This window comes from Mesorhizobium sp. IMUNJ 23232 (genome assembly GCF_044326205.1).
In the GTDB taxonomy this organism is placed as follows: Bacteria; Pseudomonadota; Alphaproteobacteria; order Rhizobiales; family Rhizobiaceae; genus Kumtagia.
On sequence record NZ_JBIRCY010000033.1, the window covers coordinates 1 to 84,801 of the forward strand.

Here is an 84,801-nt window from a genome sequence, read left to right on the forward strand (position 1 = left end):
GCGCGGACATGGCGGCCGTCGAGGGCGGCCAGCAGGTTTTCGCGCTCGGCTTCGGCGCTGGCGAGGCGCAGCGGGTCCGCCTCGTCCGGCGCGGCGCGGCCGTAGACATGCAGCCCGTCCTTGACCGCAAAATCCTTGAGGTCGCAGAGCCAGGCGTCGATCCGGCGCAGCGCCTCGTCCGGCGCGTCGGTGTTCGCCACGCCAGCCTCGGCGGCGAGGCCGGATTTTGCCGCCGTGTCGACGATCAGTTTTGCCAGCCGGTCGCGGCGGCGGCGGTCGAGGCCATCGGCCTGCGCGTATTCGTCGACCAGCCGCTCCAGCCTCTGCTTGTCCACGTCGAGGCCCGCGCTGGTCATGGGTGGCGGCAGATGGCCGAGCGTGATCGCGGCGATGCGGCGCTTCGCCTGCGCCGCCTCGCCGGGATTGCTGACGATGAAGGGGTAGATGACGGGCAGGGCGCCCGTCACGATCTCCGGAAAACAGTTTTGGCTCAGCGCCACGGTCTTGCCGGGCAGCCATTCCAGCGTGCCGTGGGCGCCGACATGGACGAGCGCATGGACGCCGAGCGTTTGGCGCAGCCACAGGCCGAAGGCGACCAAGGCGTGGCGCGGCGGCAGTGCGGCATCGTGATAATCGGCGCGGCGGTCGGCGGATCGGCCGCGATCCGGGGCCAGCGCGACGGTGATGTTGCCGAAGGTGGTGGCGCGGAAGGGGAAGAATGCGCCCTCACCCTCCCCCTTGTGGGGAGGGTCGGCAAGCGCGTCGAGCTTTGCGAGACGCGCGAGGCGGGGTGGGGGTACAGCAAGAGAGCTCTCTTCCGAACCACTACCACGCCCTATGGGCGACCCTTCCCACAAGGGGGAGGGTGAGGGCGCAGCATCTGCCACCGCATCGCCCCACGCGGCCTCGACTGTGGCCATCGCCTCGATCGGCAACCCGGTGGCCATACGCCGGTAATCAGCGAGCGGCAGCCCGTGGCCGCCGCCTTCCAGCAAATCCAGCAAGGCGCGCGGCGATTCGGGAATCGAATCAACCGAATATCCGTGGTTTTTCAGGTCGTGCAGCATGGCGAGCATGCTAGCCGGCACATCTAGGCCGACGGCATAGCCGGTGCGGCCTGGCGCCGAAGGATAGTCGGGGATGAGGACGGCAAGACGACGTTTTTCGCGCGGCGTAGCGGCCAGCCGCAGGAACGCCGCGATGCGCGCGGCCACCTGCTCGACCCGGTCGGGCTCGGGCGTGTTCGCCTGGGCGATGAAGCCCAATGCCTGGTCAGCCGCGCTTTGCGCCTTGAAGGAGATCGCTCCGGCAAGAACGCGGCCGTCGAGTTCGGGCATGACCACATGCATGGCGAGATCGGCGGGCGCCAGGCCGCGCGGATTCTTCTCCCAGGCGTCACGGCGGGTGGTGGCGACCATGACCTGGAACACCGGCACGCCGGCGCGGTCGAACAAGGTCTCGGCACTTGGCTCCGCGCCTACAGCGAAGGCGGTCGCGGTGACGATGGCGGCGGGATTCAGGTCGGCGACCGCGGCCTCGACGAAGTCGACGGATTCAGAGTCCTTCAGGCTGGAGACGAAGATCGGTACCGGCCGGATGTCTTTTGCAGCGAGTGCCTCGCACAACGCGTCGATGGGAGCGACGTCGTCAGCGAGCAGCATCGAACGGTAGAAGAGGATGGGGACGACGGGTGATGTTTTTCCTTCTCCCCGTTCACGGGGAGAGGAACTCTCATAGAATCCCGCCTTCGGCACCGAGACCGGCGGGGCAGGAGCATCCTCGCCCCGCGCCAGTCCTGCCAGCCGGCGGACAAGGGCATCCATGTTGCCGGGGCTGCCTTCGCGGAACAGCGCCAGCAATTCGTCGAGATCGGCGCGCGGCAGCGTCGAGCACTCGACCAGCCGTTCGTCCTGCTCGCGGCACTCGCCGGGCAGCAGGGCCAGCCGGATGTTTTTCGCGCGGGCAAGGGCGGCGAGTTGGTCGCAGCCATAGCGCCACCAGTCATAGCCGCCGAGGATGCGCGCCAGGATGACCTTGGCTTGCGCGGCTGCCTTCTCGATCCACAGGTCGACTGACATCGGATGGCGCAGGTCGCGCAGCGGGGCGAGCCGCATCGACGGCAGGGCGTCTCCGCCCCGCCGCCAGGCCGAAGCGATTGCCGCAAGATCGCTGTCGGTGAAGGACAGCGCCACGATGTCCGCCGGCGACTGGGCAAGGTCGACCGGCTCGACCAGATCGTCGAGCGAGGCGGATGTCGTGGGCAGGATGTGCATCGGCGCGATCCTAGCAGATCGGCCCGGCCGAGTTCACTGCCTTGCTGAGGGAGCGCGCCATTCCGGTCGCTATCCCAGCAAAATCCGCTCGACCTTTTGCCGGTCGAGGCCGCGCAGGCCGATCACTACCAGCCTCGAACGGCGGTCGTCGGTGGCGGTCCAGGCGCGGTCGTAATAGTGGTTGACGCGCGGGCCGACGGCCTGCACCAGCAGCCGCATCGGCTTGCCTTCGACCTGGATAAAACCCTTCATGCGCAAAACATTCTCGCTTTCGGCGGCGGCCGAGATGCGGCCGGCAAGGTCGTCCGGGTCAGTCACGTCAGGCAGTTCGACGATGAAGGAATCGAAATCGTCGTGCTCGTGGTCGAGTTCGTCGTCATGGTGGGTTTTCCGGTTCTCGATGTCGTCCTCGACGGCCAGCCCCAGCCCGAGCAGCACGGAAGGATCGACGCGGCCCTGCGCCGTCGGAACCACCTTCACGGCGCGCGACAGGTGTTCATCAATCAGACCCCGAGCCTTGCCTGTCGCCTCGGCGTTCATCAGGTCGCTCTTGGAAAGGATCACCAGGTCGGCGCAAGCCACCTGGTCCTCAAAAACTTCCTCGACCGGATCGTCGTGGTCGAGTGAATCGTCGGCGGCGCGCTGGGCGGCGAGCGCGTCCATGTCGGACGCCACCTTGCCGGCGGCGAGCGCCGGGCCGTCCACCACCGCGACAACGCCATCCACGGTCACGCGGCTCTTCACCGTCGGCCACTGGAAGGCCTGCACCAGCGGCTTGGGCAGCGCCAGGCCGGAGGTCTCGATGATGATGTGGTCGACCTTCGGCTGCATGGCGAGGATCTTGTCGAGCGCCGGCACGAAGTCGTCGGCCACCGTGCAGCACAGGCAGCCATTGGCGAGTTCGATGATGTTTTCCTCGGGGCAGGCCTCGACGCCGCAGCCCTTCAAGATTTCGCCGTCGATACCGACATCACCGAATTCGTTGACGATCAGCGCCAGCCGGCGGCCGCCGGCGTTTTCGAGGATATGGCGGATCATCGTCGTCTTGCCGGCGCCGAGGAAGCCGGTGACGACGGTGCAAGGGGTTCTGGCAAGCGAGGCGGTCATGAAAAATCCTTGAGCAGGGAAGCGGGCGGGATGCGGGCGACGAGCCCGCGTTTCAAAGAGTCGGGGCGGCCGCGCCAGGGCAACATCCCGTCCTGCGAGGTGGAAAACAGCTTTGCTCCGGCAACGAGATCGGGGGCGTTGTCGACTGTGAGGTCGCCGAAGACATAACTCCAGCAGTTTTCGCGCAGCATCGCCGCACTGAGCCGGCGCTTGCAGTTGCCGAGACATTCCAACTGGCGCACGGCGATGCCCTCGCCATGCGCGATCTCTCGGACGCGGTCGCCAAGAATTTCGCCGGGGTGGGGGCGGGCGTCGGAGCCGGTTTCGTCGCGGCAGGACGAGCAGACGATGACCGTCACGCCGGTATCGGCGGATGGCTCGGCAGTCGTCGCTGGGGAGAAGGCGGTCTGGTCCAAACAAAACTCCTTGTCCGGGTCACCCGCCGGACACTGGGATTTCAAGGCTGACGGCAGGTCTCCTGGCTCGCGGCTCCTGCGCCTCGCGCCGCCTTCCCGGATTTTTCGTCCAGTGGCATTCGGCGCGGGCTAACCGCCTACAGTTGCGGGGACAGCCGCGGAGTTGGGCCAAAACCCGCACCGCGTTCCCTCTTAGCCCTTCTAGCGAAGCGCCGGGGACAGTTTACTTTCTTTCCGCGGGATGGTCGCAACGCTTCAAGGTTAGCGCGAGCGGAAAAAAGTAAACTGTCCCCGGCATCCGCCGGTCGGGACCGTCACATGCGATTTACGCCCCAGCGGCGGAAGCTGTCAACGCGGCGGAGCTTGGCAGGACGTCGGCCAGCGCCGGCCCGAGTTCGCCCGCCGGAGTAATCTCGATCCGCTCCAGGCCGAGCCAGCCGCGCATCAGTTCGATCTCAACCGCCAGTTCCTCGGCCGCGTTCGCCGGTGCGCCCGGCTGCGCGTAGGCGGCAAGCACGCGCAGCACGCTAGCCGGGCGGTCGGCCTTCATGTCGACGCGACCGACGATGGTGTCGCCGAGCAGGAAGGGCAGCACGTAGTAGCCGAACTGCCGCTTTTCGACAGGCGTGTAGATTTCGATGCGGTAATGGAAGTCGAACAGCCGCTCGGAGCGGGCTCGCTCCCACACCAGCGGATCGAACGGGGCCAGCAGCGCGCGCGCCTCGACCTTTCGCGGCAGGCGCGCGCCCGCATGGAGATAGGCCGGGTTCTTCCAGCCCTCGACCGAGACCGGCAGCAGATCGCCCGATTCGATCAGTTCCTCCAGGCGGCCCTTCACGTCGCCAGGCGAAAGCCGATAATAGTCGCGCAGGTCGCCATAGGTGGCGACGCCGAGCGCGCGGGCGGACTTTAGCAGCAACTCACGGTGCGCATCCGCCGCCGGCACGTCGGGACGGTCGAAGATTTCCTTCGGCAGCACGCGCTCCGGCAGGTCGTAGAGCCGCTGGAAACCGCGGCGCGAGGCGGTGGTTATCCTGCCGGCCCAGAATAGCCATTCGAAGGCGTGTTTTTCGTCGCTCCAGCCCCACCAGCCGCCCTTACCCTTGGCGCCGTCGATGTCGGAGGTGGCGATCGGGCCACGCGCCTTGACCTCCTGGAAGACCTCTTCGATGAACGGCATCTTGTCGTCGGCCCAGCGGGCAAGACCCTTGTAGATTTCCGTGTCGTCATTGGCGTTCGCCCGCTCCATGCGCCAGCGCATCAGCGGCCAGGTTTCCAGCGGCAGCAGCGACGCTTCGTGCGCCCAGTATTCGAACAGCATGCGTTTTTTGCCCGGCGCGGCGGCATCGTCGAGCAGCGCCATCGGGTAGGGGCCGAGCCGCGAGAACAGCGGCATGTAATGGGCGCGCACCACCGCGCTTACGGAATCGATCTGCAGCAGGCCCAGCCGGTCGAGCGTTTTTGTCAGATGCCGGCGCGTGATCGGCCCGTTCGGGCGTTGGTCGGCAAGGCCCTGCGCGGCGATGGCGATGCGGCGGGCAAGGGCGAGTGAGATTTTTTCCTTCATCTGCATTCCGGCTGCATTTGTTGGTGTTTGTCGGAGTATTTTCTGGCGCTGCACCATATGGACGGGCCATCCGGCATTCGTCCACTGGCGCGCGTCATCATCCTGACAGCATATGTGGTTGATACATGCCGCGAATTCGCCAAGGTTCGGCTTGCTTCGCCCCACCGCCTGCGCTAACCCTCGCCGCATCGCAGCAAGGTTTTCGGGCGCTGGCCGATCGGGTCAGACTGTCGCGGTCCCAGCCTCCCGTTCCGTGCTATGATCGGACAAGTCAGGATCGCCAACGGAAGGCCGGAGCATGGACGGACTACTCAGTTCCTATCTTCCCGTCGTCATATTCCTCGCCGTGTCGATCGCCATCCCGGTCGCGCTGGTGGTTGCGCCCTATCTGGTCGCCTACCGCAATCCCGACCCGGAGAAGCTTTCGGCCTATGAGTGCGGGTTCAATTCGTTCGACGACGCGCGCATGAAGTTCGACATCCGCTTCTATTTGGTGTCGATCCTCTTCATCATCTTCGATCTGGAAGTGGCGTTCCTGTTTCCGTGGGCGGTGTCGTTCGGCCAGATCGGCATGCTGGGATTCTGGTCGATGATGATCTTCCTGGCCGTGCTGACCCTCGGCTTCGTCTACGAGTGGAAAAAAGGAGCGTTGGAATGGGATTGAACGACGCTTCCGCAACGCTCGTCGCGCCAAGGCCCAAGGGCATCATCGACCCGAACACCGGCAAGCCTGTCGGGTCCGATGACGTGTTCTTCGGCGAGCTCAACAACGAGCTGTCCGACAAGGGTTTTCTGGTCACCTCCTCCGAGGCGCTGATCACCTGGGCGCGCACCGGCTCTCTGATGTGGATGACCTTCGGGCTGGCCTGCTGCGCGGTCGAGATGATGCACATCTCGATGCCGCGCTACGACGCCGAGCGCTTCGGCATCGCGCCGCGCGCCTCGCCGCGCCAGTCGGACGTGATGATCGTCGCCGGAACGCTGACCAACAAGATGGCGCCGGCGCTGCGAAAAGTCTACGACCAGATGCCGGAGCCGCGCTACGTCATCTCCATGGGCTCCTGCGCCAATGGCGGCGGCTATTATCATTATTCCTATTCGGTGGTGCGCGGCTGCGACCGCGTCGTGCCGGTCGACATCTACGTGCCGGGCTGCCCGCCGACGGCGGAAGCGCTGCTCTACGGCATCCTGCTGCTGCAGAAGAAGATTCGCCGTACCGGTACGATCGAACGGTGATCGGCCATGTATTCGATTGTACCGACGTTGCGCCGTTTGAAAGCCGAGGGTGTTCCCGCTGAGAGGCAGATCAGCCTCGTCCTCGAGCATGCTTTAGCAAGCTTGGGGCGTGACGGGGCGGTAGAATGGTTTGCGGATCGGTTGCGGGCTGCCGACCGTGCAATCGAGCGCGTGCGGCTTCGGACATACGCGGAGCGCATCGCCACCTTGGAACGGCGGGTCGCCGCACTGGAGGCTCACGAGTGAGCGAAGCGCTTAACGATCTCTCGGCCTATCTTTCGGAGAAACTGGGCGGGCGGCTGGACAAGGCTGTCGTCGCCTATGGCGAGCTTACGCTGTCGGTCGAGGCGGCGAACATCGTCGACGTTCTGTCTTTCCTGAAGAATGACGTGCAGTGCCAGTTCGTGTCGTTCATCGATATCTCCGGCGCCGATTATCCTTCGCGTCTCAAACGCTTCGACGTGGTCTACCATCTGCTGTCGCCCCGCCAGAACTTGCGCATCCGCGTGAAGGTGCAGGCCGACGAGGACACGATGGTGCCATCCGCGACCGCCGTCTATCCCGGCGCGGACTGGTTCGAGCGCGAGGCCTACGACCTTTACGGCATCCTGTTCTCCGACCATCCGGATCTGCGCCGCATCCTCACCGACTACGGTTTCGAGGGGCATCCGCTGCGCAAGGATTTTCCGCTGACCGGGTTCGTCGAAGTGCGCTACGACGACGAGGCCAAGCGGGTGGTCTACGAGCCGGTGGAGCTCAAGCAGGAGTTCCGCAATTTCGATTTCATGTCGCCATGGGAAGGCACGGATTACGTGCTGCCGGGTGACGAAAAAGCCAAGACGAACTGAGGCGTATTATGGCCGAAACGTCGGTACGCAATTTTAACATCAATTTCGGTCCGCAACATCCGGCGGCGCATGGCGTTTTGCGCCTTGTGCTCGAACTGGACGGCGAGGTGGTCGACCGCGTCGATCCGCATATCGGACTGCTGCATCGTGGCACCGAAAAGCTGATCGAGGCAAAGACCTACCTCCAGGCTGTGCCATACTTCGATCGGCTCGACTATGTCGCGCCGATGAACCAGGAGCATGCCTTCGCACTCGCCGTCGAGCGGCTGCTCGATATCCAGGTGCCTATCCGCGGCCAATTGATCCGCGTGCTCTATTCCGAGATCGGCCGCATCCTCTCGCACCTGCTCAACGTCACCACGCAGGCGATGGACGTCGGCGCGCTTACCCCGCCGCTTTGGGGTTTCGAAGAGCGCGAAAAGCTCATGGTGTTTTACGAGCGGGCCTGCGGCGCGCGCATGCATGCGGCCTATTTCCGGCCGGGCGGCGTGCATCAGGACCTGCCGCAGAAACTGGTCGAGGATATCGGCAAGTGGATCGATCCGTTCCTGAAAACGGTGGATGATCTCACGGAACTGTTCATCGAGAACCGCATCTTCAAGCAGCGCAATGTCGATATCGGCGTGGTGTCGCTCGACGACGCCTGGGCCTGGGGTTTTTCGGGCGTGATGGTGCGTGGCTCGGGCGCGGCTTGGGATCTGCGCAAGAGCCAGCCCTACGAATGTTATCCCGAGATGGAATTCGACATTCCGGTCGGCAAGAACGGCGACAATTACGACCGCCAGGTGATCCGCATGGAAGAGATGCGGCAGTCGGCGAGGATAATGCGCCAGTGCGTCGACAGACTGCTCGGCAAGGACAGCAGCGGGCCTGTGTCAAATACCGACGGCAAGATCGTGCCGCCGAAACGGCCGGCGATGAAACGCTCGATGGAAGCGCTCATCCACCACTTCAAGCTCTACACCGAAGGCTATCACGTACCGGCTGGCGAAGTGTATGCCGCCGTCGAGGCGCCGAAGGGCGAGTTCGGCGTCTATTTGGTTTCCGACGGCACCAACAAGCCTTATCGCTGCAAGCTGCGCGCGCCCGGCTTCGCGCATCTGCAGGCGATGGATTTCCTCTGCCGCGGCCACATGCTGGCCGACGTTTCGGCCATTCTGGGCTCGCTCGACATCGTGTTCGGGGAGGTCGACCGGTGAGAATGCTGCTGTCTCTTGCCGCCCTGTCGCTGCTCGCCACGCCTGCCATGGCGCAGGACAAGCCGACGGTCGAAACCCTGCTCAAGCAGGGCTACGAGGTGGTCGGCGTGTTCCCATCGAATGCCGGTCCCGGTCTCCTGCTGGAGAACGATGACGATAAGCTGATGATGTGTTTCGTCGCCGAGACCGCGCAGTCCACCGAAATCGTCACGCAATATTGCAAGCCCGTGCGTTGAGGTTTGTCTGAATGTCCGTCCGCCGCCTAGCAGAAGCCAGCGTCCAGCCAGCCACCTTTGCCTTCAACAAGGCGATGACTGACGAGGCCAGGACATGGATCAAGAAATATCCGGAAGGCAGGCAGCAGTCGGCGGTCATCCCGCTGCTGATGTTGGCGCAGGACCAGGAAGGCTGGGTGAGCAAGGCGGCCATCGAGCATGTCAGCCAGATGCTCGAAATGCCGCTGATCCGCGTACTGGAAGTCGCGACTTTCTATACCCAGTTCCAACTCAAGCCGGTGGGCTCGAAAGCTCACATCCAGGTCTGCGGCACGACACCCTGCATGCTGCGCGGCTCGGAAGCGCTGATGGATGTCTGCCGGTCAAAAATCCATCACGACCAGTTCCACCTGAACGACAACGGCACGCTGTCGTGGGAGGAGGTCGAGTGCCTCGGCGCCTGTGTGAATGCGCCAATGGTTATGGTGTTCAAGGATACCTACGAGGATCTGACGCCGGAGCGGCTGGCCGAGATCATCGATGCCTTCGAGGCCGGCAAGAGCGTGACGCCTGGACCGCAGGTCGAGCGCACCTACTCCGCGCCGATCTCGGGCCTCACCAGCCTGAGCGACGACGTGGCCGTGCTGAAATCTACCCGCGATCGCGAAGCGCGGGAGGCCGCGACCGCGCCGGCCGCCGATGCCGTGACGGTGCCGCCATCGCAGGCGGCCAAGCCGAAGACCGACGCGCCGGAGACCAGCCCCGCGCTGAAGACGCCGTCGCCGGAGACGGCGAGCGTCAATGGCGAGAAGGTGGCAAGCGTCGCGGCGCCCGCGCATTCAGCGGCGAACGCCAACCAAGCTGCGCCTGCCGTCGAGAAGACCGAGAAGCAGCGCACCGCGCGCGCGCCGCGCAGCGAACCCGCCGCGGCGTTCAAGGCTCCGGAAACGAAGCAGGGAAGCACAGCACCCAAGGCCAAGGCCGCTTCGGCAAAACCTTCGCTGGAGGACAAGAACCGTCCCGCGGGCATCGAGAAGCCGGCTGTCGTTGACGACCTTCAGTTGATCTCAGGCGTCGGCCCGAAGATCGAAGGCATCCTGCATTCACTCGGCATCTACACCTACGCGCAGGTCGCGTCTTGGAAGAAGGCGGAGCGCGAGTGGGTCGACGGTTATCTGTCGTTCCACGGTCGCATCGAGCGTGAAGACTGGGTGAAGCAGGCACAGGCGCTGGCAAAAGGCGGCGTCGCCGAATACATCCGGGTCTTCGGCAGGAAGCCGGTCTGAGGGACGAAAAATGCTTCAGGACAAAGACCGTATCTTCACAAACATCTACGGGCAATTCGACCGCTCGTTGAAGGGCGCGATGTCACGCGGCGCCTGGGACGGCACCAAGGCAATCATCGACAAGGGCCGCGACTGGATCGTCAATGAGATGAAGGCGTCTGGCCTGCGCGGTCGCGGCGGCGCGGGTTTCCCGACCGGGCTCAAATGGTCGTTCATGCCTAAGCAGAGCGACGGCCGCCCGAGCTACCTCGTCGTCAACGCCGACGAATCCGAGCCCGGAACCTGCAAGGACCGCGACATTCTGCGCCACGACCCGCACACGCTGGTCGAGGGCTGCCTGCTCGCCGGTTTCGCGATGGGGGCGATTGCCGCCTACATATATGTGCGCGGCGAGTTCATCCGCGAGCGCGAGGCGCTGCAGCGCGCCATCGACGAGGCCTATGACGCCGGTCTGATCGGCAAGGACAACAAGAACGGCTACGATTTCGAGATCTATGTCCACCACGGCGCTGGCGCCTATATCTGCGGCGAGGAAACCGCGCTGCTCGAAAGTCTCGAGGGCAAGAAGGGCCAGCCGCGGCTGAAGCCGCCTTTCCCGGCGAATATGGGCCTCTATGGCTGTCCGACGACCGTCAACAATGTCGAGTCGATCGCCGTGGCGCCGACCATCCTGCGCCGGGGTGCTGCATGGTTCTCGTCGATTGGCCGGCCTAACAATGTCGGCACGAAGCTGTTCATGCTGGTCGGCCATGTCAACACGCCCTGCACGGTGGAGGAGGCGATGGGCATCTCCTTCCGCGAGTTGGTGGAAAAGCATGGTGGCGGCGTGCGTGGCGGCTGGGACAATCTGCTGGCCGTCATCCCTGGCGGCGCGTCCTGCCCGGTGATCAAGGGCGAGGACATGGCCGATGCCATCATGGATTTCGACGGCATGCGTGAGAAGAAGTCGTCCTTCGGCACGGCGGCTGTCATCGTCATGGACAAGTCGACCGATATCGTGAAAGCCATCGCGCGGCTCGCCTACTTCTTCAAGCATGAGAGCTGCGGCCAGTGCACGCCGTGCCGCGAGGGCACCGGCTGGATGTGGCGGGTGATGGAGCGGCTGGTGCGCGGCGAGGCGCAGAAGCGCGAGATCGACATGCTGCTCGACGTCACCAAGCAGATCGAGGGTCACACGATCTGCGCGCTGGGCGACGCGGCGGCCTGGCCGATCCAGGGGCTCATCCGCAATTTCCGCCCCGAGATCGAGCGGCGCATCGACGAATTCAGCCGCAACGCGCACCGCGCCGAACCGGTGCTGGTTGCGGCGGAGTAAGTGAGACACAGAGCGAACGAGACGCAATATCGCATTGATTGCAAAAGAAAAAGACGGATAGGGCGGAAGCACTGAGGAAGAAACGAAGACGGGCGAAATCCGGAACCGAAGGAGCAAGCCGATGTCGATGTTTTCCGACGACCTGATGCCGAACGGGAAGATCTTTGACGAGATGATGAAGGAAACGAAAGCGCTGATGCCGGCTGAATTCGCCGGCGCCGTCAATATGATGGCGCATCCGCTCGCCGGCATGGCGGCGATGTCGGCGCTCGGCCTCGGCTTCGCGAGCCACGCCGCTGGCGTATGGTTCGGCGCGATGTCCGGCGCGACGGCTGCATCGCAGCGCATGTTCGTCTCCGCCTTCGACGCCGCAGGCGCGGACGAGTTTCGCGATACGGCGCGGACGCCGGAAAAGCGCGCCAAGGCCACCGCGTCCCTGTTGATTGCCGGTGCCGGCCTCGTGCCCGTCGTTGAAGATGCCGCGCCGCCAAGGTCGGTTGCCGAAGCCAAGCCCGCCAAGGTTCCGCGCGTCGTCGAAACGCCGCCCGTCGAATTGGAAGCTGCGCCCGAGGCGGTGCCGGAGATCAAAAAGCCTGCCGTTCGCAAGGCTGTGAAGGAAGTTCCGCCGGTCGTGGAGGCGGTGGAACCTGTTGCGGAGCTTCAGGAACTGGCTGCGGCGGTGACGATTGCGGCGGAAGTCCCGTCCGCGCCGGTCGCCGAGCAGGTCGTGCCGGAGGGACCGCGCAAGCCTGCGTCGATCGACAAGCCTGATATGCCGGACGATCTGAAGGTGATCTCCGGCATCGGCCCGAAGCTGGAGCAGGTGCTGAACGGTTTTGGCGTCTGGACCTATGCGCAGGTCGCGGCCTGGGGCAGGGACGAGATCGCCTGGGTCGACGACACGCTCGGCTTCAAGGGGCGCATCGAGCGCGACGGCTGGATCGAGCAGGCGGCGAAACTGGCGGCGAGCAAGGGCGCCTGATAATGCATCTCGCCCAGCTCAACATCGCCCGGCTGAAATATCCGATCGACGATCCCCACGTTGCCGACTTCGTCGTGAATCTCTACCGGATCAACGCCATCGCCGATCGGTCGGAGGGCTTCATCTGGCGCCTTCAGGATGAGACCGGCAACGCGACAGCGGTCGGTGGCTTCGACGATCCAGCGGTCGTCGTCAACATGAGCGTGTGGCGGGATGCCGAGAGCTTGGAGTATTTCGTCTGGAACACCGTGCACAAGCAGATATATCGCAGGCGCGCCGAGTGGTTCTCGCTCATGGGTGAGCAGCATTTGGTGATGTGGTGGGTGGAACCGGATCACATTCCGGGCGTGGCGGAGGCGAGGGCGCGGCTCGACCATCTGCGGGCAAACGGCGACAGCGACTTCGCCTTCGGCTGGGCGCACCTGCCGCATGTAAAACTTTGGCAGCAGGCGCGTTGCGCGTGAGCGGGAAGGAGCATTCGGAAATGCAGGTTCACGACAAACGCGACGTGCTCGACGTGAAGAACGCCACGGTGGCGAATTCACGCTTCGACGACGTCAACCTGTCGAACTCCCATTTCCACGTGACTAACCTGTCGGCGGCAAAATTCGAGAAGGTGCTGCTTAGCAACGCCGAGGTTGTGGACGCCAATCTTTCCGGCGTGGTGTTCGTCAACGTGAACATGAGCAATGTGAAGATCGAAAAGGCGCTGCTCGCAGGCATGACGATCGACGGCGTAGAGGTCAGCGACCTTTTCAAGGCATATGAAGCGGCGAACACCGCCGAGGATAGATAATGGCAAAGCTCAAGGTCGACGGGAAAGAGATCGAGGTACCCGACCACTACACGCTGCTGCAGGCGGCGGAGGAGGCGGGCGCGGAAGTGCCGCGCTTCTGTTTCCACGAGCGGCTGTCGATCGCCGGCAACTGCCGCATGTGCCTGATCGAGGTGAAGGGCGGGCCGCCGAAGCCGGCCGCCTCCTGCGCCATGGGCGTGCGCGACCTGCGTCCCGGCCCGAACGGCGAGACGCCGGAAATCTTCACGACCACGCCTATGGTCAAGAAGGCGCGCGAAGGCGTGATGGAGTTCTTGCTGATCAACCATCCGCTCGACTGCCCGATCTGCGACCAGGGTGGTGAGTGCGACCTGCAGGACCAGGCGATGGCCTTCGGCGTCGATTCCTCACGCTACAAGGAGAACAAGCGTGCGGTCGAGGACAAATATATCGGCCCGCTGGTCAAGACGATCATGAACCGCTGCATCCACTGCACGCGGTGCGTCCGCTTCACTACGGAGGTCGCCGGCATTTCCGAGCTCGGCCTGATCGGCCGCGGCGAGGACGCCGAGATCACCACCTATCTCGAACAGGCAATGACCTCGGAGCTTCAGGGCAATGTCATCGACCTCTGCCCGGTCGGAGCGCTGACCTCAAAACCCTTCGCCTTCACGGCGCGGCCGTGGGAACTGACCAAGACCGAATCGATCGACGTCATGGATGCGGTCGGCTCGGCCATCCGCGTCGACAGCCGTGGCCGCGAAGTGATGCGCATCATGCCGCGCGTCAACGAGCAGGTTAACGAGGAGTGGATCTCCGACAAGAGCCGCTTCATCTGGGATGGTTTGCGCACCCAGCGCCTCGACCGGCCCTATGTGCGCCGGAACGGCAAGCTCGCCGTCGCCACCTGGCCGGAAGCCTTTTCGGCGATCAAGGCGGCGGTTTCGAAGGCCGCCCCGGAGCGCATCGGCGCCATCGCCGGCGACCTCGCGGCCGTCGAGGAGATGTATGCGCTAAAACTGCTTGCCGAATCGCTCGGCTCGAGGAACATCGACTGTCGGCAGGACGGCGCGGCGCTCGACCCGTCGCTGGGGCGCGGCAGCTACATCTTCAACCCCACCATCGAAGGGATCGAGCAGGCGGACGCCGTGCTGATCATCGGCGCCAATCCGCGCTATGAGGCGTCGGTGCTCAACGCCCGCATCCGCAAGCGTTCGCGCATGGCCGGCCCGTTCCCGGTGGCTGTCATCGGCGAGGCGGTCGACCTGCGTTATCCACATGAGGTGCTGGGCGCCGGCCCGGAGACGCTCAAGGATCTCGCCGCCGGCAACGGAAAATTCTTCGAGGTGCTGAAGAACGCAAAACATCCGCTGATCATCGTCGGGCAGGGCGCGCTGTCGCGGGCCGACGGCCCCACGGTGCTCGGCCTGGCCGCGCAACTGGCAACCGCCGTCGGCGCGATTGCCGAGGGCTGGAACGGCTTTGCGGTGCTGCACAATGCGGCGGCGCGCGTCGGCGGCCTTGACATTGGTTTTGTGCCGGGCGAGGGCGGCAAGGATGTCGCCGGAATGCTGGGTAACACGGATGTCCTGTTCCTGCTCGGTGCCGATGAACTTGACCTTTCCAAGGCTGGCAGCGCCTTCGTCGTCTATATCGGCACGCATGGCGACAAGGGCGCGCATCGCGCCGACGTCATCCTGCCGGCGGCCGCCTACACCGAAAAGTCCGGCACCTACGTCAACACCGAGGGCCGGGTGCAGCAGACCAGCCGTGCCGGTTTCGCGCCGGGCGACGCGCGCGAGGACTGGGCAATTCTCAGGGCACTCTCCGATGTGCTCGGCAAGAAACTGCCCTTCGATTCGTTGCCGCAGCTCAGGGCGAAACTCCACGCGGAACATCCGCATCTGGCCGAGATCGACGAGATTCTGGCGGGCAGCGCCGACGACGTGGCGAATGCGGCGAAGCTCGGCGGCTCGCTGGGCAAGGCGGCGTTCGTCTCGCCGGTCGAGGATTTTTATCTCACCAATCCCATCGCGCGGGCTTCCGCCGTGATGGCGGAATGCTCGGCGCTCGCCAGGGGCGGCTTCAAGCAGGCGGCGGAATAGGCAGTCCGATGGAAACCTTCTTCACACTCTACGTGCTGCCCGCGTTGATCATCCTGATCAAGTCCGTGGTGCTGCTCGTCGTCCTGCTGATCTTCGTTGCCTATCTGCTCTATGCCGACCGAAAGATCTGGGCGGCGGTGCAGTTGCGCCGCGGCCCGAACGTCGTCGGTCCCTGGGGGCTGCTGCAGTCCTTCGCCGACCTGCTGAAGTTCGTGTTCAAAGAGCCGGTCATTCCGTCCGGCGCCAATAAGGGCATCTTCCTGCTGGCTCCGGTGGTGTCGGCCGCGCTTGCGCTGGCAACCTGGGCGGTGATCCCGATCAGCGACGGCTGGGCGATCGCCAACATCAATGTCGGCATCCTCTACGTCTTCGCCATCTCGTCGCTGGAAGTCTATGGCGTCATCATGGGCGGCTGGGCGTCGAACTCGAAATACCCGTTCCTCGGCGCGCTGCGCTCGGCCGCTCAGATGGTGTCCTACGAGGTCTCGATCGGCTTCGTCATCATCACCGTGCTGCTCTGCGTCGGCTCGCTGAACCTCTCCGACATCGTGCTGTCGCAGAAGGATGGCATCGGCACGATGATCGGGCTGCCCAACACTTTTCTCGACTGGCACTGGCTGGCGCTGTTCCCGATGTTCGTCGTGTTTTTCATCTCGGCGCTGGCGGAGACGAACCGTCCGCCCTTCGACCTGGTCGAGGCCGAGTCGGAACTCGTCGCCGGTCACATGATCGAATATTCGTCGACGCCGTTCCTGCTGTTCTTCCTCGGCGAATACGTCGCCATCGTGCTGATGTGCGCGCTGACAACCGTGCTGTTCCTCGGCGGATGGCTGCCGCCCTTCGATTTCATCCCCTTCACCTGGGTGCCGGGCGTCATCTGGTTCGTGCTGAAGGTCTGCCTGGTGTTCTTCATGTTCGCCATGGTGAAGGCGTTCGTGCCGCGCTACCGCTACGACCAGTTGATGCGTCTCGGCTGGAAGGTCTTTTTGCCGATCTCGCTGGCGATGGTCGTCGTCGTCGCCGCGTTCTTGAAGATCACGGGGCTGGTGTGATGTCGGCTTCGCTGATCGGCGCGCTGGTTGGGCTTGTGATCGCGGCGGCGGATTTTTATCTGCTGCGGCTTCTCGCCACGCGGGTCGATCTGCCGGAGACGAAAAAGGTTCTGAATGTTACCGGCCTCAGCCAGTTCGTGCTGATGCCGCTGGTGGGCTGGTTCGTCGGCCCGCTGTTTGGCGGAGGCGCAGAATGAGCGATTTGTCCGCTGGTGTCGTTGGCGTCGCGGCAGGCCTGCTGATCGCGCTTTTCGGCAATGTTGTGGTTCTGCCCTATGTGCTGAAGCAACAGGACAGGAAATTCGCTGCCGACTACCGGGCTCCGGTATTCGGTTGGGACAAGCAACGAATGGCGTCGATGACCAGGCTCATGTATCGGGTCCAGATACCTATCATCTTTGCTTTGGTCGGCGCCGTCTTTGCAATTCATGTGTTTGGAGGCTCGCAATGAGCGCTTTAGCCCAGGCCGCCAAGTCGCTGTTGCTGAAGGAATTCGTCGGCGCCTTCTTTCTGTCGATGCGTCAGTTTTTCGCGCCGAAGCCGACGCTGAACTATCCCTTCGAGAAGGGGCCGGTCAGCCCGCGCTTTCGCGGCGAGCACGCGCTGCGCCGTTATCCCAACGGCGAGGAACGCTGCATTGCCTGCAAGCTCTGCGAGGCGATCTGCCCGGCGCAGGCCATCACCATCGAGGCCGGCCCGCGCCGCAACGACGGCACGCGGCGCACGGTGCGCTACGACATCGACATGGTGAAGTGCATCTATTGTGGCTTCTGCCAGGAGGCCTGCCCGGTCGACGCCATCGTCGAGGGGCCGAATTTCGAGTTCGCGACGGAGACGCGCGAGGAACTCTACTACGACAAGGACAAGCTGCTCGCCAATGGCGACCGGTGGGAGCGCGAGATCGCGCGCAACATCGATCTGGACGCGCCGTATCGGTAGGCAGGCAGGATCGGGGACAGTTTACTTAATTCCGCATTCGGGCGCTGCATCCGGCGAAGCGGGCGGGAGCGGAATTAAGTAAACTGTCCCCAGCGCAAACATGGACGGGCCGCAACGGCTCGTCTAAGGAACACGCGATTTCGCGGCCGGAGGCGGCGCGGAGTCGGGAAATGAACCCGGGGGAACCCCATGCTCAACGGACTAGAGGCGGTCTTCTTCTACCTCTTCGCCTTCGTCGCGGTCGCCGCGGCGTTCATGGTCATTTCCGCCCGAAACCCGGTTCATTCGGTCCTCTATCTCATCCTCACCTTCTTCAATGCCGCGGCACTTTTCCTGCTTACCGGTGCCGAATTTTTGGCGATGATCCTGCTCGTCGTCTATGTCGGCGCGGTCGCGGTTCTGTTCCTGTTCGTGGTCATGATGCTCGACGTCGACTTCGTCGAACTGAAGCAGGGGGCGCTCGCCTACGCGCCGATCGGGGCGATGGTCGGCATCATTCTCGCGGCCGAACTGATCGTCGTGCTCGGCGGATACGCCTTCGCGCCGGAGCTTGCGAACTCGGTCGCAATGCCGACACCGGACGTGCTGACGAGGCACAACACCGCAGCGCTCGGCGACATCCTCTACACGGACTACATCTACTACTTCCAGATCGCGGGCATGATCCTGCTGGTCGCCATGATCGGCGCCATCGTGCTGACGCTGCGCCATAAGGTCGGCGTCAAGCGCCAGGACATCTCGCGCCAGGTCGCCCGCACGCAGGCAACGGCCATCGAGATCAAGAAGGTCGAGACGGGGAAGGGCATCTGATCATGCAAGTCGGCATCGCGCATTTTCTGACCGTCTCGGCGATCCTGTTCACGCTCGGCGTGTTCGGCATTTTCCTAAACCGCAAGAATGTCATCGTCATCCTGATGTCGGTCGAGCTGATCCTGCTCGCGGTCAACATCAATTTCGTCGCTTTCTCGGCGGCGCTGGGCGATCTTGTCGGCCAGGTGTTCGCGCTGTTCGTGCTGACGGTGGCTGCGGCCGAGGCCGCGATCGGCCTGGCGATCCTCGTCGTCTTCTTCCGCAACCGCGGTTCGATCGCGGTCGAAGACGTCAACATGATGAAGGGCTGAGCGAAGGTTTTCCTATGTACCAGGCCATCGTCTTCCTTCCTCTCATCGGCTTCCTGATCGTCGGGCTGTTCGGCAATTCGCTGGGCGCCAAGACCTCGGAATACATCACCTCCGGCCTGCTGGTTGTGTCGGCGGTGCTGTCGTGGGTCGCCTTCATCACGGTCGGCTTCGGCGAGGTCCAGACCTTCACCGTGCCGGTGCTGCGTTTCATCGATTCCGGCAGCTTGCAGGCTGACTGGGCGCTGCGCATCGACACGCTGACCGCCGTGATGCTGGTGGTGGTCAACACCGTGTCGGCGCTGGTCCACATCTACTCGATCGGCTACATGCACCACGACCCGCACCGGCCGCGCTTCTTCGCCTATCTCAGCCTGTTCACCTTCGCCATGCTGATGCTGGTGACGTCGGACAACCTCGTGCAGATGTTCTTCGGCTGGGAAGGCGTCGGCCTCGCCTCCTATCTGCTAATCGGTTTCTGGTATAAAAAGCCGTCGGCCAACGCCGCCGCCATCAAGGCGTTCGTCGTTAACCGCGTCGGCGATTTCGGCTTCGCGCTCGGCATTTTCGGCGTGTTCCTGCTGTTCGGCTCGGTGTCGTTCGACACGATCTTTACCAACGCCGCCGCCAACTACGCGCCGGCCGCCGTGCACGGCGAGGCGACAACCGGCGAGGGCCACGGCGCCGCCACGGCCGAGACCGGCCATGAGGCCGCGCCTGCTGCCACGGAAGCGGCCCCTGCCACAACCGAGGCGGCTCCGTCCGCCGAATCCGCCGCTCCAGCCGCGAGCGAAGCGGCTCCTGCCACCGGCGAGCATGGCGCAGCCCCGGCCGCCACGGGCGAGCATGGCGCGGACCTCGCCGCAGCGCCCGCCGGCGAGACGGTGATGAACTTCCTCGGTTACAATCTCGACAGATACGCCGCGCTCACCGTCATCTGCCTGCTGCTGTTCATGGGCGCCATGGGCAAGTCGGCGCAAGTGCCGCTGCACACCTGGCTGCCGGACGCCATGGAAGGCCCGACCCCGGTGTCGGCGCTCATCCACGCCGCGACCATGGTCACTGCCGGCGTGTTCATGCTGGCCCGGCTGTCGCCTTTGTTCGAGCATTCGCAGACGGCGCTGCTGGTCGTGACCATGATCGGAGCCATCACGGCCTTCTTCGCGGCCACCGTTGGCCTAGTGCAGAACGACATCAAGCGCGTCATCGCCTATTCGACCTGCTCGCAACTCGGCTACATGTTCGTGGCGCTCGGCATGGGCTTCTATTCGGCGGCGATCTTCCACCTGTTCACGCACGCCTTCTTCAAGGCGCTGTTGTTCCTGGGTTCCGGCTCGGTCATCCACGCCGTTTCCGACGAGCAAGACATGCGCAAGATGGGCGGCTTGCGAAAACTGATCCCGAAGACCTACTTGATGATGATCATCGGCACGCTGGCACTGACCGGCGTCGGCATCCCCTTCACCATCATCGGCACCGCCGGCTTCTTCTCCAAGGACGCCATCATCGAGGGCGCCTTCGCCGGCCACGGCATTTTCGCCGCAATCGCCTTCACCTTGCTGGTCGTGGCGGCGATATTCACCAGCTTCTATTCGTGGCGGCTGATCTTCATGACCTTTCACGGCAAGCCGCGCGCCACCGCCGATGTCATGCACCATGTGCATGAATCGCCCAATGTCATGCTGGTGCCGCTCTATGTGCTGGCCGCCGGCGCGCTGTTCGCCGGCTTGATCTTCCATGATTATTTCATCGGGGAGCACTACGAGGCGTTCTGGAAGACGGCGCTCTACACGCTGCCGGACAACCACATCCTGCACGCCATCCACGAGGTGCCGGCCTGGGTGAAGCTCTCGCCGTTCGTGGCGATGGTCGCCGGCTTCCTGGTAGCGTATCAATTCTACATCCGCGACCCGGAGGCGCCGAAACAACTGGCGGCGCACCACCGCGGCCTCTACCAGTTCCTGCTCAACAAGTGGTATTTCGACGAGCTCTACGACTTTCTGTTCGTGCAACCTGCCAAGCGGCTCGGATACTTCCTGTGGAAGACCGGTGACGGCCGCCTTATCGACGGCCTCGGGCCGGACGGCGTGTCGGCGCGGGTCGTTGATCTCACCAATCGGGTGGTCAAGCTGCAGACCGGCTATCTCTACCACTATGCCTTCGCAATGCTGATCGGCGTCGCCGCGCTCGTTACCTGGATGATGCTCGGGAGCAGCCTCTGATGTCCAGCATGCCTCTTCTCTCGCTGGTCACCTTGCTGCCGCTCGTCGGAGCGTTGATCGTCCTGTTCATCCGCGACGAAGGCGATGCGGCGCGCCGCAACATCCGCAGCGTCGCGCTGTGGACGACTGTATTCACTTTCGTGGTATCGTTGTTCATCTGGACCGGTTTCGACAACAGTAATCCAGGCTTCCAGTTCGTCGAGAAGGTGGACTGGCTGGGCGGCGGCATTTCCTACCACATGGGCGTCGACGGCATCTCGATGCTGTTCGTCATCCTGACGACCTTCCTGCTGCCGCTCTGCATCCTCGCCTCCTGGCACGTGGAGAAGCGTGTCAAGGAATACATGATAGCCTTCCTGCTGCTCGAGACGCTGATGATCGGCGTGTTCTGCGCGCTCGACCTCGTGCTGTTCTACGTGTTCTTCGAGGCCGGCCTGATTCCCATGTTCCTCATCATCGGCGTGTGGGGCGGCAAAAGGCGGGTCTATGCCAGCTTCAAGTTCTTCCTCTACACGCTGCTCGGCTCGGTGCTGATGCTGCTTGCCGTCATGGCGATGTACTGGCAGGCCGGCACCACCGACATCCCGACGCTGCTGGCCCACGACTTCCCCGCCAATATGCAGACATGGCTGTGGCTGGCCTTCTTCGCCTCCTTCGCGGTCAAGATGCCGATGTGGCCGGTGCACACCTGGCTGCCGGATGCCCACGTCGAGGCGCCGACGGCGGGGTCGGTCATCCTGGCGGCGATCCTGCTGAAGATGGGCGGCTACGGTTTCCTGCGCTTCTCGCTGCCGATGTTCCCGCTTGCCTCCGCTGATTTCGCGCCGTTCATCTTCACGCTTTCGGTGGTGGCGATCATCTACACTTCGCTGGTTGCGCTGATGCAGGAGGACATGAAGAAGCTGATCGCCTATTCCTCGGTCGCCCACATGGGCTACGTGACCATGGGCATCTTCGCGATGAACCAGGAAGGCATTCAGGGCTCGCTGTTCCAGATGCTGTCGCACGGCCTGGTCTCTGGCGCGCTGTTCCTCTGCGTCGGCGTCGTCTACGACCGCATGCACACCCGCGAGATCGCCGCCTATGGCGGGCTGGTCAACAACATGCCGAAATACGCCGTGGTGTTCATGATCTTCACCATGGCCAATGTCGGCCTGCCGGGAACCTCGGGTTTCATCGGCGAATTCCTGACGCTGATGGGCGTCTTCCAGGTCAACACATGGGTGGCCTTGTTCGCCACCACCGGCGTCGTCTTGTCGGCCGCCTACGCGCTCTGGCTCTATCGCCGGGTGATCTACGGCGTGCTGTCCAAGGAAAGCCTGAAGGGCCTGCTGGATCTGTCGACACGCGAGAAGACGGTGATCTATCCGCTGGTCGTGCTGACCATCTTCTTCGGCGTCTATCCGGCGCCGGTGTTCGACGCGACGGCTGCCTCGGTGAAGGCGCTGGTCAGCCAGGTTTCCGCATCCATCGAGGCTGGCCCGCAGACCGCGGCCGCCGAGCCGGCCGCTGCGGCGGAACCGGCCGCGCACTGACAGGATTTTGGGCAGATGACGCCAGACCTATCCGCTAGCCTCTCGCTCGCCGCGCCGGAGCTCATCATCGCAATCGGCGCGATGGCGCTGCTGATGGTTGGCGTCTATTCCGGCGAGAAGGCGAACACCACAGTGACCGGTCTGGCGGTAGCGATCCTGATCGCCGCCGGCGCCTGGATACTGCTGTTCACCGGCAACGGCTCGGCTTTCGGCGGAGCCTTCGTCAGCGATGCCTTCGGGCGCTTCATGAAGGTGCTGACGCTGATCGGCTCTATCGTCACGCTGATCATGTCGGTCGGCTTCGCCAAGGCCGAAAAATTCGACAAGTTCGAATATCCGGTGCTCATCATGCTGGCGACGCTCGGCATGCTGCTGATGGTCTCGGCCAACAGCATGATCGCGCTCTATCTCGGCCTCGAGCTGCAGTCGCTGGCGCTCTATGTGGTGGCGGCCATCAACCGCGACAGCGTGCGCTCGACCGAGGCCGGCCTGAAATATTTCGTGCTGGGCGCGCTGTCCTCCGGCATGCTGCTCTATGGCATCAGCCTGGTCTATGGCTACACCGGCAACACCGGCTTCGCCGAGATCGCCGCCGCGCTCGGCGAGGGCGAGCGCCAGCTCGGACTGGTGTTCGGCCTCGTCTTCGTGCTGGCCGGCCTTGCCTTCAAGATTTCCGCTGTGCCGTTTCACATGTGGACGCCCGACGTCTACGAAGGCGCGCCGACGCCGGTGACCGCCTTCTTCGCCGCCGCGCCGAAAATGGCGGCGATGGCGCTGCTGGTGCGCGTCACCATGGGCGCCTTCGAGCCGATCGCGCCGGACTGGCAGCAGATCATCGTCTTCGTTTCGATCGCCTCGATGGTGCTGGGCTCGGTCGCGGCCATCGGCCAGAGGAACATCAAGCGCCTGATGGCCTATTCGTCGATCGGCCATATGGGCTTCGCGCTGGTCGGTCTTGCTGCCAATTCGCAGGCTGGCGCGCAGGGCGTTGCGCTCTACATGCTGATCTATCTGATGATGACACTCGGCACCTTCGCCTTCATCCTCGCCATGCGCCGCAAGGATGGCAATGTCGAGCAGATCGGTGATCTCGCCGGCCTGTCGTCGACCAATCCCGCTATGGCGACGATCATGACCATCCTGATGTTCTCGCTGGCCGGCATTCCGCCGCTCGCGGGTTTTTGGGCCAAATGGTACGTCTTCCTCGCCGCCATCAACGCACAGCTCTATACGCTGGCTGTCATCGGAGTGCTGGCCTCGGTGGTGGGCGCGTATTACTACCTGCGCATAATCAAGATCATGTGGTTCGATGAGCCGGTTGGCGGCTTCCTGCCGATGGCCGGAGAACTCCGGCTGGTGCTCGGTGTCTCCGGCGCCTTCGTGCTGTTCTATGTACTGATCGGCGGCCCGATCGGAAGCATGGCGCAGGCCGCGGCAAAATCGTTCTTCTGAGGGATGCGGTTCCAGCTTCCTCCGACCGCGATTGCCGAAGGCTACCGGCTGGATGCGCATGACACCGTAGGCTCCACCAACGCTCTGGCGATCGAGCACGCCCGCGCCGGCGATCCGGGCAAACTCTGGGTGGTCGCCAGCCGGCAGGAAAGCGGACGTGGCCGCCGCGGCCGCGCCTGGGCGACGCCGGAAGGCAATCTCGCCGCTACGCTTCTTCTCACCTCCGGCCGCGATCTGCAGCGCGCCGCCACGTTGGGTTTCGTCGCCGGGCTGGCGCTGTCCGATGCGCTCGACGCGGTCGCGCCGGGCGTCAGTTTCGCGGTGGCACCGGATGGCGGCAGTGGCTCACGCGGAGCCCGCTTCGAGCTGAAATGGCCGAACGACGTGCTTGCCGGAGGCGCCAAGATGGCCGGCATCCTGCTGGAATCGACGATGATCTCGGATGATCGGGCGGCAGTGGCGGTCGGCATCGGCGTCAACGTTGCCGCCTATCCGGAGAACGTGCCTTATCCCGCCACGTCGCTGCGGGCGCTTGGTGCTAGATGCGATGCGGCGACGCTGTTCCTGGCGCTCGCCGACGCCTGGAGCGAGACCATGCGGCAATGGGACGAGGGCAGGGGGCTTGGGACTATCCGCAAGCGCTGGCTGGCGCGCGCCGCCGGGCTCGGCGGCGAGGTCGCGGTGCGGGCCAACGGCAGGATCGTGCGCGGCGTCTTTGAGACGATCGACGAGGAATGCCGCTTCGTCATCCGCGAGGATGGCGGCGGCAGGATCGCCATCGCGGCCGGCGATGTGCATTTCGGCGCGGTGGCGTCGGCGAGCGCGGCGTGAGTTTGCGCGGGGGACAGTTTACTTTTTTCCGCCCGCGCGCGCATTGAAGCGCTTCGGCCTTTCTGCGGAAAGAAAGTAAACTGTCCCCGGCAGTACCCGGCAAGAGGTAGACATGGCAAAATATTCAGGTCCCGAACTCGTCTTCGCCCCGCTCGGCGGCGTCGGCGAGATCGGCATGAACTTCGCCCTCTATGGCTTCGGCCCGGCCAACGCGCGCGAATGGCTCGTGGTCGATGTCGGTGTGACCTTTCCCGACGCGACGCTGCCTGGCGTCGATCTCGTGCTGCCGGATATCCGCTATATCGAGGAGCGGGTGGAAAGCCTGCGCGGCATTGTCATCACCCACGCGCATGAAGACCACTATGGCGCGCTGCTCGACCTGTGGCCGAAGCTCAAGGTGCCGGTATGGATGACGCCGTTCACCGCCGGCCTACTGGAGGCAAAACGCCAGTCGGATGGCGGCGGTCCGAAAGTCCCCGTCAACATTTTTCGCGCCGGCGAGAAGTTCACGGTGGGGCCGTTCGGCATCGAGGCGGTCGCCGTCACCCATTCCATTCCCGAGCCAGTGTCGCTCGCCATCACCACACCGCTCGGCACGGTCGTCCATACCGCCGACTGGAAGATCGACCCGGCGCCGGAGATCGGCCCGCTGACCAACGAGGCGCGGTTCCGCGAACTTGGCGCGGCCGGCGTGCTGGCGTTGATCTGCGATTCCACCAATGCCTTGCGCGAAGGCGATTCGCCGTCGGAGCAGGCTGTCGGCAAGGGGCTGCGCGGCGTCATCGAGGCCGCACCCGGCCGCGTCGCTGTCACCACCTTCTCGTCGAATGTCGGCCGCATCCGCTCGATCGCGGAAGCCGCGCGCGATTGTGGCCGGCAATGCCTGCTGCTCGGCCGCTCGCTGAAGCGGGTGGTCAACGTCGCCGGCGAGCTCGGCTACATGGACGGCCTGCCGGAGTTCATCGACGAGGAGGACTACGGCTTCATCCCGCGCGAGAACCTGGTGATCATCTGCACCGGCAGCCAGGGCGAGGCACGTGCGGCGCTGGCGAAACTCGCCCGCGACGAGATGAAAACGGTGGCGCTTTCGCCGGGCGATATCGTCGTATTCTCCTCGCGCACCATCCCGGGCAACGAAAAGGCGATCCTCGAGATCAAGAACCAGCTTATCGACCAGGGCATAAAAATCGTCGAGGACAGCGATGCTCTGGTGCATGTTTCCGGCCATCCGCGCCGTGCCGAACTGCGCCGCATGTATGAATGGACGAAGCCGAAGATCGGCATCCCGGTCCATGGCGAAGCCGCGCATCTGGTCGCGCAAGGGTCGCTGATGGCCGCGTCCGGCATTCCCGAGGTCGCGCAGGTGCGTGACGGCGACATGATCCGGTTGGCTCCGGGTGCCGCCGAAATCATCGACAAGGTGCCGTTCGGCAAATTCTACAAGGACGGCCGGCTGATCGGCGACGACGAAGTGATGGGTATCCGCGAGCGGCGAAAACTGTCCTTTGCCGGCCATGTGGCGGTCAATGTCGTGCTGGACGACAAATACGAACTTTCCGGCGATCCGGACCTCGTGGCGATTGGCGTCGCCAAGGTCGACGGCACGGGCGAGGAGCTTGAAGAACTCATGCTCGATGCGGCAATCGGCGCGGTGGACTCCATCCCCCGCGCGCGCCGAAAAGACCTCGACCTCGTGCAGGAAGCGGTGCGCCGAGCCGTCCGCGCCGCCGCCAACGAAACCTGGGGCAAGAAGCCGCTGGTGACGGTGTTTGTGACGAAGTGAGGCAGTCGGCAATGGGCAGTAGGCAGTAGGAGCAACGAGTATTGTCAAAGTAGGATTGTGTCAGCCGCCACCCCTTTTCGTTTTCCCTACTGCCGACTGCCTATTCCCGACTGCCCGCCTGACGGTTATCCACGCCTTTCCAAGGAAACCCCCAATGCTCGGCCGCCTGAACCACGTCGCCATCGCCGTCCCGGACCTCGCCGCCGCGACCGCCACCTATCGCGACACGCTGGGCGCCACGGTTACGGCGCCGCAGGCGCTGCCGGAGCATGGCGTCACCGTCGTCTTCATCGACACCGGCAACACCAAGATCGAATTGCTGGAGCCGCTGGGCGAAGCCTCGCCGATCGCCGCGTTCCTTGAAAAGAACCCGTCGGGCGGCATGCATCACGTCTGCTACGAGGTGGACGACATCCTTGCGGCCCGCGACCGGCTGAAGGCGTCGGGAGCGCGCGTGCTTGGCGACGGCAATCCCAGGATCGGCGCCCATGGCAAGCCGGTGCTGTTCCTTCACCCGAAGGACTTTTTCGGCACACTGGTCGAACTGGAACAGGCGTAAGGGTGAACTGTAGAAAGTCGGCTAAATGACCTATATTTCCGCCGCCGCGGTCTTTCTCATCATCTGGTGGACGGTGCTGTTCGCCGTCCTGCCGTTCGGCCTGAAGACCCAGGACGACGACGGCGAAACCGTGCTCGGCACCCATTCCAGCGCGCCGCGCGGACCGCACATGCTGCGCGCCGTGATCCGGACGACCATCGTTTCGCTAGTCATCTTCGGATTTCTGGTGTTGCTGACGCGATACTTCGGGCTCAGCTTCGACGATATTCCGCGCGTCGTGCCCGACTTCAAGTAATACTGCTTACGTTACGGCAGCTCAAAAATCTGCACAAAAAAAATGCAAGGCACGAGGCCTTGCAATTTTAACGCGTCCGATCTGCTTTCCGGTAACCGGCGGCAGCAATTTCTCGCGCCTAGATCGCATCCTCCCAAGACTTGACCGCGTAACAAGGCGATTTGTTTATCGCCCTCTTATTATGAGGCCGCACCTTAGACCAAGGCCGGACAAAATGTCACGGAAAATTTTGTCGGGAAACAGCGTTTGATGTGCTGCACTGCACAACGGAACGGCAGGCCGTGCCTCAAAAAATGACAACCGCGTGACGGCCTTTCGCGCCTCCGGCCTGCGGGTTTTCATCCCGTCATGAAATCGCTATGAAGCGCGTGCAGGACGCTGCCTCCTGCCGCCGATTCCGGCGCCATTTCCTGCATCCACGGACCCTTTCATGCGGCTTTCGCGCTACTTCCTGCCGATCCTCAAAGAAACGCCCCGCGAGGCCGAGATCGTGTCGCACCGGCTGATGCTGCGCGCCGGCATGATCCGCCAGCAAGGGCAGGGGTCGTTCACCATGCTGCCGCTGGGAAAGCGCGTGCTCGACAAGGTCTGCAAGATCATCCGCGAGGAGCAAGACCGCGCCGGCGCGCTGGAAATCCTGATGCCGACCATCCAATCGGCCGAACTCTGGCGCGAGAGCGGCCGCTACGACGACTACGGCAAGGAGATGCTGCGCATCAAGGACCGCCAGGAGCGCGACCTGCTCTACGGTCCGACCAATGAGGAGGTGGTGACGGAAATCTTCCGCGCCTACGTCAAATCCTACCGCGACCTGCCACTCAACCTCTACCACATCCAGTGGAAGTTCCGCGACGAGGTGCGGCCGCGCTTCGGCGTCATGCGCGGGCGCGAATTCCTGATGAAGGACGCCTATTCCTTCGACCTCGACTTCGAGGGCGCCAGGGCCTCCTACAACCGCATGTTCGTCTCCTATCTCAGGACCTTCACCCGCATGGGCCTGAAGGCGATCCCGATGCGCGCCGACACCGGCCCGATCGGCGGCGACCTCAGCCACGAATTCATCATCTTGGCCGACACCGGCGAGAGCCAGGTGTTCTGCCACAAGGATTTTCTGAACCTTCCCGTCCCGGGAGAAGACGTCGACTACGACAGCGATGCCGGGATCGGCGGCATCGTCCAGCAATGGACGACGCCCTACGCCGCCACCGACGAGATGCATGACGAGGCAGCCTGGGACAAGATCCCCGAAGCCGACCGGCTTTCGGCGCGCGGCATCGAGGTAGGCCATATCTTCCATTTCGGCGAAAAATATTCGAAGCCAATGAACGCCAAGGTGCAGGGTCCCGACGGCAAGGAACATTTCGTATCCGGCGGCTCCTATGGTATCGGCCCGACGCGCCTGATCGCGGCAATCATCGAGGCGAGCCATGACGAGAACGGCATCATCTGGCCGGAATCGGTGGCGCCCTTCGACATCGCGCTGATCAACATGAAGGCTGGCGACGGCGATTGCGACCGCGCCTGTGAGGGGCTCTACGCGGCGCTGACGGCCGCCGGACGCGACGTGCTCTACGATGACACCGACCAACGCGCCGGCGGAAAATTCGCCACCGCCGACCTGATCGGACTGCCCTGGCAAGTCATCGTCGGGCCGCGCGGCGTGGCCGCCGGCGAGGCCGAGATCAAGAACCGCGCCACCGGCGAACGCTTCACCGTCCCGCTGGCCGACGTGGCCGGTCGCCTCGCGGGCGCTTCCGCATGACGGCGAAGGCGGCGGCCGCCGGACCGGCCGGAGCAGGGCCGTTCTCGATGTTCGAGCGCATGGTGGCCTGGCGCTATCTCCGGCCTCAGCGCAAGGAAGCGGTCGTCTCGGTCATCGCGCTGATCTCGTTCTTCGGCATCATGCTGGGCGTCGCCGCGCTCATCATCGTCATGGCCGTCATGAACGGTTTTCGCGCCGAGCTGCTGACCAGGATCCTCGGTATCAACGGCCACCTCATCCTGTCGCCGGTCGACCTGCCGCTCGACGACTATGATGCCATCGCCAAGCGCATCAACGGCGTCGGCGGCGTGAAATATGCCATTCCGATGATCGACGGGCAGGTGCTTTCGACCGGCACGGCCGGGCCTGGCACCGGTGCGCTGGTGCGCGGCATCCGCGGCGAGGATCTCGGCAAGATATCGCTGGTTGCCACAAACATCCGCCAGGGCTCGCTTGTCGGCTTCGACACAGGCGAGGGGGTGGCGATCGGCGCCCGCATGGCCGAGAATCTCGGCCTCGTGCTCGGCGACACGATCACGCTGGTCTCGCCGGAGGGCGACGCCACGCCGTTCGGGACGACGCCGCGTGTAAAGACCTATCCGGTGACTGCGATCTTCGAGGTCGGCATGTCCGAATACGATTCCTCGATCGTGTTCATGCCGCTCAGCGAAGCGCAGCTCTATTTCAACATGGATAACCAGGCGCAGACGATCGAAATTTTTGTCGACAATCCCGACACTGTCGACGCGCTGAAACCGGCGGTCGAGGAGGCGGCGCAGCGGCCGGTCTATCTGGCCGACTGGCGGCAGCGCAACCAGACCTTCTTCTCGGCGCTGCAAGTCGAGCGCAACGTCATGTTCATGATTTTAACGCTGATCGTGCTGGTCGCGGCGCTCAACATCATCTCCGGCCTGATCATGCTGGTGAAGGACAAGGGCCATGACATCGCCATCCTGCGCACCATGGGGGCGACGCAGGGCGCGATCCTGCGCATCTTCCTGATGACGGGAGCGGCGATCGGCGTCGCCGGTACGCTGGCCGGCGTCGGGCTGGGCGTGGTCGTCTGCCTCAACGTCGAGACGATCAGGCAGTTCTTCTCCTGGCTGTCGGGAACCGTGCTGTTCAATCCGGAGCTCTATTTCCTCAGCCAGTTGCCGGCGCGCATGGATTTCGGCGAGACCGCCTCGGTGGTCGCCATGGCCCTGGTGCTGTCCTTCCTCGCCACCATCTTTCCGGCATGGCGCGCCGCGCGGCTCGATCCGGTCGAAGCGCTGCGGTACGAATAATGAGCGATATCATCATCGAACTGAAGGCGGTCGAGCGCCATTACGTGCAGGGCCAGCGCAAGCTGACCATCCTGAACGGCGCCGACTTTTCGCTGAGCCGGGGCGAGATGGTTGCCCTCGTCGCGCCGTCGGGAACCGGCAAATCGACGCTGCTGCACACCGCCGGCCTCTTGGAGCGCCCCGACGCTGGCGATGTCATTCTCGGCGGCCGCGCCTGCGGGCGGCTTTCCGACCAGGAGCGCACCGCGATCCGCCGCAACGACATCGGCTTCGTCTACCAGTTCCACCACCTGCTGCCGGAATTCTCGGCGGTGGAAAACATCATGATGCCGCAACTGGTGAAGGGCTTGCCGGCGTCCGAGGCACGCACCCGCGCCATGCAACTGCTCGACTACATGCAGATCGCCAAGCGCGGCGAGCACCGGCCGGCCGAGCTCTCCGGCGGCGAGCAGCAGCGCGTGGCGATTGCGCGCGCCGTGGCCAACGCGCCGCTCGTCCTTCTCGCCGACGAGCCGACCGGCAATCTCGATCCGGTTACAGCATCCTATGTCTTCGACGCGCTTTCGGCGCTGGTGCGGCAATCTGGTCTTGCGGCGCTGATCGCCACCCACAATCACGACCTCGCCCGGCGCATGGATCGTCGCGTGACACTGTCGGAAGGGCATATCGTGCCGCTTTAAGCATACGCCGAGCGGATGCTGCTTGTGCCCGAGGTCCACTGTTTGCATAAACCGATCCGTCAAGCCTGAAGTGCAGCAGATTTTTCGTTGGCTTTGCGTTTTCGCGTCCGAGGCCTGGAAAGCCCTAGCTTTGCCGGGGATCGTTACCCATAGACCTCGACAGTCGCGAGGGTCGCCCCCTCATATGCAACTGAAACTCAAGATGTAGTTGATATTCGAATTCGGCGGCCCCTGACGCCAGCCGTCGCCGCCGCGGCTTACTCCGCAGCCGATATCCTCGACCGGTTGGCTGCCGACGCGGAACAGTTCGACAAGAACCTTGGTGTCGTCGTTGGCCAGGAAGGTCATTGTCCAACCGGTCGCTTCGATCGAATGCACAAGCCATCTGCCGCTTGAAACACCGACCTGCATGCGCGGGTCGCGCGCGTCGGCGGTCATCGTCCAGGTTCCCTGGCGCAAATCCTTGCCGCCGGCCACCGACATCTCGACGATGCGGTCGCTCGTCTTCCAGTCGGCATCCTCGGCGAGTTTCAGCTTGCAGTCGATCTCCTTCATCGCACGCCTCCCGTTCGAGCCGCGCCGCCTCGGTGTTGCCCGAGCATTTCGAAACCGCCTGGCGAAGCCTATGCAAAGAAGCTGGTCGCGGCAAGGTTGAAGACAAGGATGCCATCAGCGATCAGCTTCGCTGCTCTGGTCGCGCCACCTTTTGGCGATGTCGCAAACAGGCTGCACTCCCGGCTCGCCGACCTATAGTGTGCGGCAAATTCCATTTCAGGATCGCGGGTTATGGCAGAGTTTCCGGCAAGGGCGAAAGTCGTCATCATCGGGCTGGGCGGCATCGTCGGCGCCTCGATCGCCCATCATCTGATCGAGCGGGGTTGGGACGACATCGTCGGCATCGACAAGTCGGGAATCCCGACCGACATCGGTTCGACGGCGCATGCCTCCGACTTCTGCTACACGACCAGCCATGACTACCTGTCCTGCTGGACGACGCTCTACTCCATCGATTTCTACGAGAAGATGGGCCACTACGCCCGCATCGGCGGCCTCGAGGTGGCGCGCGTCGGCGATGATTCCCGCATGGAGGAGATCAAGCGCAAGATCGCCTCGGCCAAGGCTTTCGGCACGCGCGCCCGCGAGATCGGCCCGGCCGAGATCAAGGAAAAGTTCCCGCTGATCGAGGAACATATGGTGCAGGGCGGGCTGTGGGATCCGGATGCCGGTCTCGTTATCCCGCGCTCGCAGACGGTCGCGGGCAAGCTGGTCGACCAGGCAGAGGCGTCCGGCAAACTGAAGTCATTCGCCAATACGGCGGCGAAATCGCTGGTCATCGAGAATGGCCGCATCAAGGGCGTGGTCACCGATCGCGGCACGATCCACGCCGACTACGTTGTGGTCTGCGCCGGTATCTGGGGCCGGCTGATTGCCGAGATGGCGGGCGAGGACCTGCCGGTCATGCCCATCGACCATCCGCTCACCTTCTTCGGCCCCTACACCGAGTTCGCCGGAACCGGCAAGGAGATCGGCTGGCCGCTGCTGCGTGACCAGGGCAACTCGGCCTATATGCGCGACACCGGCGACCCGAAGACGGCCGAAGGCGGACAGATCGAGTGGGGTTATTACGAGGAGACCAATCCGCGGCTCTGCCATCCGCGCGACATCCTCGAAAAGCACCAGTCGCGCCTGTCGCCCTCGCAGCGAGACCTCGACATGGACCAGATTCTTGGCCCCCTCGAGCGCGCCATGGAACTGACGCCGATCCTTGGCGAGCTCGGCTACAATGAGAGTCATTCCTTCAATGGCCTGCTGCAGGTGACGGCCGATGGCGGCCCGTCGATGGGCGAGAGCCAGAAGGTGAGGGGGCTGTGGTACGCCGTCGCCATCTGGGTCAAGGACGGCCCCGGCATGGGTAAGCTGATCGCCGACTGGATGACCGACGGCCGCACCGCCATCGATCACCACCAGATCGACTATGCGCGCTTCTATCCGCACCAGACGAAGGAACAGTTCATCTGGGATCGGTGCACCGAAACGGCGATGAAGGTCTATAACCCTGCCGTCCACCCGCGCGAGCCGTTCTCGAAAGGCCGCGATATCCGCCGTTCGCCATTCTATGAACGCGAGAAGGAACTCGGCGGCTACTTCATGGAACTCGGCGGCTGGGAACGCGCGCACGGCTACGCCGCCAACGAGCACCTGCTCGAAAAATACGGCAACCGCGTGCCGGTGCGCGCGAACGAATGGGACGCCAGACATTTCTGGCGCGTCTCCAATGCCGAGCATCTCGCAATGAGCGAGGATTGCGGCATCGTCAACCTCTCGCATTTTTCGATGTACGACATTGAAGGCCCGGACCATGTCGCGCTCTTGGAGTGGCTGTGCGCGGCAAGGATCGGTGGCGATGCCAATATCGGCAAAGGCATCTACACCCACTTCCTCGACGAGGAGGGCATGGTGCGCGCCGACTTCACTGTTATCCGCATGGCCGACCGCTGCCGCCTGGTCGACGGCGCCGACGCCGGGCCGCGCGACTTCCACTACATGCGCCGGATGGCGGAGGACAAAGGATTCGACGTCACAATCACCGATGTGACCGAGAAATACGTCACGATCGGTATCTGGGGTCCCAACGCGCGGACAACGCTGCAAAAGGTCGTGGAGAATCCCGAAGGGCTGACGCCCGAGAATTTCGCCTTCGCCGCGATCAAGCCGATCAAAATCGGCGGCAAGGACGTCACCGCCTTCCGCATCTCCTATGTCGGCGAGCAGGGCTGGGAACTGCATATGCGCTACGAGGACGGGCTGGCGGTCTGGGACGCGCTGCGGTCGACCGGCATCATGCCGTTCGGCGTCGAGACCTATGCCAACACGCGCCGCATGGAAAAGAGCCTGCGCCTGCAGAACGCCGACCTTTTGACGGAATATAATCTGCTCGAAGCCGATCTTGCCCGCCCTAAGGTCAAGGAAGCGGATTTCGTCGGCAAGGCAAAGCATGAAGAGTATCGTGCGCGCAAGAACCAACCGGCGATGCTGTGCACGCTGGTGATGACGGAGAACGTCGATTCAAGCGGCGTTGCCCGCTATCCCGTCGGCACCATGCCGGTGCTCGATCCGGAGACGGGCGAGACTCTGGTCGACGAACTCGGCCGCCGGTCTTTCACGACCTCCGTGGCCTACGGCCCGACCATCGGCAAGAACATCGCGCTCGCTTACTTGCCGTGGGCCTACGCCCAAGAAGGCCGCAAGCTGACGGTTGAGTATTTTGGTGAGACCTATCCGGTCGAAGTGGCCGGCGTCGGCTACAAGCCACTCTACGATCCGGAGAATTCGAAGCCGCGGAGTTGAGAGCGCACAATGCATTATTAGTCGCGAAATCGTGAAGAACAGGCCGGGGGATTTCCTCCGGCCTTTCTTTTCAAGGCGCGGGTTTCGCGTAACCTAACGTCATGTCTCGTTCTTCGCGCACCGGACAGATTCTCGCCACCGCCGCCATGCTTCTTGGCGGTCTTTGCGCCCAGTCCGCGCAAGCCCAGGAAGTGGTCGATGTCGAGCTGGTGCTTGCGGTCGACGTTTCGCTTTCCATGTCGCCGCAGGAACTGGAAATCCAGCGGCGCGGCTACGCGGCGGCGCTGACCGACGAGCATGTGCTCCAGGCGATTGCCGAGGGCGCTTATGGCAAGATCGCGGTCACCTATTTCGAATGGGCCGGCTCGACCACCCAGCATCTGATCGTGCCGTGGACGGTGATCGCCTCGCGCGCCGATGCGGAGCGTGTCGTGGCGCAGCTTGGCGCAAATCCGCCCAACAGCGCGCGGCGCACCTCGATCTCGGGTGCGCTGGAATTCGGCGCCGACCTTTTTGCCGAAAGCCAGTTCCGCAGCATGAAGCGGGTCATCGACATTTCCGGCGACGGGCCGAACAACCAGGGCAGCCCGGTGGTGCTGACGCGCGACGGCGTCGTCGCGCAGGGTATCGTCATCAACGGCCTGCCGCTGATGACCAGCGGCGGCTTCACCAGCGTTTACGACGTCAAGGATCTCGACAACTATTACACCAATTGCGTGATTGGCGGGGCTGGCTCGTTCATGATCCCGGTCAACGACTGGGAGCAGTTTCCCGAAGCGATCCGGCGCAAGCTGGTGCTGGAACTGGCCGGCGATTTCGAGCTGCCGGCCGACGAGGGTTTTCCGGTGATTCTCGCGCAGGACCTGCAGGGCTACGATTGCATGATCGGCGAGAAGATGTGGCGGGATCGGTCGTTCATGTGGGATGCCCGCTGACGCCGTATGCTCTCGGGCGCGCCTCGAAGCCCGAACCAGAACAAAAGCCTCCAGACCGTAAATCCTCTCTTAGGTGAGGGCCGCGTATGGTCGCGCCATGCAGCAGGAAACAGCCCACCCTCAAGATATCGGTCCGGCGCGGCCATTTGGATGGGGCATTGTCGGCACCGGCGTCATTGCGCGGCAATTCGCCGCCGACCTTCGCCATGTCCCGGGCGCGCGGATCGGCGCGGTCTGCTCGCGCAGCGAGAAAGCCGCGCAAGATTTCATGGCGGCGACCGGCGCGGCAGGATTTCATTCAACGCTCGCGGCACTGCTTGCCGACCGCGATATAGACGCCGTGTATCTGGCGACGCCGAACATGCTGCACGCTTCGCAGGCGCTGGAGACGCTTCGGGCGGGAAAGCCGGTGCTGGTGGAAAAACCTCTGGCGACGTCGAGCGGCGATGCTGCGCGGATAGCCGATCTCGCCGGCACGAGCCGGTGCTTTGCCATGGAGGCTTTGTGGACGCGGTTCCTGCCGGCGGTGCGGGCGGTCCGCGACATGCTGGCGGCCGGCGCCATCGGCGAGATCACCCGTATCGAGGCCGAACTCTCCTATCGCAAGCAAGAGACGCAAGGCGATCGCTTCTTCGATCCGGCGCAGGGCGGCGGGTCGGCGCTCGATCTCGGTGTCTATCCGCTGTCGCTCGCCGTCCATCTGCTCGGCATTCCCGAGAAATTCTCGGGGCGCTGGTGGGCCACGGGAAGCGGCGTCGACCGGCGGTGCCGGTTCGAGCTCAGTTTCGCCGGTGCCACGGCCGAACTGTCATGCGGTTTTGACCACGACGGCTCGAACATCTTTGCGATCTTCGGCGACCGAGGTGCGATCCGCATCGAGGCGCCGTTCCTGAAGGCACAGCGGATCACGCTGTTCGAGCGCGGGATGAGCGGGTTACCGTTTATCGGGGCGAGGGGACCGACCTCCGGCCTTGCTGGCAAACTCCTCTCGCGGTTACCGCTGCCGGGCCGCAAGGCCAGCCATTTCCGGTTTCCCGGCAACGGGCTGCAATTCGAGGCTGTGGCCGTCATGGAAGCGGTGAGGGCGGGCGCGGCGCAGTCGAGCGTCATGCCGCTGCGCGAAAGCATCGCAGTGCTGGAAGTGATCGAGACCGTGCTGGGACAGCCCGCCGAGCGGGATTGATGTTTGTATCCCAGGAACAGCTCTCGTCGAATGCTGCTGTTAACTTATGCCGCCAGCAACTGCTTGCGGTCGACGCGTTCCTGCTGCGGCGAGCGGGCATAGAGCTCGCGATAGCATTTCGAGAAATGCGACGCAGAGACGAAGCCGCAAGCAACGGCCACTTCCACCACCGGCATGGACGACTGGATGAGCAGGTGCCGGGCGCGGTCGAGCCGGATTTCTAGGTAGTAGCGGGCAGGCGAGCGGCCCATCTCGGTGCGGAACAGCCGCTCGATCTGGCGGCGCGACAGGCCGACATCGTCGGCGATCTCGATCAGCGACAGCGGCTCGGAAAGATTCGCCTCCATCAGCTCGATGATCGACAGCACCTTTGCATTCTGCACGCCGAGGCGGGCGCGCAGCGGCAGCCGCTGACGGTCGGTCGGGCTGCGGACGCGGTCGGTCAACACCTGCTCGCAGACGCGATTGACGAGGTTGTCGTCAAAATCGTCGCCGATGAGTTTTAGCATCATGTCGAGCGCCGCGGTGCCGCCGGCGCAGGTGTAGATGTTCTGGTCGACCTCGAAGAGGTCGGCGAAGACGTTGGCCTTCGGAAAGGCCTCCGAGAAGCCGGGCAGGTTTTCCCAATGGATCGCGCAGCGTTTTCCGGAGAGCAGCCCCGCGGCCGCCAGCACATGCGCTCCCGTGCACAGTCCGCCGATGGCGACGCCGCGATTGTATTCCTCGCGCAGCCAGGCGAAGGCCGACTTGTTCTGGTATTTCTCGACATTGATGCCGCTGCAGACGACCACCATCGACGGCCGCTCTTGACCGGCCATCTTGCGCCGTTCCTCCTCCAGCGACGTGTTGACGGCACATTCGACGCCGTTGGAGGCGTTGACCGGCCTGCCGTCGTAGCTCGCCAGCCGCCATCGGTAGGCTTCGTAGCCAAGCATCCGGTTGGCCGAACGCAACGGCTCCAGCGCCGTGGCGAAGGCGATCATGGTGAAATCGGGGATGAGAAAGAAGACAAGCGACCGTTTGATCGGATGTTTTGCGGCGTTCAAGCAAGCCTCGCGCGGATGCGACATCAATGTCGCTATCAGCATAGGCTCAACAGGAAAACGTCTTGCTGTCAATGGAGTGGCGGCCGCGCGATGCAAAAAATGCGACATTGCGGCGCGTCGGCCTCAGTGCAGATATCGGGAGCAAACGAAAAAGCCACGCGGGCGAGGCCGGCGCGGCTTGATCGACAGACAGCAGTTCTGGTTGCGGCTTAGCGAACGATGAAACCCAGACGGGACGCGGCCATGGCGCCGGACTGGCCAGGCATGGTGCGATCGAGCCGCTGTCGCTCCAGGGCGGTCGTCAGGTTCATTTCGCGGTTGCGAGAAAAGAGGCGGGAGAAGAATTTCATGACACGGCTCCATGCAGTGGTTACACGGGGTGCCTTCGCTATGGTCTGCTTAGGAGTGGGGCATCTCGTTTGATGCCAGTGATATAGGCATTTGCACTTTGCAGTGCAGCAATAAAAGCGAAGCGCTTAACATAAAATGCGACATCCGGGCTGCGGCGCCGGCTGGCGTAAATTTAAAAAAACCAAACAAAATCAGGTGGTTTTTGCTGTCAAAGATCAGCTATGCGGCTGGCTCAGACGCGTCATGCGCGGCAAGCATGACTGCACGAAGAACAGGCAAACTAAAAAACAAAACCCGCCGTCACGAAAATGACGGCGGGCTACGTGGAACACTTCACGATCAGCGACCTCCGGCCCAGGACCCGAGGGCGATGCGCGAGGAGGGCTGCCGCTCACTGGCGTCCGGCCAGCCAATATCCTTCTGGATCTCGTAGGGCAGTGCGCGGACCTGGCGCTCCGTGAGATAACGATTGCGGGCGACGCTGTATTCGTGGGCCAGATGGCCGATGGCAGAAAAGATAGACATTTTATCCTCCTTCAGATGAGGCCGCGCGCAAGGCGAGGCCGTTGACGCGCACCGGCCTTTCCGGCGCGCGATCCGTCAAATTCTCGTTTCCGGTCTTGGGTGGCGGCAATTGTCAGGATGACAAGTTTGCCGCCGTCCACACTGTTGACTATGGCCCTTGCGTCATGTTCAATCAAACGAAATGAAGTGATGCTTCCGATCAGATTTTTTGAATGGACCGACGCCGATGAACGCCCCCCTCAATCATCCGCTTCCACTCCTCGATCTTGACGTGCTCCGCACTTTCGTGGCGATCGCCGAAACGGGCAGCTTCACCATCGCCGCCACCGCGGTGTTCCGCACGCCCTCGGCCGTCTCGATGCAGATCAAGAAGCTCGAGGACATTCTCGGCCGCTCCGTGTTCACGCGCGATGCCCGCTCGGTGACGCTGACCACCGATGGCGAGATGCTGCTCGGCTATGCAAGGCGGCTGCTCGCCATCAACCGCGAGGCGGTGTCGAAATTCATCATTCCTGACATCGTCGGCGTGGTCCGCCTGGGCTCGCCGGACGACTATGGCGAACGCGTGCTGCCGCATGTGCTGAAGCGCTTCGCCCAATCGCATCCGTCGATCGCCGTCGATGTCACCATCGACCAGTCGATCAACCTGCGCCGGCGCATGGACGACCGGGCGCTGGATATCACGCTGCTCACCAATTCCTACCGCACCAGCGCGCTCGGCGCCGAGGTGCTGCTGACCGAGCCGATCGTCTGGGCCGGCGCCAAGGGCGGCTGCGCGCATCTGCGCGAGCCTCTGCCGGTGTCGCTGTGGGAAGAGGGCTGCGCCTGGCGGGCCGGAGCGCTGGAAGCGCTCGGACGGGAAGGGCGCAACTACCGCGTCGCCTATATGAGTGCCCACACGGCCGGCCAGCGCGCCGCGATCCAGGCCGATCTCGCCGTCGCGCCGCTGCCGAAGTCGTTCCTCAACAACGACATGGTCGAACTGGGGCCGAAGGACGGCATGCCGGACATCGGCAACTACAATCTGGCAATGGTCGTGTCGCCGGACGCCAGCGCGCCGGTGAAAGCCGTCGCCGACCATATCCGAGCGACGTTCGAGACGTTTCGGGATACGGGCAGGTTCTGAAGACGCCGGATTGCGGGATCGGGCGCAGCGGATAAGCTGTGCCCGATCCGGCCTTGCGGCTCAGCGCAACGTGTTCAGGTAGACGCTGCGGACGTTCGTGGCCATGCGGGACTCCGGACTGGCAGGCCAGCCGATGTCCTTCTGCAGTTCCGGGGGCAGCGAATTCATTTCGCGGATCGCCAGCCGGGTGCGGCGCGCCATGCGGAGAGCGGCGCCAAACCGGCCGATATCATGAAGTATCGACATTTTTCATCTCCATTGCGTGTCGCGGCTGCCGGACCATCCGGGGAGCCGATCGCGAGCGGAGGTATGCCGTGTGTTTGTTTCTGCCCGATTGCGCCCGAAAGTGCCTTCGTTTCAGCAAATTCTGATTTGCAGAAACATTTGTATGCAAATGAACTGATGCGCCGCAATATTGTTGATGTGACGCCTATTCGCGGTTGCGTCGGGCCGCGCGAGCTGCGGCGGGTGGCGGCGTCGCCGACGGTCTGCCCGGCAGCAGCCTCACCTGCTGGGGAGTTTCGGAAAGGGATCGACCTTGTTGGGCAGTGAGCGAGATCATCCTATCTGGCCAAGGTTTCGGCGATTGCGGCCGCGCCCGGAACGGGCAGCGCGAGGATCGGCTTGGCGTCGCGGAAGTATGGCGGAAGACGCGTCGCATCGTAGGAGGGGCTGACCCCGATCAGCGCCACCAGTTCGTCGAAACAATCGAACGGAAGGCCGGCCTCCGGCTTGGGTCCGTCAATCTCGGCCGCATAATGATGGCGATTGATCGGACCGTCCAGCGGCACGATCCGGTCGGACGAGGTGTGGCTGATACGCCGGTATCCGAAGATGGTGAAGCTTGCGATGAGCTTCTTCACAAGCAACGGCTTCAGCGCCAGATACATCTCCAGCGTCGTCATATGGTTGGTGTGTCCGCTCCAATCCGACCAGTACAGCTTGACGCCCATTGCGGCCAGCGGGCCGTCGCTGTCGAACCAGGGCTGGCGGACCAGCACGAACTCCGAACTGATGGAAGCGGCGGTGCGCAGGATCTGTCCGGCGATTTTCGGCGAGGGAATGTGCTCCAAGACATGTGCAATCAACGAGAAGCGCGCCTTGCCCTTGAAGGACATCGGCAGCGTCAGATCGGCAAGCTCGGCTGTAAAACCCTTTTCGCGTGTAGCCGCCACCTTCGCCGGATCGAGGTCCACGCCGACGCCGTTGACGCCGCCGAGCCGCTCCATCGCGAACTTGATGGAGCCCCCCGATGAACAGCCGAAGTCGACGAAATCGTAAGGAGCGAGATCGATCGTCACGCCGTCATTCCCGTGCCCGGCGCGCGGCGCGCTCCTCGCGCGAACGCCGGCGCGGGCCGCCGTCGCCGGCAACCTGCTCGACGACCTTTCGCGGCGGCAGTGTCACCTGCTCGGCGAGTTTCGGGAATGGATCGACCTTGTTTGGCAGCGCCATGGCGTCGATGAACAGTTGCTGGAAGTGCGGCTCCAGCGCAGTTTCGATCTTCTCGATCCTTGAAACCTCTTTCTCGATCTCGCGGCGATGGTTGCGGTTGAGCAGCGCCATCAGCGCTCCGGTGCCGGCGGCGTTGCCGACCGCCTTCACTTCGGAGAGGTCGCAGTCGGGGATCAGGCCGAGCACCATGGCGTATTTCGGGTCGATGAAGGAACCGAAGGCGCCGGCGAAGCGGATCGTGTCGACGGTCTCAACACCCTGCTTCTCCATCAACAGTTTCACGCCGGCGTAGAGCGCCGCCTTGGCGAGCTGGATGGCGCGGATGTCGTTCTGGGTCACCGTGATGTGCGGTTCGCCCTGGCGACCCTCGCGCAGCAGGTAGGAAAAGGTGCGGCCGTTCGGGATGATGCGCGGGCTTCGCGCGGCCAAGGCGCCGTCGATGACGCCGTCCTCGGAGATGATGCCGGTTAGGTACATCTCGGCGACCACCTCGATGATGGCCGAGCCGCATATTCCGGTCACGCCGGTGGTCCAGGAGGCGTCGTCGAATCCCGCTTCGTCCGACCACTGCTCGGTGCCGATGATCTTGTAGCGCGGCTCCAGCGTGTCGGCGTCGATACGTACCCGCTCAATGGCTCCGGGCGCCGCACGCTGACCCGAAGAGATCTCGGCGCCCTCGAAGGCCGGGCCGGTCGGCGAGGAGGCGGCCACCACGCGGTTCCTGTTGCCGAGCACGATCTCGGCATTGGTGCCGACGTCGACCAGGAGCATCATGCTGTCCTGCCGGTACGGGCCTTCCGACAGCGTCGCGCCGGCGGCATCCGCGCCGACATGCCCTGCGATGCAGGGCAGCGTGTAGTAGCGGGCGCCGCGGTTAACCTCGATGCCGATCTCGTGAGTCCAGCCCTGCGTCGCGCCCGACACGGCGAGCGCGAACGGCGCCTGGCCGAGTTCGGTCGGGTCGATGCCGAGGAACAGATGGTGCATGATCGGGTTGCCGACGAACACGGTGTCGAAGATGTCGTGGCGGTCGACACCGCCTTCCTCGCACACCTTGCCGATCAACGTGTTGATGGCGTCGCGCACCGCCTTGGTCATTGCTTCCCGGCCGTCCGGGTTCATCATCACATATGACACGCGGCTCATCAAATCCTCGCCGAAGCGGATCTGCGGGTTCGGCGTGCCGGAGGAGGCGACGATGCGTCCGGAAAGCAGCGACACCAGATGCATGGCGATGGTGGTCGAGCCGATGTCGCATGCAATGCCGTAGGCTTCGTTCTTCAGGCCGGGATAAAGCGCGATCAGTGTAGCGCGCGAAAACTCCATGTCCTTGTGGATGGCCGCCGTGACCGCCCAGTTCTCCTTGCGCAGGATCTTCTGCACTTCGGGGATGAGATGCTGGGCGACGCGCAGGTGCTTCCAGCCCCAGTCCTTTTCAAGCACGGCCTTCAGCCGCTCGAGGTCGCCGGTCGGCTTGTGCATGTCGGGCTGCTCGACCTCGACATAGCACATCTGCACCGCCGAAAACCGCTCGATGACGCGGTCGACAGCGGCCTTGCGGATCGTCTGGGCGTTGATGACGGTATCCTGCGGGACGTCGACGACAAGGTCGCCCTGGACGGTCGCCGAACAGGAGAGGCGGCGGCCTTCGGGCAGACCGCGCACGCGGTCGTAGCGCTCCTCCTTTGGCCCGCGCGGCGATATATGGTCGAGCGACGAGACGATCTTGTGCTTTGCGAAATTGCCTTCCTGCACCTCGATCTGGCAGCGGCCGCAGGTCGCGCGCCCGCCACAGACCGATTCCACATAGACGCCGAGCGAGCGTGCAGCGTCGAGGAGCGGGGTGCCCACGGGGAAGCGCCCTCGCTTGCCGGAGGGCATGAAGAGGACGAGGGGATCGGTGATGTTTGCTGGAGAATTCATGATTTCTTACTTCGCTGAGCAGATTGCGAGGGCTTGACAATCCTTGGCAAGCACTTCATGGGAAATTTTATGATCAATGCCTCGGCACATATCGTCGCCTTTCGCTTCGAGCGACTAGCCCTGCTTGCCTAATGGCGAGCGGGTAACGGCATTTCTTATCCCAATACTCGCCCGCCATGTCAGCGGGTTTAGCCCAACCGGTAGAGGCAACGGACTTAAAATCCGTCCTGTATGGGTTCGAGTCCCATAACCCGCACCAAATTCCTGCGAGCGTAGCCCAACAGGTAGAGGCACTGCACTCAGACTGCAGTCAGTGTGGGTTCGACTCCCTCCGCTCGCACCACGGGAGGGTAGCCCAATCGGCAGAGGCAACGTCCTGAGATGGCGTTCAGTACGGGTTCGAGGCCCGTCCCTCCCACCAACCTCTTCTGCGATACCGACGTTGCGCAATTGAGTTTCTTATCCCCTAGCCATCCTGGCCTCGCGCCCGCCACGGCGGCGTCCGCCGGCGGCAGCACCTTCCGCGCCGGGCGTGACAACGGCCACCGGCGGCGGGGCGGCGTGTTCGCCCGGCTTGAAGTCCTTATAGGTCTTGATCCAGGTCATGCAGTCGCGGTCGGTGCCGTTGAGCACGTTGGCGGCGCGGACCGCCTCCATTTCCTGCGGACGCACAGGGTTCATGATTGCCGAGGTCATGCCGGCGCCTATCACCATCGGGATGAAGCCGGCATTGATGCCATGGCGGTGCGGCAGGCCGAACGAGATGTTGGACAGCCCACAGGTGGTGTTGACCTTCAACTCCTCGCGCAGGCGGCGCAGGAGGGCAAAAACCTGGCGGCCGGCATCGCCCAGCGCGCCGATCGGCATGACCAGCGGGTCGACCACCACGTCATGCGCCGGGATGCCATGGTCGGCGCAGCGCTCGACGATTTTTTTGGCCACCGCGAAACGAACGTCGGGGTCCATGGAAATACCGGTCTCGTCGTTGGAGATGGCCACCACCGGCACGTTGTATTTCTTCACCAGCGGCAGGATCGCCTCCAGCTTCTCTTCCTCGCCGGTGACAGAATTCACCAGCGGCCGGCCCTTGGCAACCTTCAGCGCGGCCTCGATCGCGGCGCTGACCGAAGAATCGATCGACAGCGGCAGGTCGACGGTGCGCTGCACGATCTCCAGCGTCTGGACGAGGAGGGCTGGCTCGGTGGCGTTGGGGTCGACGGCGGTGACGCCGGCATTGACGTCGAGCATGGTGGCGCCGGCGGCGGCCTGCTCGATCGCGTCCTTGATTACCGTCTCGAAATTGCCGGCCGACATTTCGGCGGCGAGTTTCTTGCGGCCAGTCGGGTTGATGCGTTCGCCGATCACGCAGAAGGGCTGGTCGAAGCCGATGACGATTTCGCGGGTCGCCGAGGCGACGATGGTGCGGGTCATAAATCTCTCCTCGTGATATAAAGACTTCTTTATATCGTTTTCGTTCTGGTTCAATCGGCGGCGCGCTCAATGCGCGGTTTTCACCATTTCCGCCTGCGTTTCGGTGATGTCGTCATGCAGGATGTGGTCGAGCCGGTCGGCGACCATCTGGTCGTCGCGGCGCGCCTCGCGCTTCCACGGCTGGCGGCCCTTGAGCACGCCGGATTCGTCGACGATCTCGGCGACATATTCCTCCTGGCGGTAGGCCATGACATGGATGCCGGAGACGCCCGGAATTTCCTTCACCTCGTTGATGATGTCGATGCAGAGGCGCTTGCCTTCGGCCTTCTGGTCCTGGGCGCCTTCCAGCCGCTTGATGATCGCATCGGGGATGTGGATGCCGGGCACGTTGGAGCGGATCCATTTCGCCGTCTTGGCCGACGCCAATGGGCCGACGCCGCACAGGATGAAGACTTTTTCGGTCAGGCCGAGATCGCGTGCCTTCTGCATGAAGGTCTTGAACATAGGCACGTCGAAGCAATACTGGCTTTGCACGAATTGCGCCCCGGCGGCGATCTTCTTGCCGAGATGGATCGGGCGGAAATCATAAGGGGGGGCGAAGGGGTTGACCGCCGCGCCGAGGAAAAGCTGCGGCGGCGTTGTCAGCTTGCGGCCCGACAAAAACTTTCCGTTGTCGCGCATGATGCGGATGGTTTCGAGCAGCGACATGGAATCGAGATCGAACACCGGCTTGGCGCCCGGCTGGTCGCCGGCCTGCACGCCGTCGCCGGTGAGACAGAGCATGTTGGCGACGCCCATGGCAGCACCCCCCAGCACGTCGCCCTGGATGGCGATGCGGTTCTTATCGCGGCAGGCGATCTGCATGATCGGCGCATAACCCATGCGGGTCAGCAGTGCGCAGATGCCGACCGACGACATGTGGCAATTGGCGCCGGACGCGTCGACCGCGTTGATGGCGTCGACCCAGCCGTCGAAGACTTTGGCGCGATTGTAGACGTCCTCAGGATCGGCGCTGTCGGGCGGGTTAAGCTCGGTGGTGACCGCGAACTCGCCGCGGCGCAGCACGCGCTCCAGCCGTCCGCGCGAGGTGTGGCCGGGCAGGGGCTCCAGTGGAAGGTGGATGCCTGCTGGATTCTCGTCGCGCTGGAAGGGGCGTTTCTCGATCACGCGGTTGCTCCCGCCTTAGCCTGTTCGCGTTCGGCTGCGGCACGTGCGGTGACGCGCAGCCAGGCCGAGGTCTCACGCAGCGACTGGTCGACCGGCTTCTGCACGGCCAGGATGGCGTCGCCCTTGACCATATTGCGGGAACCTTCCCATGCCTTCACCCACACGCACGGCATGTCCGGCTCGACCTCGCAATTGCCGTTGGCGCGCACGCCGCCGCACGGGCCGTTGCGCAACTGTTTCGGGCAGTTCATGGGGCAGGACATGCCGGTCGAAGACAGCACGCACTGGCCGCACATGCGGCAGTCGAACATGAAACCCTTCACCCGCTTTTCGACGAATTTTACCGGCGCCTCGACACGGCCGTAGCCTATGCCCCTCCACAGGGGGTGGAGCAGCAGGAACATGTCGGCGAAGCGAGCATAAAACCATTCGAGCAGGCGCGAATGGCGGATGGCCCACAGCCGCACCGAATAGGAGCGCTGCACGCGCCGCTGTGGCGACACGTCGGCAGGTTTGTAGTCGCTCTTCGGCGCGGCCTTCTTGACCTGCGTCGCCTGCGTAATGCCGCCGGATGCGCTGGGCGGCATAATAGACGTGCCGTTGGCCGGCCCTTTGGCCGCAGTCGAGTTCGGCTGGGTATCAGACATTTTCCTTGCCGCCGGATTTCGCGAGAGCGACCAGCCGCTCCCGGTCGTATTTTGCATCGAATTCGGCCGCGGCTTTGTCGGCCTCAGCCTCAAGGTTGTCGCCGACCGGCACCGGGTCGGCCTTGCGCCATTCCGCCAGATAGGCGTCGGTCTCCGCGGCGCCCGAGCGCATCGCCGCCATGTCGATGGCTTCCGTGAAGCGCAGCGGCAGCTCGCGCTTGGCGCTTGTACGCCCACGCTTGACGATGATTTGGGCGGGAATGTCGCGCCAGTAGACGACGATGAGGTCGGCCATGAAATCCCTGTATTTGCTGTTGTTGGAGCATTGCCGGAACGCGGGGAATCCCGCTTCTCATCAGACGACGCGCGCGCCTTCAAAAGCGACAGGGCAGAATGTCGCTGATGGGCAGGGGAAGGCCGTGTCAGAAAAGGCGTGGGTCCAGATCGGCGGCGAACCGGCGATGGAACCGGACGTAGCCTCTTTCGGTCGACTTGAGGTGTTCTGCGATGATCGCGTGGAAGCGCGGCAACCGGTGGAACGGCACCGTCGGATAGGAATGATGCTCAGCATGGTAGGGCATGTTCCAGGCGAAGAACCGGACGAACCTCGTGGTGAAGGTCGTACGGGTGTTCTCGAGCATGTTGGCGACATGCGGACAGCGTGTGTGCTCGGCCAGCAGGTAGGCGCGCAGGAAGGGCTGGCCGGCAAGCGCCGGTACGATCCAGGTCCACAAAAGCATGTCTGAGCCGGCGAGCAGGGAGGCTGCCAAAAGCGGGGCGTAGAGCGCAAGGACGACGCGCGCCTCGAACCGGACCTTGGAGCGGCCCTTCTCCGGGACGTAGGTATCGCGATTTTCGCCTACGGCATTGGCGAACACCACGCGCGCCATGCCGGTCCAGTAAGGAATTCCCGAGAGGTATAGCAGGTACTGCCCGATCGTTTCCGGCTTCGGGCTCAAGAGTTCGGGGTCGTTGTCGGGGTCGTGGGTATAACGGTGGTGGGCGAAATGGAAATATCGGAACCAATTTGGTGGCAGTGCGATCAGGAAGCCCGATACGAACGCGGCGGCGCGGTTTAGCCAGGGGGTCTCGAAGGCGGTTTCGTGGATCGTTTCGTGCAAGAGCGTGAACAGGAAGACGATGAGCACGCCTTGCGGAACGATCAGCAGCGGCCAGAATGGGATATCAACGCGATCAGGCATGCCGTCAGGACGATCAGTCCGCCGTGGACGCCGAGGCGCAGGAGGGCCGGCCGATCGGATTTTGCCGTGATGAGGCGGCGCTGCTCGGGCGACAGTTGTGCGATGACGGCGCGGTGATCAATCTCGGGCATGCGGAGGAGTTTAGCGGCAAAACCGCTGGGCGGTAGATGTCATGTCGTCGTCGCCGCAAAGAGCGATATCAAGAGATGTCCGGAATGCTATGCTTCAAATCGACAATCCGTACGATCATCCTGCGGGCGGGATCGAATGGGAGGTCCCGAAAATCAAATGCGGCGTAGAAGGACCGCACACCATCGTCGAGAGGCTGCGTGACAACGCCGATGCAGCCGATATGCTCGGAAAACCTCAGTGCCGTCAAAAGAGCATACTTCGTCAGGGAACTCGCACAGCCCTGTCCCCGATATCTTGTGTCGACGGCAAGTTGTCCGAGCAGGACGACCGGTACGGGGTCTGGCCTGTTTCGCTGCGAAGTCTTGGGCAGATAGGCACGCTCGATCTGCGCCGCGCTCAGGGAAACAAAGCCGGCAACGGCTTCGCTCGACGCGTCGCAAATTACGCTGGTGCGGGAGGAGTCGTTCTCCTGGTTTGTCCAAGCGTGACGGCGGAACCAGTGGTTCAACGACGCACGCCCGCAATCGAAGCTGTCGCGGTTCTCTCCGGCGGTCAGTGGACGGGGCGGGGTTAGTCTTCCCATACAGGCTTGCTCACCATCAGTTTCCTGAGCTTCGGCAAGTCCTGCGGCGGGGAGCGCACCCATGCCTCGAATTCTTCCCATTTTTCAGCGGGAATTGTTATCGAACGCGGCTCCATAAGCTCCAATTCTGCCGCCTCGATCGCTTTGCGGCGGATGAATTCGCTCAGGCTGGTGCGGGCCTGCCCAGCCGCCGCTTCGAGCAGTTCTCGTTCTCCGGGCGTTACCCGGACGCTGAGGGGCGCCATACTGTTCATTTTGATCTCCTACGCTATGTCATACAATAGCATACGACGAATACTGGCGCCAGATGGTTACCATATGCCACGCGTCAGTCCGGTCCAGAGGTAGAACCACAGCGTCGGGTGATACCACTGTCTCGACGGCAGGCCGGTATCGACCGGCGCCAGCGGCCCGGCCAGCGCATCATCGATGGCGCGCGTGCAGATGTCGCGGGAGAACGCGGCCTGGGTGAGCGCATAGGTGGCGATTGTGTCGCCCTTCGACGGTTTTCCGCGCGCCTGTTGCAGCACCGCGCCGGTGTCGACGCCAGTGTCCACCAGATGCACGGTCGTGCCGAAATTTCTCCTGTCGCCTGAGGCCAACGCCCAATAGCCGCCATTCATGCCGCGGTATTTCGGTGCGATGCCCGCATGATAGTTGAGCACCGGGCAAGAGATCGAGGCGAGAGTTTCGCGTTTCAGCAGCCGGCAGCCGGCCAGAAAGACCACTTCCGGGTTGATCCTCTGCAAAGCCGCTAAGAATTCCGGGCTGTTGGCGGAGGGAACCTCGATCGTCCGTTCACGCGGCGGTGGGGTGGTGTCGAGACTGATTTCGGCCGAAATTCCGGCCAGCCGGTGTGCATAGAGCACCTTCGAGGTGCGGATGATCAGCATCGTGCCGATCTGCCCGGCGACCGAAATCCAGCCCTGGTGCCGGGCGCGGCGCCTCAGCAGCGCCCATTTCGATTCCGGCTGTTCGAGAATGACCGTCGGCGGCCCGAACTGCGCTGCGATGGCATTGATGATGCCCCAGATGTGGCGCCCGCCTTCGGTCACCACCACGATGCGGCGCGGCCTCAGAGAATCCATATGAGCGTGGCCTGGACCGCGGCGGTTGCGGCGCCGAAGACGACGGTGACCACGCCGATGGAGGCGATGGCGACGCCGCTGCCGATCGCGAAGAGGATCCCGTCGCGTTCCGACAAAGCGAGACCGAGGAGGGCCACGGAAAAGGCCGGAAGCCAGTTGCCGAGCGGGATCGGCAGCGTGACGATGATTGCGAGGACAAGCGACATGATGCCGACGATGCGGTCACCGCGCCGCCGCCAGAACGGCCAGTAGCGCGGGCGGACGAACTCTTCCAGCTTGACCAGCCTGGGGATGACACGATCCATGATCGAGCGGAACTGCTCGGCCGAGATCGACTTTTCGCCCATGAATTTCGGCAGCCAGGCGCGCTTGCTGCCATAGGTGAGTTGGGCTGCGACCACCAGCAGCGGCAGGCCGAGTATGGCCGACGAGGGCGGCGGCAGAGGTAATAGATTGAAGGCGGCGAAGAGGACCAGCAGGGCGGCAAAACTGCGGTCGCCGAGCGCGTCCAGAATGCTGGCGATGGTGACGCGGTCTTTTGCGTCGGCGGCAAGCCTGGCGAAGAGCTGCGACAGCCGCCGCGGCCTGCGCCGGAAGGGCGCACCGCCAGCCCGGCCGGTCTCGAAACCATCCATCTCCGTTCTCATGCCGCCCGTGCCAACGCCCGCAAGCCCCTGTGCAAGCAAGATATTCTGTTCATGAAGGAGTTAAGTCTTGATGACAGTATGATGTTCCAAGGCCGAATGTGGGCCTGGATCGGAATTCCCGCAACGGTTTTCGCTGTTATCGTTTGAATTCAAGAATATCGAGCTTGGATTCGTATTGGGGCGCCGGGAACTCGATACGCCATTCGCTGGGGCCGGTGCGGAAGGCATATCCCGCCTGGTCGGTCTCCGGGCCGTTGCCGTAGAGTTTTATCCGTTCGCCACCGATGAAGCCGGAACCCAGATAAATCAAACGCTTGGCGCCGTCGTCGAAGAAGCGGCCGGCGGTGCGCTGCGATCCGGACAGCTTCTCCAGCATCCAGCCGGAGCCGTTGTCGGTGACGCGGCACTTGAACCAGCCATAGACGACAAGCTCGGCGAGGCCGCCGGCCTTGATCGTGCGGCATTGCCAGTTGCCGGTCATGTCGAAATCCTGGAACGAAATCATGCGCTTGGCCACAAGAGCATCGAGCACCGCCACGTCCGCGGGCTCACCCTTGCGCGCTTCGGCGAGGGCCGCCAGCCGGGTCTGGCCGTATTCGTCCAGGCGTTTCTTGTCGGCCGCGGTGATCAGGTTGACGATCTCGCCGGTGGCGAAGGCGGGCAGGGCGCAGAGCAACGCAAGGGCGGCAGCGGCGGCGAAGGAGGTGGATTTCTTTGAGGTCATTTTTCCAGTCTTATCAATTGACCACGGTGAATGCCGAGCCTGAGTCGTTCCCGAAAAAGCCGTGGTCGACAACCGCTGCGGGTCTAAGAATCCTGCCTTTCCAATGGCTTGGCTCTCTAGATCGGACTTCTGTTCGTCAGGGGCATGACACCGGCGGCTGGAACATGACAAAACCTGGCCGGGAAAGGCAAGGAGCTTGACGGGAGCAGCCAGGACAAGGCCGCGAACTTTCTGTGCCTGGCCGGTTTGAAGTGAGAGCCGGGACTACGGGCGGACCGCGTTCAAAGATATGTTCAGCAGAGAGGGCGCCGATACGACCCGGCGGCTATCCGGCTCCAATATCCGAGGCGTCAGCCTACATCTTCGAACGGTGCTCCCGCGAAATAGGTGCGGCGGCGGGAACGCGGCGTGTCGCCGAAATAGTCGGCCCACCAGTCATCCGTCCGCAGGAATTTCGGCGCCGGGTTGGCGTTCCTGAAGGTGGTCGATTCCCGGAACGCGTGATGGCTGTAGAGGCGCATGAACTCGCCGAGATAGATGTCGGCGACGCGCTTGTTGCCCTTGATGACCAGCATGTTCTCGTCGTTGTTGGTCGTCGAGGCGTTGCTGAAATTGGCCGAGCCGGCGATGACGGTCGGGGTGCTGGAGAGGGGGTCGATCAGCATGAACTTGTTGTGCACGTAGTTCACGTTCTTGTTGAGGCCGGTCAGGCGCTCCTTCACCCAGCCTTCGAGTGCATCGTCGCGGATGATGCTGCCGATGGCGAAGACATTGGCCTTGTTGAAGCGTAGCCTGTCGATGGCTCGCTCCTCGGCGATGCGCTCGGCTTCCTGGTCGCGGTCGAACGCCCGCGTCTTCTTTTCGAGCAGGGCGAACCGCAGCGGTGCTGCCGACGTTCGGTAGACCTCCTTGAACAACTCGTTGATGCCGAAGGCAAAGGTCATGAACAGGCCGCTGTTGGCCCGCATGGCGAGGTTGCGGTACCATTCGAGCGCGCGCAGGCTGGGGCGCGGGCTGAACACCACGGTGGTGCCGGCGTCTGCCGTGTGGCCGACGGGTACGGGCGACAGCGCTTCGACGCGCGGTTCCAACTGTGCGTTGGGGAGGTTGGCCTCAAGCAGATCCCAATAGTCCGCGAATTTTTGGGCCACGACGGGATCCTCGACGACATGCGCGACATTGGAATGGCCGAAGATGCCGCCTTCCGAAAAATTCGTGCCGCCGGTCCAGACCGCCTGCGGCTGGCCGTCCTTGACCAATACGATGAACTTGTTGTGTGAGATGTAGGATTTGTTCTCGGTGCGCTGTTTGGAGACGGCGGCGAGGCCCGCATCCTCGACCTCCTCCTCGTTGCGGGCGCCGGGATTGTCCTTGCGCCGATCATAGACGATTTTGAGCGTCACGCCGCGGTTTCGAGCTTCCGCGAGCCGGCGCAGGAATGGCGCGTAGTGGAACTCGTAGGCAGCAACGCGCAGTTCGAAGCTGGCGTCCGTCGCCCGTGCGATGAAGCCTGTCATCGCCTCATATAGTCCGCGGGAAAGCCAGTCGAAGGCGGCGTTGTTCTCGACCTTGTCGGGCGCGCGATAGCCGAAGCGCCTGACATAGGCCTGCGAGCCGGCTACGCCGCTGTTGAAATAAACATCGTGATCGCCACCTTCGGGCGCCTCGGTGGTGATCGAGATCGAGACTTCGGCAAAAGCCGTCAGCGCCGCCGGCACGCCGTTGAGCGCAGTCACGACATAGGTGTATTTGCGCCCCGGCTGCACCGTGTAATCGGACCAGCCGAAGCTTTGAATCGGATGCTCCTTGCTGGAATAGGAAGAACCCGAGGGAAATCCCGGGTTGGTCGCCTCGAAGCACTTCATGCCGCGCAGATATTCGGCCGTATTGCCCTCATGGTCCGTGCGGTGGATCGAAAAGCCGAGAAGGCCGTTGCAGTTGGCTCGCTCAAGATTGAAGCCCAAAAGGACAACATAGGTGCCAGATATGGCTTGAACTGTCAGTCCATCCTTCGACGTCTTTTTCCGCATGACGCTGTTCCCTGGTTTGCAGGAAATGCATACACTGAAACTTTGAGCGGAAAAACTATATCCAAGAATTTCGTAAAAGTCGAGGCGTCGTATACTATCGGAAGTTGGCTAATATACTCTCTCGTCGGACAGATCTCGATCGCCCGGCGCCGTCACGCAACACGCGACAGGGCAGGGACCAGATCGCCATAGCCGGTGAAGCGGCGCTCGTAGGCAAGGCCAAGCAATCTGGCCGCGTCCTCGGCAACCTTGTCCAGCGCCGGGTCGTCGGTTTGCGCGAGATAGACGAGTTTTTCGTAGTTGCCGAAGAAATCCTTGATCAGTTCCGGATGTCGGTCGAGGCCGAGCGGCTTCATGAAGAAATTATCGAAATGCCGGCACAGGAAGTCGGTCATGTAGAAAGAAAGCATGTCGCGGTCGCCTTGCGCCTCGAAGGTTTTCGAACCCTGATAGAACGCAAAACAATGCGGGCCTTCCATGCGCTCGACACCATGCTTTTCGATGACGCGGTCGAGCATGCCGCCGGTTCCGCAGTCTCCATAGCCGACAAAGATGTGGCGGTAGCCTTCGGCCTTCGCCTTGATGATCGCCTTGTCCATCTCGGGCGCGATGCGATCCGGGCGAAAATGATACTCGGCAGGCAGACAGGTGAGATCCATGTGGTCAAGCGCGCCCTGTGCCTTGACCGCCAGCACCTCTCGCGCCAGCATGCCGCAGGCGATAACGAGGACGCGTTCGACGGGCGGTGTCTCGTGATTTTGCTTCGCCGGCATGGAACTTGTTTGAGTTTCGACGGTTAAGTTTAGCACTTATCAAAAGAGGGAGTCACCATGACATCGACCCGCATCGCATCGCTCGCCGTGCTGCTCGCCTGCGCGCTCGCCATTTCGGCCTGCGCGAACACTGTGCGCGGCGTCGGCAAGGACGTCAAAGGTACCGTCAACGCGGTCGAAGATACGGTCGAGTGACCCTCTCGCACGCGTCATGATGTGAAAAAGCCCCGGAGCCGGGGCTTTTTTGTGTCCTGGTAAGATGGAGAGGCGCGGGAACGCCAATCTCCTTGCCTTCTCGGCCGGCTATTTTATACGACTGAGAAATCCGCGCCGGTGAGTGCGAGATTGACTGTAATCGTGGCGAATTGGACGCCGGCGACGGCGCCGGTGCCATCCTCGTCGTAGAAGAGTTTTCCCGTGTCGGTCTCGTAGATGATGCGGTCGCTGGCATCCTGGGCGAGGCCGGTGGCGTTTGCCCGGAACGTCTCGCCGGAAAGCGTGCCGACGTCCAATTCCGTGAAGATCGCGTCGGACAGCAAGAAGCGGTCGTCGGCAACGTTGAAGTCGACGATGGTGTCGATGTTGCCCGCCCCGAGCGCGGTGGCGAAGGCGAAGCTGTCGGCACCGGCGAAGCCGCGCAGGCTGTCGGCACCGCCCTTGCCCTCCAGCCGGTTGTTGCCTGCATTGCCGAGAATCTCCTGGGCGACCTCGTTGCCGGTGAGGTCGATGTTAGAGGTGCCGCTCGAGCCGTTGGTGGTGAAGAGTTCGATGAAAACGCCCTTGCCGAGCACGTAGTCGACGGCGGCTGTCACCCTGTCCGCCGTTCCTTGCGAGGAACTCTCGACGATAATGTCGCCCGAATTGAACACGCGATAGGTGTCGTTACCGCCGAGCCCTTTCAGTGTGTCGGCCGCGCCGACGCCGCCGTCACTCAGTGTGTTGACGCCGGCATTGCCGAAAATCTCCTGGACGAGTTCGTTGCCGGTCAGGTCGATGGCCACCGTGGCCGACGAGCTGTTGGTGGTGAGAAGCTCCACCTCGGCACCCTTGGTCAGCACGTAGCTCACGGTGATGATGACCTTGTCCGCCAAGCCCGCGCCCAGTTCCTCGTTGACGATGTCGCCGGCCTCGCCGACGCGGAAGACATCGTCGCCGCCACCGCCGGTCATGGCGTCGTTGCCGGCCTTGCCGTCGATCGTGTCGTTTTTGCTCGACCCGGTAAGCACGTCCTGCAGGGCAGAACCGTTGATGGTTATGGAATCGGCACCATTGGTGAAGAAGCTGAAGGTGAGATTGCTGAGGTTGGCCACCTGGCCGACGGCATTGACGATGATCTGGTCCACGCCAGCCGAGCCCGAGATCGCGGTGATCGCCGCGCCACCGATCTGGTCGCTTTCGAAAGTCGCGGTTGAGTTTCCGCTGATGAAATCGAGGCCCTCGACGCCGCTGATAGCGAGCGGGCTGAAATCGATGGCGCCGGTGTTGAAGAGGCTGAGGTTGTCGAAGCCCAATCCTGCGTCGACGATCTCGCCGGCGACAGCCTCCGCGCCGGCAAAGTAGCGGAAATTGTCGGCGCCCTTGTCGCCGATCAATGTGTCCAGGCCGCCGCCGCCGGTGATCAGGTCCGACGAAGCGCCGGTGCCCTTGATCGTGTCGTTCTGGGACGAGCCGAACAGCACATTGGACGTGATGCTGGTGCCTTCGATGCTGATCGCGTTGTCGGCATCCCAGTTAACGAAGGTCGTCACGCCGCGCAGATCGACGTCGCTGCCGCGTACCCTGAGCGTCACGGTCTCGCCCGCGTCGGCGGCAAGCTGCGTGAAGCCGCCGGTGCCGATCTGCTTGCCGTTCACGATCGTGGTCTGGCCATTCGCAATCAGGCTGAGCCTTTCCACGTTCGAGAAGGCGACCAGGGTGAGGTCGTCGTTGGTGCCGTTCGAGGTGACTTCGTCGAAACCGCCGACGTTGTGGCTGCCGCCGTCCACCTTCGTGCCGACGGCAAAGCTGTTGCCGGTCATCTGGATTTTGTCGTTTCCGTTGCCGGCGCTGATCACATCGATGCCGTTTGTAAGCCCATTGCTGGTCGCGATGTTGTCGCGCTGGGCGCTTCCTGTGATCGTGTCGCTGCCGGTGGAGCCGAAGAGCTGCGTCTCGTCGGTGCCGCCCCAATTCGTGAATTTCCAGCCTGCCGCCGAGAAGTTCGTCGCGGCGGCGAAGTCGACGCGCACCCGGTTCTGGTTGGCGTCGCCGATGAGTTCCACGGTATTGGAGATCAGGCCGGCGCCGAACTGCGCCGGCGCGAAGATTGCCGTGGAAGTGGCGGGGCCTGGCGTCTGGAACAAGATCTTGTCGATGTTGACTTCAGGGGGTCCACCGCGGAAATCGGTGTTGCCGTTGTTGGTGATCGTAAGCGTGGCCATGATAACCTCTCAAGCAATAGCGGGGAGGCGCGCCTGCGCCTGTCCGGCTGTTCGGGTTGATGCCCCAGTAAATTTTTTCGAGTGATGCCGATTGTCTTTGCCGGGTCGCCCCGGCTGTCTCGTGGCCAGTCGCCTCGTCGGGCGATGTTTTCGGTTCGCCGCATCAGGCGGCCGCGTGATTGCCGAAGCGGGCTGGTAAAGCATTCCCGGGCGGGATTCGAATTTCGACGGCAGTCCAAGCCCGACGAAGGAGCAGGAACCGGGCGCATCGGGTCGGCACATACGGCCGGCGCCGAAGCGTTTCGGTCCGGCTGAATTCCCCCGCTCATGCTGGCGCGAAGTCATCATGGCCCCGTGGTGAAGCGCCGATTCTGAGAGACGGCAGCTTTCCGTAGGGGAAAGTATGCGAATGTCTTTCGGATGTCCTTGAGATCAGCTTGATTTTCCCTTGAGAATTCCTTGATATTGCTTGCCGGCTTGCAGCCGGGGCGGGGGCCGGCTTGCAGTACGCTTTCGGTGACTATCTGCTCGACATCGAGCGCATCGAGCTCAGCAAGGCCGGCGCGCCGGTCGCGGTTGAGCCGCAGGTTTTCGAAATTCTCGCCTATCTCGTGCGCAACCAGGACAGGGTGGTCGGCAGTGACGAATTGCTCGATGCCATCTGGAAGAGGCGCGCGGTCTCGCCGTCGGCGCTGACCAGCCGCATCAACGCGGCGCGTCATGCCATTGGCGACACTGGAGCCGGGCAGCATCTGATCAAGACCGTGCCCCGGCGCGGCTACCGCTTCACGGGCGGCGCCACGGCCATCTCGGCCCCCCGGCCGCCGGCCTCCGGCGCTCTGCACCAGGAGGTGCTGTATTGCACGTCCGGCAATGCGGTGCGCATCGCCTACGCCAAGGTCGGCAGCGGCCCGCCGATCGTCAAGACAGGCAACTGGCTGAACCATCTCGAATACGACTGGGAAAGCCCGGTGTGGAGTCATCTGCTGAGATGGCTGGCCACAGGGCGCCAGCTCATCCGCTACGATGCGCGCGGCAACGGGCTGTCGGACTGGGACGTGCAGGACCTTTCCTTCGACGCCTTCGTGCGCGATCTCGAAAGCGTCGTCGATGCCACGGCCCTCGACCGGTTCGCGCTGTTCGGCGCGTCGCAGGGGTGCGCCTTCTCGATCGCCTATGCGGTAAAACACCCCAAGCGGGTCAGCAAGCTGGTTCTCTATGGCGGGTTCGCGCGAGGGAGGCGGCTGCGCGGGACGCCGGTCGACGTCGAGCAGGCCGAGGCGTTGACGACGCTGATGCGCACCGGCTGGGGCCAGCAGAACCCAGCGTTCCGCCAGGTGTTCACGTCGCTGTTCATACCCGGCGCCACCATGGAGCAGATGGACTGGTTCAACGAGTTGCAGCGCAAGACCACCTCGCCGGAAAACGCCGTGCGGATCAGGCTGGTCTCGGACTACATGAACGTCGTCGACCTGTTGCCGCTGGTGACGGTTCCGACGCTCGTCCTGCATTGCCACGACGACGCGGTGCAGCCCTTCGAGGAGGGCCGCTTCCTGGCCGCCAACATCCCCGGCGCCCGGCTGGTGGGGCTCGAAGGGAGGAACCACCTGATCCTGGCGACCGACCCCGGCTGGTCGAAATTCCAGGAGGAGATCGGGGCGTTTCTGGCTTCGTGACCGGTTCGCCGGGCTCGCGCCGGACCATCAGCGTTTATATCACCAGCAAATCCGCGTTGGTCAGCGCCAGTCCGGCCGACAGTTGCGCGAACAGGCTCGATCCGCTGGCAGCGTTGCCATCGGCGTCGTAGAAGAGTTCGCCCGTAGTGGTGTTGTAGACGATACGGTCGTCGGCGTCCTGCGCCAGCCCGGTGGCATTGGCGCGGAACGCCGCCGCTGCCAGGGTTCCGGTGGACAGGGCCGTGAAGAACAGGTTATCCAGCCAGATCGTGTCGGCAGCCACGTTGTAGTCGGTGATGGTGTCGACATTGGTTGTGGCGTCCAGCGCCGAGTTGAACACGAAAATGTCCAGTCCGGAACCGCCCGTGAGCGTGTCGTTGCCGGCATAACCCTTGATGATGTCGTTGCCGGTGCCGCCCCTGATCACGTTGACGGCATTATTGCCATAGACGTAGTCGTCGAACGCCGAGCCGAGCAGGTTCTCGATCGAGTTGAAGGTGTCGCCGGCGGCGTCGCCGGTATTGATGGCCGTGTTCGCGAGGCTGACGACCACACGCGCGGTGGCCGAGGCATAGGAAGCCGTGTCGGTTCCCAGTCCGCCGCTGAGATAGTCGGCGCCTTCGCCGCCTGTCAGCGTATCGTTGCCTTCGATGCCGAAGATGCGGTCGGCTCCCTGGCCGCCGTCCAGCCTGTTTTCCCCGGTGGTGCCGACCAGACCATCATCGAAGTTCCCCCCGACGATATTCTCGATGGAATTGTAGGTGTCGCCGCTCGCCTCTCCCTCGTTGTTCTCGGGTGTCAGCAGTTGGACAACCACGCGGCCGGTTGCCGCCTCGTAAGACGCGGTGTCCGAGCCCGCACCGCCGCTCAGATAGTCGTCATCGAAAATGCCGCCGCTGCCTTCAAGCGTGTCATTCCCGTCGCGGCCAAAGAGGCGATCCGTACCGTATCCGCCCGCAAATGTGTTTGCGCCAGCATCGCCGAACAACCTGTCATTCCCGGACGTCCCGATAATCTTCTCGATGGAGTTGAAGGTGTCTCCAGTAGCGTGTCCCTGATTGTTGGCGGGTGTCTGCAGGTCGACCACTACCAACCCAGCCGTCTCGTACGAAACGGTGTCCCAACCCGCGCCGCCATCGAGATGGTCGGCGCCGTTCTCGCCAAGCAGCGTGTCCGATCCTTCGCCGCCTTCGAGATGGTCGTCGCCGAAGCCGCCGTACAGCTTGTCATCCCCGTCAAGGCCAAAGAGGTCATCCGCGCCGTAGTAGCCCTCCAGCCTGTTCACTCCGGCGGTGCCAGCCAACTCGTCGTCAAACCGCGACCCATGAATGTATTCGATGGAGACGAACGTATCCCCGGCGGCTTCTCCCTGGTTGTTGGCCGGCGCCAGCAAATGGACGACCACGCCCGCGGATGCTGACTCGTAGTAGGCCGTGTCGGCGCCCGCGCCGCCGTTCAGATAGTCGGCCCCGGACCCTCCTTTCAGCAGGTCATTGCCGATGCCGCCATAAAGGAGGTCGTCGCCGCCTTCGCCATGCAGAAAATCTCTGCCGCCGGCACCCTCGAGCCGGTTAACGCCTTCATTGCCACGAACGTTCTGGTCGAATTCGTTGCCAGTCAGGTCGATCGCAGCCGTTCCTGCCCCGTCGCGGGTTTCCAGCCATTCGATTGCCACGCCGGCGGCAAGCACGTAGTTGGAGCCGCTGCGAACGACGTCCAAGCCGCCTTCTCCGGCCTTCTCGATGACGCGATCCGCATTGCCTTCGACGTAGTGGATGTCGCTGCCCAGCCCGCCGACCGTGATGTCCGCGCCGAGGCCGCCGTCCAGGATATCTTCGCCGCGCCCCGACTGGAGAACGTCCGCGCCGTCAAAGCCAAGAAGCACGTCGCTATAAGGTGTGCCCTTGATCGAGTCATCCCCGGAAAAGATGAGAGCGGTCAGCGCCGCATCGTCGAGCGTCTGGAAAGCCGAGACGTCGATGCTGAGCCCGCTTATCGAAAACTCTTTCCAGTATGGAACTCCCGGATCCCAATCAACGTAGTAGGTCAGCCGATAGTCGATCTGCGTCACCGTGCCGGAAACGGCCTCGACCTCGCTGCCGTTCATATCGAACTCGAAGTCGCCGCCGAACCTCCAGACAGCGTCATAAGAACTTTCGTCGTAGACATATTCTATGTAATCCCCGGCATAGGACACGGCCGGGTCCGCGGGGCTTTGAAAGTCGGAGGGGTCGAGGCGTTGGAATTGCAAATCCCCCACGTCCACGCCAAAGTTTTCTGCCCAGCCGACGGTTGAGCTTACATCGGAAGTAAAAATCGCCATGATGTACCCTCCGCCGTCCGATCGGTCTCTTTCAGGCAACCACGACCGGACTTCATGCAACCAACGGTAGCTCAGTTGTGCCTTCCACTCAAGTTTCGCTTCAAAGTTTTTAGAAAAATTTTGCTATGATCATTTCTCGGAAATACAGTGCTATTTCAGTATCTGCTTATGATCGCCCGAGGCGAATGTCATCTGGATGTCATTGTAAGGACAATATCATTGGAACCGATAACTAGCTCCCGGGTGCACCGATGACGAACAGCAGACCAATACATGTCTGCTCTTCTAACGCGCAGGTGGATCCCACCCGCGATGCGGTCCGGATCGGCATAACCCGATCGTGGCGGAATTTCGGGCGGCCGGGCTGTAGCCGTCAGGGATAGCGGGGAGCACCGCGAGCGCGACTGATCCAGGACCTGCGGGCAGCCGACAACGAAACGTCCCCGGAGCATCGGGGCGGAGGTGCGAAAAGCAGGTCCCTCCGCGCCCTCGCGTGACCATTTAGGCCACGGAAAAATCCGAGTTGGTGAGCGCCAGGCCGGTGTCGGCGATGGCGAACAGGATGCCAGCGGCGCCGCCGCCGGTTCCGTCCGAGTCGTAATAGACTTCCCCCGTGTCGGTCTCATAGATGATGCGGTCGCTGCCGTCTTCGGCCAGCCCCGTCGCGTTCGCCCGGAACGCGGCGGCCGAAAGCGTGCCTGTGTCGAGCGCGGTGAAGATCGCGTCCGAGAGGAGGAAACGGTCGTCCACCACGACGAAGTCGACGATGGTGTCGACGTTTGCCGCGCCGATCGTCGAGGCGAAGACAAAACTGTCCTTGCCGTCGAAGCCGCGCAGCGTGTCGCTGTCGCCCTTGCCCTCCAGCCGGTTGTCGCCGTCATTGCCGAGAATTTCCTGGGCGATCTCGTTGCCGGTAAGGTCGATGGCCGACGTGCCGGTGGAACCGTTGGTGGTGAACAATTCGACGAAGACGCCTTTGCCGAGCGTGTAGTCGACGGCGGCCATCACCCGGTCCTCTGTCCCTTGCGTCGAACTTTCGATGATGGTGTCGCCGGCATTGAACACGCGGTAGGTGTCGTCGCCGCCAAAACCTCGCAGCGTGTCGGCAGCGCCGACGCCGCCGTCGTGCAGCGTGTTTTCACCAGCGTTTCCGGCGATCTCCTGGGCGAAGGTGTTGCCGGTGAGGTCGATGGCCGTCACCGCCCCCGAACTGTTGGTGGTAATGAGCTCGATCGAGGCGCCTCCATTGAGCGCGTAGCTGACGGTGGCGATGACCCGGTCGTCGCCTTTGCCGGCAACCTCGTCGATGACGTCGCCGGCCTGGCCTACGCGAAAGACGTCGTCACCAACGCCGCCCGACATGGTATCGTTGCCGCCCTTGCCGTCGATCGTGTCGTCCTCGCCCGTGCCGATGATGATCTCGCCGGCATTGGTGCCGTTGACCTTGATCACGTCGATGCCGTTCGCCCAATTGGAAAAGACGAGTTTGGACAGGTCGAAAAAACCGGCGCCGGTTCGGTCGACGGTCAGCGTGTCCACTGAACCGCCGCCGGTGACCTTGTCGAAATCGATGATCGCTTCTGAACCGAAACGAGCGCTGCTAACGCCGGACTGATAGGTCAGTTGCTCGACGCCGTTGAAGACGGTCTCGAAGAAGTCGATCGAGCCCGTGTTGACGAGTTGCACGGTGTCGGTGCCGGCGACGCCGATCACAGCTTCTTCTTCGCCTTTCACCAGGTCGCCGCCCGACCGGTAGACGAATTTGTCGGCGCCGTCGTTGCCGAACAACAGGTCGGAGCCGCCGCCGCCCTCCAGCGTGTCGCCTGCGGAGCCGCCACTAATCGTGTCGTCCTGATCCGATCCGACGAGGTTGTTGGCGACGAAGATTTCTCCCTCGATGGAGATCGACTGATCGTCGCGGCCCCAGGTCAAGAAACTGACTTCACTCAAATCCGTGGTGGATCCCTCGACAATAACGACGTTCTGGTCGGATTTCGTGCCGATAACCTGGTTGATCGCATCGGCGCCTAACTGGTTGTCGTTGAAGGTGGCGGTGATGATCTGCGCGAACTGGACCTGCTCGACGTCGACGATCGTGGTCCCGGTGAAGTCGTAGTCGGCGACCTGTGTCATCAGCAGGCCATCCGTGCCGTCGCCGCCATCGAAGATCGAGCCCGCGACCGCTCCGCCGGGGAGCCGCAGGACATCGTTGCCGCCATAGGCGAACAGCTTGTCGATGCCCCCGCCATTGTTGAGCGCGCCGATCTGATCCTTGCCATCGGTTCCGTGGATCTCGTCGTTGCCAACCGTGCCGAAGATCTGAACCTGGTCGAATCCGGTCCAGTTCGTCAGCGTCCAGTCGAGGGCGGAAAAGGTGCCGGCAGCGGACATGTCGACCCGCAGGAAATTGTTGCCGGCGCCGCCGGTCACCTCCATGCTGTCGGAGATTTTACCCGCGCCGAACTGGGCGCTGTCGAAGGTCGCGGAGATGGATACGGCATCGCCGTAGACGATCTCGTCGATGTCGACGAGGTTGTCGGCTGAGAAGTCGGTTGTAACGTCTACGTTGAGAACAGGCATGTTTCCTCCTTGAAATGAAAGATCATTTCAGTGCGAAGATGTATGCCCCGTTTTGGAAAGTCGGACGCGCGAACCGCCCGAGAATGCCGGGTTCCGACTGAACGGCCCGACCTGGCTTTCAGGCCATGTTTGACGGCCCAAGCTTGTTCCAGATGTCCGCAGGATACGCTGATACTTCCCGGAAATCCAGTCTCGGCCAGATAGCCGCAGAGCGACGGGTTTCGGAATAGCTGGACAGGTCAAGGCGAAGTGTCGACCCCGACCTGAATCGCCTCCGGCGGGAAGCTTGTCGCCGGGATCGTCGGGAGGGAAGCACCGAGAAAAACGGCGGCCAAAAAAGCCGCCGTTGCCGTGCCTGTCGTGAAGGACCTTGCCGAAAAACCTCAGGCGGCCCGGATGTTGTGCTTGCGCTTCATGAAGTCCTTGGCAGTCTCGACGGCGACCGCGGCGTCGCGGCAATAGGCGTCGGCGCCGACCGCCTTGCCGAATTCCTCGTTGAGCGGCGCGCCGCCCACCAGCACGACATAGTCGTCCCGGATGCCCTTTTCCTTCAGCGTGTCGATGACCACCTTCATGTAGGGCATGGTCGTGGTGAGCAGGGCGGACATGCCGAGAATGTCGGGCTGATGCTCCTCGATCGCCGCCAGGTATTTCTCCACCGCGTTGTTGATGCCGAGGTCGATGACGTCGAAGCCGGCGCCTTCCATCATCATGCCGACGAGGTTCTTGCCGATGTCGTGGATGTCGCCCTTGACCGTGCCGATGACCAGCTTGCCCTGCTTGGGCGCGCCGGTGGCGGCAAGCAGCGGGCGCAGGATCGCCATGCCGGCCTTCATGGCATTGGCCGACAACAGCACCTCGGGAACGAACAGGATGCCGTCGCGAAAATCCTCGCCGACGATGCGCATGCCCTCCACCAGCGCCTCGGTCAGCACCTTGTAGGGCGCCCAGCCGCGCTCCAGCAGGATGTTGGTGCCTTCCTCGATCTCTTCCTTCAACCCGTCATACAGATCGTCATGCATCTGCTGCACGAGTTCGTCGTCGGAAAGCTCGGACAGGATGATCTCGTCGTCGGACATCTTTTTCCTCGGGCTCCATGATCGCGCGGCATACGATGGCGGCTCAGCAGCGACGCCGGATTTCTAGCCCGCAAAGGCGTCAAATCCTTAGCTGATTTGCGACGCGCTGCAAAACGAAAGCGACTGGAGTTCGCACTTGGAATACAGGTCTATAAAATCCCAAGACCTCCAGTTCCTTCGTCCGATCGCAGGCAAGGTGCGCGGGCGGCTCAGCGCTCGGCAATCTTCTCGCGCAAACGGTCTTCCTGCGCGGCCAGTTCCGGAGTGAGCGCTTCGCCGAAATCGGCCGCCTCGAACACCTGCCGGATCTCGAGTTCGCTCGGACCGGGCATGGGGTTCGGGCAACGCTTCGCCCACGCAACCGCCTCGGCCATGTCCTTGACCTGCCAGAGCCAGAAACCGGCAACGAGTTCCGACGTATGGCCGAATGGGCCTTCGATGACGGTCCGGTTCGGCCCGTCGAAGGCGATCCGCTTGCCTTTGGACGAAGGGTGCAGGCCCTCGCCGGCCAGCATGATGCCGGCGTTGACCAGTTCCTCATTGTACTTGCCCATTGCTTCGAGCAGTTCCGTCGACGGCATCGTGCCCGCTTCGCTGTCGGCCGTCGCCTTTACAATCACCATAACGCGCATCGTTCTCTCCTGTGTTGAGCCGAGGCTCCGTCAGCCTCACCGATGATAAGACGAACGGAGGTGGCGGAATCCGACGGCTACGCATTTTTTCCTGCGGAGCCTGCATGGCGGAGGCGTCGCAGCCAGAGCCGCGGGTCATTTCCCGGTCAAGGGTCAGTTCTGCGTTACGTTTCGATAACCATGGAAAGACATTCCCCGAGGTATGGCATGGCGTGCGCTTGTCAACCACAGGCTGTGGCCAGAAGTTTCGCGCGGGCAGGGCATTCGGCTGCTATCCTGCGGCAAGGCTTTGCGGCGAGCGAGAGGGACGGTCCATGAATTTCGGCAGATTTTTTGACGCGACAAGGTTCGTCTTTGCTTGGCGCCGTGCGCTGCCATTGCTTGCCGCGCTGATCTTTTGGATGCCGCAGGCACAGATTGCCCGCGCCGACCAGGGCATGGAGATGCGCGTCCGCGATCTCGCGATCAGGCTGGACGCGTATGTGACAAAGGGGATGAAGGATTTCGACAACCCCGGCGCTGCCGTCGGGATCGTTACCAGCGACAAGCTGTATTTCCTGAAGGGCTACGGGGTGCGCAAGAAGGGCGGCGAACCGGTCGACACCAAGACCGTGTTCCAGATCGGCTCGACGACAAAGGCCTTCCTCGCCACCACCATGGCCATCGCAGCCGACCGAGGGAAACTCGACTGGAACGCGCGTATCGTCGATCTCGATGACGCTTTCGAGATGAAGGATCCCTGGGTGACGCGCGAATTCCGCGTCTCCGACCTGCTCGCCCAGCACTCCAGCATGCCGCCCTCGGCCAACGATCTGATGGGCATCCTGGGCGTCGAGCAGGCGGGCATGGTGCGCGCCATGCGTTTCGTCGAGCCGGTGTCGAGTTTCAGGTCGGCCTTCGCCTATACGAATGTGACGCACATGCTGGCGCAGCGCATCGTCGCCCGCCAGTTTTCCGCAACCGATTGGGATTCGGTCGTGCGGAAAGAGATTTTCGAGCCGCTCGGCATGCAGAATTCTTCCTTCACCGCGGAAGCGATCCAGGCGGCGCCCAATCATACGGAAGGCTACCGCTGGACGCCGCAGGGTTCCGTCGAGGTGCCGTTCACGCCGCTCTTCCCCTACGGGTTCGGGGCGGCCGGCGCGATCAACTCGACCATCGAGGATCTCGGCCCATGGGTGCGCCTGCATCTTGCAAACGGCAAATTCGAGGGCAGGGAGATCGTCTCGGCGAAAAACCTTGCCGTTACCAAGACGCCGCGCACCGGCATGAACGAAACGCTGACCTATGCGATGGGCTGGGTGATCCAGAGCACGCCCAACGGGCGGATCGTCTGGCACAATGGCGGCACCACTGCCTATGGGGCCTTCATCGGCATGGCGCCCGACAAGGACGTCGGCGTGATCGTGCTGACCAACGAGACCAATGTCGGCCTGCCCGACGCTCTCGGTGAGTGGATACTTGACCGGCTGCTGGGCAATCCCGAGATCGACCATGTGGCGGAACGGCTGAAGACGGCGCGCGCCGGCTATCAGCAGGAAGAAAAGGTCGGCAGCCCGCCGGCGGTGCGCCAGCCAGCGACGGTGCTGGCGCCGCTCGCCGGCGACTACGTCAACGACAGTTTCGGCCATGCGAAGGTCAGCGAGGACGGGGCAGGGCTGTCGGTCGGGATCCTGGCCACCGGCGCGAAACTGAAACTCGCGGACCAGGGCGGGCAGGCCTTTGCCATCACACTCGTGCCGGAAGGCCGATTCCAGGGCATCGCCGAAAACCTCGGCCCGACGCCGATCGGGATTGCTCAGTTCGAAGTCGACCAGAGCGGCGGGATCGGTGGGTTCACCTTTATTTCAGGGGACAACGGGCAAAAATATCCGTTCATGCGGAAGTAGGCGCGAGATCGGGAAACGTATTGACAACGTGGATACGGAGCACCAGATTGGCACTATGACAATGGCTCGCTCTCCTTCTTCCGCCAAGTCGGCAGCAGCTGTGCCGGTTGCCGAGCCACGTTCGCCAGCGGAGGCCAAGGGCAGCATCAACCTGCGCATCGAGACGCAGACCCGGCAACTCATCGACGATGCGGCGGCAGTGCTTGGCAAGACGCGCACCGAATTCATGATCGACAGCGCCCGCAACGTTGCGATCGATGTGCTCCTCGATCAGCGCCTCTTCGCGCTCGACCCGGGGCGGCATGAGGCTTTCATGCAGGCGCTCGACAATCCTCCCGCACCGGGGCCGAAGTTGCGTGCGCTGCTCAGCCGCGTGCCAGCTTGGGAGCGGTGACGCCAGAAGGTGACAAGACGAAGCTATCGGCGCCTGTTCCGCTGACCTCGGAACATGATTTGTCCGGCTTCGATTGTGGTCAGCCGGTGCTGGACGATTGGCTGAAGAGCCGCGCATTGAAAAACGAGAGCAGGTTTTCGCGCACCTATGTCGTCTGCGAAGGAAAACGGGTCGTTGCTTATTTCTGCATTTCCGCCGGCGCGGTCGAGCGGGCGGCTGCTCCCGGAAAGATACGACGCAATGCTCCCGACACGATCCCCGTGTCGGTGATCGGGCGCCTGGCTGTAAGCCGAGGTCATGCTGGACGCGGGCTGGGAGCCGACATCCTGTCGGATGCGCTCCGCCGCATCGCGGCAGCGTCGCAGGCCATAGGCATTGGCGCCGTGCTTATTCAGGCAAAGGACGAGCGGGCGAAGCGCTTCTATATGGCCTGTGCGGAATTCATCGAATATCCGGCGGACCGCCGCACGCTTTTTCTGCCCATCGAAACGGTGGTCGCGGGATTTGGCTGAGCAGAGATAGCTGCGGCACGGGGCAATCGCATCGGCAGCAAGTCGCCATCGATGCCCGTGTCTATTTTGCGACAGCGCTTGGCGCTACCGGGCCGTTTCGGGCACGGGGCTTGGCTACGATTTGGGCAAGAGGCCGCGCCGGAAGCGGCCGGAACGGATTCAGGGAAGAGCGATCATGAGCGAGCACGCGCCAGTCGATCAGGAAGCGTCGAACGCGAGGCGGGGCAGGGGTGCTTCCGGTGGCGCGGCTGCGCGCCGCGCGGCGCGCAGCGGTGGAGGTCCCGGCACGCAGCTTACCTACATCAAGCGGAAAATCCCGCTCTACGAGGTGCTCGGCGAGGAAGGCATTTCACTGATCGAGGCCAATGCCGACACGGTGCTGGAAGAGATCGGCATCATCTTTCGGGATGATCCGGAAGCGCTGGCGATGTGGAAGGAGGCCGGCGCCGACGTCAGGGGCGAGCGGGTGCATTTCCCGAAGGGCCTGCCGCGCTCGCTGCTGAAGACTGCGCCGTCGCTCTATACGCAGCATGCGCGCAACCCGGCGCGCTCGGTCGAGATCGGCGGCAAGGGCACGGTGTTCGCGCCGGTCTATGGCCCGCCCTTCGTGCGCGATCTCGACGGCAACCGCCGCTACGCCACCATCGAGGATTTCCGCAATTTCGTGAAACTCGCCTATATGGCGCCGTCGATCCACCATTCGGGCGGCACGGTGTGCGAACCGGTCGACGTGCCGGTGAACAAGCGCCACCTCGACATGGTGTATTCGCACATAAAATATTCCGACAAGCCGTTCATGGGCTCGGTTACCGCGCCGGAGCGAGCCGAGGACACGGTGGCGATGGCCAAGATCGTGTTCGGCGACGATTTCGTCGAGAACAACACGGTGCTGACGTCGCTCATCAACGCCAACTCGCCGATGGTGTTCGACGAGACGATGCTGGGAGCGCTGAAAGTCTATGCGCGCCACAATCAGGCCTGCATCGTCACGCCGTTCATTCTGGCCGGTGCGATGAGCCCGGTGACGGTCGCTGGCACGCTGACGCAGGTGCTTGCGGAAGTACTGGCGGGCGCCGCGCTGACGCAGTTGGTGCGCCCCGGCGCGCCGGTGCTGTTCGGCACTTTTGCCTCCTCGATCTCCATGCAGTCGGGCGCACCGACTTTTGGCACACCGGAGCCGTCGCTCGTCTCCTATGGCGCGGCGCAACTGGCACGGCGGCTCGGCCTACCGTTCCGTACCGGCGGGTCGCTCTGCGCCTCCAAGATCCCCGACGCACAGGCGGCCTATGAGAGCGCCAACACGCTGAACTCGACCATTTTGGCCGGCACCAACTTCGTGCTGCATGCGGCGGGATGGCTCGAGGGCGGGCTCGCCTCCTGCTACGAAAAGTTCATGATGGACATCGACCAACTCGGAATGCAGCAGAAGTTCGCCGAGGGTGTCGACCTCTCGGAAAACGGCCAGGCGATGGACGCTATCCGCCAGGTCGGGCCGGGCAGCCACTATCTCGGCTGCGACCACACCCAGGCGAATTTCCAGACGGCCTTCTACCGCTCGACGATCGCCGACAACAATTCCTACGAGCAGTGGCTGGCGGAAGGCGAGAAGAGCGCCTCGCAGCGCGCCAACGAACTGGCGCGACGCTGGCTGGAAAGCTACGAGGCGCCGCATCTCGACCCGGCCATCGACGAGGCGCTGGTCGACTTCGTGACGCAGAAGAAGAACTCGATGCCCGACGCCTTCACGTGAAGGGAGCCCGATACAGGCCGGGCTAAAGTGGCCGACATCATTCACAAGGAAGTCTGGCGCAGCGCCTTCAAGAGCTGAGCCGGGCAGCCCGAAAATGTGCTGAAGAGCAGACGGCTTGCGCCGACCGGCCACTTCGCCAACATCTGCGATTCAGATCACGACGAAATCGGCGTTGGTCAGCGAAAGCCCGGCCACAAGCCTGGCGAAGGCGATGCCGGGTGCGCCTGCTCCATTGCCGTGGGCGTCGTAATAGAGTTCTCCGTCGTCCGTATCGTAGATGATACGGTCACTGGAGTCGGCGGCCAGGCCCGTCGCATTCGCCCGAAAGGCAGCCGCGGCGAGCGTGCCGGTCGCCGTGAGCGCAGCGAAGACCGCATTGTCGAGCTGAATGGTATCGGCGGCGACGCTGAAGTCGGTGATGGTGTCGATGTTGGTGGCGCCGTTTGGCGCGGTGTTGAAGATGAAGAGGTCAGCGCCGCTGCCGCCGGTCAGGAAGTCGATGCCGGCATAACCCTTGATGGCGTCGTTGCCGGCGCCGCCGTTGATGGCGTTGTTTGCGCTGCTGCCATTGAGAATGTCATTGTAGTTCGAGCCGGACAGGTTCTCGATCGAATTGAAGGTGTCGCCCTTGGCGTCGCCGGCGTTGATTGACGGGTTTGAAAGGCTGACAACGACGGCCTTGGTCGCCGAGGCGTAGGAAGCGCGGTCCGAGCCGCTGCCGCCCGACAGATAGTCGGCGTCGGCGCCTCCCATCAGCGTGTCGTCGCCGTCCTCGCCGAACAGTTTTGTGTTGCCGGCGCCAGAATAGAGGCGGTCCTTGCCGGCGCCGGCGATCACGTTGCCCTGCACGGTACCTTGGCGTCCGTCATAGAGATCGTCGCCGCCGCCGAGAAACACATTGCCGATCATTTTCCCGGTATTGGTTATGAGGTCCCTGCCGTCCGCCGCGCTCTCCGCGTTGAAGGATGCGCTTCCCCTGATGATCCCACTGTTGCGAACGACGAAAGTTTCGCTCGATTCGGAGGATCGAAATATTCCGGACCCGCCGACGTCTATCGTTCCGGTGTTGACGATGCTGGTGCTGTCGAGGCTCTGGCTTTCCAGACTGACCCCAGCACCGGCGGCAGTAATCAGCCCGTCGTTGCGGACGAAAGAATTCGACGACACGATGGCCACGGCGCTGGCTTCGAGCGAATGGACCTCGCCGCCGGATTTGACGGAGACTGTGTTGTTTTCGCCGTCCAGTTCTCCAAGCAGGATAGCGACTTGGCCGATAGAGATGACGGTGCCGTAGACAATCGCTTCATGATCGCTTCCTTGCCCCCAGATCGTGAAACTGGCCTTCGAGGCGATGGTGACGTCGCTGGCGACGAAGACATCGTCGGTCGTTCCGAGCGGGGCGACCGTCGCGTCCTGGCTGGTGGAAAGCGGAATCTGCCATGCCATGAGCGTCCTCCCTTGCCCCTTGGTTTGGGCCATGTGATTTCGCGGCGGAAAGAATAGGCGGTGCGCCGGAACAACGGAAGATTGCGCCGAGAAGCCCAAAAAGGCGAGCCGTGCGGCACCCCCGGTCCCAAATTCTTGCCCGGCGGAACGGGCGTTTGTCAGATCACCACGAAATCCGCGTTGGTCAGCGCCAGCCCGATGCCGATCTTTGCGAACAGGATGCCACCGCCGGCTCCGCTGCCATCGGCGTCGTAGTAGAGTTCGCCAGTATCGGTCTCGTAAATGATGCGATCACTGGCGTCTCCAGCGAGCCCAGTCGTGTTGGCCCGGAAGGCGGCCGCAGGAAGTGTGCCCGTCGTGGTCAGCGCCGTGAAGACGGCGTCGTCGAGTTGGATCGTGTCGGCAGAGATGGAATAGTCGGTGATGGTATCGACATTAGTCGAGCCATTGAGCGCCGTGTTGAAGATGAAGGTGTCGGCGCCAGTGTAGCCGGTCAGCGTGTCGTTGCCGGCGTAACCCTTGATAGCGTCGTTGCCGTCGCCGCCATTGATGGCGTTTGTCGCCGAATTGCCGTTGAGCGCGTCGCTGAAATGCGACCCGGTAAGGTTTTCGATCGAATTGAAGGTGTCGCCCTCGGCGTCGCCCGAATTTATCGCCGGGTTCGCCAGGCTGACGATCACGGCCTTTGTGGCGGACGTGTAGGAGGCGCGGTCGCTGCCGTTGCCGCCGCTGAGATAGTCGGCGCCTGCGTCGCCCCTCAGCGTGTCGTTGCCGTCCTCGCCAGACAGCCGGTCGTTGCCGGCGCCGCCAAAAAGCCGGTCGATCCCGCTGGCACCCAGCAGAATGTCGTTGCCGTCCTCGCCATAACCGTAGTTGCTTCCCTCGCCGACACGAAGCTCGTCGTTGCCGCTGCCGCCGTAAATCTTGTCGGCATCGACGCCGCCGTCGACCCGGTCGTTGCCGGCGCCGCCGCGCAGCGTGCCGCCGCCATCCCTGCCGAAGATGAAATCGTCACCGCCGGCGCCATCGATCAAGTCGAGCCCGGTTCCGCCATCGAAGAAGTTGGCGTTGTCGTCGCCGATGAGTGTATCGGCAAACGCAGAACCGACGACGTTTTCGATCGACGAGAAGCGATCGCCCGCCGCATGGCCTCCGCTCGCGGCGCCGGTCGCCAGATTGACCGTCACGCCAAGGTCGGACGTGGAGTAGTCGGCGGTGTCGGCGCCCTCTCCGCCGAACAGCCTGTCGGCTCCTTTGCCGCCCTGCAGCCTGTCGTCCAGAAAACTGCCGCGCAGCGTGTCGTTGCCGACATTGCCGATGAGCACAAGGCTTGCGCTCGAACCCTGCATGACCCGGCCCATGAGCGTGTCGGGCGTCAGCATCGCGAACGATTCCAGGGTGACACCGCCCCGCGTCGCCCAGAGACCGTCCAGCGAGAACGCGATGCTGGCCCTTAGCGTCGTGCCGCCGCCGCCGACGTCGTCGGTGCGCCAACACTCCACGGCGCTGACGGTGCCGCGCAGGTCCTCGACACCGGTCAGCTCGATTCCTTTGCCCGTGGCAATGAAGAGCTGCCTCTCCGAATTGTCGACCGCACCGTTCACATAGCGATTGAAGTAAAATCGCCCCAGGGTGCCCCCATATTCGCTTGCGACATTGTCGACGGAATAGGGCGCGGTGCTGGCAAAGATGCTGTTGGTGTCGACGCCGCCGGGGTCGGCCACGGTAATTGTCACGGTGGTCATCGCATACCTCCAAAATAACCTCGGTTGAGACCCCCCTAGTGCAGTCGATTACCTCGTTCGCCATGGCGGGCAGCGCCCAGCATCTCAATCACGGAAGACGAGGTCGGCATCTGCCGTGCATACAAGAGCGTCGCCGTGTCGGGCATGCGGTCTGCGGAATACGGTCAGTTGGCTCGGCGCCACAGCCTTGTCACATTCATACCACCTCGAAATCCGCATTGGTCAGCGCCAGCCCCATGCCGATCTTTGCAAACAGGATGCCGCCGCCCGAACCGCTGCCATTGGCATCGTAATAGAGTTCGCCGGTGTCACGCTCGTAGATGATGTGGTCGTTGGAGTCCTGCGCTAGGCCGGTGGTGTTGTTCCGGAAATAGCCGGAGAGCAGGACGCCCGTGCTCAACGCCGCGAAGATCGCGTCTGACAGAAGGAACCGGTCGTCGGTGACGTTGAAATCAACGACGGTGTCGACATTCGAGGCGCCGAGTTTTGTGTTGAAGACGAAGGTGTCGGCGCCGCCCAGCCCGCTCAACGTATCGTTACCCTCCCGACCCTCGAGCCGGTTGTTGCCGGCGTTGCCGGTGATCTGCTGGGCGAAAGCATTGCCGGCGAGGTCGATGTTCGACGTGCCGGTCGAGCCGTTGGTGGTCATGATCTCGATGCCGACGCCGGCGTTGAGCCGGTAGTCGACCGCGGAAGCGACCCGGTCGGCGTTGCCCTGGCCGGCGCCTTCGATGATGACGTCGCCGGCATTGTAGATCCGGTAGGTGTCGTTGCCGCCAAGTCCCTGCATGGTGTCGGCGGCGCCTTTGCCGCCGTCGTTGAGGACGTTGGCCCCGGCATTGCCGATGATCGTCTGCTCAAGCGTGTTGCCAGTCAGGTCGATGGATGAAGTGCCTGTCGAGCCGTTGGTGGTCAGCAATTCGATGCAGGCCTTTGCGCCCAGCACATAGTCCACCGCCGCCATGACGCGATCGGCTGCGCCTTGCGTCGAGGCTTCGACGATGACGTCGCCCGAATTATAGACTCTGTAGATGTCGTTGCCGCCGAGGCCCATCATGGTGTCGGCCGCGCCCTTGCCGCCGTCGCTGATGACATTGGCTGCCGCGTTGCCGGTCAGCTCGTCTGCGAACTTGCTGCCGGCGACGTTTTCGATGACCGTGGTGAAGGTAAGCCCGACATTGCTTTCCCATTCATAGGCCGGCGCGCTTGGGTTGTTCATCGCATTGGTGATGAAGCTCGCGAACTGGGCTCCAAACTGCTCTATGAGGTCGGCGGTCTGGTCGGCGACGCTGTAGTAGGCGACGTCGGAATAGGCTCCCGGCCGAAGGTCTACCTTCGAGCCGCGGCTCAGCGCCGAAAGATCGATCGTGTCGATGCCGCCGGCGTCATAGATCGCCTGTCTTCCGTTCATGCTGGTGTCGGTGAAGGCATAGGTGGTGTTGCCCGTCGCGGTCGTCTTGTCGGCGCCGTAGTGGGCCTGGATGGCGGCGATATCGAGCACCATGGGCGTGAAGTCGGCGGTGCTGTCGTAGCTGACGAAGATACTGCCGCCGCCGCCTGACCATGTGTAGAAATAGTCCTGATGGGTGTAGCTCATCACCGTATAGGTGGTGCTGTCGTAGCCGGCCGGCAGGGTAGGCGCCTCGAACGGATGCTTGAGGCCAAGGGCGTGGCCCGCTTCATGGAGCAGCAATTCGAAGTTTGACGTGCCGCACGCGAACGATGTGCCCTTGAGCGTTTCGTCGATCCAGATGTCGCCATGCACCGGAACTTCCGGCCCGACCGGCGGCCCATAGCCATATCCGGTAAAATTGCCGCCTTGCAGGCCGGAGACGTCGGTGAACGCTATCCTGACGTTGCCGGGGTTGGCATCCGAGACCTCGGTGATCGACGGCGCGATGTAGGAATCCCAGAGGGCCATCGCTGTGCCGAAGTCGGTCGCCTGTGTGGCGTCGAGCGTGCCGTACTGCGGATTGACCGGCTCGCCCTTGCCGTAGCCCGCCTGCCAGACTGCTCCTGCTCCCGGGATTGAATAGGTGATGTCGCCGGCCCACTTCGCGTTGCTTGGGTCGACAAGACCCGCTCGCGCCTCGGCCGTCGTCACGTTGGTTGTGGTCATGAATTTCCTCGCGCAGAAGTCCTGGCCCGCCGACAACTATGCCGGGTGCAGGCGATTGTCCATGACGAATACAATCAGGAATATTTGCCAGATGCATCTCCGGTTGAATAAATCAACCGGCAGCTTGTCAAAGCCATGCAAAACAAGCGGTTTTGCAACTAAAGCATGTGGCTTCCGGGATCTCGCCCAGATATCCCTATCCAAGGGTCTTTACGGAAGACGATTCAGATCACGACGAAATCCGCATTGGTAATTCCCAAGCCGATGCCGACCTTGGCGAACAGGATGCCGCCGCCCGAAGCGTTGCCGTTGGCGTCGTAGTAGAGTTCGCCGGTGTCGGTCTCGTAGATGATGCGGTCGCTGGAGTCTCCGGCGAGGCCCGTGGTGTTGGCGCGGAAGGCGGCGGAGGCGAGAACGCCCGCCGTCAGCGCCGCGAAGACGGCGTCGTCGAGCTGGATTGTGTCGGCGGAAAAATTGAAGTCGGTGATGGTGTCGACATTGGTCGAGGCATTCAGCGCAGTATTGAAGACGAAATTGTCGGCGCCCGAATAGCCGGTCAAGGTATCGTTGCCGGCATACCCCTTGATGGTATCGTTGCCAGCGGCGCCATTGATGGCATTTTTCGCGCTGTTGCCGTTCAAGGCATCGTTGAAGTTCGAGCCCGAGAGATTTTCGATCGAGTTGTAGCTGTCGCCCTTGGCGTCGCCTGAATTGATGGCCGGATTGGCGAGGCTGACGATAACGGCTTTGGTTGCCGACGAATAGGCCGCCCGGTCGCTGCCGGTGCCGCCGGACAAATAGTCGGCGCCGGCGCCGCCCATCAGTGTATCGTCACCGTTCTGGCCGAACAGCCGGTTGTTGCCGGCGCCGGAATAGAGCTTGTCGATTCCGTCGCCGCCGAAGACATCGCCCTGGATGGTGCCGAGGCGGCCATCGTAGAGATCGTCGGCACCGCCGAGTTCGACATCGCCGATCATCTTGCCGCTGTTGGTGACGAGATCGATGGCCAACGTGCCGTCCTTGGACCAATAGGATGCGCTGTCGCCGGAAATGGTCCCGGTATTGGTCACGACCAGTGTGTCGATGGCGTTGATGTCGTGATAGACACCCCAGAGAGCGGCGTCGATCGTGCCGGTGTTGACCAGAGTGGACTCACCCACGACGTTGTCGGTCCGGTAAAAGACTGCGTAGTAGCCATGAGACGAGATCAGTCCGTGATTGATGATGTCGTTGTCGGTTCCGTGAATTTCGATGGCCTGGTTGTAGTAGGCGCGGACCTGGCCGGTCTCCTCGACGGTGATGGTGGAGTTGGCAACGAGGCTGGTGCCATTGCCGATGATCATTGGGCTGCCGGCAACGGTTCCAGCAATGATTACCTCATGGTTGATGCCATAGGCGGATATTGCAGGCTGGATGGTGTTGTTCACGGCAACCGTGGCGATGAAAACCTGCTCGGCTACGAATACGCCGTCGCCATCGTCGCTGAGCGTGACGATCGTTGTTTCGGACGTGGTGGACTGCGGGAATTTCCATGCCATGACCATTCTCCTGTTGGCTTGCCCGCGCGGGTCGGCGGAGCATTCGTTCCGGCACAAATCTTAGCACGGCGAGCGGACAAAGAAGCGGCGCGTGCCGCAGGCGGAAGCTTCGACGCCGCCAGGCGTCGTTGCCGCGGCCGAGCCCGACGGCATAAAGTAGCCCGATGGAGCGTTCGGAGAACAGGGAAGGGATGTCCGGCCGGTGGCCCGACATGGGCGGCGGCGGGCTTGACGCCATCGCGCTCGCCCTGTCCGCGCACGGGCTGATCCCGCGCGGCGGATTCAATTTCGAGGCGAGCGAGACCGCCCCATCCGGATTGTCAGGCTCGCCCGCAAAATCCGTGCTGCTGGTCGGTCAGGCGGGCGCGGCGCCGTGGCCGCATTTTCTTGGATGGCTGGAGAGGCAGCCGGACGGTCTTGCTAACCCGCTGGACACGTGGGCGCGGCAGACGATCGGCGTGGTTGCGGACCGAGTCGGCGCACGCGCCGTGTCGCCGTCCGACCGGCCCTATCTGCCGTTCCAGCAATGGGCGATGCGGGCCGAGCGGCTGAAGCCGTCGCCGCTCGGCATCCTCATGCACCCCGAATACGGGCTGTGGCACGCCTATCGCGGGGCGTTGCTGTTCGATACCCCGCTCGACTTTCCGGAGGCTGAGAAACCGATTCACCTTTGCGACGCATGTGACGGAAAACCTTGCATGAACGCCTGTCCCGTGGGCGCGCATTCGCAGGCCGGGTTCTACTATACAGGCTGCCTGGTACATGTCCGCACAGCAACCGGACAAGACTGCATGGAGCGCGGCTGCCTCGACCGCAACGCCTGCCCGTATGGCGTGGCCTATCGTTATCCGGCAAATATCCAGGCTTTCCACATGCGGGCTTTCGCCAGTCGTTGATATTTGTAGCCGGATGCGCAACCATTGCGGGCACGGGGGTGGTCAATGCCGGCCGCGCAAGGCCGGAGCATCGCGCGAGGTCAATCGCGCATGGAGGCATTTTGCATGACCGACGTCACCGCTTCCCCTAAATCCGTTCCCGTCGAACCCAGCCTGCACCGAGTGATGGGACCGTGGCTGCTCTTGCTGTTCATCGTCGGCGACATTCTGGGCACCGGCATCTATGCGCTCACAGGCCAGGTGGCAAAGCAGGTGGGCGGCGTGGTCTGGCTGCCTTTCCTGGTGGCCTTCGTCGTGGCGCTGATCACCGCCTTCAGCTACCTGGAACTGGTGACGAAATATCCTCGCGCGGCGGGTGCTGCGCTCTATACGCACAAGGCGTTCGGCATCCATTTCATCACTTTCATCGTCGCCTTCGCTGTGATGTGCTCCGGCATCACCTCGGCCTCGACGGCGTCGCGCGCCTTCGCCGTCAATTTCTCCAGCGCCTTCGGCCTCGGGCTGGAAGGCGGTGCTGGCATCATCGTGCTCGGGCTGATCTTCATGGCGATCGTGGCCGTAGTGAATTTCCGCGGCGTCGGCGAGAGCGTGAAGGCCAATGTCGTGCTGACCTGCGTCGAACTGACGGGACTGCTCATTGTCATCGTCATCGGCATGTGGGCGATCGGCCTCGGCCAGGGCGACGTATCGCGCATCACCGAGTTCCATACGCCCGAAGGCGTGAGCCCGGTCTGGCCGGTGATCGCGGCCACCACGCTGGCGTTCTTCGCCATGGTCGGCTTCGAGGACTCGGTCAACATGGCTGAGGAGACCAAGGACCCGGTGAAGATCTTTCCGAAAATTCTGCTTGCGGGCCTGCTGATCACCGGCCTGATCTACGTGCTGGTGTCGATCTCGGCGGTCACGCTGGTCGAGCCCGCGGCCCTCGGCGAGGGCGAAGCGCCGCTGCTGAAAGTCGTGCAGGCCGGCGCGCCGAATTTCCCGATCGGCATCTTCGCCTTCATCACCATGTTCGCGGTCGCCAACAGTGCGCTGATCAACATGCTGATGGCGAGCCGGCTGGTCTATGGCATGAGCCGCGAGCACGTGCTGCCGCCGGTGCTGGGCACGGTCCATCCGACAAGGCACACGCCTTACATCGCCATTGCCTTCACCACGCTGCTGGCCTTCGGCCTGATCACCTTCGTCGGCAGTGTGCCGCAACTCGGCGGCACCACGGCGTTGCTGCTTCTGTGCGTGTTCACAGTGGTCAATGTCGCGGTGCTGGTGCTGCGCAAGGACCGGGTGGAGCACCAGCATTTCAGGGCGCCAACCATCCTGCCGGTCGTCGGCGCTATCGCTTGCGGTTTCCTGACCGGCCCGTGGACTGGTCGCAATCCGGAGCAATACACGATTGCCGGCGTGCTGCTGGCGATCGGCGTCGTGCTGTGGGTGATCACGGTGGTGATCAACAGGCGGATGGGTGTGTCGCCGACGCCGCCCGACGTGGAGGACCTCGGCTCCGGCGCCCCAGTTAACTAAGCGCCGACATTCGGCGGCTGGCTGGTTTGCCGGCCGGTCGTGATCGTTCGATCAATAGCCCCCGATGATCGGCAGCACCTCGCCGGTAATGTAGCTGGAACAGTGCGGCGAGGCGAGGAAAACGTAAGCCGGGGCGATTTCCTCCGGCTGTGCCGGCCGTTTCATCGGCGTCTTTTCGCCGAATTTCGACACATCCTCGGCTTCCTTCTCCGACGGGTTGAGCGGTGTCCACACCGGTCCGGGCGCCACCGCATTGACGCGAATGCCCTTGCCGATCAGGTTGCCGGACAGCGCCCGCGTAAAGGCGTGGATGCCGCCCTTGGTCATCGAATAGTCGATCAATTCCTTGCTGCCGTCGATGCCGGTCACCGAGCCGGTGTTGACGATCGCCGAGCCCGGCTTCATGTGCGGCACCGCCTCTTGCGCCATGTGGAAATAGCCGTAAAGGTTGGTCTTCAGCGTCGTGTCGAAGTGCTCTTCCGTCAGGTCCTCGAATTCTGCCGAATGGATCTGGAAGGCGGCATTGTTGACCAGCACGTCGATCCGGCCGAATTTTTTTACCGTTTCGGCGACTGCCTTTCGGCAGTAGTCGCGCTCAGTGACGTCGCCGGGCAGCAGGATGCATTTGCGGCCTTCCCTTTCGACGGCCTTTTGCGTCTCCTGTGCGTCCTTGTCTTCCGACAGATAGGAAATGGCGACGTCCGCTCCCTCGCGCGCGAACAGCACGGCCACGGCCCGACCGATGCCGGAATCGCCGCCGGTGATCAGCGCTACCTTGCCCTCCACCTTCCTGGAGCCGATGTAGAATGGCGCCTCGTACATGGGCGCCGGCTCTATCCTCCATTCCTCGCCGGGTTTCGGATGATGCTGTTTCGGAAAGGGCGGCTCCGGATATTTTCGCGCACCGGCCTGCATCGCTTGGCCGTTGCTTCCGCCATTCTTCTTGGCTGCGTCCTTGCTGTCGACGCCTTTCTGGATGCGGCTCTGTTTCTTGGCTTCGTTGGCGGCTTGCGCCCGGTGATCTGTCTGCATGGCGGCGGTTCCTCGTTGATGACGCCCAACGTCCGACACGCCGAAAGGTTGAGCAAACCTTGCGACGTTTCATCGGCAATTGATGGTGAGGCCCTTGAGATGGTCGCGCCGGGCACTACTCTCCCGGCGCAACAGCAGCATCGGGACCGACATGAGCAGACGCGAGATCGAGATCAAAACAGAAGACGGCGTGGCGAAGGCGCACCTCTACGAGGGCGGCAAGGCAGGCGTCATCGTCTACATGGACGCTTTCGGCGTGCGGCCGGCCATGGACGAGATCGGCGAAGGGCTGGCCGATGAGGGCTACACCGTGCTGGTGCCTGACCTGTTCTACCGCAAGGCGCCGTATGGACCGTTCGACGCAAAGACCGCATTCGATAACGACGAGACGCGCGCACAACTGATGGGCCTAATCTCCGGCACGACGCAGGAGATGACGCAGCGCGACACCGCCGCTTTCCTGACCGCACTCGACGCGGCCGGCGCGACCGGGCCGATTGGTACCGTCGGTTACTGCATGGGCGGCGGGCGCGCGCTGAACGCCGCGGCGACCTATCCGGACCGTATCGCGGCAGTAGCAAGTTTCCACGGCGGCAATCTGGCCTCCGACGCGCCCGACAGCCCGCACCGCCAGGTGGGCAACATCAAGGGCCGCGTCTATGTCGGCGTCGCCGGCGTCGACCGCAGCTTTCCGCCGGAACAGTCGGCAAGACTGGCGCAGGCGCTGCGCGAGGCGGAGATCGACCACATCATCGAGAATTATGTCGGCATGGGCCATGGCTGGGCCGTCTCCGATCACGGCGCATATGACGAGGCCGGGGCGGAGCGCCATTGGGAGCGGCTGACCACCTTCTTTGCGGAAGCCCTGTCGGATAAGGTCTGATCTTTCCGGCAAGGCTGACATGTCCGACGATCCTTTCGACCTTTCCCGCTTCGTCGACGCGCAGGTGCCGGTGTTTGACCGCGTGCGCGAGGAACTGAAGCGTGGCCGGAAGACCAGTCACTGGATGTGGTTCGTGTTTCCGCAGATGGCGGGATTGGGCATGAGCCCGATGTCGCAGAAATATGCGATCGGTTCGGCTGATGAGGCGAGGGCTTATCTGGCGCATCCCGTCCTCGGCCAGCGGCTGCGCGAATGCGTGGAGATATTGCTGGAGCAGGAGGGACGCTCTGCGCATGCGATCTTCGGCAGCCCGGACGACATGAAACTGCGCTCCTGCCTGACGCTGTTCTCCGAGACCAGCGGCGAGGAGGTTTTTCTGCGCGCGCTCGACAAATATTTCGACGGCGAGCCGGATCGTGAGACGCTGCGGATTTTGGGAGAGGGATGAGCGGTGACTTGGGTGTGTCCTTCGAGGCTCGCCTGTGACGTTCGCGAAAATCTTCCATGCCGGTGGGGGCGAGCACCTCAGGATGAGGACCGCGAGGTGCCAAGCGCTAACAGGTAAAGTCGGCTCAAAGTTTTCGTAGCCGCGATAAGCTGAATAATTTCAGCGCCGACTTTTCCGGTTGGCGATTTGGCTCCTACCGTCCTCATCCTGAGGTGCTCGCCCCCACCGGCATCGAAGAGATTGGCGCGAACCGCGACGGGCGAGCCTCGAAGGACGCACCAAAACTGCCGGCGGATGACGCCGGCAGCGCAGGAGCAAGCCTCAATCCGCCTTGGCGACGTGCCAGGTACCGTCACCCTTGCCGTCGCCGGTCACGTCGCCGGCCGCCTTGTCGTTGATGAAGGTGTAGAGCGGATGGCCTTCATAGGCCCACATCTTCGTGCCGTCGGTGCGCTCGACCACGGTCCACTCGCCCATTGCCATCGCGCCGGCTTCGGCCTTCAGCGGCGGCCAGTTGGTGGCGCATTTGTCGTAGCAGTTCGACTTGCCGGCTTCGTCCTTGTCGAAGGTGTAAAGTGTCATGCCGTTCTGGTCGGTCCAGATCTTTCCGGCCGAGCTGTCCATGACCTTTGCCGGGTCGGCAGCGTAGGCGGCGCTGGTGGCGACGAACAACGCTGCCAGTCCAATTCCGAGAATCTTCATGATGATCACTCCCTGTTTCGGCCGGGGCGTGCGTCGCCCGGGACCTGAGACAAGAACGAGCCTGCAATTCGGCTTCTTCCCGTTTCCGAATCAAAAGCTGACTCTCGCGCGCAGGAAACGGGGTCATTCAATGGCGAAAAAAATCTTCCAACACCCCAAGGAATGGCCGATAGGCTTCGTCCCACAGGCAAATGATGGCGCTTGCGGTGGACGAGATCGAAGCTTCCGATGCCGAGCTGATCGGCCGGGCGCGCGAAGGCGACGGACAGGCTTTCGGCCAATTGGTCGAAAGGCATTACGATTTTGTCCATCGCGTCGCGTATCGCTGGTGCGGCCGAAAGGCCGACGCCGAGGACGTCGCCCAGGAAGTCTGCGTGCGGCTGGGATCGGCGATCAAGACCTATCGCGGTGCCGGCGCCTTCACCACCTGGCTCTACACGCTGACGCTCAACGCCGCCCGCGACATCGGGCGCAAGACGGCGCGGGAAACCGCCAAGACCGAAGCTTACGGCGTGCAGGCGCTGATCGGCGGCGGCGCGCTCCAGCAGCCGGAGCCCGAAGAGCAGACCGAGTCGCTGTGGGCCGCCGTGCGGCAACTGCCGGACAAGCAGCGCGACGCGGTGCTGCTGGTCTATGGCGAAGGCTTGAGCCATGCGGCGGCGTCGGACGTGATGGCGATCTCCGAGACGACGGTTTCGTGGCACATCCATGAAGCGAAGAAACGGCTGAAGGTGCTGATGCGTTCAGCCGGGGAAGTTTGACCATGGTCGACGACAACGAACTGTTCGCGCTGTGCGACATCGATCCGCCAAAACCCTCGGGCGAGGCGAGGGCGCGCGCCATGCAGGCCGCTATGGCCGCGTTCGAGGCCGAAAAAAATTCGCAAGCCACCCAAGGAACGGCAAAACCGCTGCGTCTCACCGACAGAGCAATCAAGCTTTGGAGTGGGATGATGTTTAAGAAACTCTATGCGACGCCGGCGCTCGCGACCCTCGTGGCGCTGCCGATCGCCGGGTACACGACCTTCTATCTCCTCAACAGGCCGGAATTGCCGTTCGTGTTCGGCACCGGCCAGGAGGCGACCGACGCGCCGCGCGAGCGCAAGCAGGAAGTGGCGGCCGGCGAGAAGAAGGGCGATCAGGACGAGGCGATTGCCGCGTTGCTGGAAAAGCGTAAGCAGTATGAAGCTGATCTGAATTCGCGGGCAGCTATAGGCGGTCCGGCAAAGCCGGAGGCACCAGCCGCACCCGCCACTGAGGCGCTTGCTTCGGCGGAACCCCGACCGGGAGGCGAGGCGAATGTATCGGTCGACGGCTTTGCCCCTGCGCCGATGGCTTCCGGTCGTGTGAGCCGCGATGCGTCAGGCGGCGTCGTCAAGATGACGATCACGCCATCCCCGAGCGTCGCGCCTTCCGACATGCCGGTGATACAGGAAGAAAACCGCGACCGCGTGCGGGATTTCGAGACCAATCCCATACGCTCGGCGCTGGAGAATCCAGTTTCAACCTTCTCGATCGACGTCGACACCGCCTCCTATTCCTTCGTGCGGCGCTCGTTGAAGGAAGGCTTTCTGCCGAGGGCCGACACGGTGCGGGTCGAGGAGATGGTCAATTATTTCCCCTATGACTGGAAGGGGCCGGACGCGGCATCGACGCCGTTCAACTCGACCGTCACCGTGATGCCGACGCCGTGGAACCAGAACACCCGGCTGATGCATGTGGCAATCAAGGGTTACGACGTGAAGCCGGCGGAAAAACCGAAGGCCAATCTCGCCTTCCTGCTCGACGTGTCCGGCTCGATGAACGAGCCAGACAAGCTGCCGCTGCTGCAGGCCGCCTTCCGGCTGCTGGTCAATACGCTCGGTCCTGACGACACGGTCTCGATCGTCACCTATGCCGGCGACGCCGGCACTGTGCTGGAGCCGACAAAAGTTTCGGAGCGCGACAAGATTCTGCGCGCCATCGACACGCTGACGCCCGGCGGCTCGACGGCGGGCGAGGCGGGCATCCGCGAGGCCTACCGGCTGGCGGAAAAGTCCTTCGTCAAGGACGGCGTCAACCGTGTCATGCTGGCGACCGACGGCGACTTCAATGTCGGCCAGAGCGACGACGATGACCTGAAGCGCATCATCGAGGAGAAGCGCAAGAGCGGCGTGTTCCTGTCGGTGTTCGGTTTTGGGCGCGGCAATCTGAACGACCAGATGATGCAGACGATTGCCCAGAACGGCAATGGCACGGCTGCCTATATCGACACGCTGCAGGAAGCGGAAAAGGTGTTGGTGCAGGATGCGTCGTCGACGATCTTCCCGATCGCCAAGGACGTAAAAATCCAGGTCGAGTTCAACCCGCAGAAGGTCGCCGAATACAGGCTGATCGGCTACGAGACCCGCGCGCTGAAGCGCGAGGATTTCAACAACGACCGCGTCGATGCCGGCGAGATCGGCTCCGGCCATTCGGTGACGGCAATCTACGAGATCACGCCGAAGGGCAGCCCGGCGACGGTGATCGACGATCTGCGCTACGGCCAGGCCTCGACCGACAATGGCGGCGTGGCGAACGCCGACGAATATGCCTTCGTGAAAATCCGCTACAAGGCGCCGGACGGCGACGTGTCGAAGCTGATCACCACACCGGTGACGGCGTCGAACGAAGTGGTGTCCTTCGACGCCGCCTCGACCGACCAACGGTTTTCGGTTGCCGTCGCGGCCTTCGGCCAGAAACTGCGCAATGCCGACCAGACAGCCGGCTTCGGCTACGACAAGATTGCCGAGATCGCCACTGCCGCGCGCGGCGCCGACCCGTTCGGCTACCGGTCGGAGTTCTTGTCGCTGATGCGGCTGGCGGCGGCACTGGACGCGGGCAAGCGTTAGGGCAAATCGGATCAGGGGCGGGCTTGCGTTGTCCGTGCACCCGCTTTCCTGACCTGGAAGTCGCGTATCGAGTTCCGTATATCCAAGAAAGCGGCCGAAACACCTCAGCTAGATGGCCTAAAGGAGTTCCGGCACGCTAGTCCATGAATGGACGGGCGATCACGGTCAAGACTTTAACAAGTAGATCGATGCTGGGGATGGCTAGCATAACGTAGCCGATTGCTGCCAGCATTAGACACCCAATCAGCCAGCCGCGACGGGTGTGGTATGCTTCTCGAAAGAACGTCTCATAAAGGATCGAGCGCAACAGGCCCTCATACTTGTTCTTCGCTTCGTTCCAATGCCCGCTGTGTTCAGATGTTTCTCTCAGACCGAAGCCAGGCTTACTGCCGGTTGCAGCTTGCATAAATTCTTCCCACTCTTTGTCGTAGTATTTCCCCTCAAGGGTGTATGCGTCGCGTCCGCTGTGTCGGATTTGATCATGGAGGTTGATATAGGTTCCCACCGAGAAGTGTTTTACACCTCGGTCTACGTAGTCGATCTGGTTATCTGCTAATCGCATCACCCATGGACGACGCCAACGGTACAGCAAGCTCGCGCATCCCACTAGTAGCAATCCGAGATAGATCAGCTTAAGTCTCGCAGAAGACGACAGACCAAACGCGGAGGTGCTCTCCGATGCGAGCTGGTTGAAGCTGATGTGTTGAGCGATGGCATCGTTGAATAGGATTAGGTAACCTACAATTGGGATTGTCATTGCACACCGAGCTACCCAACCGTCAAACAGCAGAACGCAATTTGGCCACCCAAAATTATAGGAAAAGATCTGCCATCTTGTTCGGAGTCGATCGCATATATTCAATCGCATAGCCACCCTCCCGTCACAGCCTCTCCTTCTGCCAACGGTATGACATTCAACGCGAACTTTCGGTCATCTGTCCAGCCCAGGGAAGGCGTGGGCTGCGCCTGACTTGCGACCGGAAACGCGTGCCCCTTGTCAAAAGATATATCTTTGCATAGATATGTCTCATGAGAGATATAACTGACAAAGGAGAATCCACTATGTTCAATCATTTTCGCAGGTCGCACGATCATTGCGGCGGCTGGTCCATGGCGGCCGGCGAGGGCGGCGGGCGCTTCGGCGGCCGGCGCGGCGGCGGCAAGGGTGACGGTACCTGGCACGTCGCCAAGGC

Annotated in this window: 80 protein-coding genes, 3 tRNA genes and 1 riboswitch; of the genes, 48 read left to right on the plus strand and 35 right to left on the minus strand. The window is 63.0% G+C overall.

The genetic code is table 11. The annotated features are described in order from the left end of the window. The 4 genes from ACH196_RS22310 to ACH196_RS22325 all read right to left on the minus strand — a co-directional run. Positions 1-2,273 (minus strand): cobaltochelatase subunit CobN (locus ACH196_RS22310; protein ID WP_396649135.1); only part of this gene is annotated, 2,273 nt, incomplete at its 3' end. A 69-nt stretch (positions 2,274-2,342) separates the two neighbouring features. Continuing rightward, positions 2,343-3,380, minus strand: coding sequence for a cobalamin biosynthesis protein CobW (cobW, locus tag ACH196_RS22315; protein WP_396649136.1), 1,038 nt, complete (start codon positions 3,378-3,380; stop codon positions 2,343-2,345). Beyond that, positions 3,377-3,796 carry a DUF1636 family protein gene (locus tag ACH196_RS22320; protein WP_396649137.1) on the minus strand — a complete coding sequence of 140 codons (420 nt, stop codon included), beginning with the start codon at positions 3,794-3,796 and terminating at the stop codon, positions 3,377-3,379. Before ACH196_RS22320 ends, cobW begins: the two co-directional genes overlap by 4 nt. Positions 3,797-3,830: 34 nt before the next feature. Next, positions 3,831-4,028, minus strand: a riboswitch (cobalamin riboswitch). 93 nt (positions 4,029-4,121) lie between these two features. Beyond that, positions 4,122-5,363 carry a winged helix-turn-helix domain-containing protein gene (locus ACH196_RS22325; protein ID WP_396649138.1) on the minus strand — a complete coding sequence of 414 codons (1,242 nt, stop codon included), beginning with the start codon at positions 5,361-5,363 and terminating at the stop codon, positions 4,122-4,124. Between the two features lie 298 nt (positions 5,364-5,661). On the opposite strand from ACH196_RS22325, the gene ACH196_RS22330 reads away from it, so the two are divergent. The 27 genes from ACH196_RS22330 (at position 5,662) to ACH196_RS22460 (ending at position 30,838) form a co-directional block, all read left to right on the plus strand. Further along, complete coding sequence (locus ACH196_RS22330; RefSeq protein WP_396649139.1) at positions 5,662-6,027, plus strand: NADH-quinone oxidoreductase subunit A; 366 nt, start codon at positions 5,662-5,664, stop codon at positions 6,025-6,027. Continuing rightward, a complete protein-coding gene (locus ACH196_RS22335) occupies positions 6,018-6,599 on the plus strand; it encodes a NuoB/complex I 20 kDa subunit family protein (protein WP_396649140.1) in 582 nt (193 codons plus the stop codon). The genes ACH196_RS22330 and ACH196_RS22335 overlap by 10 nt, the downstream gene beginning before the upstream one ends. 242 nt (positions 6,600-6,841) lie before the next feature. Continuing rightward, the gene (locus ACH196_RS22340) at positions 6,842-7,447 is read left to right on the plus strand and encodes an NADH-quinone oxidoreductase subunit C (RefSeq protein ID WP_396649141.1); all 606 of its coding nucleotides are present in this window, start codon (positions 6,842-6,844) and stop codon (positions 7,445-7,447) included. An 8-nt stretch (positions 7,448-7,455) separates the two neighbouring features. Further along, positions 7,456-8,646 carry an NADH-quinone oxidoreductase subunit D gene (locus tag ACH196_RS22345; protein ID WP_396649142.1) on the plus strand — a complete coding sequence of 397 codons (1,191 nt, stop codon included), beginning with the start codon at positions 7,456-7,458 and terminating at the stop codon, positions 8,644-8,646. Continuing rightward, positions 8,643-8,882: a hypothetical protein gene (locus ACH196_RS22350; RefSeq protein ID WP_396649143.1), complete on the plus strand. Its 240-nt coding sequence runs from the start codon at positions 8,643-8,645 to the stop codon at positions 8,880-8,882. Before ACH196_RS22345 ends, ACH196_RS22350 begins: the two co-directional genes overlap by 4 nt. Positions 8,883-8,893: 11 nt before the next feature. Then, positions 8,894-10,147, plus strand: a complete 1,254-nt coding sequence (locus tag ACH196_RS22355) for an NADH-quinone oxidoreductase subunit E (RefSeq protein ID WP_396649144.1) — start codon at positions 8,894-8,896, stop codon at positions 10,145-10,147. Positions 10,148-10,157: 10 nt separating this feature from the next. Beyond that, complete coding sequence (nuoF, locus tag ACH196_RS22360) at positions 10,158-11,462, plus strand: NADH-quinone oxidoreductase subunit NuoF (RefSeq protein ID WP_396649145.1); 1,305 nt, start codon at positions 10,158-10,160, stop codon at positions 11,460-11,462. Between the two features lie 121 nt (positions 11,463-11,583). Then, positions 11,584-12,444: an NADH-ubiquinone dehydrogenase gene (locus ACH196_RS22365; protein WP_396649146.1), complete on the plus strand. Its 861-nt coding sequence runs from the start codon at positions 11,584-11,586 to the stop codon at positions 12,442-12,444. 2 nt (positions 12,445-12,446) lie between these two features. After that, positions 12,447-12,908: a DUF3291 domain-containing protein gene (locus ACH196_RS22370; RefSeq protein ID WP_396649147.1), complete on the plus strand. Its 462-nt coding sequence runs from the start codon at positions 12,447-12,449 to the stop codon at positions 12,906-12,908. A 20-nt stretch (positions 12,909-12,928) separates the two neighbouring features. Further along, entirely contained in the window at positions 12,929-13,240 is a 312-nt protein-coding gene (locus ACH196_RS22375; protein WP_396649148.1) for a pentapeptide repeat-containing protein, read from the plus strand. Further along, positions 13,240-15,324, plus strand: coding sequence for an NADH-quinone oxidoreductase subunit NuoG (gene nuoG, locus ACH196_RS22380; protein WP_396649149.1), 2,085 nt, complete (start codon positions 13,240-13,242; stop codon positions 15,322-15,324). Before ACH196_RS22375 ends, nuoG begins: the two co-directional genes overlap by 1 nt. An 8-nt stretch (positions 15,325-15,332) precedes the next feature. After that, entirely contained in the window at positions 15,333-16,376 is a 1,044-nt protein-coding gene (gene nuoH / locus ACH196_RS22385; RefSeq protein ID WP_396649150.1) for an NADH-quinone oxidoreductase subunit NuoH, read from the plus strand. Then, the gene (locus tag ACH196_RS22390; RefSeq protein WP_396649151.1) at positions 16,376-16,573 is read left to right on the plus strand and encodes a hypothetical protein; all 198 of its coding nucleotides are present in this window, start codon (positions 16,376-16,378) and stop codon (positions 16,571-16,573) included. Before nuoH ends, ACH196_RS22390 begins: the two co-directional genes overlap by 1 nt. Beyond that, entirely contained in the window at positions 16,570-16,827 is a 258-nt protein-coding gene (locus ACH196_RS22395; RefSeq protein WP_396649152.1) for a hypothetical protein, read from the plus strand. Before ACH196_RS22390 ends, ACH196_RS22395 begins: the two co-directional genes overlap by 4 nt. Further along, positions 16,824-17,315, plus strand: a complete 492-nt coding sequence (gene nuoI / locus ACH196_RS22400; protein WP_396649153.1) for an NADH-quinone oxidoreductase subunit NuoI — start codon at positions 16,824-16,826, stop codon at positions 17,313-17,315. The genes ACH196_RS22395 and nuoI overlap by 4 nt, the downstream gene beginning before the upstream one ends. Before the next feature lie 189 nt (positions 17,316-17,504). After that, the gene (locus tag ACH196_RS22405) at positions 17,505-18,125 is read left to right on the plus strand and encodes an NADH-quinone oxidoreductase subunit J (protein WP_396649154.1); all 621 of its coding nucleotides are present in this window, start codon (positions 17,505-17,507) and stop codon (positions 18,123-18,125) included. Positions 18,126-18,127: 2 nt separating this feature from the next. After that, positions 18,128-18,436 carry an NADH-quinone oxidoreductase subunit NuoK gene (gene nuoK, locus ACH196_RS22410; RefSeq protein ID WP_396649155.1) on the plus strand — a complete coding sequence of 103 codons (309 nt, stop codon included), beginning with the start codon at positions 18,128-18,130 and terminating at the stop codon, positions 18,434-18,436. A gap of 14 nt (positions 18,437-18,450) precedes the next feature. Beyond that, positions 18,451-20,655 carry an NADH-quinone oxidoreductase subunit L gene (gene nuoL / locus ACH196_RS22415; RefSeq protein WP_396649156.1) on the plus strand — a complete coding sequence of 735 codons (2,205 nt, stop codon included), beginning with the start codon at positions 18,451-18,453 and terminating at the stop codon, positions 20,653-20,655. Next, positions 20,655-22,190, plus strand: a complete 1,536-nt coding sequence (locus ACH196_RS22420) for an NADH-quinone oxidoreductase subunit M (RefSeq protein WP_396649157.1) — start codon at positions 20,655-20,657, stop codon at positions 22,188-22,190. The genes nuoL and ACH196_RS22420 overlap by 1 nt, the downstream gene beginning before the upstream one ends. A 15-nt stretch (positions 22,191-22,205) precedes the next feature. Then, positions 22,206-23,642, plus strand: coding sequence for an NADH-quinone oxidoreductase subunit NuoN (gene nuoN, locus ACH196_RS22425; protein ID WP_396649158.1), 1,437 nt, complete (start codon positions 22,206-22,208; stop codon positions 23,640-23,642). A 3-nt stretch (positions 23,643-23,645) separates the two neighbouring features. Next, entirely contained in the window at positions 23,646-24,473 is an 828-nt protein-coding gene (locus ACH196_RS22430) for a biotin--[acetyl-CoA-carboxylase] ligase (RefSeq protein WP_396649159.1), read from the plus strand. Between the two features lie 112 nt (positions 24,474-24,585). Further along, positions 24,586-26,256 (plus strand): ribonuclease J, encoded by a 1,671-nt coding sequence (locus ACH196_RS22435; RefSeq protein WP_396649160.1) that lies wholly within the window; start codon positions 24,586-24,588, stop codon positions 26,254-26,256. 154 nt (positions 26,257-26,410) lie between these two features. Further along, a complete protein-coding gene (mce, locus tag ACH196_RS22440) occupies positions 26,411-26,815 on the plus strand; it encodes a methylmalonyl-CoA epimerase (protein WP_396649161.1) in 405 nt (134 codons plus the stop codon). Between the two features lie 25 nt (positions 26,816-26,840). Then, complete coding sequence (locus ACH196_RS22445) at positions 26,841-27,110, plus strand: DUF1467 family protein (protein WP_396649162.1); 270 nt, start codon at positions 26,841-26,843, stop codon at positions 27,108-27,110. Positions 27,111-27,540: 430 nt separating this feature from the next. Further along, entirely contained in the window at positions 27,541-28,872 is a 1,332-nt protein-coding gene (proS, locus tag ACH196_RS22450; protein ID WP_396649163.1) for a proline--tRNA ligase, read from the plus strand. Further along, entirely contained in the window at positions 28,869-30,158 is a 1,290-nt protein-coding gene (locus ACH196_RS22455) for a lipoprotein-releasing ABC transporter permease subunit (protein WP_396649164.1), read from the plus strand. The genes proS and ACH196_RS22455 overlap by 4 nt, the downstream gene beginning before the upstream one ends. Further along, complete coding sequence (locus ACH196_RS22460) at positions 30,158-30,838, plus strand: ABC transporter ATP-binding protein (protein WP_396649165.1); 681 nt, start codon at positions 30,158-30,160, stop codon at positions 30,836-30,838. The genes ACH196_RS22455 and ACH196_RS22460 overlap by 1 nt, the downstream gene beginning before the upstream one ends. A gap of 180 nt (positions 30,839-31,018) precedes the next feature. Here the strand turns inward: ACH196_RS22460 and ACH196_RS22465 are convergent, their stop codons facing one another. Then, on the minus strand, positions 31,019-31,393 hold the full coding sequence (locus ACH196_RS22465) for a hypothetical protein (RefSeq protein WP_396649166.1): 375 nt from the start codon (positions 31,391-31,393) through the stop codon (positions 31,019-31,021). A 231-nt stretch (positions 31,394-31,624) separates the two neighbouring features. Here ACH196_RS22465 and ACH196_RS22470 point away from each other — a divergent pair, with 231 nt between their 5' ends. The 3 genes from ACH196_RS22470 to ACH196_RS22480 all read left to right on the plus strand — a co-directional run bounded on the left by ACH196_RS22470 (position 31,625) and on the right by ACH196_RS22480 (position 36,304). Then, entirely contained in the window at positions 31,625-34,186 is a 2,562-nt protein-coding gene (locus tag ACH196_RS22470; protein ID WP_396649167.1) for an FAD-dependent oxidoreductase, read from the plus strand. Between the two features lie 101 nt (positions 34,187-34,287). Then, positions 34,288-35,121, plus strand: coding sequence for a DUF1194 domain-containing protein (locus ACH196_RS22475; RefSeq protein ID WP_396649168.1), 834 nt, complete (start codon positions 34,288-34,290; stop codon positions 35,119-35,121). A 97-nt stretch (positions 35,122-35,218) separates the two neighbouring features. Then, positions 35,219-36,304, plus strand: a complete 1,086-nt coding sequence (locus tag ACH196_RS22480) for a Gfo/Idh/MocA family protein (RefSeq protein ID WP_396649169.1) — start codon at positions 35,219-35,221, stop codon at positions 36,302-36,304. A gap of 44 nt (positions 36,305-36,348) precedes the next feature. Here ACH196_RS22480 and ACH196_RS22485 read toward each other — a convergent pair whose 3' ends face one another. From ACH196_RS22485 to ACH196_RS22495, 3 genes are all read right to left on the minus strand, one after another. Beyond that, positions 36,349-37,287 carry a GlxA family transcriptional regulator gene (locus ACH196_RS22485; protein ID WP_396649212.1) on the minus strand — a complete coding sequence of 313 codons (939 nt, stop codon included), beginning with the start codon at positions 37,285-37,287 and terminating at the stop codon, positions 36,349-36,351. A 272-nt stretch (positions 37,288-37,559) separates the two neighbouring features. Then, positions 37,560-37,700, minus strand: coding sequence for a hypothetical protein (locus tag ACH196_RS22490; protein ID WP_396649170.1), 141 nt, complete (start codon positions 37,698-37,700; stop codon positions 37,560-37,562). 340 nt (positions 37,701-38,040) lie between these two features. Next, positions 38,041-38,226: a hypothetical protein gene (locus ACH196_RS22495; RefSeq protein WP_396649171.1), complete on the minus strand. Its 186-nt coding sequence runs from the start codon at positions 38,224-38,226 to the stop codon at positions 38,041-38,043. A gap of 226 nt (positions 38,227-38,452) precedes the next feature. On the opposite strand from ACH196_RS22495, the gene ACH196_RS22500 reads away from it, so the two are divergent. Then, positions 38,453-39,352: a LysR substrate-binding domain-containing protein gene (locus ACH196_RS22500; protein ID WP_396649172.1), complete on the plus strand. Its 900-nt coding sequence runs from the start codon at positions 38,453-38,455 to the stop codon at positions 39,350-39,352. A 60-nt stretch (positions 39,353-39,412) separates the two neighbouring features. Here the strand turns inward: ACH196_RS22500 and ACH196_RS22505 are convergent, their stop codons facing one another. Beyond that, positions 39,413-39,598 carry a hypothetical protein gene (locus ACH196_RS22505; protein WP_396649173.1) on the minus strand — a complete coding sequence of 62 codons (186 nt, stop codon included), beginning with the start codon at positions 39,596-39,598 and terminating at the stop codon, positions 39,413-39,415. On the opposite strand from ACH196_RS22505, the gene ACH196_RS22510 reads away from it, so the two are divergent. Next, entirely contained in the window at positions 39,584-39,904 is a 321-nt protein-coding gene (locus ACH196_RS22510) for a hypothetical protein (protein WP_396649174.1), read from the plus strand. The two genes, ACH196_RS22505 and ACH196_RS22510, sit on opposite strands and share 15 nt — an antisense overlap. Before the next feature lie 11 nt (positions 39,905-39,915). On the opposite strand, the gene ACH196_RS22515 is transcribed toward ACH196_RS22510, so the two are convergent. Both ACH196_RS22515 and ACH196_RS22520 read right to left on the minus strand, forming a co-directional pair. Next, the gene (locus ACH196_RS22515; RefSeq protein ID WP_396649175.1) at positions 39,916-40,653 is read right to left on the minus strand and encodes a hypothetical protein; all 738 of its coding nucleotides are present in this window, start codon (positions 40,651-40,653) and stop codon (positions 39,916-39,918) included. 4 nt (positions 40,654-40,657) lie between these two features. Further along, positions 40,658-42,730 carry an ASKHA domain-containing protein gene (locus ACH196_RS22520; RefSeq protein ID WP_396649176.1) on the minus strand — a complete coding sequence of 691 codons (2,073 nt, stop codon included), beginning with the start codon at positions 42,728-42,730 and terminating at the stop codon, positions 40,658-40,660. 182 nt (positions 42,731-42,912) lie between these two features. On the opposite strand from ACH196_RS22520, the gene ACH196_RS22525 reads away from it, so the two are divergent. The 3 genes from ACH196_RS22525 to ACH196_RS22535 all read left to right on the plus strand — a co-directional run bounded on the left by ACH196_RS22525 (position 42,913) and on the right by ACH196_RS22535 (position 43,151). Next, positions 42,913-42,989 (plus strand) — tRNA-Leu (locus ACH196_RS22525). A gap of 7 nt (positions 42,990-42,996) precedes the next feature. Further along, positions 42,997-43,073 (plus strand) — tRNA-Leu (locus tag ACH196_RS22530). A gap of 1 nt (position 43,074) precedes the next feature. After that, positions 43,075-43,151: transfer RNA gene (locus ACH196_RS22535), tRNA-Leu, on the plus strand. 38 nt (positions 43,152-43,189) lie between these two features. Here ACH196_RS22535 and ACH196_RS22540 read toward each other — a convergent pair. The 5 genes from ACH196_RS22540 to ACH196_RS22560 all read right to left on the minus strand — a co-directional run bounded on the left by ACH196_RS22540 (position 43,190) and on the right by ACH196_RS22560 (position 47,177). Beyond that, positions 43,190-44,161, minus strand: coding sequence for a methyltetrahydrofolate cobalamin methyltransferase (locus tag ACH196_RS22540; RefSeq protein WP_396649177.1), 972 nt, complete (start codon positions 44,159-44,161; stop codon positions 43,190-43,192). A 66-nt stretch (positions 44,162-44,227) separates the two neighbouring features. Beyond that, positions 44,228-45,325, minus strand: a complete 1,098-nt coding sequence (locus tag ACH196_RS22545) for a methylenetetrahydrofolate reductase (RefSeq protein WP_396649213.1) — start codon at positions 45,323-45,325, stop codon at positions 44,228-44,230. Then, complete coding sequence (locus ACH196_RS22550) at positions 45,325-45,975, minus strand: methylenetetrahydrofolate reductase C-terminal domain-containing protein (RefSeq protein WP_396649178.1); 651 nt, start codon at positions 45,973-45,975, stop codon at positions 45,325-45,327. Before ACH196_RS22550 ends, ACH196_RS22545 begins: the two co-directional genes overlap by 1 nt. Beyond that, on the minus strand, positions 45,968-46,270 hold the full coding sequence (locus tag ACH196_RS22555; RefSeq protein WP_396649179.1) for a virulence factor: 303 nt from the start codon (positions 46,268-46,270) through the stop codon (positions 45,968-45,970). The genes ACH196_RS22550 and ACH196_RS22555 overlap by 8 nt, the downstream gene beginning before the upstream one ends. Before the next feature lie 127 nt (positions 46,271-46,397). Continuing rightward, positions 46,398-47,177: a fatty acid desaturase gene (locus ACH196_RS22560; RefSeq protein WP_396649180.1), complete on the minus strand. Its 780-nt coding sequence runs from the start codon at positions 47,175-47,177 to the stop codon at positions 46,398-46,400. Positions 47,178-47,200: 23 nt separating this feature from the next. Between ACH196_RS22560 and ACH196_RS22565 the strand changes: the two genes are divergently transcribed. Next, positions 47,201-47,344, plus strand: coding sequence for a hypothetical protein (locus ACH196_RS22565; protein ID WP_396649181.1), 144 nt, complete (start codon positions 47,201-47,203; stop codon positions 47,342-47,344). Positions 47,345-47,376: 32 nt separating this feature from the next. On the opposite strand, the gene ACH196_RS22570 is transcribed toward ACH196_RS22565, so the two are convergent. The 7 genes from ACH196_RS22570 to ACH196_RS22600 all read right to left on the minus strand — a co-directional run bounded on the left by ACH196_RS22570 (position 47,377) and on the right by ACH196_RS22600 (position 53,154). Further along, entirely contained in the window at positions 47,377-47,817 is a 441-nt protein-coding gene (locus ACH196_RS22570; protein ID WP_396649182.1) for a GNAT family N-acetyltransferase, read from the minus strand. 62 nt (positions 47,818-47,879) lie between these two features. Next, positions 47,880-48,146, minus strand: a complete 267-nt coding sequence (locus ACH196_RS22575; protein ID WP_396649183.1) for a DUF1778 domain-containing protein — start codon at positions 48,144-48,146, stop codon at positions 47,880-47,882. A 57-nt stretch (positions 48,147-48,203) separates the two neighbouring features. After that, positions 48,204-48,980, minus strand: coding sequence for a formyl transferase (locus ACH196_RS22580; protein ID WP_396649184.1), 777 nt, complete (start codon positions 48,978-48,980; stop codon positions 48,204-48,206). Continuing rightward, positions 48,968-49,615 carry an exopolysaccharide biosynthesis protein gene (locus ACH196_RS22585; RefSeq protein WP_396649185.1) on the minus strand — a complete coding sequence of 216 codons (648 nt, stop codon included), beginning with the start codon at positions 49,613-49,615 and terminating at the stop codon, positions 48,968-48,970. Before ACH196_RS22585 ends, ACH196_RS22580 begins: the two co-directional genes overlap by 13 nt. 148 nt (positions 49,616-49,763) lie before the next feature. Further along, positions 49,764-50,351, minus strand: coding sequence for a DUF4893 domain-containing protein (locus ACH196_RS22590; RefSeq protein WP_396649186.1), 588 nt, complete (start codon positions 50,349-50,351; stop codon positions 49,764-49,766). Between the two features lie 350 nt (positions 50,352-50,701). Beyond that, positions 50,702-52,381, minus strand: a complete 1,680-nt coding sequence (locus tag ACH196_RS22595; protein WP_396649187.1) for a phospholipase D-like domain-containing protein — start codon at positions 52,379-52,381, stop codon at positions 50,702-50,704. A gap of 152 nt (positions 52,382-52,533) precedes the next feature. Further along, positions 52,534-53,154 carry a DUF1638 domain-containing protein gene (locus ACH196_RS22600; protein WP_396649188.1) on the minus strand — a complete coding sequence of 207 codons (621 nt, stop codon included), beginning with the start codon at positions 53,152-53,154 and terminating at the stop codon, positions 52,534-52,536. A 57-nt stretch (positions 53,155-53,211) separates the two neighbouring features. On the opposite strand from ACH196_RS22600, the gene ACH196_RS22605 reads away from it, so the two are divergent. Next, positions 53,212-53,349, plus strand: coding sequence for an EncA/B family entericidin (locus ACH196_RS22605; protein ID WP_396649189.1), 138 nt, complete (start codon positions 53,212-53,214; stop codon positions 53,347-53,349). A 113-nt stretch (positions 53,350-53,462) separates the two neighbouring features. Here ACH196_RS22605 and ACH196_RS22610 read toward each other — a convergent pair whose 3' ends face one another. Next, on the minus strand, positions 53,463-55,574 hold the full coding sequence (locus ACH196_RS22610) for a beta strand repeat-containing protein (RefSeq protein ID WP_396649190.1): 2,112 nt from the start codon (positions 55,572-55,574) through the stop codon (positions 53,463-53,465). A gap of 500 nt (positions 55,575-56,074) precedes the next feature. Between ACH196_RS22610 and ACH196_RS22615 the strand changes: the two genes are divergently transcribed. Next, positions 56,075-57,250 carry an alpha/beta fold hydrolase gene (locus ACH196_RS22615; protein ID WP_396649191.1) on the plus strand — a complete coding sequence of 392 codons (1,176 nt, stop codon included), beginning with the start codon at positions 56,075-56,077 and terminating at the stop codon, positions 57,248-57,250. Between the two features lie 34 nt (positions 57,251-57,284). Here the strand turns inward: ACH196_RS22615 and ACH196_RS22620 are convergent, their stop codons facing one another. The 4 genes from ACH196_RS22620 to ACH196_RS22635 form a co-directional block, all read right to left on the minus strand. Next, positions 57,285-59,573, minus strand: a complete 2,289-nt coding sequence (locus ACH196_RS22620) for a calcium-binding protein (protein WP_396649192.1) — start codon at positions 59,571-59,573, stop codon at positions 57,285-57,287. A 501-nt stretch (positions 59,574-60,074) separates the two neighbouring features. Beyond that, positions 60,075-62,153 carry a hypothetical protein gene (locus ACH196_RS22625; RefSeq protein WP_396649193.1) on the minus strand — a complete coding sequence of 693 codons (2,079 nt, stop codon included), beginning with the start codon at positions 62,151-62,153 and terminating at the stop codon, positions 60,075-60,077. A 383-nt stretch (positions 62,154-62,536) separates the two neighbouring features. Then, the gene (locus tag ACH196_RS22630) at positions 62,537-63,232 is read right to left on the minus strand and encodes a corrinoid protein (RefSeq protein ID WP_396649194.1); all 696 of its coding nucleotides are present in this window, start codon (positions 63,230-63,232) and stop codon (positions 62,537-62,539) included. A 209-nt stretch (positions 63,233-63,441) separates the two neighbouring features. Continuing rightward, complete coding sequence (locus ACH196_RS22635; protein ID WP_396649195.1) at positions 63,442-63,864, minus strand: YciI family protein; 423 nt, start codon at positions 63,862-63,864, stop codon at positions 63,442-63,444. Positions 63,865-64,178: 314 nt separating this feature from the next. On the opposite strand from ACH196_RS22635, the gene ACH196_RS22640 reads away from it, so the two are divergent. The 4 genes from ACH196_RS22640 (at position 64,179) to ACH196_RS22655 (ending at position 68,409) form a co-directional block, all read left to right on the plus strand. Continuing rightward, positions 64,179-65,753, plus strand: a complete 1,575-nt coding sequence (locus ACH196_RS22640; protein WP_396649196.1) for a serine hydrolase domain-containing protein — start codon at positions 64,179-64,181, stop codon at positions 65,751-65,753. Positions 65,754-65,808: 55 nt separating this feature from the next. Beyond that, positions 65,809-66,147 (plus strand): DUF1778 domain-containing protein, encoded by a 339-nt coding sequence (locus ACH196_RS22645; RefSeq protein ID WP_396649214.1) that lies wholly within the window; start codon positions 65,809-65,811, stop codon positions 66,145-66,147. A gap of 59 nt (positions 66,148-66,206) precedes the next feature. Next, positions 66,207-66,659, plus strand: a complete 453-nt coding sequence (locus tag ACH196_RS22650; protein WP_396649197.1) for a GNAT family N-acetyltransferase — start codon at positions 66,207-66,209, stop codon at positions 66,657-66,659. Positions 66,660-66,834: 175 nt separating this feature from the next. After that, complete coding sequence (locus ACH196_RS22655) at positions 66,835-68,409, plus strand: trimethylamine methyltransferase family protein (RefSeq protein WP_396649198.1); 1,575 nt, start codon at positions 66,835-66,837, stop codon at positions 68,407-68,409. 150 nt (positions 68,410-68,559) lie between these two features. Here the strand turns inward: ACH196_RS22655 and ACH196_RS22660 are convergent, their stop codons facing one another. From ACH196_RS22660 to ACH196_RS22675, 4 genes are all read right to left on the minus strand, one after another. Continuing rightward, a complete protein-coding gene (locus ACH196_RS22660) occupies positions 68,560-69,855 on the minus strand; it encodes a calcium-binding protein (protein ID WP_396649199.1) in 1,296 nt (431 codons plus the stop codon). A 158-nt stretch (positions 69,856-70,013) separates the two neighbouring features. Further along, positions 70,014-71,600: a hypothetical protein gene (locus tag ACH196_RS22665; RefSeq protein WP_396649200.1), complete on the minus strand. Its 1,587-nt coding sequence runs from the start codon at positions 71,598-71,600 to the stop codon at positions 70,014-70,016. Between the two features lie 196 nt (positions 71,601-71,796). Then, a complete protein-coding gene (locus ACH196_RS22670) occupies positions 71,797-73,719 on the minus strand; it encodes a M10 family metallopeptidase (RefSeq protein ID WP_396649201.1) in 1,923 nt (640 codons plus the stop codon). 224 nt (positions 73,720-73,943) lie between these two features. Continuing rightward, positions 73,944-75,257, minus strand: a complete 1,314-nt coding sequence (locus ACH196_RS22675; RefSeq protein WP_396649202.1) for a calcium-binding protein — start codon at positions 75,255-75,257, stop codon at positions 73,944-73,946. 191 nt (positions 75,258-75,448) lie between these two features. On the opposite strand from ACH196_RS22675, the gene ACH196_RS22680 reads away from it, so the two are divergent. Together ACH196_RS22680 and ACH196_RS22685 are read left to right on the plus strand one after the other, a co-directional pair. Next, on the plus strand, positions 75,449-76,153 hold the full coding sequence (locus ACH196_RS22680; RefSeq protein WP_396649203.1) for a hypothetical protein: 705 nt from the start codon (positions 75,449-75,451) through the stop codon (positions 76,151-76,153). A 105-nt stretch (positions 76,154-76,258) separates the two neighbouring features. Continuing rightward, positions 76,259-77,674, plus strand: a complete 1,416-nt coding sequence (locus ACH196_RS22685; protein ID WP_396649204.1) for an APC family permease — start codon at positions 76,259-76,261, stop codon at positions 77,672-77,674. A gap of 51 nt (positions 77,675-77,725) precedes the next feature. On the opposite strand, the gene ACH196_RS22690 is transcribed toward ACH196_RS22685, so the two are convergent. Continuing rightward, positions 77,726-78,706, minus strand: a complete 981-nt coding sequence (locus ACH196_RS22690; protein WP_396649205.1) for an SDR family oxidoreductase — start codon at positions 78,704-78,706, stop codon at positions 77,726-77,728. Between the two features lie 151 nt (positions 78,707-78,857). Between ACH196_RS22690 and ACH196_RS22695 the strand changes: the two genes are divergently transcribed. Together ACH196_RS22695 and ACH196_RS22700 are read left to right on the plus strand one after the other, a co-directional pair. Beyond that, complete coding sequence (locus ACH196_RS22695; RefSeq protein ID WP_396649206.1) at positions 78,858-79,589, plus strand: dienelactone hydrolase family protein; 732 nt, start codon at positions 78,858-78,860, stop codon at positions 79,587-79,589. A gap of 19 nt (positions 79,590-79,608) precedes the next feature. Next, on the plus strand, positions 79,609-80,037 hold the full coding sequence (locus ACH196_RS22700) for a DUF1810 domain-containing protein (RefSeq protein ID WP_396649207.1): 429 nt from the start codon (positions 79,609-79,611) through the stop codon (positions 80,035-80,037). Positions 80,038-80,358: 321 nt separating this feature from the next. Here ACH196_RS22700 and ACH196_RS22705 read toward each other — a convergent pair whose 3' ends face one another. Further along, positions 80,359-80,739 (minus strand): hypothetical protein, encoded by a 381-nt coding sequence (locus tag ACH196_RS22705; RefSeq protein ID WP_396649208.1) that lies wholly within the window; start codon positions 80,737-80,739, stop codon positions 80,359-80,361. A 194-nt stretch (positions 80,740-80,933) separates the two neighbouring features. Between ACH196_RS22705 and ACH196_RS22710 the strand changes: the two genes are divergently transcribed. Together ACH196_RS22710 and ACH196_RS22715 are read left to right on the plus strand one after the other, a co-directional pair. Further along, the gene (locus ACH196_RS22710) at positions 80,934-81,500 is read left to right on the plus strand and encodes an RNA polymerase sigma factor (protein ID WP_396649209.1); all 567 of its coding nucleotides are present in this window, start codon (positions 80,934-80,936) and stop codon (positions 81,498-81,500) included. Between the two features lie 2 nt (positions 81,501-81,502). Further along, entirely contained in the window at positions 81,503-83,608 is a 2,106-nt protein-coding gene (locus tag ACH196_RS22715) for a von Willebrand factor type A domain-containing protein (RefSeq protein ID WP_396649210.1), read from the plus strand. A gap of 136 nt (positions 83,609-83,744) precedes the next feature. Here the strand turns inward: ACH196_RS22715 and ACH196_RS22720 are convergent, their stop codons facing one another. Further along, a complete protein-coding gene (locus ACH196_RS22720) occupies positions 83,745-84,365 on the minus strand; it encodes a hypothetical protein (protein WP_396649211.1) in 621 nt (206 codons plus the stop codon). Positions 84,366-84,801 lie beyond the last annotated feature (436 nt).

Excerpts from the sequence above, each read along its gene's own strand:
- cobW (WP_396649136.1), bottom strand. The coding sequence starts at position 3,380 with ATGACCGCCTCGCTTGCCAGAACCCCTTGCACCGTCGTCACCGGCTTC.
- ACH196_RS22325 (WP_396649138.1), bottom strand. The coding sequence starts at position 5,363 with ATGAAGGAAAAAATCTCACTCGCCCTTGCCCGCCGCATCGCCATCGCC.
- ACH196_RS22330 (WP_396649139.1), top strand. The coding sequence starts at position 5,662 with ATGGACGGACTACTCAGTTCCTATCTTCCCGTCGTCATATTCCTCGCC.
- ACH196_RS22335 (WP_396649140.1), top strand. The coding sequence starts at position 6,018 with ATGGGATTGAACGACGCTTCCGCAACGCTCGTCGCGCCAAGGCCCAAG.
- ACH196_RS22345 (WP_396649142.1), top strand. The coding sequence starts at position 7,456 with ATGGCCGAAACGTCGGTACGCAATTTTAACATCAATTTCGGTCCGCAA.
- ACH196_RS22355 (WP_396649144.1), top strand. The coding sequence starts at position 8,894 with ATGTCCGTCCGCCGCCTAGCAGAAGCCAGCGTCCAGCCAGCCACCTTT.
- nuoF (WP_396649145.1), top strand. The coding sequence starts at position 10,158 with ATGCTTCAGGACAAAGACCGTATCTTCACAAACATCTACGGGCAATTC.
- ACH196_RS22365 (WP_396649146.1), top strand. The coding sequence starts at position 11,584 with ATGTCGATGTTTTCCGACGACCTGATGCCGAACGGGAAGATCTTTGAC.
- ACH196_RS22370 (WP_396649147.1), top strand. The coding sequence starts at position 12,447 with ATGCATCTCGCCCAGCTCAACATCGCCCGGCTGAAATATCCGATCGAC.
- ACH196_RS22375 (WP_396649148.1), top strand. The coding sequence starts at position 12,929 with ATGCAGGTTCACGACAAACGCGACGTGCTCGACGTGAAGAACGCCACG.
- nuoG (WP_396649149.1), top strand. The coding sequence starts at position 13,240 with ATGGCAAAGCTCAAGGTCGACGGGAAAGAGATCGAGGTACCCGACCAC.
- nuoH (WP_396649150.1), top strand. The coding sequence starts at position 15,333 with ATGGAAACCTTCTTCACACTCTACGTGCTGCCCGCGTTGATCATCCTG.
- ACH196_RS22390 (WP_396649151.1), top strand. The coding sequence starts at position 16,376 with ATGTCGGCTTCGCTGATCGGCGCGCTGGTTGGGCTTGTGATCGCGGCG.
- ACH196_RS22395 (WP_396649152.1), top strand. The coding sequence starts at position 16,570 with ATGAGCGATTTGTCCGCTGGTGTCGTTGGCGTCGCGGCAGGCCTGCTG.
- nuoI (WP_396649153.1), top strand. The coding sequence starts at position 16,824 with ATGAGCGCTTTAGCCCAGGCCGCCAAGTCGCTGTTGCTGAAGGAATTC.
- ACH196_RS22405 (WP_396649154.1), top strand. The coding sequence starts at position 17,505 with ATGCTCAACGGACTAGAGGCGGTCTTCTTCTACCTCTTCGCCTTCGTC.
- nuoK (WP_396649155.1), top strand. The coding sequence starts at position 18,128 with ATGCAAGTCGGCATCGCGCATTTTCTGACCGTCTCGGCGATCCTGTTC.
- nuoL (WP_396649156.1), top strand. The coding sequence starts at position 18,451 with ATGTACCAGGCCATCGTCTTCCTTCCTCTCATCGGCTTCCTGATCGTC.
- ACH196_RS22420 (WP_396649157.1), top strand. The coding sequence starts at position 20,655 with ATGTCCAGCATGCCTCTTCTCTCGCTGGTCACCTTGCTGCCGCTCGTC.
- nuoN (WP_396649158.1), top strand. The coding sequence starts at position 22,206 with ATGACGCCAGACCTATCCGCTAGCCTCTCGCTCGCCGCGCCGGAGCTC.
- ACH196_RS22430 (WP_396649159.1), top strand. The coding sequence starts at position 23,646 with ATGCGGTTCCAGCTTCCTCCGACCGCGATTGCCGAAGGCTACCGGCTG.
- ACH196_RS22435 (WP_396649160.1), top strand. The coding sequence starts at position 24,586 with ATGGCAAAATATTCAGGTCCCGAACTCGTCTTCGCCCCGCTCGGCGGC.
- mce (WP_396649161.1), top strand. The coding sequence starts at position 26,411 with ATGCTCGGCCGCCTGAACCACGTCGCCATCGCCGTCCCGGACCTCGCC.
- ACH196_RS22445 (WP_396649162.1), top strand. The coding sequence starts at position 26,841 with ATGACCTATATTTCCGCCGCCGCGGTCTTTCTCATCATCTGGTGGACG.
- proS (WP_396649163.1), top strand. The coding sequence starts at position 27,541 with ATGCGGCTTTCGCGCTACTTCCTGCCGATCCTCAAAGAAACGCCCCGC.
- ACH196_RS22455 (WP_396649164.1), top strand. The coding sequence starts at position 28,869 with ATGACGGCGAAGGCGGCGGCCGCCGGACCGGCCGGAGCAGGGCCGTTC.
- ACH196_RS22460 (WP_396649165.1), top strand. The coding sequence starts at position 30,158 with ATGAGCGATATCATCATCGAACTGAAGGCGGTCGAGCGCCATTACGTG.
- ACH196_RS22465 (WP_396649166.1), bottom strand. The coding sequence starts at position 31,393 with ATGAAGGAGATCGACTGCAAGCTGAAACTCGCCGAGGATGCCGACTGG.
- ACH196_RS22470 (WP_396649167.1), top strand. The coding sequence starts at position 31,625 with ATGGCAGAGTTTCCGGCAAGGGCGAAAGTCGTCATCATCGGGCTGGGC.
- ACH196_RS22475 (WP_396649168.1), top strand. The coding sequence starts at position 34,288 with ATGTCTCGTTCTTCGCGCACCGGACAGATTCTCGCCACCGCCGCCATG.
- ACH196_RS22480 (WP_396649169.1), top strand. The coding sequence starts at position 35,219 with ATGCAGCAGGAAACAGCCCACCCTCAAGATATCGGTCCGGCGCGGCCA.
- ACH196_RS22485 (WP_396649212.1), bottom strand. The coding sequence starts at position 37,287 with ATGATCGCCTTCGCCACGGCGCTGGAGCCGTTGCGTTCGGCCAACCGG.
- ACH196_RS22490 (WP_396649170.1), bottom strand. The coding sequence starts at position 37,700 with ATGAAATTCTTCTCCCGCCTCTTTTCTCGCAACCGCGAAATGAACCTG.
- ACH196_RS22495 (WP_396649171.1), bottom strand. The coding sequence starts at position 38,226 with ATGTCTATCTTTTCTGCCATCGGCCATCTGGCCCACGAATACAGCGTC.
- ACH196_RS22500 (WP_396649172.1), top strand. The coding sequence starts at position 38,453 with ATGAACGCCCCCCTCAATCATCCGCTTCCACTCCTCGATCTTGACGTG.
- ACH196_RS22510 (WP_396649174.1), top strand. The coding sequence starts at position 39,584 with ATGAAGTATCGACATTTTTCATCTCCATTGCGTGTCGCGGCTGCCGGA.
- ACH196_RS22505 (WP_396649173.1), bottom strand. The coding sequence starts at position 39,598 with ATGTCGATACTTCATGATATCGGCCGGTTTGGCGCCGCTCTCCGCATG.
- ACH196_RS22520 (WP_396649176.1), bottom strand. The coding sequence starts at position 42,730 with ATGAATTCTCCAGCAAACATCACCGATCCCCTCGTCCTCTTCATGCCC.
- ACH196_RS22540 (WP_396649177.1), bottom strand. The coding sequence starts at position 44,161 with ATGACCCGCACCATCGTCGCCTCGGCGACCCGCGAAATCGTCATCGGC.
- ACH196_RS22550 (WP_396649178.1), bottom strand. The coding sequence starts at position 45,975 with ATGTCTGATACCCAGCCGAACTCGACTGCGGCCAAAGGGCCGGCCAAC.
- ACH196_RS22555 (WP_396649179.1), bottom strand. The coding sequence starts at position 46,270 with ATGGCCGACCTCATCGTCGTCTACTGGCGCGACATTCCCGCCCAAATC.
- ACH196_RS22560 (WP_396649180.1), bottom strand. The coding sequence starts at position 47,177 with ATGCCTGATCGCGTTGATATCCCATTCTGGCCGCTGCTGATCGTTCCG.
- ACH196_RS22575 (WP_396649183.1), bottom strand. The coding sequence starts at position 48,146 with ATGAACAGTATGGCGCCCCTCAGCGTCCGGGTAACGCCCGGAGAACGA.
- ACH196_RS22580 (WP_396649184.1), bottom strand. The coding sequence starts at position 48,980 with ATGGATTCTCTGAGGCCGCGCCGCATCGTGGTGGTGACCGAAGGCGGG.
- ACH196_RS22585 (WP_396649185.1), bottom strand. The coding sequence starts at position 49,615 with ATGGATGGTTTCGAGACCGGCCGGGCTGGCGGTGCGCCCTTCCGGCGC.
- ACH196_RS22590 (WP_396649186.1), bottom strand. The coding sequence starts at position 50,351 with ATGACCTCAAAGAAATCCACCTCCTTCGCCGCCGCTGCCGCCCTTGCG.
- ACH196_RS22595 (WP_396649187.1), bottom strand. The coding sequence starts at position 52,381 with ATGCGGAAAAAGACGTCGAAGGATGGACTGACAGTTCAAGCCATATCT.
- ACH196_RS22600 (WP_396649188.1), bottom strand. The coding sequence starts at position 53,154 with ATGCCGGCGAAGCAAAATCACGAGACACCGCCCGTCGAACGCGTCCTC.
- ACH196_RS22605 (WP_396649189.1), top strand. The coding sequence starts at position 53,212 with ATGACATCGACCCGCATCGCATCGCTCGCCGTGCTGCTCGCCTGCGCG.
- ACH196_RS22610 (WP_396649190.1), bottom strand. The coding sequence starts at position 55,574 with ATGGCCACGCTTACGATCACCAACAACGGCAACACCGATTTCCGCGGT.
- ACH196_RS22620 (WP_396649192.1), bottom strand. The coding sequence starts at position 59,573 with ATGGCGATTTTTACTTCCGATGTAAGCTCAACCGTCGGCTGGGCAGAA.
- ACH196_RS22625 (WP_396649193.1), bottom strand. The coding sequence starts at position 62,153 with ATGCCTGTTCTCAACGTAGACGTTACAACCGACTTCTCAGCCGACAAC.
- ACH196_RS22630 (WP_396649194.1), bottom strand. The coding sequence starts at position 63,232 with ATGTCCGACGACGAGATCATCCTGTCCGAGCTTTCCGACGACGAACTC.
- ACH196_RS22635 (WP_396649195.1), bottom strand. The coding sequence starts at position 63,864 with ATGCGCGTTATGGTGATTGTAAAGGCGACGGCCGACAGCGAAGCGGGC.
- ACH196_RS22640 (WP_396649196.1), top strand. The coding sequence starts at position 64,179 with ATGAATTTCGGCAGATTTTTTGACGCGACAAGGTTCGTCTTTGCTTGG.
- ACH196_RS22645 (WP_396649214.1), top strand. The coding sequence starts at position 65,809 with ATGACAATGGCTCGCTCTCCTTCTTCCGCCAAGTCGGCAGCAGCTGTG.
- ACH196_RS22655 (WP_396649198.1), top strand. The coding sequence starts at position 66,835 with ATGAGCGAGCACGCGCCAGTCGATCAGGAAGCGTCGAACGCGAGGCGG.
- ACH196_RS22660 (WP_396649199.1), bottom strand. The coding sequence starts at position 69,855 with ATGGCATGGCAGATTCCGCTTTCCACCAGCCAGGACGCGACGGTCGCC.
- ACH196_RS22665 (WP_396649200.1), bottom strand. The coding sequence starts at position 71,600 with ATGACCACCGTGACAATTACCGTGGCCGACCCCGGCGGCGTCGACACC.
- ACH196_RS22670 (WP_396649201.1), bottom strand. The coding sequence starts at position 73,719 with ATGACCACAACCAACGTGACGACGGCCGAGGCGCGAGCGGGTCTTGTC.
- ACH196_RS22675 (WP_396649202.1), bottom strand. The coding sequence starts at position 75,257 with ATGGCATGGAAATTCCCGCAGTCCACCACGTCCGAAACAACGATCGTC.
- ACH196_RS22680 (WP_396649203.1), top strand. The coding sequence starts at position 75,449 with ATGTCCGGCCGGTGGCCCGACATGGGCGGCGGCGGGCTTGACGCCATC.
- ACH196_RS22685 (WP_396649204.1), top strand. The coding sequence starts at position 76,259 with ATGACCGACGTCACCGCTTCCCCTAAATCCGTTCCCGTCGAACCCAGC.
- ACH196_RS22690 (WP_396649205.1), bottom strand. The coding sequence starts at position 78,706 with ATGCAGACAGATCACCGGGCGCAAGCCGCCAACGAAGCCAAGAAACAG.
- ACH196_RS22695 (WP_396649206.1), top strand. The coding sequence starts at position 78,858 with ATGAGCAGACGCGAGATCGAGATCAAAACAGAAGACGGCGTGGCGAAG.
- ACH196_RS22700 (WP_396649207.1), top strand. The coding sequence starts at position 79,609 with ATGTCCGACGATCCTTTCGACCTTTCCCGCTTCGTCGACGCGCAGGTG.
- ACH196_RS22705 (WP_396649208.1), bottom strand. The coding sequence starts at position 80,739 with ATGAAGATTCTCGGAATTGGACTGGCAGCGTTGTTCGTCGCCACCAGC.
- ACH196_RS22710 (WP_396649209.1), top strand. The coding sequence starts at position 80,934 with ATGGCGCTTGCGGTGGACGAGATCGAAGCTTCCGATGCCGAGCTGATC.
- ACH196_RS22715 (WP_396649210.1), top strand. The coding sequence starts at position 81,503 with ATGGTCGACGACAACGAACTGTTCGCGCTGTGCGACATCGATCCGCCA.
- ACH196_RS22720 (WP_396649211.1), bottom strand. The coding sequence starts at position 84,365 with ATGACAATCCCAATTGTAGGTTACCTAATCCTATTCAACGATGCCATC.